Source organism: Novispirillum itersonii subsp. itersonii ATCC 12639 (assembly GCF_000381985.1).
GTDB classification, from domain to species: domain Bacteria; phylum Pseudomonadota; class Alphaproteobacteria; order Rhodospirillales; family Rhodospirillaceae; genus Novispirillum; species Novispirillum itersonii.
Genome location: NZ_KB907338.1, coordinates 171,006 through 286,348, shown reverse-complemented (window position 1 = coordinate 286,348; position 115,343 = coordinate 171,006). Strand labels below are relative to the sequence as shown.

Below are 115,343 nucleotides of genomic sequence, written 5' to 3'. Positions count from 1 at the left end.
CGCCGGAAGCTGATCTGCACCACCTCCTCGTACCAGCGGCCCGGCACGATCCAGCCAATCCGCAGGCCGGGGCCGACGGTTTTCGACACCGACCCGCACAGCATGCCATCGCCCCCGGCAAAGGCCAGCAGCGGGCGCGGATCCGCCAGCGGGCCATGAAAAAAACCGAAACAGTCATCCTCAATCAGCGGCACCCCGGCCCCGGCCAGATCCCGCCGGATTTCCTGCCGGGCCGCCACCGGCACCGATCCCCCCAGCGGGTTATGCACCGCCGGACTGAGGATACAGGCCGCCAGACGGCCCCCGGCCCCGTCACCGGCCCGCAGCGCCGCCCGCACCGCCGCCGGAGAGACCCCGGTCTGGCTGTCCGCCGCCAGCTCCACCACCCGCAGGCCCCGCCCGGCCAGCGCCAGCAGCACGCCGTAATAGGCCGGGGACTCCACCGCCACCACCGCCCCGGGGGCGGTCACCGCCGCCAGAGCCAGATCCAGCGCCTCCATACAGCCATTGGTGATGATGATCTCGTCGGGGCTGCGGTGCAGACCACGATCTTCCAGCATCCGCGCCACCGCCCGCCGCAGGGCCGGATCTCCCGCCGGGTCACTGTAACGGCCCAGCAGATCGTTTCCGCTCTGGCGCAGGGCGGTGGCATGCAGACGCGACAGCGTGGTGATCGGCAGCAGATCCGGCCCCGGCAGCGCCGCCCCCATCGCCATCAGGCCCGGCTGATGGCGGTCGCCCAGAATCTGCCGGGCCAGCGCCGGAAGTGCCACCGCCTGCGGACGCCCCGCCCCCGGCTGCGGCGTCACCCCGGCCCGGGCCCCCCGGACAAACCAGCCGGACCGGGGCCGGGGCTCGGCCAGACCGGCATCTTCCAGCATCTGTAACGCCCGCACCGCCGTCTGGGGATTGACCCCTTCAGCCCGCGCCAGAACCCGCACCGACGGCAGGCGGTCACCGGGGCGGAACACCCCCTCGCGGATCCGGGCCGTCAGGCTGGCCGCCAGCCGGTCAGCGACCGTATCGCCCCCGCCAGCCCCATCGCCCCCAGAAAGACCGACCATCTCCGCCCCCATCTGTACCCCTTAACTTTCACGCCAACTGTATCTGTATCGGTCGCCTGTCATCAACTACCGTCTGCGGATCACCCCGTGCCGGAGACCGCCGCCATGCCAGCCCTGCCCCTGACCTCCTCCCCCCTGCGCACCGGCCTGCTGCTGGGCACGCTGGGGGTGATCCTGTTTTCGCTGACCCTGCCGGTGACCCGGCTATCCATCCTGCTGTCCGGCCTGTCACCGCTGGCGGTGACACTGATACGGCTGGATGTCGCCAGCGTGCTGGCGGCCCTCTTCCTGCTGCTGGCCCGTGCCCGCCTGCCTGCCCGCGCCCTGCTGCCCGATCTGATGGCGGTGGCGGGCGGGGCGGTGATCGGTTTTCCGCTGTTCATGGCCTATGCCGTCACCCTGATCCCGCCGGAACAGTCCCCGGCCAGCCATGCCATTGTCGTCAACGGCCTGCTGCCGTTCGCCACTGCCGTCGCCGCCACCCTGCTGTGCGGTGACCGTCCTTCCCCCGGTTTCTGGCTGGTGGCACTGGCAGGCAGCGGCTGTGTGGTCGGCTACGCCCTGACGCTGGGCGGCGGGGCTTTCTCGGTCGGGGATGTGGCCATGGCGGCGGCGGTGCTGTCAGCCGCCACCGGTTACGCCTGCGGATCACGCCTCAGCCGCCATCTGCCGAGCTGGCAGGTGATCTGCTGGGCGGTGCTGCTGTGTGCGCCGCTGGCACTGCCGCTGACCATCGCCCTGCCGTGGATCGACGGCCCGATCCCCGCTGCGGCATGGAGCCTGCCCAGCCTCGCGTCGCTGCTGTATCTGGGGGCAATCAGCCAGTTGATCGGTTTCTTCGCATGGTATCGCGGGCTGTCACTGGGGGGCACTGCCCGGGTCAGCCAGGTGCAGCTTCTGCAACCGTTTCTGTCCCTGCTGGGGGCCGCCGTGCTGCTGAACGAAGTGCTGACCCCGCTGACCCTGATCATGACCGTGGTGGTCGCCACGCTGGTGATGATCGGCAAGCGGATGCCGGTGAAGGTTGGGTAAGGGGTTTTGCCCGGCTCCTGAAGCGGCCAGCCGACCCTGTCTTTTGGTCGGGCCCTCTGGGCCGGTCGCTACGCTGTATGTGTGTTCGGGCCTTCCATCCCCGCCGCCACGCAGCGCCCGACCACCCCGCGCAGCCACTGGCTGGCCGGGTCGGCGTCCTGATCCTTCCGCCACAGCAGCGACACCCGGTATCCCCCCATCGGCAGCGGTGGCGGGGATACCGTCAGCCCGGAAAATGCCGCCAGCCGCGCCGCCGCATGGGCGGGCAATGTCGCCACCGCCCGCCGCCCCAGCAAAAACGGCGGCAACGCCGCAAAGTGGGTCAGCGCCGTCTGCACCCGCCGGGTCAGGCCCAGCGGGGCCAGCACCTCATCCACAATGCCGGTCCGCCCGTTAAACGACACCAGCACATGCGGCAACCCCAGCCACCCCGGCACATCCAGCGGCAGGGTCACCCCGCAGGCGGCTGCATCAAACACACAGGCGAACCCGCCATCCGCCACCGCCTGATGGCACAGACCGGCCCCTTCCGGGGCATGGGCAATCACCGCCAGATCAGCCTCGCCTGCCGCAATCATCCCTTCCACCGTCGCCCGGCTGCTCTGCCGGAAGCGCACCACCGCCGCCGGGGCCTCGGTATCCAGCGCCCGGGCGATCTCCGGCCCCACCGCGATCTGGAAATCATCGGACATCGCCAGCGTAAACGCCCGCTGCGTCCGCGCCGGATCAAAGGGCGGCGGCAGCAGAAACGCCCGCTGCACCTGCTCCATCCCCGCCTGCACCGCCGCCGCCATCGCCACCGCGCGCGGCGTCGGCTGCATGGTACCGCCCAGACGCACAAACAGCGGATCCCCGGTCACCGTCCGCAGACGGGCCAGCGCCGCACTGACCGCCGACTGCGACAGCATCAGCCGCCGTGCCGCGCGGGAGACATTGCGCTCCTGCCACAGGGCCAGAAAAGTGACCGCCAGATTGAAGTCAAGGCGCGCACTATCATTCAGGTCGATAGTTTCCATCATCAATCACAGTTTTGTTGATACTGCTGACCCTGCCATCATTGGTCCACACCGGCAACTCCCCACAGCCTCTTTCCCCTTTCCCCCGGAGTCTTCGACCATGACCCAGCGCCGCGTCGCCGTCGTTCAGGCAGGCAGCACCCTGTTTGACACCAAGACCACCCTCGACCGGATGGAGGCCCACTGTCAGGCCGTCGCCCGCGAGGGGGCAGAGCTGGCGGTCTTCCCTGAAGCCTATGTCGGCGGATACCCGAAAGGGCTGGACTTCGGGGCCCGGGTCGGCACCCGCACCCCGGCAGGGCGCGATGACTATCTGCGGTACTGGCAGGGCGCGATCGGGATCGACAGCCCCGAATGTGCCCGCATCGGCAGTTTTGCCGCCATGATGAAGGCCCATCTGGTCACCGGTATCATCGAGCGCGACGGCGGCACCCTGTATTGCACCGCCCTGATCTTTGGCCCCGATGGCAGCCTGCTGGGGCGTCACCGCAAGCTGATGCCCACCGCCAGCGAGCGGCTGATCTGGGGGCAGGGCGACGGATCAACCCTGCCGGTGGTGAACACTCCGGTCGGGGCGATCGGCACTGCCATCTGCTGGGAAAACTACATGCCCGCCCTGCGCCAGACCCTTTATGCCAAGGGGGTCAGCCTGTACTGCGCCCCGACGGTGGATGAGCGGGAGATCTGGCAGGCCTCCATGCGCCACATCGCCTATGAAGGCCGGACCTTCGTGCTGTCGTCGTGCCAGTACATGACCCGCGCCGATGCCCCGGCAGACTATGACTGCCTTCAGGGCAACGACCCCCAGACGGAACTGATCCGGGGCGGCAGCGTCATCATCTCTCCGCTCGGTGAAATCCTCGCCGGGCCGGTCTACGGGCGGGAGGCGGTGCTGACCGCCGACATCGACCTGAATGACTGCATCCGGGGTAAATACGACCTTGATGTCAGCGGCCATTATGCCCGCCCCGACGTTTTCCGTCTTACGGTCAACGAAACACCGCGCACCCCGGTGCAGCCGGTGACAGAGGACGCGGAAGCGACCGTCAGCGCCGACGCGCCGTAACCAGCGGGGCCGCCAGCGGCACGGTGCAGACCAGTGCCGCCAGCAGCCAGAACGCCTGCTTCAGGCCGACGCTATCGGCCACAAAGCCGATGGCGGCGGGGCCGGCGAGAATCCCGGCATATCCCGCCGTCGAGACCGCGGCCACCGCCAGCGCCGGGGGCATCACCGTCTGCGCCCCGGCCAGCCGGAACAGCACCGGCACGATGTTTGATGCCCCCAGCCCGATCAGCAGGAACCCCGACAGCGCCACCCATGCCTGCGGGGCCAGCAGCAGCACCGCCAGCCCGGCCAGCGTAATCGCCCCACCCCAGACCATCACCGCCCGGTCCCCGACGCGGGCGGTGATCCGGTCCCCGGCGAAACGCCCGGCGGTCATGGCGATGGAAAACAGCATGTATCCGACCCCGCCCTGCTCCGCCGCCATCAGCCCGGCACCGGTGACGAGCAGGGCGCTCCAGTCCAGCATCGCCCCTTCGGTCAGGAACATCGCCGTAGTGATGCCCGCCAGCACCAGCACCACCCCGCGCGGCCTGACAAACAGCGGGCCATCCCCCGCCTGCCCGCCCCGCAGCAGACGCGGGGCGGTGAGGGTCATGGCCGCCAGCATCAGCGCCGCCCCGATCAGCACCGCCATCAGCACATCCGGGTGCAGGGACAGCAGCACCGTCATCATCGCCGCCCCGGCAAAGCCGCCGACCGAATACAGGGCATGAAATCCCGACAGCAGGGGCCGGGGAGCGGCACGGTCAACCTCCACCGCATGCACGTTCATCGCCACATCCAGCGTGCCGACCACGGCCCCAAACACCGCCAGCGCCACCCCCATCACCATCACATCACTGATCTGGGTCAGCACCGGCAGCAGAAACGTCAGGCCAAACCCGCCGAACAGGATGCAGGCCCGGGTGCCATACCGGGCAATCACCAGCCCGGTGATCATCATCGCCACGATTGACCCGATGCCAATACACAGCAGCAGCAGCCCGAGAACCCCGTCATCCACCCCCAGCCGGGCCTTTACGAAGGGCACCAGCGGTGCCCAGCAGGCCATACCGAACCCGGCAACGGCAAACGACAGACGGGTGGCCAGCCGGGTTTCCGGGCGGTCAGCGGACAGAACGGGGGACGTCAGCACAGGGGGAATCTCCGGGGGAACGGCAGCGCGTCATCAGCAACCGCAGGCTATGTAGCGCCCGGCTTCCGCGACGGCAAGAAGGATCAGCCCCCCCGGAAAGCGGCCTTACCAGTCCGGCAGCGTACCAAGGCTGTGCTTGGGAGTGTCAAACACGATGGTTGACCGCAGGGCCTTAATCTCCGGCAGGCGGTCGAACTCGTTCCAGATCAAGCGTTTGTAATCGGCGATATCCTTGACCGAGATTTTCAGCAGAAAATCGAAATCCCCGGTCACGGTGTGGCATTCCACCACTTCCGGCATCGCCGCGATGGCCCGGATGAAGCGCTGCCCGACCTCCGGCGCGGTGCGGTTCAGCGTCACCTCGGCAAAAGCCTGCAACCCCAGCCCGACAGCGGCAGGGTCAACGATCACCGCCTGCCGGATCACCCCGGCCCCGTACAGCCGGGCCAGACGGCGCGACAGCGGCGCGGCAGTCAGGCCGACCTTTTCCGCCAGATCGTTGTTGGACAGGGTTGCATCCTCCAGCAGGCAGCGGATGATGCGGCGGTCCACGGCATCGAGGGAAAGCGGCGGGGTTGCGGCATCAGACATCATCCCTCCGGCGGATCAGCGCAAAACCATACGGATTTTTGCTGTTTTTACGCAAACGGACAAGCGTTTGCACTGCAACAGGGCCGAAAGAAGCGCAGGTTTTTGCGGCGCGGCTCTGCTATAACCGGATGCGTTATGTCACTCCCCCGGCCGTGCGGGCAACAGGTGCCCGGCCCGGCGCTGTTTTCAGGAAAGAAGACATGTTCGACTCCCTCTCTCCGCAACCGCAGGACCCGTTGCTGGCCCTGATCGGCCTGTACAATTCCGACACCCGCGCTGACAAGGTGGATCTTGGCGTCGGCGTGTTCCGTGATGAAACCGGCCATACCCCGGTGATGCGGGCGGTCAAGGCCGCCGAGAAGGTGATTCTGGAGACGCAGGACAGCAAATCTTACGTCGCGCCGGAAGGGGACCGGGTGTTCATCGACCTGCTGTGGACCGTGGTCGGCGGGGCCGACTGCGGCAAGGCCGTCGCAGGGGTGCAGGCACCGGGCGGATCGGGCGCACTGCGCCTTGCCGCCGATCTGCTGGCCAAGGCAGGCAAGACCCGCGTCTGGGTCGGGGTGCCGACCTGGGCCAACCATCTGGGCATTTTCGGCTCCGCCGGGCTGTCGGTGCAGACCTACCCGTACTTTGACGTGCCGTCGCAGGCGGTGCAGTTTGACCGCATGACCGCCGCGCTGGAAAGCGCCGAAGCCGGGGATGCGGTGCTGCTGCACGCCAGCTGCCACAACCCGACCGGGGCGCAGCTGACGGCTGCCCAGTGGGCAACCGTTGCCGAGATCGTCGCCCGCAAGGGTCTGATCCCGCTGATCGATTCCGCCTATCAGGGCTTCGGGGCCGGACTGGAGGAAGACGCCGCCGGGCTGCGGACCGTCATCGCCGCCGCCGCTGAGTCGCTGGTCGCCGTCTCCTGCTCTAAGTTCTTCGGCCTGTACCGGGAACGCACCGGCGCGGTCTACGCCGTCGGCGGCAGCCAGAACGCGGTGGAAACCGCCCGGTCCAATCTGGTGACCATCGCCCGCACCAGCTACTCGATGCCGCCGGATCACGGCTCTGCCGTGGTGCGGACCATCCTTGCCACTCCGGCGCTGAAAGCCGACTGGATCGCCGAGCTGAACGAGATGCGCGGCCGCCTGATCAGCCTGCGGCAGGGTCTGGCCACCGCCATCGGCAACCACTGGGCCGGGTCAACCGCCGTTGCCGGACAGCAGGGCATGTTCTCGCTGCTGCCGATGAAGGAAGCCGACATTCTGGCCCTGCGCAAGGATCATGGCATCTACATGCCGACCTCGGGGCGCATCAACATCGCCGGGCTGAAGCAGGCTGACATTGCCCGCGTCGCCGCCACCTTCGTCCCGCTGCTGGGGTAAGACCATTATGACCGCTGCCGTTGCTGCCCAGTCCCTTCCGGCGGAACGCCACCGCCTGTACGAAGACGTGCTGGCCCTGCTGACCGGAACCCTGCTGGTATCCCTCGGCGCGGTCATCTACACCAAGGCGGTGCTGCTGGTCGGCAGCACCGCCGGTCTGGCCCTGCTGACCAGCTATATCAGCGGGCTGGGCTTCGGGCTGGTGTTCTTTGTGATCAACCTGCCGTTCTACATCCTGGGTGTGATCCGCATGGGCTGGGCGTTCACCCTGCGCACCTTCCTTGCGGTGTGTATGGTGTCGCTGCTGTCCCGCTATGTCAGCGGCTGGGTTGATTTCTCCACCCTCAACCCGGTCTATGCCACAGTGATCGGCAGCTGTCTGATCGGCTGCGGCATGCTGATGCTGTTCAGACACCGGACCGGGCTGGGCGGCATCAACATTCTGGCGATGTTCCTGCAGGAACGGACCGGCCTGCGCGCCGGGTACCTGCAGCTGGGCATTGATCTGGCCCTGATGGCGGCAGCATGGTTTGTGCTGCCGGTGGAAAATCTGGCGCTGTCGGTGCTGGGCATCACCATCACCAACCTGATCATCGCCATCAACCACAAGCCGGGGCGGTACACCGCGTTCAGTTAAGGAAGGCGGCGTCGCCGGTCAGGCGGCGGCGGGATCAGAAACAGCCCTGATCCCTGCTGACAGGTTCTGACATTCAGCCCTGCCATACCAGCGGGACCGGAGCTTCTCCGGTCCCGCTTCTCTATGCCGGAGGCCTGACCATGACCGTACAGCCGTCCCTGTTCCCGCTTGATCCTCTTCAGCCCCGCTCCCCGGCCCCTGCTCCGGCAGCCCTGCCGGGCGGACAGAGGTTCTGGGTCGGCGTCGTCTCCGCCGAACATGTCCGGCGCGGCGTCGCCGGGGGCTTCGCGCAGGTCTGCCACGGCAAGGGCGGGCCGCTGCGGCGGCTGCGGGCCGGGGACGGCTTTGCTTATTACTCCCCCACCGATCAGTTCCGGGGGAAAGAGCCGTTACAGGCCTTCACCGCCATCGGCACCGTCCTGCCCGGCGAGCCGTATCTGTTTGATATGGGCGATGGCTTTGTGCCCTACCGCCGGAATATCGGCTGGCAGGCCGGGGCAACCCCGGCCCCGATCCGCCCGCTGCTGCCGGTGCTGGAGTTCACCGCCGGACGGACCCACTGGGGGGCACCGTTCCGCTATGGGCTGTTTCCGGTCAGCGCCGCCGATTTCGCCACCATTGCCGAGGCGATGGGCGTCGGCCTATCAGGCTGAAGTCCGCAGGGCAGCGGCAACCTGAGCAAAAACCGTATCCCAGTCCCCTAACTCCGGCTGCCGGAACAATCGCATGCTGGGATACCAAGGGCTGTCATCCCGGTTCAGCAGCCACCGCCAGTCAGGCACATGCGGCAGCAGAACCCAGACCGGACACCCCAATGCCCCCGCAAGATGAGCAACCGAGGTATCGACAGAAATGACCAGATCCAATGCCATAATCAGGGCTGCGGTCTCATCAAATCCGCCGGACGTATAGATCTCTCCGGGCAAATGAAGTGGAAACAGACCTGCGCACCCCGGTATCTGCTCTTCACCGAAATTACGCTGTAAACTGACCAGGGTAATGCCGTCGCAATCGGCAAGGGGGGCGAAACGGCGTAAAGGAACCGAACGGTTCTTATCGTTGTGATGATCGGGATTACCCTGCCAGATAATCCCAATGCGCCGACCGCCCGGCAGGCGTTTCCGCCAGAGATCCACCCTGACCGGATCGGCGGCCAGATAAGGCCCTTTTTCTCCGGCCATACCATCGTCCTGACCGGCATACAGCGGAAGACTCAACAGCGGGCATTGGGCATCGGCCCCGGGCAACGCGGTACCAATCGCCACACACCGGACTGTCGGAGTCGTCAGGCCCTTACATAAGGGCAGAAGAGGGGCAGGAACCTCCAGAATCACCGACCACCCGCGGGCAACCACCTGCGGGACGTAGCGCAGAAACTGAATGGTATCGCCCAGCCCCTGCTCTGCCCACAGTAACAGAATGCGCCCAGCCCCCTCTTCACCCTGCCATAGCGGCAAAGCCTGATGGCGAGGCGCTTCGGCCGATGGTCCGGTCATTTTCCAGCGCCACTCATGCTCGGCCCAACCGACAGCAAAATCGCCGAGCAACAGATGCAGAAGGCCACGGTTGAAATGAGCTTCAGCATGATCAGGGCGCAGCAACAAAGCCTGCTTATAGGCATCCTCTGCATCCTGCCAGCGCGCCATCGCCATCAGGACATTCCCCCGGTTCGACCAGGCCTCAGCATAGTCGGGGCGATAGTGCAGGGCACAGTCCAGCGCAGCAAGAGCCGCGTCCAGCTGCCCCAACCGAGATAAGGTGTTCCCCCGGCTTGAATGCGCCTCCACCAGATCGGGCTGAAGAGACAGGGCCCGGTCAAAATATTGCAGGGCCTCCTGCAGATAACCGAGATCCTTCAGTAAAATGCCCTTGTTACACAAGGCCTCAGGAAAATCAGGACGAAGCTTTAGCGCATCATCGTAGGCTTGCCGGGCATCCTGCCATCGCCGTAATCCCCGTAGCACATTCCCCCGGTTGGAATGGATATCAGCTGACCCCGGCTTCAGACGCGCTGCCGTTTCATAGGCATGCAGAGCCTCTTCCAGACGACCGAATCCTTTCAACAGCGCTGCCCTGCCTGCGTGCGCCTCTGCCAGATCCGGCTGCAACCGTACTGCCGCATCGCAGGCCGCAAGGGCGTCATCCGGGCGATCAAGCGCCTTCAGGACCAGACTGCGGTTATACTCCACACCTGCCAGATCGGGCTGTAAGCGCAGGGCTGTATCATAGGCCGCAAGGGCATCCGGCAGGCGCCCCAAAGCCCGGAGTGCATTGCCAAGATTCACATGAATCACCGGCACCTGCGGTGCAATGTCAGCCGCCTGTTTAATCAACCGTACCGCCTGCGCAGGCTGCCCGACCTGATGAGCAAGAACCCCCAACAGATGCAGGGCGTCGCTGTTGTGGCGGTCAAGCGACAGAACATGCTGATAGAGGGCCTCTGCCTCCCGCAGACGCCCGGCCTGATGACTTGCAACGGCTCTGGCAATCATGGGCCGTAAGTCATGGGGAGACTTTAGACGAGTAGGATTTCGTCCAGTTCCCGGTAGTTTCTGACGCGCCATAACCCCAGTTTTTCCACAAAGAACGATAATCTTAAAGCGGAACCATAGGTGAAGACGGCAGCCTATACAACCAGTCCGTCAATACACCGTGCCGGGGCTGAGGCCGATTTCTGACGGGCAGCCGCAGGCACCGCCGACCGGGCGGGCGGCAGGCAGGAAGCAGGCCCCTTCCCCGCTGCGGCAGCGGGCAGAAAGCCCGTTTTCCGCCGGGCTCAGCGGACGGGCCAGCTCCAGCCGCAGATGGGAACGGATCCCGTCCTCTTCCTCATAGGCTTCCCGCTCGATCGGGTTGGCACGCTGCATGCCGCGCCCGTTGGCGATCTCCTGCCCGTAGCGGCAGCGGAACTGTTCTTCCCCCCAGGCCTGATACTGGCGGATATGCACCATCTCGTGCCCCAGCAGGGCCACCAGATCAACCGGACGAGATTTATAGGCCGGATTGAGCAGCACCCGGTTGCTGCGGGGGGCCATGCCGTTGACCCGCTGCAACGGGCACCAGCTGATCTCCACCCCGTCAAACAGGGTAGCATCGGTCAGGCCCAGACGGATCAGGGTGGCGCGGGCCTCGGCGATCAGCTCCGGGTCGTCGTTGCGTCCGTCCCAGCTGTCGCAATAGTCCAGCAGGGGCTGCACCATCAGATCGAACGGGGCGGAGCACGAGCGGGTCAGCGCCCGCGCCACCGCCAGCGGGTCAATCACCAGCACCGGGGCATCCGCCGCCCGCACCGGCAGGCTGACCGCCAGCAGGGCCGCGAACGCCATCACCGCCCGCCACAGCATCATGGCGCTGCCTTCAGGCTGCGCTGCGCCCGCTTGCAGATGTACTGCGTGGCGGACACCGGGCTTTCTGCAAGCCAACGGGCACACAGCGCCGTCACCCAGTCCGGCTGATCCTTAGCCGCATCGTTCAGCCAGTTGGCGACGGAATCCTGCACATAGCGCGCCGGGTCAGCCCGCAGCGGCTCCAGCAGCGGCAGACCAAGGGCAGGCTCGGCCCGCAGCGCCGGGGCATGGGCACACCACACCCCGCGCGGGCGCAGGGCTTCTGAGGCAAAGCGGCGCAGCCATTCCGACCGCTCCGCCGTCCACGGCGTCAGCAGGGTAATCGCCTGTGGCAGATCGGTCAGCAGGGCCGGGCGGGCCGCCAGCCACACCCATTCCCGCACCCCGAAATGCGGGTCATCGGCCAAAGGCCGCAGCGCCGCCAGCAACGCCGGAAGGTCAGTGCCATGTTCCTGCGCCAGTGCATAACAGACCCAGCCCCGCACGGTATCGGACGGATGGGCCGACAAAGCGGCCAGATCTGCCCCGGCCTGCCGCAGCAGCATCCCGCCCAACGCCATCCGCCGAGTGACGCCCTCGCCTGCCGCCGCCTGCATCGCCGCACTGTCCGCCGCAGGCACCACCGCCTTCAGCAGAACGGCAAAATCCATCGCCAGCCCTTCCGTCAGGGTGGTAATGGCCGCCCGTCCGGCATTCAGCTCGGCCAGCCGTTCCGGCGGAACATCCGCCACCCCGCGCCCCGGGGCCGCTTTTCTGACTGTCGCCATCGTTCTGCCCCCCGGTTACTGCTGCAACGACGCGCCCATCAGGCTCATCACCGCCAGCGTCTGCAACACCTCGCGCATGTCGGCAGCGGTGAACGCCACCGTCTCCGCCCCCAGCCGTTCAACCCCGCGCAGCAGCGACAGGCCATCGGCGATGAACTGGGTGGTCACTTCGACCTCGACCCGGAACGGCACCAGCAGGCCAACCTCAGCCCCCGCCGGAACCGGATACTGCACCCGGGCCTGCGCATGGTCCTGCACCACCTGCCGGACCGCATCCTCAATCAGGTCCCGCGCCCGGTACGGCGACAGGCAGTCGGCGGCAAACATGCCGATGGCATTCTTGACACAGACCGTTTCGGTCAGCGGAAACTGGGCCTGCACCTCGGCACAATACCGGTCATCGCCACTGGTCAGCAGCAGCGGCACCCCCAGTTCAGCGGCATAACCGCCGTACAGCGTGGTCTCGCCCGCCACCGCCCCGTTCAGGCGGATGCGGCGGAAGGCCTGACTGCTGAGGGTATGGGCAAACTGCCCGTATTCTCCGGCGCTGGCATGCCAGCCGATCAGCACCACCCCGGCATGATCAGGGGTCAGACCCTGAATCATCGACAGCGGACGGCCCCGGCCGGTGATAACGCGGGCACGGGGATCAAGATCTTCGGCAATCAGGTTGCCCATCGGGCCGTGGGAGTCCACCACCGTCACTTCGGTGGCCCCACCGGCGAAGGCCCCGCGCACCGCCGCGTCAGCCTCTGCCGTCATCAGGCGGCGGGCCCGCTCGTACTCCGGGTTGCCGCGCACCGCCTGCTGGCGCTCAAAGACCGCCGCGATACCCTCAATGTCCACTGAAATCAAAATCTTGGTCATATCCGCGCTCTCATCCATGAGGAACGGGGCCGGACCGTCCCCCGACAGTCCGGCCTCCGTAAGCCATTACTTCACAACAAACTTTTCACAGGCAGCAATTGATTTACCCAGTGCCGCCATCTCCGGCCCCTTCAGGGTTTTCCCGGCGGCGGTCTCCAGCGCCTTGCCGACGCAGGCTTCCAGCTTGCCGTCGCCCAGCGCCTGCTCCTCGATGTCCTGAATCGCCACCGAGTCCACCTGCGGATCGCCATCGACGGTCTGATGGGTGGTGACATCCGCCGCGCAGCAGACAGCACAATCCGGCAGCTGGGTGACCAGCGGCTCCGGCACCTTCAGCAGATCAGCCAGTGCCGCCGGGGTCAGGCTGCGGGTGATAATCACCGACTGCCCCTTCAGGGCCACATCACTGATCCCGCCATTGCAGCGGTCTCCGCCATCACCGACCGGCTGCAGGGTCAGGCGGTCATGACCATCCTTGCCCTTTTTGACGGTGGCCGCCGACACCAGACTGAAAAAGCCGGTCCCGCCGCCGTTGTAGGTGGTCAGCACCAGCTGACGGCCATCCGACAGGGCACCGACCTTCTGGTAGTAGTTGTAATCAGGGAACCCTTCGTAAAGTCCTTCCGTCTCGAATCCATCGGGCGGATCAGTATGGGCGGTGGCCGGAACATGCGCCGTACCGGCCTGGCAGAGAGTCAGGTCGATGCCCCGCTCCGCCGCTTCCGTCGCCGCCCCGACACAGGCCGGATGCCAGACACCGGCGGGCAGCGGCACCGCCGCCGGGGCTGCGGCCCCCAGCTCGGCCAGACGGGCGTCGTACTGCTTGACCAGACAGGGCGCGATGCTCCAGACCGTCTGCGGATCAAGGCTTTCCTGCGCCTTCTTTCCGGCAATGCCACAGGCGCTGTCACGCTGCTTCAGCCACGCCCGCTGCGCGGTCTTGACCGCATCACCGTCAGCCCCTTTGCTTTTAACCTTATAGGTTTCGGCCATCAGCCGGTCACGGGCGGCAAGCCCCGGATCAGAGCACAGAATCTGCTCGCCCAGCGACTTTCCGGCGGAGCAGTCAAACGACGGCCCGTTTTCCTGCGCCTGTGCGGCCCCGGCGGTCAGCCACAGACCGGTTGCCGTCATCAGGCTGATCACTGTCTTTTTCATCATGGTTCCCCTCTCTCAACCCCCGTCCCTCTCACGCAAAACCCCCGGCTCCGTTACCGGAACCGGGGGCAGCATCTTTCATCCTTATGGCGAAAGGATGATCTGCAATGCCATGACTGAACTATAGTTTCAGACGCGGCAGAGCAGAACTTCTTTTATGGCAGCGCGCTGCGCGCACAGCCTTATTTCAGGCTGGCGCAGAACCGCTGGATGCGGGTGCAGGCCTCGGTCAGCGCCTTTTCCGACGTGGCGTAGGAGATACGGAAGTACGGGGACAGGCCGAAGGCCGCACCCTGCACCGCCGCCACGCCTTCAGACTCCAGCAGCTCGGTGACGAAATCGCTGTCAGACTCGATCTTCTTGCCCGACGGTGCGGTCTTGCCCAGCACACCGGCGCAGGACGGATAGACGTAGAAGGCGCCTTCCGGGGTGCGGCAGGACAGGCCTTCCGCATCGTTCAGCATCTTCACCACCAGATCGCGGCGGGCCTTGAAAGCGGCACGCCAGGCTTCGAAGAAGTCCATCGGCTCGTTCAGCGCGGCAGCGGCAGCGGCCTGCGAGATCGAGGAGGTGTGGGTGCTGCTCTGCGACTGGATCATGTTGATCGCCTTGATCAGCGGCAGCGGACCGGCGGCATAGCCGACGCGCCAGCCGGTCATGGCGAAGGACTTCGACACCCCGTTCATGGTCAGGGTGCGGTCGGTCAGCGCCGGTTCAACTTCGGCGATGGTGGCGAACTTGAAGTCGTCGTAGACCAGATGTTCGTACATGTCATCGGTCATGATCCAGACATGCGGGTGCTTCAGCAGCACATCGGCCAGCGCCCGCAGGTCAGCGGCGGAATAGGCCGCGCCGGTCGGGTTGGACGGGCTGTTCAGCACCAGCCACTTGGTCTTCGGGGTGATCGCCTGTTCCAGCGCCGCCGGGGTCAGCTTGAAGGCGTCAGCCTCGGCACATTCCACAAACACCGGGGTACCGCCCGCCAGCAGGGTGATATCCGGGTACGACACCCAGTACGGGGCGGGGATGATCACTTCATCGCCAGGCTCGACGGTCGCCATGATGGCGTTATAGATCACCTGCTTGCCGCCGCAGCCGACGGTCACCTGATCCGGGGTGTAGGTCAGGTTATTCTCGCGCTTGAACTTGTCGACAATCGCCTTGCGCAGGGCAAGGGTGCCGGCGACGGCGGTGTACTTGGTCTCACCGCGGGCCATGGCGTCCTGCGCCGCCTTTTTGACATGGTCCGGCGTATCGAAGTCCGGCTCTCCGGCGCCCAGACCGATCACGTCGCGGCCCGCCGCTTTCAGGTCGGCGGCTTTCTGGGTCACGGCAATGGTCGGCGACGGCTTAATGGCGGACAGACGCTTGGCGAGAATGGACATGATGCCCTCGGTGGTCCTGTGAAGGTGGAACGGGAAGATAAGATCGGCGGATGCATACAGGTATTCATCACGCGGACAGCACCCTAAACGCGCTTTGCCCAAATGCAAAGCAGGGAACCGGCGGAGAGCCCCGACGCAGATCAAAAAATACGCAGCAGGCAGAAAAAAAGCGCGGAAGCCATCCGGCCGCCGCGCTTTTTATTCTTTACCGGAGACCGGCGGCTGGATTAGCCGACGATTTCGGTCTGCGCGAAGAAGTACGCCACTTCAATGTTGGCGTTTTCCAGCGAGTCGGAGCCATGCACGGAGTTGGCTTCGATCGACTCGGCGAAATCAGCGCGGATGGTGCCCGGGGCAGCATTGGCCGGGTTGGTGGCGCCCATGATTTCACGGTTCTTCAGAACGGCGTTTTCGCCTTCCAGCACCTGCACGACCACCGGGCCGGAGGTCATGAAAGCAACCAGTTCCGGGAAGAAGGAACGCTCGCGGTGCACGGCGTAGAAGCCTTCGGCTTCAGCCTGGGTCAGCAGCACGCGCTTCTGGGCGACGATGCGCAGGCCGGCATCTTCAAAGCGGGCATTGATCTTGCCGGTCAGGTTGCGGCGGGTGGCATCCGGCTTAATGATCGACAGAGTACGTTCAGTGGCCATCTTCTTATCCCTCTGGCTTCTGGAGCCTTGGCTGGTGCGTTGCCCCCCGCCGGACACGTCAGGCGTCCCGGAAAAGGCAATGCGGGAAAAATCGCCGGGGTTATATCCTTAACCCACCGGAAAGACAACCGCCGAAACACGGGTCACAGATAATCGTCATGGCGCAGTCATCAGGCCACCCCGCAGGCGGCTATTTCATCGCCGGGGGCAACGTGCTATGCACCCCCTATGCTGCACATTAACGACGTCGTCTATCGCATTGGCGGCCGTGTCCTGCTGGATCAGGCCTCCGTTCACATTCCCGCCGGGGCGCGGGTGGGTCTGGTTGGCCGCAACGGCACCGGCAAATCCACCCTGCTTAAACTGATGATGGCCGAACTGGCCCCGGAATCCGGGGATATCCAGATCCGTCCGCGTGCCCGGGTCGGGCGGCTGCGGCAGGAAGCCTCGGAAAGCACCGGCACCCTGATTGACACCGTGCTGGAGGCCGATACCGAGCGCACCGCCCTGCTGGCGGAGCTGGACAACGACCCGGCCCCGGAGCGGATGGGCGAACTGCACGAGCGGCTGGCGGCGATTCAGGCCCATTCCGCCCCGGCCCGCGCCGCACAGATCCTGTCCGGCCTCGGCTTTCCGGCGGAACATCACAGCCGGTCGGTGCGGGAATATTCCGGCGGCTGGCGTATGCGGGTGGCGCTGGCGGCGGTGCTGTTCTCCCAGCCGGATCTGCTGCTGCTTGACGAACCGACCAACCACCTGGATCTGGAAGCCACCCTGTGGCTGCAGAATTATCTGGCCGGATACCCCGGCACCCTGATTGTGGTGTCGCATGACCGCGACCTGCTGAACGAGGTGCCCAACCGGATCGTCCATCTGGAAAACGGCAAGCTGGTTGCCTATGGCGGCAACTACGACACCTTTGAAAAGACCCGGCGCGAAAAGCTGGAGCTGATGATCAAGGCGTCGGCCAAGCAGATGGAACAGCGCAAGAAGATGGAAGCGTTCATCGACCGCTTCCGCGCCAAGGCCAGCAAGGCCCGGCAGGCACAGAGCCGGATCAAGATGCTGGAACGGATGGGCCCGGTGATCTCGGTGATCGAGGAACGGGCGATTACGCTGGAATTCCCCGATCCCGAGCCGCTGTCGCCACCGGTGATCGCCGTCGAGAACGGCGTGGTCGGCTACGACGGTCGGGCGGTGCTGCGCAAAATCAACCTGCGCATTGATCAGGATGACCGCATCGCCCTGTTGGGGGCCAACGGCAACGGCAAATCGACGCTGGCCAAACTGCTGACCGGGCGGCTGGCCCTGATGGACGGCGACATGCGCCGGTCGTCAAAACTGCGCATCGGTTACTTCGCCCAGCACCAGACCGACGAGCTGAACCCCGACGACACCCCGCTGGGCCACATGACCAAGGCGCTGACCCCGCCGGGCGGCATGGCCCCGCCGGAAAGCAAGGTGCGCGCCCACCTCGGGCGGTTCGGCTTTGGGGTTGACCATGCCACCACCAAAGTCTCCAGCCTGTCGGGGGGGGAAAAGGCCCGCCTGCTGATCGCCCTGATGTGTAAGGAACAGCCGCACCTGATCGTGCTGGACGAACCGACCAACCATCTGGACATCGACACCCGCGAGGCGCTTGTCGCCGCCCTTAACGTGTTTGAAGGCGCGGTGATCCTGATCACCCACGATTCCCATCTGGTGGAGTCCTGTGCCGACCGGCTGTGGCTGGTCGCCGACGGCGGCGTCGCCCCGTTCGACGGCGACATGGACGACTATAAAAAGTGGCTACTGTCACAGGCCCGCGACGCCCGGCGCGATGCCACCCCGTCGACGGATGAACCGCAGGTCTCCCGCAAGGATGCCCGCCGCGCCGCCGCCGAGGCCCGCGCCCGCATCGCCCCGCTGAAGCGCAAGGCCGAACAGGCGGAAAAGCAGGTCAATGACCTGACCGCCAAAAAGGCGGTTCTGGAAGCCAAACTGGCTGACCCCAAACTGTATGAAGGCCCGGCGGACGCCGTCGCCAAGATCCAGAAAGATCTGGGCGACCTCAGCCGCCGCCTTGACGATGCCGAGGCGGTGTGGATGGAGGCAATGGAAGCCGTCGATGCCGCCGAGCGGGAGGAGGCGGAAGCCCTGACATGACCGGAACGGTCATCTCAGGATTGGTTTTCCCCCGCAAATGCCGGGCGGGCGCAGCCGCGCCCCTGGCCTGCGCCCCGACACAGGCACGGGCCCTCAATGGGCCTGTCAGCCCGGCAAGCCGGGTTTCCGGTATTTTGTTTCTGACCCCGCTTTTGCCCCCGTTTCTGCCCCGTTTCTAAAGGTCCTCCCCCATGAAGCAGTATCATGATCTGATGCGGCTGGTTCTGGAAACCGGCCACCGCAAGGAAGACCGTACCGGCACCGGTACCCTGTCGGTGTTCGGCCATCAGATGCGCTTTGACCTGTCCGACGGTTTTCCGCTGGTCACCACCAAAAAGCTGCACCTGAAGTCGATCATCCACGAACTCCTGTGGTTCCTGCGCGGGGACACCAATATCGGCTATCTGCATCAGCACGGCGTCACCATCTGGGATGAATGGGCCGACGAAAACGGCAACCTCGGCCCGGTTTACGGGGCGCAGTGGCGGTCGTGGCCCGATGGCAGCGGCGGCACCATCGACCAGATCGCCCAGCTGGTCCACAGCCTGAAAACAAACCCTGACAGCCGCCGCCATATCGTCTCGGCGTGGAACCCGGCAGAAGTGAATGCCATGGCCCTGCCGCCGTGCCACTGCCTGTTCCAGTTCTATGTCGCTGACGGCAGACTGTCATGCCAGCTCTATCAGCGCTCCGCCGATATCTTCCTCGGCGTCCCGTTCAACATCGCCTCTTACGCCCTGCTGACGCTGATGCTGGCGCAGGTCTGCGGCTATCAGCCCGGTGACTTTGTGCATACACTGGGCGACGCGCACCTGTATCTGAATCATCTCGATCAGGCGCGGGAACAGCTGTCGCGGGATTTCTTCCCGCTGCCGCAGATGCGGCTTGACCCCGCCATCACCGATCTGTTTGCCTTCACCTACGATCACTTCCGGCTGGAAAACTACCAGTCGCACCCGTCGATCAAAGCCCCGATTGCGGTATGACCATGACCTCTGCCCCTCTGCTGCCCGAAACCCTGTCTCTGGTGGTCGCCGTTGCCCGCAACGGGGTCATCGGGGCCAATAATGCCCTGCCGTGGCATCTGCCCGATGACCTGCGCTATTTTAAGCGGGTGACGCTGGGCAAGCCGGTGATCATGGGCCGGAAGACCTTTGTCTCCATTGGCCGCCCCCTTCCCGGCCGCCCCAATATCGTGCTGACCCGCGACACGGCATGGACCGCTGACGGGGTGGAGGCTGTCCACAGCTTCCCTGCCGCGCTGGCCGCCGCTGCCGCCCACGGGCCGGAAGCAATGGTGATCGGCGGGGCAGACCTGTTCGCCCTCGGCCTGCCACTGGCACAACGGCTGTACCTGACCGAGGTGTTTATGGATCCGGCGGGGGACGTCCACTTCCCGGCCTTCGCCCGCGATGCATGGCAGGAAACCGCCCGCACCCCCGGCGAACCGGCTGCCGACGGTACGCATACCCATGATTTTGTGGTGCTGGAACGCCGCTGAGACCAACCGGCAGCAGGGATGGGCCAAAGGGACCATGATCCTCGCGCAGGCTTGACGCATCCGTCAGGTATGCGACGATGAAACCCTTACCGCCGTAAAGGACTCTGTGGAATGCCACTGCGCCGCCCCGCTGAAATTCTGCTGGTCGAAGACAATCCGGGCGATGCCCGGCTGACATTCGAAGCCCTGAAGTCGAGCGGAACCTCTACCAACCATATCCACCACGTCAACGATGGGGAACAGGCGCTGCGGTTTCTGCGCAAACAGCCGCCCTACGCCAGTGTCCCAACGCCGGATGTGGTGCTGCTGGACCTGAATCTGCCCCGTAAGAATGGCCGCGAGGTGCTGGCTGACGTCAAGGCTGACCCGGCCCTGCGGTCAATCCCGATTGCGGTGCTGACCACCAGTTCCGCCCGCGATGATATCAACAGCTGCTATGCGCTGGGGGCAAACGCCTACATCGTCAAGCCGGTGGAATTTGACCGCTTTCTGGATGTGGTGAAAAGCTTTGAGCTATTCTGGCTGCAAACGGTCAGCCTGCCCCGGACATGACGCCCGCCTGACAAAAAAAGCCCGGACCAGACGATCCGGGCTTTTTCTTTAGCTTACAAGCCTCAACGCTTCTTCGGCTTCTTGTCCGGGTACGGAGGGCCGTAGAGGATGAAGGCGCTGAAGCTGGTACCACCGGAGGCCAGATCCAGCAGCTCATCGGGCAGCTCGTCGGTGTTGACGGCGGCGGGCAGCACGATCACGGCTTCACCCGGCTGCTCTTCAATCACACGCAGCTTCAGCTTCAGCGGGGATTCCCGTTCCAGCAGGGCGGTCAGCGCCGCATCGGGATCGGCCAGAAGCTGGGCACGGAAGGCCGGATCGGTTTCCGCCTTCTTCACCATTGCCGATTCAATGTGTTTACGCAAAGCCAGAATTGGGTCTTCTGAGGGCAAAGCGGTCATCGGACGTATCCTATCAGTCTGAGGGGGACGGAGCAGACCTCCACCCCTGAAAAGTGACAGGGGCAGGATAGGACCGAAAATGCCGCAGCGGGAGGGGGTGTCGTGACTGTGTCTGCGCAGAAACAGAAGGCAAAACCTCCCTGTGATCCCGATCACTTGCTAAATTTTTCAATGAGTTAAAGCGCAATCGGTCTTCTGAAATCAGGCCCGCCCCGCCGTTCCGGGAGCCCCCGGGTCAACCGGCGTTTATCTCTCTGGCAGAATTTTCAGCGCCGGATACCGTGGCGGCGCAAAAACGGGCGCGGAATTTCCTCCGCGCCCGTCTGATAAAGGCTTTGTCCCGAATCAGAGAACTTTGATCAGAGAACTTTGATCAGAAGAACTTGAACAGGGGCTTCTTCCGCTTTTCCACCTTCAGGGTCTGGCGCAGGGTTTCCGCGATCGCGGCGTAGGCCTTGGCGTGCGGGCCGTCAGGATCAGCCATCACCACCGGGGTTCCGGCATCAGCGGTTTCACGGATGCGGATATCCAGCGGAATATCCCCCAGGAACGGTACGCCCAGTTCATCGGCGGTGCGGTGCGCCCCGCCATGGCTGAACACGTCTTCCCGGTGTCCGCAGTTAGAGCAGACGTGATAGCTCATGTTCTCGATTATGCCGAGGATCGGCACCTTGACCTTCTCGAACATGGCCAGCCCCTTCCGGGCATCCAGCAGGGCGATATCCTGCGGGGTGGAGACGATCACCGCCCCGGCCAGCGGCACCCGCTGGCTCATGGTCAGCTGGGTATCCCCGGTGCCCGGCGGCATATCAACCACCATCACATCCAGATCCCCCCAGTTGACATCCCGCAGCATCTGTTCCAGCGCCCCCATCACCATCGGGCCACGCCAGACCACCGGGCTGTCTTCCGGCACCAGAAAGCCGATCGACATCACCTTCAGGCCATGTGCCTCCAGCGGTTCCATGCCGCCGTTCTCGCCTGCTACCGGCTTGGCGTGGGGAATCCCCATCAGGCGCGGCACGCTGGGGCCATAGATATCAGCATCAAACAGGCCGACTTTCAGGCCCAGCTTTGACAGGGCCAGCGCCAGATTGGCGGCGGTGGTGGATTTGCCGACCCCCCCCTTGCCAGAGGCAACGGCGATGATCTTCTTCACCCCCGGCAGGTCCAGCATGCCCTGAGCCGGGCGCCCGGCTGCCGGACCGTGGGAATGCCCGTGCCCGTGAGAATGGCCGTGAGCATGGCCCTGCTGCGGCGTGGCGCTCTGGCCCGGCTTGTTGTGGGCGGTCAGCACCACCTGCGCGGTCAGCACGCCGGGCAGGCCATGCACCACCTGCTCGGCGAGTTTCCGCACCGGCTCCAGCGACGGCCCCAGATCCGGCGGCACTTCCAGCGTCACCATCACATGCCCGTCGCGGACCACCACGCCCGCAACCCAGCCGGCGGCCACCACATCCTGCCCCTGCGGAGTGTTAACCCCCTTCAGGGCCGCAATCACATGTTCCTGCACGACAGCCGCCATCTTACATCCTCGCTCAAAAAAACCTGTGGCACGCCGGACACCCTTCCGGCCGCCAGTGGTTGCCCGCGCCGCCGTCATCGCCTATAACCGGATGACGATATCGCGAAAACACTTTTCCGACCGCCGCCGACGGGTACCGGCGATTGCGCCTTGCCTTTCCGGGGCCGGAGCCTGCAATTTCGGCATCTGTGGCCATAAACACAAGTGCCAATTCGCCCTTTACCGCTGTAGGGTTTTCCGGTGGGGGCGGTCAGAAAAACGGTTTTCCCCTGCCACAGCCTTGACGGCGGTCAGGTTTCACCACACTTGCCACCCTACGGCCTGTTTTTCGGGCTGTCGGATGAACAGGACAACATAGAGAGGTAGGACTCAATGGGTTCCAGCAATCAGGGCGGTCCCTGGGGCGGCGGAGGCGGCCCGTGGGGCGGTGGCTCCGGCAACGGCGGCAACGGCGGTTCGGGCGGCGGGTCCGGTAACGACGGCAACCGTGGCAACCCGTGGGGTAACGGCGGCAATGGCGGCAACGGCGGTGGCCGTGGCCCGCAGCCCCCGGATCTTGATGACCTGCTGCGGCAGGGGCAGGAACGCCTGAAGCAGGCCATGCCCGGCGGTTTCGGTGGCCCGCGCGCCATCGTGCTGCTGGTGCTGGGCATGCTGGTGGCGTGGATGGCCACCGGTTTTTACCGGGTCAACCCGGATCAGCAGGGCGTTGAGCTGCTGTTCGGCAAGTTTGTCAAAACCACCGGCCCGGGCCTGAACTACTGGTTCCCCGCCCCGATCGGTGAAGTGATGACCCCGCGCGTCACCGAAACCCGTCAGGTTGCCATCGGTGGCCGTGATGCCCGCCGGGGTGCCGATGCCGCCGTCGGCGGACAGATGCTGACCGGCGACCAGAACATCATCGACGTCGATTTCATCGTGCAGTGGCGTATCCGCGATGCCGGTGAATTCCTGTTCAACATCCGTGATCATGAGACCACCATCCGCGCCGCCGCCGAAAGCGCGATGCGTGAGGTGATCGGCCGCACCCCGCTGGAAGTGGCGATGACCACCGGCCGCGGCGAAGCCCAGACCCGGGCACGCGACCTGCTGCAGGGCATTCTTGATACCTACAAGGCCGGTGTGACCGTGCTGGATGTGCAGCTGCAGAAGGCTGACCCGCCGCAGGAAGTGATCGACGCCTTCAACGACGTGCAGCGTGCCCGTCAGGATAAAGAGCGCCTGCAGAACGAAGCCAACACCTACCGCAACGACATTCTGCCGCGTGCCAAAGGGGAAGCCGAGCGCCTGATTCAGGAAGCCAGCGCTTACCGCGACCGCGTGGTGAAGGATGCCGAAGGGGAAGCCGCCCGCTTCCTGTCGGTTTACGAAACCTATCGCAATGCCCGTGACGTCACCACCCAGCGCCTGTATCTGGAAACCATGCAGGACGTGCTGAAGCAGTCCGACAAGGTCATTCTCGACAAGGCCGGCGGTGCGGTGCCGTACCTGCCGCTGCCGGAAGTCCGTAAAGCGCTTCAGGGTCAGGAGAGCAAGTGATGAGCACCACCAAACTCGGCATTTTCGGGATTGCCGCCGCGGCTGTCGCCATCCTCGCCAGCAGCTCGCTGTTCACCGTGCGCCAGACCGAACAGGCGATTGTCCTGCAGCTCGGCAATCCGGTGCGGGTGATCAAGGAACCCGGCCTGCAGTTCAAGATCCCGTTCATCCAGAACGTGCTGTATTACGACAACCGGGTGCTGGACCTTGATCCGCCGACGCAGGAACTGCCGCTGGTCGATCAGAAGCGCATCATCGTCGATACCTATGCCCGCTACCGGATTGTCGATCCGCTGGAATTCTATAAGACCGTCCGGCTGGAAGAAAACCTGCGCAACCGTCTGGGCGGCATCCTCAATGCCGCCGTCCGCAAGGAAATGGGCGAAAGCGAACTGACTGACCTGCTGACCGAAAAGCGCGGTGAGGTGATGAAGCGGATCAGCCGCACCGTCGCCCAGCGCGCCCCGGAATTCGGCATTCAGATCATTGACGTCCGGATCGGCCGTACGGATCTGCCGCAGCAGACCTCGCAGTCGGTGTTCAACCGCATGCGGTCTGACCGTGTGGCGCAGGCAGCCCAGCTGCGCGCCGAAGGCGAAGAGCTGAAGGTGAAGATCCAGGCGGAAGCTGACCGTACCCGCACCGGCCTGCTGGCCGACGCCCGCCGCGAGGCGGAAGTGCTGCGCGGGGAAGGCGACGGTGCCCGCAACAAGATCCTCGGCGATGCCTATGGCAAGGATGCGGAATTCTTCCGCTTCTACCGCTCGATGGATGCCTACCGTCAGGCTCTGGGTGATGGGCGGACCACCATGGTCCTCAGCCCGGATTCCGAATTCTTCCGCTACTTCGGCAAAGCACCGCAGAAGTAAGCCCGACAAATGTGCATGATCCGAAAAAGCGGGGGAAACCCCGCTTTTTTGTTTTTAAGCCTCCGAAATCCGGTCCTGCTCGCCCCGCCCTCCCCCGGCGATGGCCTTCTGCCTTGCTTTCGCCCAGATTGACCGGCCCAATGGGGGACCATCGTCTGTACCGATGAAAAACAACCGGTTCAGACTCCGTTCAGGGCAATTGTTCTTGAATGCATGTACAGAGTGCCCCACATACTGGGGTGCCGTGATCCGGCCCTACCGTCCCCGCCCTGCCGCCGAGTCTGTTGGATGTTTCAACAGCCCCGGTCAGGGGCGGCGGGCGGTGCGGCGGGACCACGGCACCGGGTATCCGGCGGGTACGCCGTCCTGAAGACTGTCACGGAGGCAAGCGTGTTTTCTGCCTATCGCACTCCCCTTTCCCGCCCGCATTCTCCGGCGGCGGGCCCTGTTTCAGCGGCGGCCCCGCGCCGCCGTGCCGCACCGCGCGCCATCGCCGCCCGCCTCAGCGCCGGACCGGCTGCCGGATGGGTGCTGGCGCTGGCCGCCGCCCTGATGGTGCTGGTGTCGCAGATGGCACAGGCACAGGCCCGGGGCGCCCCCGACAGCTTCGCCGATCTGGCGGAACGCCTGTTGCCTGCGGTGGTCAACATCTCGACCTCGCAGACCATTTCGGCTGACCGCAGCCCCGACATGCCGCAGTTCCCGCCGGGATCGCCGTTCGAGGAATTCTTCAAGGATTACCTTGAACGCCAGAACCCCGGTGGCCGCAACGGCGGCGGCGAGCAGCCGAGCCAGCGGGCAACCTCGCTGGGGTCGGGCTTCATCATTGATGCCGACGGCTACATCGTCACCAACAACCACGTCATTCAGGATGCTGACGAAATCACCGTCATCCTGTCCGACGACACCGCCCTGAAGGCGGAGCTGGTCGGCCGTGACACCAAGGTCGATATCGCCCTGCTGAAGGTCGATGCCAAGCGCAAGCTGCCCTATGTCGATTTCGGTGATTCCGACAAGGCGCGGGTCGGTGACTGGGTGATGGCCATCGGCAACCCCTTCGGGCTGGGCGGCACCGTCACCGCCGGGATCGTTTCGGCCAAAACCCGCGACATCAACGCCGGGCCGTATGACAGCTATCTGCAGACTGATGCCCCGATCAACCGTGGCAACTCCGGCGGGCCGCTGTTCAACATGGACGGTCAGGTGGTCGGGGTTAACACCGCCATCTATTCCCCCTCCGGCGGCAGCGTCGGTATCGGCTTCGCCTCTCCGTCCAACCTGCTGAAGCCGGTGCTGGAAGACCTGCGAAAATACGGCAAAACCCGCCGGGGCTGGCTGGGTGTCCGTATCCAGACCGTCACGGACGAGATCGCCGAAAGCCTTGGCCTGAAGAAAGCGCGCGGTGCGCTGGTGGCTGGCATCGAAACCGGCAGCCCTGCCATCGGTGCCGGAATTCAGACCGGGGACGTGATTCTGGAGTGGGACAGCCGCGAAGTGAAGGAAATGCGCCGCCTGCCCGCCATGGTCGCCGAAAGCAAAATCGGCGAAACCGTGCCGGTGGTGATCTGGCGTGACGGTGAACGCAAGACCGTCAAGGTCAAGGTCGGCGAGCTGAAGGACGAGGAACAGCAGGCCAAGGCCGATGCCCCGAAGAAAAAGGAAACCGCTTCGGTGGAAGCCACCGCCGTCAAGTCGCTTGGCCTGTCCGTCACCCCGGTCAACGAAGCCAGCCGCGCCAAATACAACCTGCCCGACACCATCACCAAGGGCCTGATCGTCACCGATGTGACCGCCAAGGGCCCGGCTGAGGAAAAGGGCATCCGCCGGGGCAACGTGCTGCTGGAAATGGGCGGCAAGGAACTGAAATCCGCCGGGGACATGGCCGAGCAGGTGGCCAAGACCAAGGAAAGCGGGCGGAAATCGGTGCTGCTGCTGGTGCAGGTCGGCAACGACATGAAGTACGTGCCGGTCAATATCGACAACTGACCCGTCTGATTTCTGACACCCCGGGAGCCTGTTCCGCACCGGACCAGAAAAAGCCCAAAACACAGCCGCCCCGGAGAGACCCCCTCCGGGGCGGTCTGCTTTTAGGAGCCTGCTCCCCCCACCCCGTTCCTGCCGCATTTTATCCGGATCACGGTTTTGCCGTCCCGATCCCGGTGGCCGCCAGCCTGCCGGATCCGGGACAGTCCCCGTCCCGAAACCGGGGATCACCCCCGGTGCATTTTCCGAGGACGCCGTGACCAAGGATACTCCTCCGGGCGGCCTGAAAGCCGTCCTGACCCTCGCCCGTGCCCAACGCCGGCCGATTGCCATCGCCTGCGCGCTGGCCGCTGCCGGAAGCCTGCTGGCCGTTCTGCCGTTTCTGGTGGCGGTGCGGGTGGCCACCGGCCCCTCGCTGTCCGGGGCGGCGTTTCTCGCCGCCTGTCTGGTGTTGCCGCCGGTGGCACAGGGCCTGTCCACCGGGCTGGCCCATGCCGCCGCCTTCGATGCCCTGTACCGGATCCGCCGTGATCTGGCCGACCGCCTGCCCCGGCTGCCGCTGGGCTATTTCACCGCCCGCCAGACCGGAACCCTGAAGCGGACCCTGCATGAGGATGTAGAGGCACTGGAGCTGTTCCTCAGCCATCAACTGCCGGATATGACCGCCTGCCTGATGTCCCCCTTGCTGATCCTGCTGCTGATGGCGGCGGTGGACTGGCGCTATGCGGTGGCGGCCCTTGGCATCGTGCCGGTCGCCCTTTTGGTGCAGAAACGGATGATGCAGGGCCACGGCACCCGGATGGGCGAATACTTCAGCCGGATCGGCGCCATCAACGGGGCGACGGTGGAATACACCCGGGGCCTGCCCACCCTGCGCGGGGTCCCCCCCGGCTCGCCGGTGGAAACCGCCCTGCTGGACCAGATCAGCGGCTTCCGGGCCTTCGCGGCGGACTGGTACCGTCTGTGGGGGCCGTCGTGGGCGGCCTATACGGTGGTGGCCGGGGCGTCACTGCTGCTGATCGCGCCGCTGGCGCTGTGGCTGACCGGCACCGGCAGCAGCCCGCCGACAGAGGCCGCCTTCGCCCTGCTCGCCGCCACCGGACTGGGGCCGCCGCTGCTGCGCCTGACGGTATACGGCGAAATCACCCTGCGGGTGGTGCAGGCGGAACGGAAAATCACCGCCATCCACACCGCCCCGGCCCTGCCGGAACCGGGGACACCCGCCCCGCTGCCGCAGCGGAAGGACCTGAGCTTTGAGGCGGTCAGCCTGCGGGCCAAGGACACCCTGATCATCGACAGCGCCACCTTCACCATCCCGGCCGGAAAGCTGACCGCCATCATCGGTCCCTCCGGGGCCGGAAAAAGCACCCTGTTGCGGCTGGCGGCCCGTTTCTCCGATCCCGACAGCGGCCGCATCCGGCTGGGCGGCACCGATCTGCGCGATCTGGCCTCGACCGATCTGGCCCGCTGCATCGGTCTGGTCAGTCAGGACACCTTCCTGTTCGACGATACGGTGGAAGCCAACCTGCGGCTGGCCCTGTCCACCGGCGGGCTGCCGCCGGACGGGCCGGAGGCCGACGCCGCCCTGCGGCGGGCGGTCAGTCTGGCCCGCTGCGAGGATGTGATCGCCGCCCTGCCCGAGGGCTACGCCACCCGGCTGGGCCGGGGCGGACACCGCCTCAGCGGCGGCCAGCGTCAACGGCTGGCGCTGGCCCGCACCCTGCTGGCCACTCCGCCGGTGCTGCTGCTGGACGAGGTGTCCGCCTCCGTCGATCCGGTGCATGAGGCGCTGCTTCAGCAGGCGATTGCCGGGCTGCCGGGGGAACGGACCATCGTCGTGGTCTCCCACCGCCTCGACAGCACCTGCCATGCCGATCATCTGGTGTTTGTCGAGCGTGGAACGGTGACCGCCGAAGGCGACCACCCGCACCTTCTCGCCACCTGCCCGGCCTATGCCCGGCTGTGGTCACTCCAGCAGAGTAACCTCGGCTGGGATCTCCGTTCTTCAGGAAAACACGCATGACCGCCCTTCTCGACCTGCTCCGGCTGGCCGGACCGGAACGCCCGTCCCTGATCCTGTCGCTGGTGCTGCGGCTGGCGGAAGGCCTGCTGCTGATCGTGCCGCTGTCGATGGCGGTCTGGATCGCCGCGCTCCTCCTGGACCCCGCCCATGTACCGCCGTTGCCGGGGCTGCCGGGCCTGCCCCCGGCAGGCAGCGTCGCCGGGGTGCTGGGCCTCGGCTTTCTGCTGCACCTGCTGGTGGCCCGCGCCGCCGGACGGGCCGGAACCCTCGCCGGATACAGCATGACGGCCCGCCTGCGCCGGGAGTGCCTGATACGCCTGCGCAGCCCCCGGCCCGGCCGGAACGGTAACACCGGCGGGGCCGGGCCGGACCCGGCCTCGGTGCTGATGACCGATATAGCCCGGCTGGAGGTGTTCCCCGGCATCATCCTGCCGAAGATGGTGCAGGGCATCCTGTTTCCGCTGGCGGCGATTGCCGGGGCGATGGCGGCCGACCCGGTGCTGGGCCTGCCGCTGCTGGTGGCCGCCGGGCTGCTCGGCCCGGCGCTGCTGCTGGCGGCCCGCCTGCAACGGCAGGCCGGGGAGCATCTGGCCGGGGCCGGGGCCGAGCTGAACGACCGCCTGATCGACATGCTGCACGGCATGCCGGTGCTGAAGTCGTTTGCCCTGACCACCCGCCACCTGCACCGGGCCCATCAGGCGATGGAACGGATGCGCGATGCAGGAAAGGCCCTGACCGCACGCTATGTTGTCGCCGCCATCTGCGTGCCGGTGCTGGTGGCCGGGGCCGGATCGGTCACCATCGGCATGGCAACCCACCGCCTGATCGCCGGGGAGCTGACCGCCGGACCGTTCCTGCTGTTCCTGTTCCTGACCCTGCGCCTGTTCGGCCCGGTGATTGAGCTGGTGGAGTTTTCCTCTCTGCTGCAACAGATGTCGATTTCCGCCCGCCGCCTCTCAGACCTGTCCGGGTCTGCTTTTACGGACACCGGCCTGTCCGGGCCAATCTCCGCTGACACCGGCCCGGCAGCCACCGGCCCCCTTGCGGCCACGGTCAGCCCGCCGGATGTCACCTTCCGGGCGGTCAGCCTGACCCATGCCGACGGCACCACCGCCCTGCGAGAAGCCAGCTTCACCGCCCCGGCGGGCCGGCTGACCGCGCTGGTCGGTCACACCGGAGCAGGCAAGACCACCGTCGCCCATCTTGCCGCCGGACTGCTGACCCCGACGTCCGGGCAGATCCTGCTGGGTGGGCAGGACCGGGCCGCCCTGCCACCGCACGGGGTTGCCGAGCTGGCCACCGGGTTGGCCACCGGGCTGGCCACCGGGCTGGTCGGCATGATGCCGCAGCATGTCACCCTGTTCAGCCTGTCGGTCCGCGACAATATCCGGCTGGGCCGCCCGTCGGCCCCGCAGGAGGAGATCGAAACCGCCGCCCGCCGGGCCCGCTGCCATGACCTGATCCTGTCGATGCCGCAGGGCTATGACACCGTCCTCAGCAACGGCGGGGCGGCCCTGTCCGGCGGCGAACGGCAGCGACTGGCACTGGCCCGGCTGTTTTTACAGGATTGCCCGGTGATGATCCTCGACGAAGCGACCTCGGCGCTGGATGTGGAGAACGAACGGCTGGTGCAGGATGCCCTGTCCGAACTGGCGCAGGGCCGCACCCTGATTGTCATCGCTCACCGCCTGTGGACCATCCGCAACGCGGACTGCATCGTCGTTCTCGATCAGGGCCGGGTTGAGTCCTGCGGCACCCACAATGATCTGCTGGGCACCAGCCCGGTGTACGGCAGCCTGTGGGCCGCCCTGTCCGCTGCCCCCGGCTGGCACCGGGGCGCCTCCATCAATTAAGAATGATTTGCATTATCTGCTGTTTGTTCCTACAGTCAGTCCGGACTGTCCGGCCCCTTTCCCGGACTGACTGCATGGACCCGCCGGATATGAACAGCGTTTCCACCTTCCCCCTGTCCCCGACCCTTCAGCAGACCTCGGCCCCTGCCCCCCTGCATCACCACGAGGCCATCCGCCACGGCGGGGCCGCCATCGCCGGGCGGGATGAAAGCCTGTGGCTGCGCCCCGGCCTGCTGGTGATGCTGCGGGACATGACAACGGTGCAGGACCTGTCCGGCGAAAAGGAATGCGGCAGCGGCCTGCACATCGGCCTGATCCTTGAGGCAGCAGGCTTTACCTGGCTGGACGGGGACAGCCACCGCTACCCGCTGCAACCGGGCACCCTGTCGGTGATGACCTCCGCCGGGGCCGCCCGGGGGGGCTTCTCGGTCCCGGCCGGAACCCGGATCCGGCTGGTCGATTTCCGTTTCGAGGATGCCTATTTCCGCCCCCTGCTGACCCCGGCGGCCACGGTCATCCCCCCAACCCCCGATGCGGTCCGCTTCCCGGCCGGAACCAGCGTGGAATTCACCTACCGCCCGCTGCCCGCCGACCTGCGCCTGCTGGCGGAACGCCTGCTGGCCGCCCCGACGCAGGGGGCCAGTGCCCGCCTGCTGCTGGAGGCCCGGGCCTTTGAGGTTCTGTCGCTGGCCCTCAGCGGGCTGATGACCGACCCGGCCCCGCCGAAAGAGACGCCGGGTGGCCCCCCCCTGTCCGGGCGGGACCGCAGCCGCCTTCAGACCGCCTATGCCCTGCTGTCGGCGGATCTGGAGAATCCGCCGCCGCTGCGGGAGCTGGCCCGGCAGGTCGGCCTGAATGAAAACAAGCTGAAGCAGGGCTTCCGCAGCCTGTTCGGTAATTCCGTCTATGCCACGGTGCAGGAACTGCGGATGAAGGACGCGGCCCGTCGTCTGGCGGCGGGCGAGGCCTCGGTCACCGAAATCGCGCTGGCGGTCGGCTATGCCAATCCGGCCCATTTTGCCAAGATCTTCCGCCGCTACTACGGGGTATCCCCCAGCCGTTACGCCGCCACCGGCAGATAGGGTTTCCCGTCCGCCACCCCCGGCGCGAGTGCAACCGCCTCTCATTGTCATTTTTAGTGCGGATCCCCACCGGTACAGACCTGATCCCGTTGGCCGACCGGGGGACTGGCTTGCTAGGCCTTGCGGCACAGACAGCCATGACAAGGATCTGCCCCGATGAAACAGGACCGGATGAAACAGGGACTGGCACTTTCTGCCAGCGGTACCGTGGCCGCCAGCGGTACCGTAACCGCCAGAGCTACCGTGACCGCCGGCGTTACCATGGCCGCCCTGCTTGGGCTGCCCGCCCCGGCGCAGGCCGCCGACCCAGCCAGCCTGCCGACCGTGACCGTCACCGCCAACAAGCGCCCGCAGGCCAGCGGCGCCACCGATTCCTCGGTCCTTGTCCGCAGCGGTGCGGATCTGGAGGAAGCCGGGGTCAGAACCATCACCGACCTCGAAAAGGTCTTCCCCGGCCTGCACATCAGCGCCCGGGGCAGCAGCACCTATGCCAACATCAGCATCCGCGGCATGTCCTCCCCGGATTTCTATAATCCGGCGGTGCAGGTGTACGTCGACGGCGTTCCGCAGGATCCCGCCACCCTGTCGCAGGCCCTGACCGATGTGGACCGCGTGGAACTCCTGAAAGGCCCGCAAGGCAGCCTTTACGGTGCCGGGGCCTATGGCGGGGTGATCAACATCATCACCCGCCGCCCGGACAGCGCCCGCACCACCGTCAGCGCCGGACTGTCCACCGCCGGGCAGGACAGTCGCATCAGCACCACGCAGGTGCTGGATCCGGGGCGGCTGTACGGGGATCTGTCTCTGGGTGGATCGTGGCGGGACGGCACCATTGATGATGCCGCCACCGGCGGGTCCTCGGTCGATGACCGCCAGAACCGCGATGCCCGCGCCCGCCTGCGCTTCGCCCCGCAGGGCGGCCCGCTCGATCTTGCCCTCAGCGCCAGCCGGATTGAGGAGAACAGCAACGAGGAGGTGGTCGTCAGCGACATCCACCGCCGCAGCACCAACAGCGCCGTCTACGCCCATCCCCGCAGCCACAAGACCCTGACCAGTCTGGCCCTGAACGCCGACTACCGGGTCGGCCCCGGCACCATCAGCAGCATCACCGCCTATCAGGACCGCGACCTCGACCGCTTCGCCTATGGCCTGTATCAGCCGGAACAGCAGAAGACCCTGTCGCAGGAACTGCGCTACGCCCTTACCGGTGACCGCTACAACGGGGTGGTCGGCCTCTATGCCGGACAGACCGATTTCGACCGTCAGACCGGCCCCTACTTCGGCGGGGTGGTCGGGGCCTCCGACTCCTCGGTCACAACCACCGGCACCGCTGCCTTCGGGGAAGGCACCTATCACCTGACCCCCACCGTCGACCTGACCGCCGGGGTCCGCTATTCCTACGATCAGGCCAAGACCGAGGCCACCCGGGCCAATGGCCTGATGGCGGCCTACCCGGCCCTGTCCTTCAGCAACAGCGCCGACTTTGACGCGGTGACGCCCAAGCTGGCCGCCGGATGGCAGGTGACGCCGGATCACCGCCTGCATGCCCAGCTCAGTCAGGGTTACAAGCCCGGCGGCTTCAACCACACCATCACCAGCGCCGCCGATGCCCGGCCCTATTCCCCCGAGACCTCGACCAACGCCGAAATTGGCTGGACCGGTCACTTCGCCGGCAACCGGGTGGAGGTCAGCACCACCGCCTACTGGATCGAGGCCGAGGACAAGCAGATCTACGTCAATGTCGCCGGATCCTCGTTCCAGACCCTGCGCAACATGGGCGAGTCCCGCAGCGTCGGGCTGGAGTTTGATACCGTGGTCCGCCCGGTGGACTCCCTGCGGCTGACCTTCGGCGGCACCGTCGGCCGGTCCACCTTCACCAGCGCTACCGATCCGGTCAGCAATGCCGATTACGCCGACAAACGCCTGCCCTATGCCCCGGATCTCCTGCTCAACGCCTCGGCCACCTACTTCCTGCCAGCCACCGGCCTGCCGGGGGACCTGAGCGTGCGCGGGGCAACCCGCTATGCCTCGCGGACCTATTTTGACCCGGCCAACACGATGGCACAGGGCGGATACGCCCTGTTCGACCTGTCACAGGATCTGGCGCTGGACTCCGGGGCCACCGTCAGCCTGTTTGCCGAAAACCTCACCGACCGCCAGTACCGCACCTACAGCTTCAACGGCGGCACCACCTACAGCAGCCTCGGCGAAGGCCGGGTGGTCGGCATCAAGGGCGGGGTCACCTTCTGATGGGGGCCGACGCCGGGCTGAACACGGCTGACACCCCCGCCCTCGCCCGCACCCTGACCGTGGCCGCAGCCCTGTATACGGCGCAGGGGATTATCGGTGGCCTGTCTTTCGTCGGCATCCCCACCGTGCTGCGCAGCGGCGGGGTGCCGGTGGAACAGATCGGCCTGATCTCGCTGATCATGGCACCGTGGGCCCTGAAGGCCCTGTGGGCGCCCTGGATCACACCCCGGCGGACCCGGCGGATCCTGACCGTAGGATCGGTTCTGCCCGCCGGGCTGATTGGCGGGCTGGCCTTTCTGCCCGGCGGGAACACCGGTCTGGCCGCCGCCGTCCCGCTGCTGCTGACGGTGCTGGCGCTGACCGCCCTGCTGGCGGCAACCGTGGACACCGCCTGCGACGCCCTGCTGATCCGCACCCTTCCCGAGCGGCGGCGGCAGGATGGCAGCACGGTGCAGATTGCCGGGGGCTATGCCGGAACCGCTCTTGGCAGCGGCCTATTCACCCTGCTGTCCGGCTGGACCGGCTGGGCCGGGGCGGTGCTGGTCATCGCCGCCCTGCTGCTGGCCTCCGGCCTGTCCACGCGGCTGCTGCCCGCCGGGGATCCCCTGCCTCCCCCGGCGGAGGGACAGCGGCGGGGCAGCCTGTGGCAGGCCCTGACCTGCCGGAACGTGCAGGCCGGTCTGCTGCTGACCCTGTGCTTCGAGGCCGGGGGCCGGATCACGCTGGCCCTGACCGGCCCGGTGCTGGTCGACAGCGGCCTGTCGCTGGAACAGGTGAGTCTGGTCACCGGCCCGGCCACCCTGATTGCCGCCCTGACCGGAACAGCGGCAGGCTGGGGCCTGTCGCGGCAGGGCCGGGCCCGCCGGGCCATGGCCGCCATCCTGCCGGGACAGGCGGCCTGCTTCCTGCTGCTGGCGGCGCTGATGCCGGGCGGTCCGCTGGCCGGAAACAGCCCGTGGGCGGTTGCGGCAACGGTCCTCGGCGGGACGGCGGCGGTCTCCGCCGGATTTGTCGCCCTCTACACCCGCCTGATGGCGCTGAGTGACCAGCAGCGGGCGGCCACGGACTTTGCCCTGTTCCAGTCCGCCAGCGTGACCGTCGCCATTCTGTGCGGCAGCGGCGGGGCCGCTCTGGCCGGATACGCCGGATACAGCCGCACCTTTGTCTGCGCGGCCCTGCTGTGCCTGTTCTGCCTGCTGCTGGTTGTCTCCGTCCGTGCCCTGTCCGGCAGCCGTCCGTCCTAATCCCCGTCCCCCGGCATGGGGCTTTCCAAAACAGAACCGCCGCCCCGGAGGCCCGGAGCGGCGGTTTTTTTCAACGACAATACAGGACCTGTTACAGCGCCCGGGCCCGGGCGAAGAAGTCGGTGATCTGCCCACGCATCTTCTCTGACTGGCGCGACAGCTCCCCGGCGGCAGACAGCAGCTGACCGGCGCTTTCCCCGGTTTCCTGCGCCCCGACAGTGACGTGGATGACACTTTCCGCCACCTCCTGCGTGCCCTGTGCCGCCTCGGTGACATTCCGGGCAATCTCCCGCGTGGCCTCGCCCTGCTGCGAGACGGCATCGGAAATATCCCCGGCCAGCGCATTGACCTCGCCGATCACCCCGACAATCTCGCGGATGGCTTCCGCCACCTGCGTCGAAGCCGCTTCCATCGCCGCGATCTGGGTTGAGATCTCTGCGGTGGCGTGCGAGGTCTGGTTGGCGAGGCTTTTCACCTCATTCGCCACCACGGCAAAGCCCTTACCGGCCTCTCCGGCCCGGGCGGCCTCGATGGTCGCATTCAGGGCCAACAGATTGGTCTGGCTGGCAACCGTCTCAATCAGGCCAATGATCTGGCTGATATGACCGGTGGCTTCCACCAGCGTCCGCACCGTCTGTTCGGTCCGGTCTGCCGCCGCCGTGGCCCGTTCCGCCACCGCCTGCGACTGTCCGGCCCGTTCAGCGATATGCGTGATCGACGCTGCCAGCTCATCAGAGGCGACGGCAACGCTTTTCACATTCATCGAGGCCTGCTCCGTCGCCGTTGCCGCCGAGGTGGCATTCTGGGCAGACTGTTCCGCAGTCCCGGACAGGGTGCGGGCCGTCGCCTCCAGCTCGGTGGAGGCTGAGGTCACCGTCTCGAGAACCTGCGACACATCGCGGTCAAAAGTCTGCAGCAGATGCTCCAGCTGCTGGCTGCGCTGTTCACGGGCCAGCGCATCGGCCTGTGCCGCAGTGGACAGGGCCTGCCGCTCGCGGGCATTTTCCCGGAAGATCTCCACCGCCGCCGCCATTTCACCGATCTCATCACGGTGATCAAGCGCCGGGACCGAAATAGACAGGTCCCCCCCGGCCAGCGCCCGCATCGCGCCCGCCATCCGGCGGATCGGGGTTGAAATCACCCGGCTGAGCAGCAGGGATGCCCCGATCATCACCGCCAGCAGCACGGCCAGCACCAACGCCGCCCGCACGACCACCGCCCGGAAGGCAATGTCAATGTCGTCAACGTAAACGCCGGAGGCAATCACCCAGTCCCATGGGGCAAACAGGGTTTCGTAAGAAACCTTTTCAAACAGCACCTCGCCACCGCCCGGCTTGGTGAAGCGGTAGGTGGTGAAACCACCCCCTTTTTTGGCATTTTCAATCTGATGGCGGATGAAGGCGAAGCCGGTGGCGTCCTTTTCCTCAAGGCGCTGCTTGCCTTCCAGATCCTTACGGGTGCCGTGGATTTCCGTGACCCCCGCCGTGTTATAAACAAACAGGTAGTCGCCCTGCGCGTAGCGATAGGCCCGGATCACCGCTGCCGCCCGGCTCTTGGCCTCTTCAGCCGACAGCGCCCCATCCTGTGCCTGTTTATGGTAATAGGCCGCCACCGAGACCGCGGTCTCGACCACCTGCTGAACAGCCCGGTGCCGCTCCGCTTCCATCGTCTGCCGCAGGTTCAGCAGCCCGAGAAGGGTCACTGCTCCCACACCAAAAATACCCAGCACCGCCAGCAGCAGCAGCTTGGTGGAAATTTTACTGTTTTTAATCATCCGACCCCCCGAATGCATTTTCGGCAACGCTGACGCCCCGGCGCAATTGTCCGACAGCTGCCACACGTTCTCAGCACGATACGTCTCGGATCAGCAAGCGCCAAGAAAAACAATCAGAAGTTATGTTTTGCATATTTATGCACCAAAAAATTCAACATTTCTAAAAAAGGGGATCGCCCAGCCCTATCATATTCCACCATATGGAAAATACAGTCCGTGATCGGACAGTTTTCCCGAATCGACCGCCCGGAATCAAAAAGGCCGGACGCAGGTTTCCCCACATCCGGCCCCGTTTCAAAAGGTCAGAATCAAAGAATCAGGATGATCCGGTCAGAGGCGTACCACCACACCGGGATTCAGCAGGTTGTGCGGGTCCAGCGCCGCCTTCACCTTCCGCATCACCTCGATTTCCGCCGCGCTCTTGTAATGGATGATCTCATCCACCTTCAGACGACCGACCCCGTGCTCGGCGGAGATTGAGCCGCCCATATCAACCACAATGTCGTGGACGATCCGGTTCATTTCTTCCCAATGGGCCAGATAAGCCTTGGGGTCCATGCCCTCCGGCTGGGTCAGGTTGAAGTGGATGTTGCCGTCACCGACATGGCCGAACGGGCACGGGCGCAACCCCGGCAGGGCCGCTGTCACCCCGGCGATGGCGCGGTCAAGGAATTCCGGCACACGGGCCACCGGCACCGCGACGTCATGCTTGATCGACGCGCCTTCGTGCTTCTGCGCTTCCGGCAGGCCTTCACGCATCCGCCAGAACGAGGCTTCCTGCTGACCGCTTTCAGCAATCACCGCATCAGAGATGATCCCCTGCTCAAACGCGGTCTCAAGGAAGCCTTCAAACACCGCGCGCAGGTCAGTGCCCGCACGGGTCGAAGAAAACTCCGCCAGCACATACCACGGATGCTGCCCCTCAAACGGATCAGACACCCCATCCAGATGGCGGCAGGCCAGCTCCAGACCAAAACGGGCCACCAGCTCAAACGCCGAGACCTGATCGCCGGACATGGCGCGGGCCAGCGCCAGCAGGGCCGGAACCTGCGCCACATCATCGACCGCACACAGGGCGGTCTGCTTTTCCAGCGGGCGTGGATACAGCTTCATCACCGCCGCAGTGATGACGCCCAGCGCCCCTTCACCGCCGATGAACAGGTGCTTCAGGGCAAAGCCGGTGTTGTCCTTACCCAGCGCTTTCAGGCCATTCCACACCGTGCCGTCGGCCAGCACCACTTCCAGCCCCAGACACAGGTCACGGGTGTTGCCATACCGCAGCACGTTCAGCCCCCCGGCGTTGGTGGCCAGATTGCCACCGATCTGGCAGGAGCCCTGCGCCCCCAGCGCCAGCGGGAAGAAGCGGTCAGCCTCCAGCGCGGCGGTCTGCACCTCTTCCAGAATCACCCCGGCCTCGACCGTGATGGTGAAGTCGATGGGATTGATGGCCCGGATCCGGTTCATCCGCGACAGGCTGAGAATCACCTGCCCGGCATCAGAGACCGCGCCGCCGCACAGGCCGGTGTTGCCCCCCTGCGGCACAATGCTGACCCCTTCCGCCGCACAGGCTTTGACCACCGCCGCCACTTCTTCCGTGGTTGCCGGTTTCACCGCCACAGTGGCCTGTCCGCGATACAGGCCGCGCTCTTCCCGCAGGTGCGGATCAAGATCGCCGCCATCGGTCAGAACGGCTTTGTCGCCAACGATGGAGCGCAGGGTGGCCAGAAAAGCATCGGTGATCGGCACGGGGGGGAGCCCTCCAGCTACAGGGGGAACGGGGATCGCGCTGGCCTTACCATAGCCTGCGCGCATGGCTGTCTGGCTCTTTCCTACCCCCAGCCCGCAGCCGATACAAGCCCGCAGCCAAACAATCGACAAAGGCGATTATACAGTGCGGATTTACTCATTGTCTCCGCCCTTGCCGAGAGTCAAAAAATACTGTAACTAATAATCATTCGCACTTGATATCCCATTCTCCACCCCGCCCGCTCCCCACCCCGACGGAGGCCCCCATGCGCGACATCGCCAAGACCCTGACCTTCGCCACCCTGCACTTCGGCGTGGGCTTCACCATCACCTACCTGCTGACCGGGTCACTGACCATCGCCACCGGCGTCGCCCTGCTGGAGCCGACGGTCAACACCGTGGTGTTCTACTTCCATGAAAAGATCTGGAACCGTGCCTCACCGAAAGCCAGTACCCTGTGGGACGGCCACGGCCACAGCCGGATGAGCGAAACCCCTTTTGCCCCGGTCCCGGACAAGGCGGTCTGACCGATCCGCCGGGCCTGAACCCTGCCGTCAGCGGTACGGCTCGCGGAAGCGGTCCAGAGTGCCCTGCTGCATCAGGGACAGGATCCCCCGGTTGATCTGGTCCAGCAGGGCTGCCGCCCCCGGGCGGCCCCGGCTGACACAGATGTAATAGGGCGACGAGCGCACCACGACATAGGCCAGCGCGGTACGGTCGCCGCGTGACAGATAGCGCACCGTGTCACGGTAGCCGTAATAGGCATCAATCCGGCCCTGTTCCAGCATCCGCAGGCCGGTATCGTCGGAAGAGACGTCAACCACCACAGCGCCGGTGTTCTTCAGGTCTTCCGCCAGACTGTATCCGCGCACCACGCCGACACTCAGGCCGCGCAGATTCTCTATCGTCAGCGGCTGCGACGCCCGGTAAATCCGGCTGAACAGGCCGATCCCCACGTCACCGATGCTTTCTGAAAACAGCAGGGTCTCTGCCCGCTCCGGCCGGAAAGAGCAGGAACACAGGCCATCCACCCGCCCGCCTTCAGCCATCTGCAGGGCGCGTTGCCACGGGTAGAAGACGGTCTCCGGGGCGATGCCCTGTGACGCCAGCGCCTCTGTCAGAATGTCGATGTCATATCCCCGGTGACCATCGACCGGCACCGCCAGCTTGTGCGGCGGAAAGTCATTGCAGGCAAACACCGGGGCCGGAGAAGTTTCCGCCGCCCCGGCTGCAACGGCCCCCGCCCCGGCCATCAGGATCAGTGTCATCCCTGCCGCTATAGTATGCCACAGCCACGGCATCCTCAGCCGGGACACTGGCGTCACAGGCGATTGTCGCGCCATATCCGGTCCCTCCCCCATCTCCCTGTCCGGGATGTTCTGGTACAGGCTGCCCCCGCAGCCAGAGAGACACTGTAAAAGTTAAGGGAATTCTCCGCCAGCCTTTGACGCAAATTTGATTCGATTTTTTAGGGAGATAAGACGGACTGTTCCGCCCGTTTGCGTCAATAAAGATGCTGCCCGCCGGTAACGAACACCTCGGACCCCGTGATATAGCCGAACTCGTCAGAACACAGGCGGAAGGCGCAGGCGGCGACATCGTCCGGGGTGCCCATCCGGTCCAGCGGAATGCGCGGGATCAGCGCCTCGTATTCGGGCGAGATCATTTCCGTCTTGATCTCACCCGGGGCGATGGCGTTGACGCGCACCCCCAGCTGCGCCAGCTCCGCCGCCATTTCGCGGGTCAGGCCGGACAGAGCCGCCTTGCTGGTGGAATAGGCGGATCCGGCGAAGGGATGGACGTAATGCCCGGCGATGGAGGTGATATTGATGATCGCCCCCTTGCCTTTGTGCAGGTCAGCGGCAAACCCGCGGGCCAGCCGCAGCGGGGTAAAGAAGTTAAGCTCGAACACCGCCCGCCAGCCGTCAATCGGGCCGTTGAGAATCCCCAGCCGTTCCTTGAACGGGGTCTTCGGCGAAACCCCGGCATTGTTGATCAGGGCATGCAGCGGATCCCCGTTCAGGATCGCCTTCACCTCGCGGATCAGCACATCCACCGCATCCCCGGCCCCCAGATCGACCTGAATATGATGCTGCCAGTTGTCATCCCGCATCAGATCATCGGGCAGCGGCCCGCGGGCGCAGGAGATAACCCGCCAGCCTTCCTTCATGAAACGCAGGGCAGTCACCTGCCCGATGCCCCGGCTGGTGCCGGTGATAACGACAGTCTTGGGCGCGGTACGGGTCATGATGATGATCTCAGTCTCTGGTCAGCGGTCGGGGGACACCATACTTACGGCGGCCGAGGGCCGCCGCCAAGGGGGTGCCGCTGATTGTGCCAGAAATGATGCATCATGTATCAGGAAAAAGCACACCCCGGCTTTACCCCGATCTTTTTCAGCACAATCGCCAGCGGACAGAAGCCGGTGAAAGCGGCCTGCAGCATGTTCAGGCCGACAAAGGCAGTGATGTAGATCGCCCAGCCAAGCCCGGCAAAGGCATAAAGCGCCAGAGACGCCAGAATAACGGTTCCGGCAAAAGCCATGATAACGCGGTCGAGGGACACGGGATGCTCCAGTGCAGTCAGACGGTCTGTGGATAAAATCAGAGAAAACTTAATGAAACTCTCTGGGAAACCTGTGAAAAAGCCTGTGGATAACCATAAGAGCAACCCTTGGATCCTTTCAGGCCCCGGGGTCACCGGGCGACACCGGGCAGTACAGATCGCTGAGGGTCCGCAGAATGGCCTCAACCTCCGCCCCGGCCAGCGCATAATAGATGGTCAGTCCGTCGCGCCGGGTCTTAACCACCCCCTGCTGGCGCAGCACCGCCAGATGCTGCGATAGCGCAGACTGCGAGATGCCGATCCGTCGCTCCAGCGCGCCGACACAGTGCTCCCCGCCGGTCAGAACGCAGAGGATCATCAGCCGCCGCTCGTTCGCCAGCGCCCGCAGCAGGGTTGCGGCTTCGACCGCCCGGTGGTGCAGTGAATCAGTATTCATAATTGCTAATTTAGTTTACCTTGATATATTAGTCAACACTGATCCACTCCCCCCCTCTTTTCCCGCCGAGATCCCCCATGCCCCGCACCCTTCCCGTTCTGGCCCTGCTGGCCCTGCTGACCGCCACCCCGGCGGCAGCGGAAACGCTGACCGTCCGCACCCAGTCCCTGCCGGATGAAAAGGCGGTGTACGCCACCGTGGTCAGCGCCGACACTCAGGTCGCCCGCGCCCGCATCAGCGGCACGGTGGCGGCGGTCCATGCCGATGAAGGCGACAGCGTGCAGGCCCGGCAGGTGCTGGCGGTGGTCGGCGACGCCAAACTGCTGCTGAAGCGCACCGCGGCCGAGGCGCAGGTGGCCTCGCTGCGGGCGGAACGGGCGCAGGCCGCCACCGAACTGGCCCGGGCGCAGGAGCTGTACGCACAGGGGGCAACCCCGAAGGCGCGGCTGGATCAGGCCCGGACGGCGCTAGAGGTGCTGGACCGCACCATCGCCGGGCAACTGGCGGAGCGGCAGGTGGTGGACGCCACCACGGCGGAAGGCGAGGTGCTATCCCCCGGGGCCGGGCGGGTGCTGGAGGTCAAAGTGATCCCCGGATCGGTGGTGATGCCGGGCGAGGCAATCGCCACCGTCGCCACCGGACGGTATCTGCTGCGCCTTGAGGTGCCGGAGCGCCACGCCCGCTTCCTGACCGCCGGAACCACCGTGCGGGTCGGCGACCGGGGCCTTGACCCCGCCGCCAGCCCCCCTGCCCTCGGCACCGTTTCCAAGGTTTATCCGCGCCTGACCGAAGGCCGGGTGAAGGCCGATGTGCAGGTGGATGGCCTTGGCACCTATTTTGTCGGCGAACGGGCGATGGTGTGGCTGCCGACCGGAGAGCGCGACACGCTGCGGGTGCCGGTGCGGTTCCTGACCGTGCGCTTTGGCGTCACCTTCGCCACCCTGTCCGACCCCGCCCACCCGGCAGGCCGCGAGGTGCCGGTGCAGACCGGCAACCGCAGCAACGACCCGCAGCAGGGGGAGATGGTGGAAATCCTCTCCGGCCTGCGCGACGGCGACACCCTGCAGACACCCTGAGCCGGAGGACCCGCTATGACCACCGCCCCCCGGCCCCCCGAACAACAGCCCCCCGAAGCCCCCCGGCACCGTCTGGGCCTGTCCGGCCTGCTGACCCGCGCCTTTATCCGCTCGCCGCTGACACCGCTGCTGCTGCTGGCGGCGCTGGTGGTCGGCACCGTCGCCCTGATCCAGCTCCCGCGGGAGGAAGAACCCCAGATCTCGGTGCCGATGGTTGATATCATGGTCTCCGCCAATGGCCTGAAGGCCGACGACGCGGTGGAGCTGGTGACCAAACCGCTGGAAACCATAATCAAGGGGCTGGATGACGTCGATCACGTCTATTCTCAGACCGTTGACGACCACGTCACCGTCACCGCCCGCTTCAGGGTCGGCACCGACAAGGATATCGCCCTGCTGCGGGTGCATGAGACCATCCGCGCCCACATGCCGGAAATCCCGGTCGGCATCCCCGAGCCGCTGATCATCGGGCGCGGCATCAATGATGTGCCCGCCGTGGTGCTGACCCTGTCGCCCCGCCCCGACGCCGCCGACCGCTGGACCGATGCCGGGCTGCGGGCCCTGGCCGACACCCTGATGCGGGAACTGATCAAGGTCGATGACGTCGGCCTGACCTTCCTGACCGGCGGACAGGCGGAACAGATCCGGGTGGAACCCGACCCGGAACGGCTGACCCTTTACGGTGTCACCCTCAACCAGCTGGTCGATAAGATCACCAATGCCAACCGCCAGTTCTCCCTTGGCCGGGTGCGCGACGGCGGCGGCCAGCGCCCGGTGATGGCCGGGCAGACCCTGCAGGGGGTGGCCGACATCGGAACCCTGCTGATCACCACCGCCGACGGCCGCCCGGTGTATGTGAAGGACGTGGCAACCATCATCGTCGGCTCCGCCCCCGCCGATCAGCGGGTGTGGACCATGACCCCGGACGGCAGCCCCCTGCCCGCCGTGTCGCTGTCGCTGGCCAAGCGCAAGGGCACCAACGCCGTGGTGGTGGCCGAGGCGGTGATGCAGCGGCTGGAATCCCTGAAAGGCCGCCTGCTGCCCGCCGATATCACCGTTGAGGTCACCCGCAATTACGGCGAGACCGCCAGGGAAAAAGCCGATGAGCTGCTGTTCCACCTCGGCCTTGCCACCCTGTCGATTGTCGCCCTGATCACGCTGGCCATCGGCTGGCGCGAAGGGGTGGTGGTGGCGGTGGTGATCCCCGTCACCATTCTGCTGACGCTGTTTGCCGCGCACCTGATGGGCTACACCATCAACCGGGTCAGCCTGTTCGCCCTGATCTTCTCCATCGGTATTCTGGTCGATGACGCCATTGTGGTGGTGGAAAACATCTCCCGCCACTGGGGCATGCCGGACGGGCGCAGCGCCCTGCAAAAGGCCATTGATGGCGTGGCGGAGGTCGGCAACCCGACCATCGTCGCCACCCTGACCATCGTGGCCGCCCTGCTGCCGATGATGTTCGTTTCCGGCCTGATGGGGCCGTATATGAGCCCGATCCCCGCCAACGCCAGCGCCGCCATGGTGTTTTCCTTCTTCGTCGCCGTCACCATCACCCCGTGGCTGCTGATGAAGGTGGCCGGCAGCCACCGTGACGAAGTCGCCCACCACGGCGGCGAAGGAAAACTCGGGGCGCTGTACCGCCGCCTTGCCACCGCCGTGCTGACCGACCGCCGCACCGCCAGACGCTTCCTGTGGGGGGTCGGCATCGCCACCGTGGCGGTGTGCGGGCTGTTCTACACCAAATCCGTCACCGTCAAGCTGCTGCCCTTTGATAACAAGTCAGAGCTTCAGGTGGTGGCCGACCTGCCGGAAGGATCGTCACTGGAAGACACCCAGCGGGTGCTGTTCGCTGCCGCCGACCGCCTGCGCGACCTGCCGGAGCTGACCTCCGCCCAGATTTACGCCGGGACTGCCGCCCCCTTCACCTTCAACGGACTGGTGCGGCATTACTACCTGCGCTCCAGCCCGGAACTCGGCGACCTGCAACTGAACCTGAAGCCCAAGGCCGACCGCAGCCGCGCCAGCCACGCCATCGCGCTGGAAGTACGGCAGCGCCTGCACGGCCTGCCGGTGCCCGACGGCACGGTGCTGAAGGTGGTGGAAGTGCCGCCCGGCCCGCCGGTCCTCTCCACCCTGCTGGCGGAAATCTACGGCCCCGATGCCGCCACCCGCCGCGCCACCGCCGAACAGGTGAAGGCCGCCTTCCGCGCCGTGCCCTTCATCGTTGATATCGACGACAGCGCCGGGGCCAGCACCACCCGCCTGCGGCTGGCCCTTAACCAGCAGGCGCTGGAATACCACGGCGTGGAGGAAGAGGCCGTTTACGACACCATCACCGCCCTGCTGGGCGGGGTGAAGGTCGGCTATTCCCATCGCGGGGCCGGGCTGACGCCGGTTGATATCTCCGTCCGCCTGCCCAGCGACGCCCTGACCGTCAGCGAGCGGCTGCTGTCCACCCCGATCCCCGCCCGCAGCGGCACCGTGGACCTCGGCGACGTCGCCAGCATCGTGCGGGAACAGACCTCCCCCACCCTGTTCCGCCGCGACGGCCACTTCGCCGAAATGGTGATGGCCGACCTCGCCGGGGCCTACGAAGCCCCGGTCTACGGCATGTTCGCGGTGGAAGAGCAGTTAAAAAGCCAGATCGACAGCGGCGCCCTGCGCATCGGCTACCACGGCCAGCCGACCGACGAGGCCGCCCCCACCCTGCTGTGGGATGGCGAATGGGAAATCACCTGGGTCACCTTCCGCGACATGGGGGCCGCCTTCATGGTCGCCCTGCTGGGGATCTACCTGCTGGTGGTGGCGCAGTTCGGATCGTTCAAACTGCCGCTGGTGATCCTGCTGCCGGTGCCGCTGACCCTGATTGGCATCGTGCTGGGGCACTGGCTGTTTGCCGCCCCCTTTACCGCCCCGTCGATGATAGGCTTTATCGCACTGGCCGGGATTATCGTGCGCAATTCCATCCTGCTGGTGGACTTCATCCGCCACGCCCGCGCCGCCGACCCCAGCACCCCGCTCCGCCGCGCCCTGCTGGACGCCGGGGCGATCCGCATCAAACCGATCGTGCTGACCGCCGCCGCTGCCATGATCGGCGCCGCCTTCATCCTGACCGACCCGATCTTTCAGGGGCTGGCCCTGTCACTGGTGTTCGGCCTCGCCAGCTCCACCGCCCTGACCCTGCTGGTGATCCCGGCGGTGTATGTGGTGCTGCGCGATGATGGTAAGGGGATGTGAGGGGAGTGTGGGGGATGGGGAGGAACCCGGGGGCGCTGCCCCCGGTCCCCCGCAAGGAGCCTTGGGCTCCTTGACCTTGTTTTTGCGAGGCTCTACCGACGCATGGAGGAAAGAACACGAAACCTCAGGCAGATATTCATTCTATGAGACGACTATCGTGATTCAGGAAAAAGCACGAATGCGGTTGTATTATCGCCCTGTGGCTGCCCATTCACATTCATCACCCGGATATCTGTCTGGTTCACATTCGCCCAGACCAATTGCACACCATGTTTCTCAATCATCGGCAATGAACTGGTGATACCTTTCCAAGCATCTGCAAACGCCTTGTGAAGACTATCTTCATAATACGCAAGTGGATTGGCATTCCGCAGATTCCGGTCCTTGATCACAGGACCACACTCTCTCTGTTTATTGTAGCCATGCCATGGCCAGTTAGCCACCTCGCACGAAGGTAGTGTGGAAATAATCAACCACAGCTTAGGAAGAACCCATTCCGGATCTCCCGAATGCTGTTCGAAACCTTTATAGCTTTCGATCTCCGTCCGGTAATGCCAAAGGTCTTTTACAATCAGACGCTCATCTGAGGAATTCGAGCTTTCATACTCAATAACCGCAATCTTCTCATGTCGCGGATTAATGAAAGCAAGGTCAGGACGAAAGTCACGACGGATCCCCGGTTCGACCAATGCCATGGTCCCCGCTGGGGCAGACATCGTCAAGGCGCCCCAAAGCGCACCATGCAACCATCGCTGCTCAATCCAGAACCCATCAGTGACCCATTCCGGCCCAAGAAACCCTTCTGCAACCCTTGCTCTGATGTTAGCTGCAAAGGTCCCCAAAATATCGTTCAACATCACAAAATTCCTCCGCCTTTGTGATCTCCGCCAAGTCACAGCTTAACCGTTTACTGAAAGAGCGAGCCGCCGGTAGCTTTCCCATCAATCATAGCGCACGCTCTGGTGGCATACCACCTTCGCGGAAGGAACGTTATATGGAAACCTCCTCACAATTTTACATTCCAACCCAAAACCGGGGTACCGGGCCAATGGCCCCGCGCGGGTGCGGGCGGCAGCCCACAGCATTCTCTTAACGCAAGCCCCCCTCGGCACACAGCAGCCCCACACGATCAGCACAACGAGGGCCTTCCTTGCCCCGAACCATCAATTTACGTATTTTACGTAAAATACGTAAATTCCTCATCCCCGGAGGTCTGAGATGGTCTCTTTAAGCGCCGCCACCTTCTGCCGCAACTTCGGGCGGTATCAGCGCGAGGTCCAGCGGGAGCCGATTGAGGTGCTCAACCACGGCTCTGTCAGCGGGTACTTCGTTTCCCCCAGCGAATATCAGGCCTTCCGGGAATGGCGGGACCGCCAGCCGAAGGCCTATCACCCGTCGGAACTGCCCGAGGCCGTCAAAGAGGCGATCCGGTCCACGGCGATGGACCCGGCCCATGATCACCTGAATGATCTGCTGAAAGACTGACCGGTCGATGCCCCTGCCCAAACCAACGCCCGGTCTGGTGATCCACCATGACTATCTGTGGCGTCATGAGGCTATGGCCGGGGCAGACAAAGGCGTCAAGCGCCGCCCGGTTGCCATCATTGTGGCCATCACCGGCACCGCCGGGGCCGTCAGCGTGACGGTCGCCCCGATCACCCATACCCCGCCAGCCGGGGCGGCCAGCGGCATCCTGCTCCCGGCAAAGGTGAAGCAGCACCTTGGGCTGGATGCGGACCCGTCGTGGGTGATCACCAACGACCTGACCATCTTTGTGTGGCCGGGGGAGGACCTCTATCCGGTCCCGAACACGCCCCCCGGCACCTATGACTATGGCTTTCTGCCTCCGGCCCTGTTTGATCAGATCAGGCAGGAGATTCTGCGGCACAGCACCGCCCCCACACCCCGTTAAGCACCGGGCAAGAGGTGGGGCCGGAGCCCCGCCCCCCCTACGCCGCCACCCGGCCCAGCTGCGGTGTGGTGTCGCCGTCGGTCCAGCGCAGGTCCCCGGCGTAGCGCCGGGTCATCTGCCCGGCGGCGTCCAGCGCGAACAGGTGCAGCCAGCCGTTGTCAAACAGCGCCCGCACCCCGTCATGGCGCTGGAGGATGGCGGTCATCGCCTCCTCCGGCGCTTCGACGCAGACGGTCAGGCGCAGCGGCTCGTGGCGCAGGGTGGTGCCATCCTGCACCGACTGCCACGTCAACCCGGCCCGCAGCAGGCCGCCGTTGCCTTCCACCACGCCGATGCCGCCGACCACGTTGTGCAGCAGCTTGTTGCCCGCCCCGAAGTGCTGCGGGGCGACGGCGGAGCCGTAGTATTGCAGGCTGATCCAGCTGGCGACCACCACCGGCGCGGTCAGGATCAGTTCCAGCACCGGGTAGCCCTGCGCCGCATCCTGCCGCCAGTCGTAGTCATGCAGGAAGGCCCGGCCATTCAGGCTGCGTCCGGCGGTGCGGGCACGCGGGGCGGCGATGAAGGCGCTGCACCCGGCAAGGCCCCATTCCGGCCGCACCTCCGCCCAGTTGCGGCCCCGCCGCCGCAGGGCGGAGCCGCTGCCACCACCGGGCAGCAGCCGGGCACGCTCGGCGCGGGCGGTGGTCCCGGCCTGTTCCAGCGCCCGCTTCAGGGCGGTCAGATCGGCGGCATGGCTGGCGGGCAGGCCATCGGCATAGAGGGTGACGGTGTCGCTGGTGGTGTCATGCAGGGCGGCAACAAAGCTGGTATCAGCGGGGATGGTGATACCCCGCGCCACCAGCCCGCACCGCACCGCCGGATCATTCAGCAGCGCCGCCAGCAGCCGGGCGTTGACGTCCCCGGCATGGCCGCCGCAGGCCCCGCAGTTGAGGGCGCTGGCGTGCGGGTTGTTGGTGACATGGGCACCATGCCCGGCCAGCAGCACAATCCGGGCGAAGCCGGAGGTCAGCGACATGCCGCGCAGCACCCGTTCCGCCATGCTGACCGCCTGATCCGGCGACGGCTGCGGGTGCAGGTGCGGGGCCGGGGCCGCCACCGGGGCGACGCTGCCCAGCCCGAGGGCATCGCGCAGCAGCTTGACCGCATACAGCGGCCCGGCGGATTCAACGAAGGCGAAGGAGGACACCGCCGCCAGCTTAAACCGCCCCCACGCCCGCACCGCGCGCGACCGGCAGCGGGCGGCGAAATCGGCCTGTTCCGCCAGCGGCCCGTGCCCGCCGGAGCAGGACTGAACCATCGGCGGCAGCAGCACCGGCAGCCGGTGTTCCATCACATCAGACGCGAACCCCTGATGCCCGGCCCCGATGCCGAAGAACCCGGCGAACCCGAGGGTGCTGATGCCGGGGTCGGCCTGTTCCAGCGCCCGCCGGAACACTTCGGAGCGCACATCAATGCAGAACACCGCCTGCACCGCCGGGCGGCCCGGTCCCGGCCCGGCCACCGCCGGAGCGGCCAGCGTTGCCGCCAGTGTCCGCTGGGCGGCGCGGTCGGCGGCATCCTGCAAGATGGCATCGACAATCTGCCCGGCATCGGGGGTCAGCGGTGCGGCATGGGCTGCCGCCACCGCCGCCCAGCGCGGGGCCAGCGCCGGAAAGCGGATCAGCAGCGCCTGTTCCCACGCCAGCCGCACCGCCAGCAGATCGGTCAGGGCTGGGCTGGTGCCGCCCGCCTGTTCCGCCTGCCACACCAGATAGCGGGCATGCTGCGCCCAGCCGCCAAGGCTGAACAGCAGCCGGTGGAACAGGGTCGGCAGCGCCGCCGCCGGAACCTGAAGGACGGCACAGCCCTGCACCAGCGCCTCTGCCGGGTCATCGGGCAGACCGGCGGCAAAGGCCGCGAAGCCGGTCAGGCCCTGCACCTCGGGGGTCAGGTCATGGGTGGCCCAGTGCCGCCACGATGCCCATTCCCGTTCTTCCTGCCGTTCGCCCCACAGGGCCTGTCCACGGTCGAAGTGCCCGGCAGCCCACAGGCCGATGCGGTCATCAAGGAAGGCGGGCCAGTCGGTGCCGGTCAGCTCCGCCCCCAGATCGGCCAGCGTCGGCAGCGGGGCAGGATCGGGCTGCGGCTGGTCCGCCAGCGCCAGCAGGGCCGCGACATCGGCGGGTTTGCCGGGCTGCGGGCAGGCCAGCAGCGCTGCCGTCAGGTCGTCCCGGCTGATCCGGCCATCGGCGATCCGGGCGCGGTACCACGGGCGCGGCATGGTCACCGGCACGCCCCCGGCCCGGGCCAGCCGGGCGGCGGTTTCGGCCAGCGTCTCGCCGGTCTGGCCGAGGAAGGGGTTGACCGCAACGGTGGCCTCCAGCGGCCACGCCGGGGCAATCATCCGGGCGGCCCCGGTCGCGGCGGCGGAGATCTGGGACAGGGAAAGCGTCATGGTCGGTCTCCGGTCTGGAACGTCATCTCTGGGGAACACTGTTTAACTGGGCCGTTGAGGCCCCGCGCCCGCGTGGGCGCGTAAGCCAAGCGGGCGGAGGCCCGCGCCCGGCGTCTGAGCGTCATGGTCGGCCTCCGGTCTGGAACGTCATCTCTGGGAAACACTGTTTAACTGGGCCATTGAGGCCCCGCGCCCGCGTGGGCGCGTAAGCCAAGCGGGCGGAGGCCCGCGCCCGGCGTCTGAGGGGCCACTTAAAGCGTCTTCATCCACCCGCCCAGCAGGCGGTCGGTCAGGGTGTTCAGGTACAGGCCGTTGGCAAGATGGACCCGCAGGCCGGTGGCGGCGGGGTGACGTGACCACAGCGGAAACATCACCTGCGCCAGTGCCACCGCCCCGAAGCTGAGGAGCATCAGCGCCAGCAGGGCAATTTCCAGCGGGCCGGGGGCGGGGGTGGGCGGCAGGGTTCCGGCGGTCAGGCTGGCCGCCGCTGTCTGCAGGCCGAAGTAACTGGCCGAGGCCACCAGCGAGAACACGCTGGTCCGCACCGTCAGGGCCCGGGGGGCGGCATCGGCCAGACCCTGCGCGATCAGATAGGCCATGCCGAAGATCAGCACCGCGCCCAGCGCCAGCGCCTGCGGTGATTTATGCTGGAAGCCGAACAGCAGCCCCATCAGCAGGTACAGGCCGAAGGCAACGGCAAAGGCCCGCAGGATCGCCCCGCCGCCGGGCACTGCCACCGGGCCGGGGCGGCGGGCGGCGGCGACGGTCTTCACCGTGCTGCCGGAGGCAAGGAAGGCGTGGGCCTTGTACAGGGAATGGGCGACGATATGCAGCAGCGCCAGCGGGAACAGCCCCAGCCCGCACTGCATGGTCATGAACCCCATCTGCGCCACGGTGGACCACGCCAGCGAGGTCTTGACCAGCGGCTGGGTCAGCATCACCAGACTGCCGTACAGGGCGGTGAAGCCGCCGACCATCACCAGCACCGCCATGATGCCGGGGCTGGTCAGCACCAGATCGGCAAAGCGCACCAGCAGAAAGCCCCCGGCGTTGATCACCCCGGCATGCAGCAGGGCAGAGACCGGGGTCGGGGCCTCGGCCATTTCCGTCAGCCAGCTATGCGCCGGGGCCTGCGCCGACTTCAGCCCGGCGGCCACCGCCAGCAGCCCCACCGCCAGCGCGGTCAGTCCTGGGGCCTGCGCGGTCAGGGTGCCGGTGCGGGCGGCTTCCAGCAGGGTGGCAATATCGGTGCCGCCGGCAACCGCCAGCATGCCGACCGCTGCGGCAAGGGCCAGATCACTGGCGCGGGCGATCACAAACTTCTTCCGTGCCGCCCGCTGCGCCGCAGCCCGCCCCGGATAGAACAGCAGCAGCCGGTGCAGGCCGAAGCTGGCGACACTCCAGCCCGCCAGCATCTGCACGGTGTTGCCCGCCTGTGTACACAGCAGCACCGCCGCCAGCACCACCGCCAGCCAGCCGGTGAAGGCGGCCTGCCCGGCCTCGCCCCGCAGATAGGTGCGGCTGTAGCGCAGCACCACCCAGCCGACAAAGGCAATCAGCAGGCCCATGGTGATGCTGACCGCATCCAGCCGGGCACTCAGGCCGACACCGCCCCACCCCAGCAGGGCCGAAGTCTGCGGCCCGGACTGGATCAGCCCCCACAGGGCAACGCCGAACACCGCCAGCGACAGCAGGGCCGCCGCTTCGGCAAGACCGGCAATCCCCGCCGGGCGGCGGCGCAGCAGCGGGGCCAGCAGGGCCACGGCAACAAAGGGCAGGATCGCCACAAGAGGCAGCAGAGAGGGGGGAAACAGGGGTACAGGCAGCATGGCGCTCAGCCTCCGGCAGGGAAACATCATCTCCGCCGCACCATAGGCTGGTGCCATTGTTATAAAAAATATAATGTTCAGCACAAACCATTCACTTAAACAGAATGATTGCGGGAGCCGCACCATGCCGGACCTGAACTATCACCACCTGCGCTACTTCCGGGTGGTGGCGCACGAAGGCCACCTGACCCGCGCCGCTGAAAAGCTGAATGTGTCGCAATCCGCGCTGTCAGCGCAGATCCGCCAGCTGGAGGACCGGCTGGGACAGGCCCTGTTTGAACGCCGGGGCCGCGCCCTGCACCTGACCGAGGCCGGACGGATCGCGCTGGATCATGCCGACGCCATCTTCGCCGCCGGGCACGAGCTGCTGGCGACGTTACACCAGACCGGGCAGGCCCGGCGGGCGGTGCGGATCGGGGCGATTGCCACCCTGTCGCGTAACTTCCAGCTTCAGTTTCTTCAGCCAGTGCTGGGGCGCAGTGATGTCGAGGTGATCCTGCATTCCGGCAGCGGACCGGATCTGCTGGGGGCGCTGGCCGACCTTAACCTTGATGTGGTGCTGACCAGTCAGCCGCCGCAGGCCGATGCCCGCACCGCCTACAGCCACAGCCAGACCCCTTATGTGGTGCAACCGCTGGACCAGCAGCCCGCCAGCCTGATCGGGGTGCCCGGCCTGTGCCCGGCAGACAGCGGCGATCTGCGCACGCTGCTGGCCGAAAGCCCGCTGATCGTGCCGACGCGGTCCAGCGGCCTGCGCATGGCCTTTGACGCCCTGGCGGCACGGCTGGACGTCCGCCCGCAGCTGGCCGCCGAGGTGGACGACATGGCGATGATGCGTCTGCTGACCCGTGAAGGCATCGGGCTGGCGGTGCTGCCGCCGATTGTGGTGCAGGATGAGCTGAAAAACGGCCTGCTGACCGAAGTCAGCCGCCTGCCCGGCATCTCTGAGACGTTCTATGCAGTGACCACCCCGCGTAAATTCCCCAATCCGGTGGTGCAGGACCTGATCCGTCAGGCCGCCCAGCCGTGATAGACTGCGGGGATCAGTCAACGGAGTCTGCCCCGATGCGCCTGCCCGGTTTTGCCGCCCTGCCCCTGCTGGTCTGCCTGCTGATGCCGCTGCTGCTGGCCCCGGCCCCGGCTGAGGCCGGGTGCAGTGTTCCCCCCGCTCCGGCTTCGGCGGTCTCAAAGAGTGACAGCCGCCAGAGCTGCCCCAGCGGCTACCGGTCCAGCGGCGGGGCCTGCCTGCCCGGTAAGGGGGCCCGCCCGGCCCTGGAAAAACCGCCGGGGGAAAGCTGCCCCACCGGCTACACCGGCAGCGGCGACTTCTGTCTGGCCGGGATGTCTGCCTGCCATGCCATCCGTAAAACCGGATCCTGCCCCAGCGGCTACCGCTCCAGCGGGCGCAGCTGGTGCCTCAGCGGCTGACGGCCCGCCCTGCGGCGCTCAGTCAGCGACCACCGGCTCCGGCTTCGTCCCGGCGGCCTGCTTCGGGCTGCGCAGCAGCAGCACCAGCGGAATGGTGATCAGGGACAGCACCATCAGCAGCAGAAAATCATCGGCATAGGCGATGATGACCGCCTGATGGGTCACCAACCCATCCAGCGCCGCCTGTCCGGCGGCTGTCGCCGGATTGTAGACATGGGCGAACACCGGCTGCTCCAGAATCCGGTTGAACGGGGTCAGATGGGCGGCAATTTCGGCATGGTTGATCTGGGTGTTGCCGGTCAGCAGCGCCGCCATCACCGAAATCCCGACAGCCGAGCCGATATTGCGTGACAGGTTGTAAAGGCCGGTGCCTTCCGCCCGCTTCTGCAGCGGCAGGGTGGCAAAGGTCACCGCCGACATCGGCACGAACAGGAACCCCAGCCCCGCCCCCTGCACAAAACCGACCCAGACAATCGTCGAGGCCGCGACATCCGGCGTCCAGCCGGACATGTCATACATCGCCCAGGCGGTCATCGCCATGCCGGTGGCCAGCAGCAGCCGGGTATCAACCCGGCCGATCAGCCGCCCGACGAGAAACATGAACACCATGGTGCCCAGCCCCCGAGGCCCCATCACCAGACCGGCGGTGACCACCGGATACCCCATCAGGGATTCCAGATACGGGGTCATCAGCGCCAGCGAGGCCAGATAGGTGATGCCGATGGTAAAAATAAAGATCAGGCCGACGACAAAATTCCGGTCCCGGAACAGCGACGGATCAACAAACGACCGCCGCGCCGTGGCGGTATGGACGATGAACAGATAGGCCGCCACCGCCGCCAGCAGGGCTTCGGCCTGTATTTCGACCGAGGAAAACCAGTCAAGCTGCTGCCCGCGGTCAAGGAACATCTGCAACGCCCCGATGGTGAGGCTGAGCAGCCCGAACCCCACCCAGTCAAGCCGGGCGGCGGTATCGCGGGCGGTCTCCTTCACAAACGCCGACAGGCCCAGCACCGCCAGAACCCCGATCGGCACGTTGATATAAAACACCCAGCGCCAGCTGGTGTTTTCGGTCAGCCAGCCGCCGATCACCGGCCCCAGAACCGGGCCGACCATCACCGACACCCCGAACAGGGCCATCGCCTTACCGCGTTCCTCCGCCGAATACAGATCAAGCAGGATGGATTGCGACAGCGGCACCAGCGCCGCCCCGCACAGGCCCTGCAACAGCCGGAAGCCAACGATTTCGGGCAGTGACTGCGCAATGCCGCACAGCACCGAGGCAATGATGAACCCGCTCACCGAGCCCATCAGCACCCGCTTCCGGCCAAACCGCCGGGCCAGAAACGCCGACGGCGGGGTCATGATCGCCGCCGCGACGATGTAAGAGGTCAGCACCCAGTTAATCTGATCGGCGCTGGCCGCCACCGCCCCCTGAATATAGGGCAACGCCACATTGGCAATGGTGGTGTCCAGCGCCTGCATGATCACGGCCAGCGTCACGCAGGCGGTGATCATCCCCCGGTGCGGTACGGGCTGAAACCCGGCCGCCGGAACCGGGCCGTCAGCCATGATCGCCCACCAGCGGCAGGCCGCGCACATGGCCGGTCTGCACATCCACCGTCGCCGACATGCCGACCCGCAGCGGCGGCAGGCCCTCCGGGGTGTCAATGCGCACCCGCACCGGAATCCGCTGCACCACCTTCACCCAGTTACCGCTGGAATTCTGGGCGGGCAACAGCGACAGGCTGGCCCCCGATGCCGGGCTGATGCTGTCCACCGTGCCGTGCCAGACGGCACCGGGATAGGTATCAACCGTGACCGTCACCGGCTGCCCGGCATGCACCCATGTCAGCTCGGTCTCCTTCGGCTGGGCATCAATCCACACGTGGTCCGTTGCCACCAGACTGAAGGCCGGTGTGGCCGCAGGCAGCGCCTGCCCGGCCTGCAGGGACGGCACCCGGGTCACCACCCCATCCATCGGGGCGCGCACCACGGTATGATCAAGCTGGCGCTGCGCCTCATCACGGGCGGCCACCGCATCGCGGTAGGCGGGGTACGTCTCCACATCGTCCGCCGGGCGGCCATCCAGCCGGGCCGCCATCGCCGCCGCCTGCTGGGTCAGTGACGCCAGTTTCAGCTGGGCCGTCTGGGCATCGTGGCGGGCATCATCAAAGGCAGAGCGCGGCGTGGTGTTGCTGTTGACCAGCTGGCGCTTGCGTTCCAGCTCGTTGGCGTAATAGGCGATATCGGCCTGTGCCCGCTGGATCTGCGCCTGCAGGTCGCGGTAACCGGCCTGATCGGCCAGCAGGTCGTTCCGCACGGTCTGCACCTTGGTTTCAGCCCGCTGCAGGGTCAGCCGGAAGGGCAGATCATCCAGCCGAAACAGCACCTGCCCGGCAGTCACCGGCTGGTTTTCCTGCACGTCAACGCTTTTGACCAAACCGGAGACATCGGTGGACACCGCCACCATATCGGCCTGCACATAAGCGTTGTCGGTGGACATCACCGCCCCGCCGGAGGCGTAGGCATAGGCCCCGGCGGCCAGAGCCACCGGCAGAGCGGCAAACAGGGCAAGGCGCAGGCGGTCCACTCCGCCGGAACGGGCGGGCAGGACAGCGGCGGCGGCAGAGGAATCAGTCATGACGGGGGAGTCCGGTTTTCTTGTCAGAACAGGGGATCAGGCGGGGGTCTCGTCACAGGCAGACGGCAACACCGCCGGGGCGCGGGTGCAGGCATCCAGCAGATTGGTTTTCATCAGCAGCAGGGTATCCGCCAGCGCCTGACGCTGATCGGCGCTCAGGCCGTCCAGCGCCTCGTTGCGGGTGATCTCGCCCAGCGACAGGATCGAATCCAGCAGCGGGCGGGCGGCGTCGGTCAGGTACAGGGTGCGCATCCGCCGGTCAGACGGATCTTTCCGCCGTTCCAGCAGGCCACGCTCTTCCAGCTTGTCGAGGATCGGCACCAGCGTGATCGGCTCCACGTCGATCAGCTCGGCCAGCCCGCCCTGATGGATGCCCTCGCACCGCGACAGATAGGCCAGCACCTGACACTGGGCCCGGGTCAGGCCCAGATCACGGGCGTTCTGCTCAAAGCGCCGCCGCAGCAGGCGGGCCACTTCGTGCAACAGAAAACCAAGGGTCGGGCGGAGGGTCTGCGGCATTGAGAGAGCATCCATATAATAAGGTCCCTTATGATATGCGCCCTTTTATACCGGGCAGCAAGCGCCGCACCCATGCAGACAGCGCACGGGGGAGCGCAAAAATCGCAGAGCTTGCCGCTTGACGGTACGCAGTCATCGTTGTACCAATCGGTACAAGATCTGAACATCCCCCCGCCCCGGAAAGCCCCCATCCCATGCGTCACCACGTCCGTTTTGTGCTGCGCCGACACCAGCCGCGCCAGAAGCCCCATGCTGTGCTGAAAGCCGGGCTGGGCGGTGCCATCGCCATTCTGATCATCTCGGCCCTTAGCCATACCACCGGAAACCCGTGGCTGATGGCCCCGTTCGGGGCGACCTGCGTTCTGCTGTTCAGCGCCCCCAACAGCCCGCTGTCACAGCCGGCCAACGTTGTCGGCGGTCACATGGTGGCAGCCCTGATCGCCTTCGCGATCATGGCGGTTCTGCCGGTGACATGGTGGAGCATCGCCATCGCCGCCGGTCTGTCGATTGCCGCCATGGCCGCCCTGCGGATCACCCATCCCCCTGCCGGGGCAACCCCGCTGGTGGTGATGGCCACCGCCCCGGGCCTGAGCTTCCTGCTGTTCCCCACCCTGCTCGGCAGCGTGACGCTGGTGGCGGTGGCCATGCTGTTTCACCGCCTGCCGCCGGTCACCGTTTATCCGCTGAGAGACTGATGCCCCCCCGCGCCCACAACCCCGCCGCCCTGCTGATGCAGCTTGCTGCCGTGTTCCGCGAACATGGCTTTGAAGGGGCCAGCATGGCGCGGATTTCCGCCGCGACCGGTCTGGGAAAAGGCAGCCTGTACAATGCCTTCCCCGGCGGGAAGGATGAAATGGCCGTCAAGGTGCTGGCGATGATCGACGACTGGTTCGAGACCGAGGTTTTCGCCCCGCTGCGCACCCCGGAAACCCCGGCGGTGCCCGCCGTGCGGGCGATGCTGGATGCCTGTCAGGGGTACTTCTGGTCCGGCGGGCGGGTCTGCCTGCTGGGGGCCTTTGCCCTGTCTGATACCCGTGACCGCTTTGCCACCGCCATCAGTGGCTACTTCCGACGCTGGCACGATGCCCTGACCGCCGCACTGGTCCGCCTGCCCCTGCCCGACGATCAGGCCGCGGCCCTGTCAGAGGAAATTCTGTCGCGGATACAGGGCGGTCTGGTGCTGGCCCGGTCCCTGAACGATCCGGCCTGCTTCGTGCGGGAGCTGGACCGCATCCGCGCCCGGCTGGCAAGACTGTAACCCCTTCAGTCCCCGCCGGAGATCAGGGGGCGACCGTCACGGTCGCCCCGGCGGCGGCCAGTTCCGCCACCCGTGGGTCGGTCAGGGGGGCATCGGTCACCAGATGCCACGCCGCAGGCAGCGGGGCCCATGCCGACTGTTCCGACCGCCCGAGCTTGGTGGAATCCGCCAGCACCACCACATCCCGCGCCTGCTGCATCATCAGACTTTTCAGGGCGACCTGATCCAGACTGGCTTCGCACAGCCCGCGCCCGGCCACCACGCCATCGGCACTCATAAACACCCGGTCGGCGGTGATCCGCCGCAGGGCATCCATTGCCAGCGGGCCGACCGTGCCCATGCTGGTGCCGCGCAGCGCCCCGCCCAGCACAATCACCTCAATCCCCGGCTCCGCCGCCAGAACCGGCAGCAGGGCCAGATTGTTGGTGATCACCCGCAGACGGCGGCCCTTCAGCAGCAGGCCCAGCGCCAGCACGGTTGATCCGGCATCCAGAATCAGGGTTTCGCCGTCTTCCACCGCCGTCAGGGCGGCGGCGGCGATGGCCCGCTTCTGCGCTCCCTGTTCGCTCTGCCGTTCCGTCAGGGTGGTTTCCGCTGCCGGGGCCGCCAGAATCGCCCCGCCATAGGTCCGGCGGACGGCATTTTCCTCTGACAGGCGTTGCAGATCCCGCCGCACGGTGGACGGCGACACCCCAAAGCGCAGGGCCAGCCCGGCGACGTCAGCCTCGCCGCTTTCCAGTGCCGCCAGAAGAAGTGCCCGCCGCTGCCTGCTGCGCATGCCGCCCATACCCGTCATGGTGATCCTGCCCCGTTCGTAAACGATCCCGGCAGAAAAAGGGACTCAAAAGCACGATGCCGGACTGGCGGCCCCCCGCCGGTCCGGCATCGTCAGGCAGGCTGCGGGCAGGGATCAGCGCGGGGCCAGATCCACCGCCTGCCGCAGGGCCTCGATCAGGCTGCGTTCATCCGCCACACCGGTTCCGGCAATGTCAAAGGCGGTGCCGTGGTCAACCGACGTGCGGATCACCGGCAGGCCGACAGTAACGTTAACCCCGGCCTCAAGCCCCAGCACCTTGATCGGGCCATGCCCCTGATCGTGGTACATCGCCACCACCAGATCATAGTCCCCCCGCCCGGCCAGAAAGAACAGGGTGTCGGCGGGCAGCGGCCCCCGCACGTCCCAGCCTTTGGCCTGACAGGCCTCCACCGCCGGGGTGATTTTCACCGCTTCTTCGCCGCGCCCGAACAGGCCGTTTTCCCCGGCATGGGGATTGATGGCGCAGACACCGATCTTCGGGGTGGTGATCCCGGCCTTGACCAGCACGTCATGGCCCCGGGTGATCACCCGCTCCACCAGACCCGGCTCGATCTTCTCAATCGCATCCAGCAGGCCGATATGGGTGGTGACGTGAATCACCCGCAGCTTTGGCGAGGTCAGCATCATCGACACCTCAGGGGTGCCGGTCAGATGGGCCAGCAGCTCGGTATGGCCGGGAAACTTATGACCGGCGGCATGCAGCGCTTCCTTGTTCAGCGGCGCGGTACAGATTGCCTGCACCACCCCGGACTGCACCAGCTGCGCCGCTTTCTCCACACAGCGGTAAGCGGTCTCGCCCCCGGCGGCGGAGACCTGCCCGAACGGCAGATCGACCGGCGTCACCTTCAGATCAAGGCACTGCACCGCCTGCTGCGGAAAACGGGCTTCCGACGCGTCGCTCAGGGCCACCACCGGCAGAGTGACGCCGGTGATCGCCGCCGCCCGGCGCAGGCGGGCGGCATCACCGACCACCAGCGGGTTACACAGGGCATGCACATCGGGGCGGGCCAGCGCCTTCATGATAATTTCCGGCCCGATCCCGGCAGGGTCGCCCATGGTGATGGCGATGGTCGGCAGGGCCGGGGCGGCAGAACGGGTGACGGCACTCATTCACAGATTTCCTTTTAAACGCAGGTCACGCAGGCGGGTGGCAATCCGCCCCAGACAGTCTTCATCCCCGAAGGCCCCGGCCTTAGTCACCAGCGGCAGTGACACACTGCCCAGCGTCAGGCCCAGGGCCACACCGGGCTCCAGCTCTTCCAGCAGACGGATACCCCGCACCCCGAAGGCTGCCAGCAGGGCGGCGGCAGTTTCGCCCCCGGTGGCCGCCAGCGCACCGATCGCGGGCAACGCCGGGGTCAGCGCCTCGGCCAGTCGCCGGGCAAGCTGCGGCCCCAGCGACAGATCAGGGGTGCCGTGCATCTGGATTTCCACCAGAACATCCTGTCCGGCTTCCAGCAGCCCCCGCACCGTCTGGCACAGGGCGGCGTCCTGCTCCGGCCCGGCCAGCAGATGCTCCGGCTCCACCGGCACAAAATGCATCGCCCCCGCCGCGATCAGACGGCGCACGCCGGTGCGGGAGGCCGCCGCCAGCGACCCGACCACCATCAGCGTACCGTCCGGGGATGTCAGGGACGGCACCGGATCAGCCTGCGCCGGATCTCCGGCCTCTGCCGCCAGCGCATGGGCCAGACCGGCACTGCCGATGAAGAAGGTCCCCGGGGCCGCAGGCAGACTGGCGCGGGCAATCCGGCGCAGATCCTCTTCCGTCCCGGCATCGCAGACCGCAACCGATGCCGGGCCCGCCATCAGACCGGCCAGCGCCGCCCGCAGCCCTGCCTCGCTGCCCCGGATCACCGACAGGGGCAGCAGAGCGGCGGCCACACCGGCCTCCGCCATCACCGCCACCAGATCAGCGCTGGCATAGCTGTGGTCACGCTGCCAGACCTCCGCCTCCTCCAGCGGGCGACCGTTGACCATCACGTGCCCGCCGGAGGTGGTGCGCCCGGTGGCCGGAAAGGCCGGGGCCAGAATGCCGAACGCCCGCCCCTGTTGCCGGGACAGAACATCCAGCGTCGCGGCGGTTTCCGCCGCAGGCTGACCGCGCAGGGTCGAATCGATTTTCTTCAGCAAAATCCGGTCCGGCCCCAGCAGCCGCAGCAGGGCCTGCCGGTGCCGGTCTGCCGCAGCCGGGGCGCTCAGGCCCCGGCTGTCAGCATCATAAGACACCACCGGCCCGCTGCCAGCCCCTTCCAGACCCCAGCTGACTACCGCCCCGGCCCCCTGCTGCGCGAAGGCAATCGCGCAGTCAGCCGCCCCGGTCAGATCGTCAGCCAGCACAAGCCAGCGGGTTGCCATCGTCAGTGCCCTTTCGCGGAAGAGGCCACCGGGGCATCTTCGTCCTCGCTGCCATCCCCGGCCGGACGGCCAAAGGTCTTGGCCGTCCACGCGGTCAGCACCGGCACGGCAACCGCCGTGACCACGACGCAGGCCGCCACCAGAACGGTCGCCGCCGGGGCCGCATCGGCATACGCCGGATTGGCCGAGGCGACAATCGCCGGAACCGCCGCCGCATTGCCCGCCGTCGAGGCGGCAGCCACACCGGCAACACCGGTGCCGCCGGTCAGGCGGTCAGCGAAGAACAGCGGAATCCCGGTGACAACCACCACACCGACGCCCATCAGCAGGCCCAGCAGCCCGGCATGCCAGACCTTCGACAGATCAAGACCGGCCCCGAGAGCAAAGGCAAAGAACGGGATCAGCACCGGAATCGCCTTGGACAGAAAAGCCCGCATCTCACGGTCAAGGTTGCCAAGAATCATCCCGATCATCAGCGGCAGGATTGCCCCGACCAGCGTCTGCCACGGAAACGCCGACAGACCGGCGACGCCCAGCGTCACCATGGTCAGGAACGGCCCGGATTCCAGCGACATAATGGTATAGGCCCCGACATCGCGCGGACGGCCATACTGCCCCATCAGCGCCATATACAGGCCGCCGTTGGTGTCGTTCATCGCCGCAACGATCGCCAGCGTCGACAGCCCGGCAAATGCCCCGGCGGCAACCGGGCCTTCCCCCAGCAGTTTGCCGAACACCACGCCCAGCAGCATGGCGACACCGACCTTGACCGCAAACAGGGTGCCGCCCTTTTTGACGATGTAGGGGGTCGCCTTAAAGTCGATGCTGGCCCCCATGCAGACGTAAAACACCGCCAGAATCGTCAGCGATCCCGAGAACAGCGCCCCGGTGAACGACCCGAAGAATTTCGGCGTCCCCGGAAAGAATGTGGCAATCAGCGCCCCCAGCAGCAGCGGCACCACCATCATTCCGCCCGGCACCCGTTCCATGCCCCGTTTGATTGGAATCTGCACCATCGTCTCCTCCATGCGCAAATCGCGCAATTTTTTTGATTATTGCGCCGCAGATACGCTCTGACGCGCCGCAATATTGGCTACAATGGCCATGATGAAACCATAATTGCGCACTATGAGCAAATTGAATCCGCAAAGCCGCGCAGAATACGCAAAACCCCGCCACAGCCCGGCGGGGTTCTCGGGATCGTCCACACAGCGGAGGCTGCCCGCTCTTCCGGCCTGATCGCAGGACCGGAGAGGGCAACGCAACGGCGCAGGATAGAAAAACGGCGGATCTGATCTCTCAGCTCCGCCGTTTTTTTTCACATCAATGTCGAAGGATCAGCCTTCCGAAGATCCTTCAGACCCGGCTTCCGGGGCTTCCGGGGCAGCGGTCTTGCGCGGGGCCCGCTTGCGGGCGGGCTTCTTCGGCGCGTCACCCTCGGTCACGGCAGCATCCACCGCCGCGTCTGCCGGGGCCTCGGCCTTCGCGGCCTTGGCACGGCTGGGCCGGGGCTTGGCAGGCTTCTTCGCAGGCTTATCTTCAGCCGCAGCGTCTGCCGGGGCATCAGCCTTCGCAGCCTTCGCAGCCTTCGCCCGGCTGGCGCGGGGCTTCGCGGGCTTCTTGGCAGGCTTGTCTTCGACAGCGGTGTCAACGGCAGCTTCTTCCGGCGCAGCAACCACCGACGGGGCCTGTTCAGCCTCAGCCTGAACAACAGCAGCCTCTTCGGCGGGCTCAGTCGCCTCAGCTTCAGCCGGAGCACCTTCAGACACCTGGGCGTCAGACCCCGAAGACGGGCTCTGCTTCTTGCTCAGTTTCTTGGCAATGCGGGCAGAGGTTTTGGCCGGACGGCGCGGCTTATTATCCTTGCCCCCCTCGTCGGCATGATCCTCATCACCGTCCTCGTCCGAAGCGGCATCGACCGGATCGACAGCACTGTCGCTGACAGCGGAGTCACCCGCGACAGCATCGGCAGCAACGGCCTCAGCCGCCACCGCCTGCCCGTCGTCCCCGCCACGGCCACGGCGGCGGCGGTTCCGCTTCGACCGCGACGGAGCGGCATCGCTGTCAGCGGCAGCTTCATCGGTCCGGCCTTCCGGCAGGTCGTCGTCAGCGTCGTCATCAACCGGCTGCGGCTGATGCGCTGACCTCGGGCGCAGGGCCAGTTCTTCAGTCAGGGTCAGCGGAGCCAGCATGAACGCCGGGGTCTGACCACCAAAGGCCAGCACATCATCCCCGAAGGTCATTTCCGGCACATCCAGCGCCGGATGGCTGTCGCGGCGGCGGCGGTCGTTGCGACGGTCGCCCCGGTCGCGGTCATTGCGGTCACGGTCGCTGCGATCCCGGTCGGTACGGTCCCGGTCAGTACGGTCCGACCGATCGCCCCGCTCGGTCCGGTCGCGGTCAGTGCGGTCCCGATCAGTACGGTCACGGTCGCTCCGGTCACGGTCGTTGCGGTCGCGGTCTCCCCGCTCCCGATCACCGCGGTCATTCCGCTCGCCCCGATCCCGATCCTTGCCGTCGCGTGTCACCGTGCTGTCCTTCGCGCTGATCCGGGCTCCGTCCCTGCCGTCCTTCGGGCTGCCGGAGCGCGGACCGGAGTCCTTGCCTGCATCCTTGGGGGCGGTGTCCTTCTGCCCGGTGTCTTTGTCCGCCCGGCCCTTATCGGCCCGGTTCCGGTCAGGGCGGTCCTTACCGCGGCGGCGGCGGCCCCCTTCTCCAGACTCGTCAAAGCCGACCTGATCCAGCCCTTCCAGCGTCAGACGCGGAATCGCTTTACCGATCAGCTTTTCAATCGCTACGACCGCCTTGCCGTCATCGGCAGAGGCAATGGTGAAGGCACGGCCTTCGCGTCCGGCGCGGCCGGTACGGCCAATCCGGTGAACATAGTCTTCGGCGTGATGCGGCACGTCGAAGTTAAACACATGCGATACGTCGGCAATGTCGATGCCACGGGCCGCCACGTCAGAGCAGACCAGCAGCTTGACGTTACCGGCCTTAAAGTTGGCCAGCGTGGCGGTGCGCTCTGACTGCGGCATGTCGCCGTGCAGCTGGGCGACATCAAACCCGTGCTTGCGCAGCGAGCGGTAAAGAATATCAACGTCGCGCTTGCGGTTGCAGAAGATGAAGGCGTTGCGCACATCTTCCATCCGCAGGATGTGGCGCAGGGTTTCGCGCTTATCCAGCTCGTCCACAATCGCCAGCAGCTGGGTCACCGTCTCGGCGGTGGTGGCCTGCCGGGCCACGCGCACTTCCTTCGGATTGGTCAGGAAGGCATCGGCCAGACGGCTGATCTGATCATCCATGGTGGCGGAGAAGAACAGCGTCTGCCGCAGCGGCGGCAGCAGCGACACGATCCGCTCCACATCGGGGATGAACCCCATGTCGAGCATCCGGTCGGCCTCGTCGATCACCAGCACCTTCACATCCCGCAGCAGAATCCGGCCACGGTCGAACAGATCAAGCAGACGCCCCGGCGTGGCGATCAGCACATCCACGCCGCGATCCAGCGCCTTTTCCTGCTCGGTAAAGCTTTCGCCCCCGATCAGCAGCGCCATGGAAAGTTTGTGATACTTGCCGTACAGCGTGAAGTTTTCAGCCGCCTGATTCGCCAGTTCCCGCGTCGGGGCGATGATCAGCGACCGCGGCATGCGCGCCTTGGCCCGCCCGTTGGCAAGAATGTCAATCATCGGCAGGGTGAAACTGGCGGTCTTGCCAGTGCCGGTCTGGGCAATGCCCATAACGTCACGGCCCATCAGGACCCAGGGAATGGCCTGTTCCTGAATCGGGGTCGGGGTCGTGTAACCCACTTCGGCGACTGCCTTCAGGGTTTCGGGACTAAGTCCGAGATCGGCAAAGCTCATGGAGATCGGGGTGCTGCCTGCATTGGGGACGGCGGATGGCTGAGTAAACCTAAAATCCGCCTAAATCATAGGCGCTGATAATAGAATGATCCTGCGTTCTGTCAACAAAACGGGGTCAAGCGGCCCCGCTTTGCATTTTTATATGTGTTTTTTGCCCTGCCTCCCGGGCCGAGACCCGGCCCGGGGTTCCGAAAAACCTCCCCAGCCCCCCTGTCGATGGTACTCTGTTTCCTGCGCAACCAAACATCACAGGGGGAAACCATGCTGATCAATGCCGCCGAATCCTGTCTGATCGTCGTCGACATTCAGGAACGTCTCTGCCCCGTCATCGACGATCCCCGCACCATCCTCTACAACGCCACCCGCCTGCTGCGCGGGGCCGCCCTGCTGGATGTCCCCGCCCTGATCACCGAACATTGCCCGCAGTCGATCGGCCCCACCATGATTGACCTGCGGGAAGAGTTCTCCCCCGATCAGGTCGTCACCAAAACCGCCTTCTCCGCCGCTGCCGAACCGGCGGTCCGCGACCGCGTCGCCGCGCTGGGGCGCAGGCAGCTGATTCTCTGCGGTACGGAAGCCCATGTCTGCGTCCTGCAGACCGCCCTTGGCTTCCGCGCCCTCGGGTACGATGTTTTTGTCGCTACCGACGCCAGCGGATCCCGCCGCCCGGCCGACCGCGAGGCCGGACTCGCCCGCATGGTGTCTCAGGGCTGTCAGGCCGTGACCACCGAAATGGTGCTGTTTGAATGGCTTGGCCGCGCCGATCACCCCCGCTTCCGCGATATCTTGCAGCGCCTGATCAAGTGAGCTTTAGTTTCCGCCACGCCATCAGAAACACCATAGAAAACCATACGAAGGAAACGCCCCGCCCATGACCGCCAAGACTCCGCTGATTCTGGTGCCCGGCCTGCTGTGCGACGCCGCCCTCTACGCCCCGCAGACCGCCGCCCTGAGCGACATTGCCGACATCACCGTGGCCGATGTGGCGCAGGATGACAGCCTTGGCGGCATGGCCGACCGCCTGCTGGCCGCTGCCCCGGACACCTTCGCCCTCGCCGGGCTGAGCATGGGGGGCTATGTGGCGCAGGAAGTGATGCGCCGGGCCCCGCACCGGGTGACCCGTCTGGCCCTGATCGACACCAACGCCCGCGCCGACCGCGAAGAACAGATCACCACCCGCAAAAGCCAGATGGAACTGGCGGCGCAGGGCCGTCTGGCAGAGGTGGCGGAGACCCTGCTGCCGTTTCTGATTCACCCGGACCGTCTGGCGGATCAGGCCTTCACCGCCCCGATCCGCGCCATGATGCTGCGGGTCGGGCCGGAGGCCTTCATCCGCCAGCAGACCGCCATCATGGGCCGCCCCGATGGCCGGGAAGACCTGCGGGCAGTCGCCGTACCCACCCTGTGCCTTGTCGGGCGGGACGACGCCATCACCCCGCCGAAAGTGCATCAGGAAATGGTGGACCACCTGCCCGATGGCACGCTGGTGGTGATCGACGACAGCGGCCACCTGCCGACGCTGGAACAGCCGCAGGCGGTATCAGCCTGTCTCCGCTATTGGCTTCAGCGATGATTCAGGGCTATAAGCATCGCCCCAACAAACCGGACTAATCAGCCGGGGCAATCAACCGGGGACGCAGAACGTGTAAAAGCAGGGCAGTTCATGCCTCTTTTACATTGACAACGGAGGCTCTGATCCGTATTTTGCGCCCTCTTTCTGTACCAGGGTTTACCGAGGGTTTCGTCATGCGAGTCCGTAATTCGCTGAAGTCGGCCAAGACCCGCGACAAGAACTGCCGTGTGGTTCGTCGCAAGGGCCGCGTTTACATCATCAATAAGAAGAACCCGCGCATGAAGGTGCGTCAGGGCTGATATCAGCCTTGGCGTGACAGCGGATCCTCGGGCGCCAGTCCTGTACTGGCACCGGCATCCCTGACAGCGCCTGCGGGATGCTTCCGTGTTACCCAAAAAAGCCGTGCTGAGAAATCAGCGCGGTTTTTTTGTTTTCCGCCGTTTCACAGCCTGCCGGGGACCCCACCCTCTCGCTGCTTTCCGACAGCTCACTTTCCGGGACCGGCATCTTCCGGTACGCTGGTCCGGCGCCGGGGGAGTCCGCACCCGGTGCCGGATGACACAGGCCGCTGAAAAAGCCTGACTCCGGGGAGGATCGCCGGATACCCGCCGCAGCCTGCCGGAAGCCCTTCTTCACGGCCCGCCTGCCGCATGCCCCTGCCCCCTCCCGCTGTTACGCACACCACCGCGTTACGCCCAGCGTTCAGGAGTTCAGAGCCATGCAGCTTCCTGTGCCGGACCCCACCATCGTCACCCGCCGCCGCGAAATCGTGCAGACCCTGCGCGAGATTGTCCCTGACGGCGTCATCGCCGAAGAAGCGGCCATGCGCGTCTACGACTCCGACGGACTGTCCGCCCTGCGCCAGATGCCGCTGGTGGTGGTACTGCCCCGGACCACCGATCAGGTGGCGCGGGTGCTGTCCGCCTGCCGCCGTGACGGGGTCAACATTGTGCCACGCGGGGCGGGGACGTCGCTGTCCGGCGGCTCGACCCCGCTGGGGGATGCCGTTACCCTGGGGATGAGCCGCTTCAACCGGATTCTCGACATCGACCTCGACAACCGCTGTGCCACCGTACAGCCCGGCGTCACCAATCTGGCGATCAGCTGGGCCGTGGAGGCCGACGGCTTTTATTACGCCCCTGACCCGTCCAGCCAGATCGCCTGTTCGATCGGCGGGAACGTCGCGGAAAATGCCGGGGGCGTGCATTGCCTGAAATACGGCCTGACCGCCAACAACCTGCTGGGGCTGGAAATGGTGCTGATGACCGGCGAAGTCATCCGCCTTGGCGGCAGGCATCTCGACCAGCCCGGCTACGACCTGATGGGGGTGATCACCGGGTCGGAAGGGCTGCTGGGCATCATCACCGAAGTGACGGTCCGCCTGCTGCGCCGCCCGGAAACCGCCCGCGCCGTTCTGATGGGGTTTGATGATGCCCGGCAGGCCGGGGCCTGTGTCGCCGCCATCATCGCTGCCGGGATTATCCCCGCCGGACTGGAAATGATGGATGGCCCGGCAATCCGCGCCGCTGAAGATTTTGTCCATGCCGGATACCCCGTCACCGCGGACGCTCTGCTGATCTGCGAGCTCGACGGCCCGGCGGTGGAGGTGGACACCCTGATCGCCCGCGTCGAATCGCTGGCCCGCGCCAACGGGGCCACCACCCTGCGCACCAGCACCACGGAAGACGAACGCCTGCTGTTCTGGGCCGGGCGCAAAGCGGCCTTTCCCGCCGCCGGGCGGATCAGCCCCGATTATCTGTGTATGGATGGCACCATTCCCCGCCGCCGCCTGCCCGAAGTGCTGGAGCGGATGCAGGGGCTGAGCCGTCAGCACGGGCTGCGGGTGGCCAATGTGTTCCACGCCGGGGACGGCAACCTGCACCCGCTGATTCTGTTTGATGCCAACCGCCCGGGCGAGCTGGAGCGCGCCGAAGCGTTTGGCGCCGATATCCTGCGGCTGTGTGTCGAGGTCGGTGGTGTGCTGACCGGCGAACACGGAGTCGGTCTGGAAAAACGCGACCTGATGCCGGTGATGTTCGGGCCGGAGGACATCCGCCAGCAACAGCGGATCAAATGCGCCTTTGACCCCGATCACCGCCTGAACCCCGGCAAGGTCTACCCCACCCTGCACCGCTGCGCCGAGCTGGGCAAACTGCATGTCTCGGGCGGGCATCTGCCTTTCCCCGATCTGCCGCGCTTCTGACACCGCCGGGGAGACCGCGCATGGACTGGCTGACCCCCACCGACGAAACCGCCGCCGCCGAGGCCATCCGCTGGGCCGCCGCCCGGCGGGAGCCACTGGAAATCCGGGGTCAGGGCACCAAAGCCGCTGTCGGCACCCCGGTTAAGGCCGCCTTCGGGCTATCCCTGACCGGGCTGCGCGGCATCACCGCCTACGACCCGGCGGAGCTGGTGCTGACCGCCGCCGCCGGAACCCCGGTGGCGGAGATCCGCACCGCCCTGTCTGACGCCGGGCAGCACCTGCCGTTCGAGCCCTGCGACCTGTCCGGCCTGCTGGGCAGCGAAGGCGAAGGAACGCTGGGCGGGCTGGTTTCCGCCGGACTGTCCGGGGCACGTCGCCCCTTTGCCGGGGCCTGCCGCGATCATGTGCTGGGGGTCCGCGGCATCGGCGGCAGCGGCCTGCCGTTCCGTGCCGGGGGGCAGGTGGTGAAAAACGTCACCGGGTTTGACCTGTCAAAGCTGCTGTGCGGGGCGTGGGGGACGCTGGCGGTGCTGACCGAAATCAGCCTGAAAGTCCTCCCCGCCCCCGAGGCACAGGCAACCCTGATCCTTGACGGTCTGGAGGAGGAGCGCGCCCTCAGCCTGCTCCGGCAGGCCCTGCGCAGCCCGGCGGATGTCTCGGGCGCGGTGCATCTCAGTGGCGGCGACACCGCCCTGCGGCTGGAAGGCCCGCCGGAGTCGGTCCGCTGGCGGACACAGGGCCTGCGGGATCTGCTCGGCCTGCCCTGCCGGACGCTGGACACCGACGCCAGCCGCGACTGGTGGGACCGCTGGCAGCGGCTGGAGCCGTTGCAGGCGGACCCGGACCGGCACATCTGGAAGCTGTCGCTGGTCCCGACGCAGGCGGCAGCGGTCGCCCGGCTGCTGCGACAGGCTGACCCTGCCCTGCGGGCCGCTTTCGACTGGGGGGGCGGTCTGCTGTGGCTGGCCACGTCCCCGGGCCTTGACGGGGCACACCTGCGGCAGGCGATTCCCCCCGGCAGCGGCCATGCCACCCTGATCCGGGCCCCGGCGGCAGTCCGGGCCGCAGGCGGCGTGTTCCCCCCGGACTCTCCGGCAGTGACGGCCTTATGCCGCCGCCTGAAAGACAGTTTTGACCCGGCGGGGCTGTTCAACCCCGGCCGGATGGCCTGAACGGAGGAACGGCGCATGCAGACTCACTTTTCCCCCGGACGTCTGGCCGTCAGCCCGGTTCTGCGCGAGGCCGACTCGATCCTGCGGGCCTGCGTCCACTGCGGCTTCTGTACCGCCACCTGCCCGACCTTTGTCCTGCGCGGCGACGAGCTGGACAGCCCGCGCGGGCGGATCTACCTGATCAAATCCATGCTGGAAAGCGGGGATCCGGCAACAGAGACCGAAGCAACCCACCTTGACCGGTGCCTGACCTGCCTGTCGTGTACCACCACCTGCCCGTCCGGCGTGGATTACGCCCATCTGGTGGAAATCGGGCGCGACTATGTCGAGACCACCTACCGCCGCCCTGTGGCTGACCGGCTGGTGCGGCGCGGGCTGGTCTGGCTGCTGCCCCATGGCGGGCGGTTCCGGGCGATGATACGGCTGGCCGTTCCGCTGCGCCCGCTGGGGCTGGCGGCGGCGCGGCTGCTGCCGGGTCGCCTGCGCCACCGGCTGGAAGCAGCCCTGCGGGCAGTGCCCCTGACACTGCCGCCGCTGACCGCAGGCAACCGGCCGGGAGTGTTTCCGTCCCGGCAGCCGGGACCGCCCCGGCTGCGGGTCGGGCTGCAGGGCGGCTGTGTGCAACCGACCCTGCGCCCGTCGGTGAATGATGCGATCATCCGCCTGCTGACCCGGCTGGGCTGCGAGGTGGTTCTGCCCCCGGCAGGCTGCTGCGGCGCGGTGGCCCACCATACCGGCGACAGTCCGGGCGGCCATGCCGCCGCCCGCGCCGCCGTTACCCTGTGGGACGCGGAACGCCAGAGCCGGGGCCTTGATGCCATCGTGGCCGCCGCATCCGGCTGCGGCAGCATGATCAAAGACTACGGGCATCTGCTGAAGGACGACCCCCGGCTGGCAGACACCGCCGCCCGTATCGCCGGGCTGACCTGTGATGTGACCGAGCTGCTGGCCCGCCTGCATACGGCGGCACCGCTGCCCGCCCCGGTCCACGATCTGTCCGGGCTGCGGGTCGCCTACCACGCCGCCTGTTCGCTGCAACACGGCCAGAAGATCCGCGATACCCCGAAAGCCATTCTGAAGCTGGCCGGAATCACCCCGCAGGAGCCCCGCGACGCTCATCTGTGCTGTGGCTCGGCAGGCACCTACAGCCTGTTACAGCCAGATCTGTCGCAGCAGTTGCAGACCCGCAAGATGCAGACGTTGCAGGCCCTGACCCCGCAGGTGATCGCTGGCGGCAACATTGGCTGCCTGACCCATCTTGGCGCGGTCTCCCCGGTGCCGGTGGTGCATACGGCAGAACTGCTGGACTGGGCCTGGGGTGGCCCGCCACCGGGCGGTGTGGCCCTGCCTCAGCCCTCTGCCTGAGCGGCAAAGTCTGCCGTCAGAGGCAGACTGTCCATCAGCCAGGCCCCCGCCGGGCCGGGCGGTCGGTCACGGCGACAGGCCAGCACAATCGGCAGGACCGGCAGATGATCCAGACCGTCCCATTCCGTCGGGGATAAGGCCGTCAGCCGCCCGGCCAGAAGATCATCCCGCACCCGGAACTCCGGCATTCCGCCCCAGCCCAGCCCGGCCAGAATCATCCGGTGCTTGGCCTCCATATCGTCTGCCTGCCAGTAGTTCAGGGCCCGCACCGCATAACTGCGGCGCAGGGACGGCGCATTCCGCCCGGCTGTCACCACCTGCGGATACTGCTGCATCACCTCTGACGTCAGGGGGCCGCACACCCGGCACAGCGGATGATCGGGGGCCGCCACCGCCACCATGCGGACCGATGCGCAGGTCCGGCGGGTGTACTCCTCGCCCAATGGCACAAATTCCGGCAACAGCGCCAGATCGACCGCATCACTGTCCAGCCCTTCGGTGCTCTGTACGGTCATGGTGGTCAACGCCACCCGTACGGTGGGAAACCGGGCCTGAAACTGCCGCAACACCGTCAGCAGGGGCGTCATCGGGGCAAACTGCGTCACGGCAATCCGCAGCACCGCCTCCAGCCCCCGGGCGATACCATCGGCATGGCGCTGATAATCCGCCACATTCTGCACAATCTGCCGGGCATGCGGCAGCAGGGACTGGCCGGCGGTGGTCAGGGTCGGGCGATAGCTGCTGCGGTCAAACAGATCGAGCCCGGTCTGCTCTTCCAGCTTCTGCACGGTGTAGGTCACCGCCGACTGGGTACGGTTAAGCTGCCGGGCCGCCGCCGCGAAGCTGCCGGTGTCAACGATGGTCACAAAAACCCGGAACTGGTCGAGGGTGATGGCAGACATAGATGATAAAATATTTCGAATGTGTTGATGAAAACAATGAAATTTTATTTGGGGTCATCTGCCGCTAGCGTCAACACAGAAGGAAGTGGGGGTTCAGCCGGAGTAGCGTAAAAATGACTGAAGCCGATCTGTATGCGGTTGCCGTGCCTGTGGCCCGGCAGGCTGCCCTGTTCTTGCACCTTGTGGTCTTTGCCTTTGCCTTTGTACTGGTGGTTCAGGCAGATATCGCCATGCTGCGCGGGGACTATGCCGCCGGAACACGTGATCTGCATGCCGATGCCCGGGCAACCGCCTGGCTGCTGCTGGCCCTGTGGCTGACCGGCGGCACCCTGATTGCCCTGGGGTCGGGCTTTTCCGTCAGCGCCCTGACCGCCAGCCCGAAAATCGCCGCGAAACTGACGGTGGTGACCATCCTGACCGTCAACGGCACACTGCTGCACCTGTTCGCCTTTCCCCGCCTGACCGGAGAACTGCCCCTGTCCCGCAGCGGTATCACCCTGTGCGTTACGCTGGGGGCCGTCAGCTCCGTCTCATGGCTGACGGCCACCGGGATCGGCGTCGCACGGATCATTGCCCCCCTGCTGGACTATGTCCACTACATCGGCCTGTACACGACCGGGCTGGGACTCGGGCTGACCATCGCCGTCGCGCTGGTGCGCCCGTATCTGATCCGGCAGCAGGGGCATACGGCACCGACCTGCCGACAGCCCGGCCTGTCCCGGCAAGGGGCATAAGCAGGTGCAACGCAGGCGCAGACCGGGGATTTGCGTGCTTCGTCCTTGGCGACAGGAAAGGGGGGGGCTATGCTGCGGCTCCCTGTTTTAACTCCCCTGACACGAGGCCGTCCGATCATGACCGCTGTGGTGCCTGCCAAGCCTGCCCTCCGCCCTGCCAACCCGAACTTTTCGTCGGGTCCGTGCGCCAAACGTCCGGGGTGGACGCCGGAGGCCCTGTCCGGGGCGCTGCTCGGCCGGTCCCACCGGGCCAAACCGGGTAAGGCCAAGCTGAAAGAGGTGATCGACCGTCACCGCGCCCTGCTGGGCATCCCCGATGATTACCGCATCGGCATCGTTCCCGCCTCCGACACCGGGGCGATGGAAATGGTGCTGTGGAGCATGCTGGGGGCCCGGGGCGTCGATGTGATGGCGTGGGAAACCTTCGGCAAGACCTGGGCGTCTGACATCCGCAAGGAACTGAAGCTGACCGACGTGCGCTATCTGGATGCCGCCTATGGGCACCTGCCGGATCTGGCGGTGGCCGACTGGTCGCGCGATGTGGTGTTCACCTGGAACGGCACCACATCCGGCGTGCGGGTGCCCGATGGCAACTGGATCGCCGATGACCGCGAGGGGCTGGCGATCTGTGATGCCACCTCTGCGGTGTTCGCCATGGATCTGCCGTGGCAGAAACTGGATGTGGTGACATGGTCGTGGCAGAAAGTGCTGGGCGGCGAAGCCGCGCACGGCATGCTGGTGATCAGCCCGAAAGCCGCTGAACGCCTGAAGACCTACAGCCCGGCATGGCCGCTGCCAAAACTCTTCCGCATGACCAAAGGAGCCGAGCTGATCGAAGGCATCTGGGAAGGCGACACCATCAACACCCCGTCGATGCTGGCGGTCGAAGATGTGATCGACGCCCTGAAGTGGGCGGAAGAGACCGGCGGCACCAAAGCCCTGATTGCCAAGTCGGAAGCCTCGCTGGCGGTGGTTGCCGACTGGGTGGCCCAGTCTGACTGGGCTTCGTTCCTGCCGGTGGCGGAACAGACCCGGTCCTGCACCTCGATCTGCCTGACCATCACCGCCCCGTGGTTCACCGCCCTGTCGGCGGACGCCCAGACCAAGGCAGCCAAACGGCTGGTGACCCTGCTGGATACCGAAGGGGTCGGCTTCGATCTCGGCTCGTACCGCGATGCCCCTCCCGGCATCCGCATCTGGGCCGGGGCGACGGTCGATACCGCCGACGTCGCCGCCCTGCTGCCGTGGCTGGACTGGGCCGCGGCCACCGTCGCGGCAGAAATCGCCGGTTAAAAATCCCCGCAGCGACGGGCCGCACTCCCCACCGGAGTGCGGCCCGTCGCTGTTTCTCAGACCAGTGCCAGACGCAGACCCAGCCCGATCAGGCACAGCCCCACGGCCTGCTCCACACGATGGCGGATCCGCCGGATCCCCTGTGTCAGGCGCGGGTGTGTCAACGCCAGTGCCACCACGGCAAACCACAGCAGGTGTGCCACTGCAATGAACACCCCGAACCCGACCTGAACTGCCTGCGGCGTTGCCGGATCAATCCCCTGACTGAACAGGGCGATGAAAAACAGCGCGGTCTTGGGGTTCAGCGCGTTACACAGGGCCCCGGCCCGCCATGCCGCTGCCCCGGTCATCGCCGGACCGGCCACAGCGTCTTCCCCCTCTGTCACCGGGCGGGCCCGCAGGGACTGAACGCCGATCCACACCAGCCACGCTGCCCCGGCATAGCGCACCCCTTCCAGCAGTTGCGGGGCGGCGTGCAGCACCCAGCCAAACCCCAGCACCGTATACGTGACATGCACCGTCACGCCGCAGGCAATCCCCAGCGCCGCCAGCAGTCCGGCCCGTCGGCCCCCGGTCAGGCTGACCCGCGTCACCATCGCAAAGTCCGGCCCCGGGCTGATCACCGCCAGCAGAGTCACCACCGCCACCGGCAGCATCTGGGCCGCTGCCATCTGTATCACCGTCTGATCCATCCTCTGTCTCCATCCCGGGGTCATCTGCCCCTGCTTCTGTGCTGATGGCTGACAATGACGCCGGAAGAAGGCATAAAAAATCGAAACGTTCTCACCATATCGGTGAGTTTTCCTCACAGCACAGGAGAGACCGATGGCCCGAGATCTGCCGCCGCTGGCCCCGTTGGTGGCCGTTGACGCCGCCGCCCGGCACAGCAGCTTCACCAAGGCGGCAGACAGCCTGAACCTGACCCATGGCGCGGTCAGCCGTGCCGTGCAACAGGCGGAACAGGCCCTTGGCGTGCCCCTGTTCCATCGCCACAGCCGCCGGGTCAGCCTGACCCCGGAAGGACGGATTCTCGCCGACTGTCTGGAGCGGATGTTCAGCGACCTGCGCCAGACCTGCGCCCGGCTGCGTCACCCGGCGACACTGGCCGTCAGCTGCGAACCGACCCTGACCATGCGCTGGCTGATGCCCCATCTGCCCGCGTTCTCAGCCCGGCATCCGGGTATCAGCGTGCATCTGGCAACAGCAGGCGGACCGATTGATCTGTCCGACTCGGGAATTGATCTGGCAATCCGCCGGGCTGATTTTGGCCTGCCGACAGGGGGGACAGTCCGCCCCCTGTGCCGGGAGCGGGTCGGGGTGGTGTGTAATCCGGCAGCGTGGGACCGCTGGGGCCGCACACTGGCAACCGCCCCGCGCCTGCATACCCGCACCCGGCCACAGGCATGGGCCGACTGGTCCCGCCGCAGCGGCCAGCCTCTGCCCCCGGCCCCGTCAGAGCCGGTGTTCGATCATTTCTCATTTTCGTTACAGGCGGCTGTGGCCGGGCTGGGGCTGGCCATCGGCCCGCTGCCGCTGGTCGCGGACGATCTGGCCAACGGGGTGCTGGTGGCCCCGTTCGGCTTCTGTGACGGCGGGGCCGACTACATTGCCCTGACGGTATCAGAACCGGCGGCGGGCAGCCCGGCGGCCCACTTCATCGACTGGCTGGCCGCCTCTTTACCGGAAATGGAAACGGGCGCGGAGGAAGCCCCCGCGCCCGTCACCTGAAGCATTAAGCCCACAGGCAGCTGGCCGTTATCCGGCCACTTTCGCCTGATCGCGGGTCTTCCACAGCGACAGCGCGATGGACCCCCCCAGAATGCCCGCCGTAAGGCTGAGCGCCACCCAGGTCGGCAGCTTGTAGATATCCACCAGCACCATCTTGGTGCCGATGACCACCAGCAGCAGCGCCAGACCATATTTCAGGTACTTAAAGCGCGGCAGCAGACCGGCGAGGGCAAAATACAGGGACCGCAGACCAAGAATCGCAAACACGTTGGAGGTGAAGACGATGAACGGGTCGGTGGTGACGGCGAAAATCGCCGGAATGCTATCGACCGCAAAGATCACATCAATCGCTTCGACCGCCATCAGCGACAGAAACAGCGGGGTGATATGACGCACACCGTTGATCCGCACGAAGAAACTGTGACCGTGGAAATCGGGCGTCACCGGGAAGAAGCGGCGGGCCAGACGCACCAGCCAGATCTTTTCCGGGTCCGGATCGGCATCATCAGGCTTCAGCATCTTCAGACCGGTGAAGATCAGGAAGCCGCCGAAGATGTAAATAACCCAGTGGAACTGCTGAACCAGCGAGATCCCTGCCAGAATCATACCGGCACGCATCACCAGCGCCCCGAGGATGCCCCAGAACAGCACCCGGTGCTGATATTTGGTCGGAATGGCGAAGGCGGTGAACACCAGCGCGATGACAAACACGTTGTCGAGGCTGAGGCTGAGTTCAATCACATAACCGGTCAGGAACTCCAGCCCCTTGGGCAGGCCCTGAACATAGGCGACCCCACCGGCGAAGATCAGCGCCAGAGAGGCATAAAAGCTACACATGATCAGCGACTTGCGGATCGACACTTCTTCGTCGTTCCGGTTCAGCAGACCAAGGTCAAAAGCAAGGAGGATAAGCACGAAGACGCCGAAGCCGCCCCATGCCAGCAGGGTGAAGTCCATGGAAGACCCTCAGAACCCATCGCGCCGCGTCAGCGCAGTTCTTATACGAGGAGATCCGACATCGCGATGACGCCTCATCGCCAGAGGGGCCCGGACCCAGGCTCTGACGACAGATTCGCGAAACGCCGCCCAACTGTCAAGGGGGGTCGTGAGGCCAAAAAGATAATTTGAATGTACTGATGCAGATTTCCCGCAGACAGGCCGCCAGCCTTTATCAACGCATCAATTCAGCCATTGCCTGACCGGCGTCCCCAGTTCCAGATCCGGCAGCATTGCCGCAGCCTGCCGGTTCAGGGCAATCAGGGTTGACAGAGACTCCACAGCGGCGCTCTCCCCCGTGCCATCTGCACGCACTGCATCGCCGCGACCAAGGTTGACCAAACGGGTCAGCGGCAGGATTTGCCGCCTCAGGCCAGTCACCCCTTCTTCTTCCGCCTCGGTGATCAGTCCGGCAATCCGCTCCCACAGAGCGGAATGCTCCTGCAGGCAATGTTCCAGTGCCGCCGAATCCTGCGCGGAAGCCATCTTCTGGGCAACCCGCTGCAGACGCATCGCATACAGCGTCCAAGGAATATACGCCATCACCCCCCCTTTCCTATCAGCTGGCCTAGAGTCTTCATCAGTAACGGCGGAGCCCTGCCCTGCGCCTGAGAACACTCTAACTTCTTAAAAGAAAGGCACTTCCCCCGATGTACCGGAGCCCCTTTGATGGGTGTCTCCTTACCGGAAAATGCCCTGGCGGATAGGCCCCCGAACAGACAGGTCGATGAAAGCGACCTCTTAATCCTACAGGACTATCACACGCCCGTTAAGGAATAGACAAAGCCGCAACCGACAACCGGAAGTTTGCCCCAACCCCCTGACGGCGTCAATCATTGCATAGGTCTATGGAACTATACTTTGGTCACATGACCTTCGGGCAGTCTGCCTCTTCCCCCTGCCTTTGGTCATGCCCGTCGAGCAGGCTGGCCGTCTGACGGTTGAGCAGAATCAACCGCTGGCAGTCCCCTCTCCCCCGGGTCATCAGACGGGTCTGCTCTGCCACGGTCCGCGCCCGTGTCAGCAAAGTTTCCGCCAGTATTTCCGGGGATGAAAACAGGCCCGCCCGGACATCAGAGTCCAGCGCAGCCCATAGGTCAGCATTGAGCATCAACAGGGGCGGAATATCGGTATCGGGAAGGTCAGCCGACATCCGGTCGGCAATTGACCGCAGGCGTTTGGCGTAAGCCCCCCGGAAGCTGGATTTCATCGCTCCGTCCCCGTCGGATAGTCCACAGCAGACCATAGACCTAAGATGTAGTCCCACGGCACGGAACGCTATACCCCCCACCGAGGGAAAGCGTCAAGGAATTCTCCCTCTCCGGTTGCCATACCCGACCGGTCAGAACAGGGTCTCCTGCCGGGTATCATCGCCCTTGCGGCCGGGGGTACGCCGCCCGCCTGCCACGCTGCCCGATCCGGTGATCACCGCCCCGGCACTGCCGTCACGGAACTGCAGCGTCACGGCCTCGCCGCCCTTCAGCGGGGCGCGGCTGTCAATCACCTGCCCGCTGTCATCGCGCACCACCACATAGCCCCGGTCCAGGATCCCCTGATAGGAATTGACCGCCAGCCGTTCTGCCGCAGCCGTCAGACGGCGTTCGGCCTCCGGCAGGGACCGCGCCGCCGCCGTCCCCAGCCGGGCCCACAGCGAATCCAGATCCCGCTGATGCCGCGTGACGTCCCGGGCCACCGCATCGGGCCGCAACCGCCCGGATACCGCCGTCAGGCGGGCATCGCGGTCTTTCAGGGTATAGCGCACCGCGCCGTCAAGCCCCTGCGCCGCCTGCGCCAGCTGCCCCTGTTTGGCCGCGATCTGCTCTGCCGGGCTGCGCAGACGTGCCCCCAGCTGGCCGACCATCGCCGCCCGCCGGTCCACCGTCATCCGGGCTGCGGTGCCCAGCCGCTCCCAGCGGTCATCCAGCCGCTGGGCGTAATCCTCAATCATCCGGTCCACCGGCGGCAGGCCACGGGCCAGACCTTCCAGCCGCATCGCCCGGTCTTCCAGCAGGCGGCGGGTGGCACCGTGCAGGCGCTGGCCGTCGTCCCGCACCTGCGCCAGCAGGTCAAGACGCACCGGCACCGCCATTTCTGCGGCCCCGGTCGGGGTCGGGGCCCGCAGATCGGCGGCAAAATCGCACAGGGTGGTATCCGTTTCGTGCCCGACGGCGGAAATCACCGGAATCCGCGAGGCCGCCACCGCCCGCACGGTGACTTCTTCGTTAAAGGCCATCAGATCTTCCAGCGATCCGCCGCCCCGGGCGACGATCAGCAGATCGGGGCGGGGAATCGGCCCGTCCGGCGGCAGGGCGTTGAACCCGGCAACCGCATTCGCCACCTGCTGCGCCGCGCCGTCCCCCTGCACCAGCACCGGCCACACCAGCACCGGCACCGGAAAGCGGTCGCGCAGGCGGTGCAGAATATCGCGGATCACCGCCCCGGTCGGGCTGGTGACCACCCCGATGCACCGGGGCAGAAACGGGCGGCGCTTTTTGCGGGCCGGATCAAACAGCCCTTCGGCGGCCAGACGGCGCCTGCGCTCTTCCAGCATTTTCAGCAAAGCGCCCTCGCCCGCCAGTTCCAGCGAGTCGATGACGATCTGATAGCTCGACCGCCCCGGATAGGTGGTCAGGCGACCGGTGGCGATCACCTCCAGCCCTTCCTCCGGGCGGACGGTCAGCTTCTGATAGCTGCCCTTCCAGATGATGCCGTCGATAACGGCGGTGTCGTCCTTCAGGCGCAGATAGCAATGGCCGGACCCCGCCAGCTTCGGCTGGCTGATCTCGCCGCGCACGCGGACACGGGAATAGGTCTCCTCCACCGTCCGCTTCAGGTCGGCGGACAGCTCCGAAACGCTGCGTTCGGGGAGATTATGGGCGGATCTGGCTTCGGGACTCGTCATGGCATCCATTTATGCTACAAGAAGGCCGGATTTGGAAACTCCCGCTTTTGCGGATGCCCTGTAAGACTGAAAGGCTGCGCGATGAACGTTTTGGTCGTTGGCTCCGGTGGCCGTGAACATGCCCTGTGCTGGGCCCTGAAAAAGTCGCCCCGCTGCCGCCAGCTCTACTGCGCCCCCGGCAATGCCGGGATTGCCGATGTGGCGACACTGGTGCCGATCAACGCCGAAGCGGTGGATGAAATCACCTCGTGGGCGGTTGCCAATGCCATTGATTTCGTGGTGGTCGGGCCGGAAGGCCCGCTGGTGCTGGGTCTGGCCGACCGCCTGCGCGAAGCCGGGATCCCGGTGTTCGGCCCGTCGGAGCAGGCCGCGGCGCTGGAGGGCTCGAAGGGCTTTATGAAAGACGTGCTGCGCGAGGCCGGGGTGCCCACCGCGTGGTATTCCCGCTTCACCGACATTGATGCCGCCAAGGCCTATGTCCGTGAAAAAGGCGCGCCGATCGTCATCAAGACCGATGGCCTTGCCGCAGGCAAAGGCGTGATCCTGTGCCAGAGCATCGACGAAGCCCTGAGCGCGCTGGACGACATGATGGGGGCCCGGATTTTCGGCGATGCCGGAAACGAGGTGGTGATCGAGCAGTTTCTGGTCGGTGAGGAAGTCAGCTTCTTCGCGATTGCCGATGGCGAAACCGCAATTCCGCTGATTGCGGCACAGGACCATAAGGCGGTCGGCGATGGCGATACCGGCCCCAACACCGGCGGCATGGGGGCCTATTCCCCGGCCCCGGTGTTTACCCCGGCCCTGCAGGACGACGTGATGCGCACCGCCATCCTGCCGACCGTGCAGCGGATGAAAGAACGCGGCACCCCGTTCTGTGGCGTTCTGTTCTGCGGCCTGATGATCACCGCTGACGGCCCGAAAGTGCTGGAATACAACGTGCGCTTCGGCGACCCGGAATGTCAGGTGCTGATGAGCCGCCTCGACAGCGACCTGCTGGAGGCCCTGCTGGCCGCCGCTGAAGGCCGCCTGTCCGACGTCAACATGCGCTGGAAGGATGAGACCGCGCTGGTGGTGGTGATGGCCGCCAACGGCTACCCCGGCCCGTATCAGAAAGGCACCGTGATCGGCGGCCTGACCGAAGCCGGGGCCTGTGACGGCGTCACCGTCTTCCATGCCGGGACCAAGCTGCAGGATGGGGCGGTGGTTGCCACCGGCGGTCGCGTGCTGGGCGTCACCGCCACCGGCCGCACCGTGCGGGAAGCGCAGGCCAAGGCCTATGCCGGGGTTGACGCCCTGAACTGGCCCGGTGGCTTCTGCCGCCGTGACATCGGCTGGCGCGCGGTGGCCCGCGAGGCGTAAGCCCCCGGTTCGGCCCTGCGCCTGATCTCGACAGCCCCGGCGGGTTCTTCCTGCCGGGGCTGTTTGCTGTCTGGCTGCTGGCTGGCTGTAGGCTGGCTGATCCGGGCACGGCCCCGGTCAGGCCGCCAGCTTCCCCCGATTGGCCAGAAAGGCCCCGGCAGTGACCAGTGCCGCCCCACCCAGCACGTTCACCGTGGGGGCCACCCCTTCAAACGCCAGCGACAGCGCCACCCCGACCACCGGGAACAGCGTAACCATGTTGGAACAGCGGGCCGGGCCGATGGTCTTGACCAGATGCATATACATCAGCCATGCGACAATCGAGCAGGCGACCACCAGCCAGCCCATCGCCAGCGCGAAGTGCAGCGACGGATCCCACACCAGCGCCTGCCCCTGCACCAGCGCCACCACGATCAGGAACAGCACACCATAGGTCGTGCCCCAGAATGTCAGGGTCATCGGGTCGCCCCCGGCACGGATCAGCCGGGTGGACGCCACATCGCCGAAAGACGTGATCGCCGCCCCGCCAAGGGTCAGCAGAAAGCCCATCCACGCATCGCCGCGCAGATCACCGCCCGCCAGCTGCGGCCAGAACATCAGCACCACCCCGGCAATGCCAATCACCCCGCCGACCCAGATCGCCCGCGGAATCCGCTCCCGCAGGAACAGACCGAGCAACACCGGGGTCATCACCACCTTAATCGCAAACAGCGTGATGGCATGGGCGGACGGGATCATCGTCACCGCCGCATACATCATCGCGTAAGACAGGCCGAAATTGCCCAGACCGAACAGCACCAGCCACAGGTGCGTCCGGGCCGACAGGCCGGTCAGGCGGCGGCGCAGCAACGGATGCAGCAGCGCGAACACCACCGCCACAATCACCAGCCGGTAAATCACCGACAGGCTGGGCGGTACCGGCCCTTTCAGGAACGTCACGGCGAAGTAGGTAGACCCCCACGCCAGAACGCAGAAGGCATAATAAAAGGCGTCACGCATCACAGTCACCGCAGGGGGATCGACCAAAGTCGGATATCTTATCCCCCCGCCCCGAAAAAGATACGCTTATCCGGCAAGCGGCTTCAGACAAACCATGCCAGCCCCAGCGCCACCACGGTCATGACCCCGACCAGCATCCAGCCCCGGCGGTGGTTGGTCTGTTCTGACGAATCGCCCGCCCGGTAGCGGGACAGGGTATTGATCGCCAGCTCCGCCGCCACGATCAGAATCCCGACCTTCAATAAAATCACCCAGACGCTCATGGCCGCCGCTCCACTCCGTGCAGTGCGGCGGCCACTGTAGCCTCAGGCCGTTTCAAGGGCCAGCGCAATGCCCTGCCCGCCGCCGATGCACAGGGTGACGATGCCCCGCCGCTGGCCGGTGCGGCGCAGGCCGTGCAGCAGGCGTGTCACCAGCACCGCGCCGGTGGCACCAATGGGGTGACCATGCGCCACCGCTCCGCCTTCGGGGTTAATGACGTCCAGCGGCAGCGACAGCTCACGCGCCACCGCCAGCGGCACTGCCGCAAAGGCTTCGTTGATCTCAAAACGGTCAACATCTGACAGGGTCCACCCTGCCCGTTGCACCGCCTGCCGCACCGCCGGAACCGGCCCGAGACCGAACAGCCCCGGCTCCACCGCCGCCACCCCATATCCGGCCAGACGGCCCAGCGGCACCACACCGGCAGCCTCGGCGGCATCCCGGCGGGCCACAACCATCGCCGCCGCCCCGCTGTTCAGGCCCGGCGCGTTGCCTGCCGTAATCGTCCCATCGGGGCGAAAAGCCGGTTTCAGGCGGGACAGCGTGGCTTCGGTCGTTTCCGGGCGCGGGGCCTCATCACGGGCGAACACCTCGGTCCCCGTGCGGGTCGGCACCTCAACCCCGACAAGTTCATCCCCGAACAGACCGGCATCACGGGCAGCGGAAAACCGCTGCTGCGACCGGGCGGCAAAGGCATCCTGCTCTGACCGCGACAGACCGGACAGCACCACCAGATCTTCGGTATGCCAGCCGGAATGCTGACCGGAAAACGCATCATTCAGGCCGTCGGTCAACACACTGTCCAGCATCTGCGCCGGTCCCATCCGCAGGCCCCAGCGCCCGCCTTCCAGCAGATACGGGGCGCGGTCCATGTTTTCCATCCCTCCGGCAACCGCAAAATCCGCATCCCCGGCCCGCAGTTCATAGGCAGCGGTCAGGATCGCCTGCGCCCCGGACCCGCAGACCCGGTTGACGGTATAGGCCGGCACCGACACCGGCAGGCCACCCCCGACCGCCGCCTGCCGGGCCGGGTTCATCCGGTTCCCGGCCTGTACCACATTGCCCATCACCACGCTGCCGACCCGCGCCGGATCAAGGCCGCTGCGGCGCAGGGTTTCGCGGATCACCGCCGCCCCCAGCGCAGTGGCAGGCACCCCTTTCAGGCTGCCATTAAAGCCGCCGATGGCGGTCCGGACGGGGGCGCAGAGAAGAATATCGGAAGCAGACGCGGTCATGATGATGTCTCCGGTCACGGGATCAGGCCGAAACCGCCACCGCGCGGCGGCGGGCGGCAATAAGAACGGCGGCAGCCAGAACGCACAGCACCCCGGCGAAGAAAAAGGCAGGCAGATAGGTCTGATAGGCCGTCCGGCTGAATCCGGCCCCCCAGGCGGCAAACGCGGCCCCGGCCTGATGCCCGGCAAAGACCCAGCCAAACACCAGATTGGCCCGGTCCCCGAAGCGTTCTGCCGTCAGCTTGACGGTCGGCGGCACTGTCGCCACCCAGTCGAGCCCATAAAACACCGCAAACACAGACAGCGCGGTCAGGCTGAAATCGCTGAACGGCAGATACAGCAGCGACAGGCCCCGCAGGCCGTAATACCACACCAGCAGCAGGCGGCTGTCGTAGCGGTCCGACAGCCAGCCGGAGCCGATGGTGCCAACAAAATCAAACAGCCCGATCAGTGCCAGCATGCCCGCCGCAGCCACCGGCACGATGCCAAAATCACCGCACAGGCTGACAAAGTGGGTCTGCACCAGACCGTTGGTGCTGGCCCCGCAGACAAAGAAGGTGCCGAACAGCAGCCAGAACATGCCGGTCCGTGATGCGTCGCGCAGGGCCAGCAACGGCGACAGCAGCATGGTGCCGAAGCTGACCGCTGGCGGAGCCGGAGTAACCTCGGTCGCGCCATAGGCGGGCAGCCCGACATCCGCCGGACGGTCGCGCAGAAACAGCAGCACCGCCACCGCCGCCACCAGCAGCACCGCCAGAATCAGCCCCAGCGCACTGCGCCAGCCCAGCCGCTCCGTCAGGTCTGCCAGCAGCGGCAGAAACACCAGCTGCCCGGTGGCGGTGCTGGCCGTCAGCAGGCCCATCACCAGCCCCCGCCGCTGTGCAAACCAGCGCGATGCCACCGTTGCCCCCAGCACCATGGCCGTCAGCCCGGTGCCCAGCCCGACCACCACGCCCCACAGCAGCACCAGATGCCAGATTTTGGTCATGACAAACGACCCGGCGACCCCGGCGGCAATCAGCGACAGCGCCACCACCGTCACCCGCCGCAGGCCGAAATGATTCATGAACGCAGCGGCAAAGGGCCCCATCACCCCAAACAGCACCAGCCGCAGCGCCAGCCCGGCGGAAATATCGGCGGTCTGCCAGCCGAATTCTTTTTCCAGCGGCCCCAGCAGCACACCGGGCGCGCCCACCGCCCCCGCCGTCACCAGCATGGTCAGGAAGGTGACCGCCACCACCACCCAGCCGTAATGCAGCCCCCGGCGGGCCAAAAGCCCGGCGATGCCAGAAGCAGACGGAACCGGAGACGGCGAAGGGACAGTTTCAGGCATCGGAACCTCCTAAGTACGGGTATATACCCTCTTTTGACACTCTAAATACGGGCATATACCCGTAATAGGCAAAACAAGCACCGTCACAGTGCGGTCAGGATATCGGCAATGGCAGCAATCCGCTCCAGGCCCAGCCGGTCCTCGATCCGGGCCTGACAGGCATCCCACAGCGGCGCGCCCTCGGCCAGAACCCGGCGCCCTTCGGCGGTCAGGGTGACCATGGTTTCGCGCTGGTCTTTGCCCTTGCCCTGTGCCAGCAGGCCCATTTTTTCCAGCAGGCGGACATTGCGGCCAATCGTCGAGCGGTCATGGTCGGTCACCCGCCCCAGTTCGGTCAGGCTGACCGGCCCCAGCCGCTCCACCCGGCGCAGCAGGGAGAATTGCGCAATGGTGATGCCCAAGGGCTCCAGCGCCGCATCATACAGGGCGCTGACCTTCCGGGCTGCGTTGCGCAGGTTCATACAGTGACAGGGCAGAACAATCATAAGCGGGTATATACACCAAATCAGTCCGCCCCGCAACGGGCACAAAAAAACAGGGCTCCCGCCGCCGGAAGCCCCGTTCTCTCATCACAGAACCGTGTCAGCCTCAGGCCGTGGCCATCCGCATATCCGGGTCGGAATCCAGCGCATAGCCCGCAGCGCGGACCGTACGGATCACATCCATTTCGCTGTCATTGTTCAGCGCCTTCCGCAGACGGCGGATATGCACATCGACCGTACGCGGCTCGACATAGATATCCGGCCCCCACACCGCGTTCAGCAGCTCTTCGCGGGAAAACACGCAGCCCGGATGCTCCATCAGGAACTGGAGCAGCCGGAACTCGGTCGGGCCGAGGTGAATATACCGTCCGCCCCGGGTGACCCGGTGGGCGGTCAGATCCATCAGGATATCCTGAAACGTCAGGTTGCCCTTGCTCTGGGCCGGCTGGGCCCGGCGCAGCAGCGCCTTCACCCGCGCCATCAGCTCCGGCATCGAGAACGGCTTGGTGATGTAATCATCGGCCCCGGTGTTCAGGCCCCGGATTTTGTCCGATTCCTCGCCCCGCGCCGTGATCATGATGATCGGCACATCGCGGGTGACCGGCTTGCGCCGAAGCTGGCGACACACCTCAATCCCCGACATCACCGGCAGCATCCAGTCCAGCAGGACCAGATCCGGCTTAACCTCGTCAGCCAGCGTCACCGCCTCTTCACCGTTCCCGGCTTCAGAAACGCGGTAGCCTTCTTTTTCCAGGTTGTATCGCAACATGGTGGCGAGGGCGGCTTCGTCCTCGACAATCATAACCTGCGGCTTCATCCTGCGTGCGTCCTCTCAGAGACCGGCCCGTGCCCTTAACCGGCAGCGGGGGGAGTCAGGTCTGTCTCGGCCTTGCCCTTCGGGCGGCGCAGCGGCAGGGCCTTCCCGGTGACAAGGAAATGAATGGTCTCGGCAATGTTGGTGGCGTGATCACCGATGCGCTCGATGTTCTTCGCCATAAACATCAGATGGGTGCAGGCGGTGATGTTGCGCGGGTCTTCCATCATATAGGTGATGACCTCGCGGAACAGGCTGGTGTGCAGGTCATCAACCTCTTCATCCCGGCGCCACACCTGCAGGGCCTTTTCGACATCCTTTTCGATGTAGGCATCAAGAATGTCATTGATGATTTCCTGCACCAGCCGCGCCATCGACGGCAGGCCGGACACCGCCGGAACCGGCGGCAGCTGGTTGAGCACCAGAGCGCGCTTGGCAACGTTGGCGGCATAGTCACCGATCCGTTCCAGATCGGCGGAAATCTTCAGCGCGCCGACAATGGCCCGCAGGTCATCGGCCATCGGCTGACGCAGGGCCAGAAGGCGGACGGTGAAGGCGTGAACCTCCTGCTCCATCTCGTCGATCCGGGCATCGGCGACAACCACACGGGTCGCCAGCTCGGAATCACGGCGCAGCACCGCCTGCACCGCCGAGGCCAGCTGCGCCTCGGCCTGACCGCCCATGCGCATCACCACGTTGGACAGGTGATTCAGTTCTTCTTCATAAGACCGGACGGTATGGGCGGGATCACGCCCCTGAAGGGTGGTCATCGGGTATCCCCTAAAGTTCCGCGCTGCGGGGTCTGCCGGGCCCGGCGCGCCGCCTGTGGGGCGCGCCGGGGGTGGGGGCATCAGCCGAAGCGGCCGGTGATGTAGCCCTGGGTCAGCTTGTGAATCGGGTTGGTGAACACCTGCTCGGTGTCACTGCATTCGATCAGCGTGCCCAGATGGAAGAAGGCCGTGCGCTGCGACACGCGGGCCGCCTGCTGCATGGAATGGGTGACGATGACGATGGTGAAGTTTTCACGCAGTTCGTCGATCAGTTCCTCGATCTTCGCGGTGGCGATCGGGTCCAGCGCCGAACACGGCTCATCCATCAGGATGACTTCCGGGTTGACGGCGATGGCGCGGGCGATGCACAGGCGCTGCTGCTGACCGCCGGAGAGGCCGGTGCCCGGCTGATCGAGGCGGTCCTTCACCTCGTTCAGCAGACCGGCACGTTCCAGACTGCCCATCACCACTTCGTCCAGCTCATCCTTATGACGGCACAGGCCGTGAATGCGCGGGCCGTAGGCGACGTTTTCATAGATCGACTTCGGGAAGGGGTTCGGCTTCTGAAACACCATCCCGACCCGGGCCCGCAGCTGCACCACGTCGATGGAACGGTCGTAGACGTTGCCGCCGTCCAGCGCGATGGAGCCGGTGACCCGGCAGATGTCGATGGTGTCATTCATGCGGTTGATTGACCGCAGGAAGGTGGACTTGCCGCACCCCGACGGACCGATAAAGGCGGTCACTTCGTTCTGCTTGATGTCCAGATTGACACCCTTGATCGCGTGCTTTTCACCGTAGAAGACGTTGACGTCACGCGCAGCGACCTTGACGGCGCTGGTATCGCTCAGCAGCGGGGTACCGGCGGTCATTTGGGTTTCCATGGCTTCGGGCATCTTACCAGCGCCTTTCAAACTTTTTACGCAGCAGCACGGCAGCCGCGTTCATGAGGATCAGGAAGCCCAGCAGCACGATGATGGCCGCCGAGGTGCGTTCAACAAAAGCCCGCTCCGGGCTGTCAGCCCACAGGTAGATCTGCACCGGCAGCACCGTGGACGGATCCAGCGGGGTGTGCGGAATATCGACCACGAAGGCGACCATGCCGATCATCAGCAGCGGCGCGGTTTCGCCCAGCGCATGGGCCATGCCGATGATGGTGCCGGTCAGCATGCCCGGCATCGCCAGCGGCAGTACATGATGGAAAATCATCTGCAGCTTTGACGCGCCAAGGCCCAGTGCCGCTTCACGGATAGACGGGGGAACCGACTTCAGCGCCGCCCGGCTGGCGATGATGATGATCGGCAGGTTCATCAGCATCAGCACCAGACCACCGACCACCGGGGCCGAGCGTGGCAGACCGAAAAACTGCAGGAACACCGCCAGACCCAGCAGACCGAACACGATGGACGGCACTGCGGCGAGGTTGTTGATGTTCACCTCGATAATGTCAGTCCACTTGTTCTTCGGGGCGAATTCCTCAAGGTAAATGGCCGCCGCCACACCGATCGGGAACGACAGCGCCAGCGTCACCACCAGCGTGTAGAACGAGCCGACAACCGCGCCCCACAGACCGGCCAGTTCCGGCTGGCGGGAATCCCCGGCCGAGAACAGGGTGGTGTTGAAGCCGGTGGAAATCATGCCCTTGGACTTCAGCGCATCATACCAGGCGATCTGCTTATCGCTGATCTTGCGCTCAGCTTCCGGCACCGTGCGGGAGATATAGCCCTTGGCCAGCATATCGAATTCCGAGGCCACCGGCACTTCGATCCGGATGGTCTTGCCGATCAGATCGGGGTTGGCCATCACCTGCTTCTGCAGCTCGTACCCGGCCCCGGTGGAGAACAGCTCCATCAGGTCCTTGCGGTCCTTGCGGGAGGTGACATCCGGGAAGAGTGCCAGAACGGCGTCACGCACCGCCCCCTGATAATCCCCGGTGATCAGGTCTTCGCGCTTGCGGGTGCCCTGCGGGTCGATCCGCTCGGCAGAGACCACCACATCCATGGTGACCCGGGTCTGCACAAAGGCGGTCAGGCCGTTGCCGAGAATGGTGACGAACAGCACCACCAGCATGATCAGGCTGAGCGCGATGGCGGCGATGCCGTAGAACCGGAACCGGCGTTCCGCCGCATAACGGCGCTTCAGACCGGCGTTGACGACATCGGCAATCTTGCGCTTACGGATGTCAGAGGCAGAGGCGGTGTTGGTGTCCATTTGCTTTTCCGCGGTGCTCATTATTCGTACTGCTCCCGGTACTTGCGGACAACGTGGAGGGCCACGATGTTCAGCGCCAGCGTCACCACGAACAGCACCAGACCCAGCGCGAAGGCGGCCAGCGTCTTCGGGCTGTCGAATTCCTGGTCCCCGACCAGCAGCGTCACCACCTGCACCGTCACCGTGGTGACAGCCTCGAAGGGGTTGGCGGTCAGGTTGGCCGACAGACCGGCGGCCATCACCACGATCATCGTTTCCCCGATGGCGCGCGACACCGCCAGCAGCACCCCGCCGACGATCCCCGGCAGCGCCGCCGGAAACACCACCCGCCGGATGGTTTCTGACTTGGTGGCCCCCAGACCGTAAGAGCCCTCACGCATGGCGTTGGGCACGGCGGTCACCACGTCATCGGTGATGGAGGAGACATAGGGGATGATCATAATGCCCATCACCACCCCGGCGGCCAGCGCACTTTCCGAGGAGATGTTGAGGCCGAAAAGCTGCCCGCTGTCGCGGAAGAACGGCGCGACGGTCAGGGCCGCGAAGAAGCCGTACACCACCGTCGGGATACCGGCCAGAATTTCCAGCAGCGGCTTGACGATGGAACGCACCTTGCGCGGGGCATATTCCGCCATATAGATCGCCGCCAGCAGGCCGACCGGCACCGCCACGATCATCGCGATGAGGGAGATCAGCAGCGTACCGGCAAACAGCGGCACCGCCCCGAAGGCACCGGAAGACCCGACCTGATCGGCGCGCATCGCCATCTGCGGGCTCCACTGCAGACCGAACAGGAATTCGGTCATCGGGACGCGGGCAAAGAAGCGGTAGCTTTCAAACAGCAGCGACAGGATGATGCCGACCGTGGTCAGGATCGCCATCAGCGAACACAGCACCATGAAGGTCTTGATCACCTTTTCCACGCTGTTGCGGGCGCGGAAATCAGCATGGACCCACCGCAGCGCCAGACCGGCCCCGCCCAGCGCCAGCGCCAGCGCCACCACGGTCATCGCCCCGAAGCTGATCTCGCGGTAAGACGCCAGTTGCAGACCGGCGGCCTGAACCAGCGGATTGGCGGTGGAGGCAACGGTGCCCGAGGCAATGTTGCGCAGGTCATTGACCAGCAGATTCAGATGGGCCTGACTGATCGGCCCGCCGTTGGGATCAAGCAGAAGCTCCGGCGAGACCGCCGAGAGAATCAGCCGGGTCAGCACCGGCCCTTCCAGCGACACCCACGCCAGCACCAGCAGCAGGGCCGGAATGCCGCACCACAGGGCCACGTAAAAGCCATAATAGCCGGGAAGGCTGTGCAGGCGGGCCACATCGCCGCCAACCAGCTTCACAGAACGGCTCCTGCCGAGCCGGAAGCCGATGACGGTCAGCACCGCCAGAACCAGAAATAGGATCAGAACCTGCATGGAACGGTTTTCCCCGTGTCTGGGCCCCCGCATCCGGGTACCCGTATATGGGCAAAAGAGAGGGAGGGAACACCTTACGCTCTGACCGGGGCTGTCAGGGCACCATGATCCGTCGGGGGGAAAACGGAACGCGGTGACCGGACCCGGCCCGGATACGCAGAGGGGAAGGCAGCCGAAACTGCCTTCCCTTCCGCATTGACGCAAGCCTGATTAGAGATCGCCGGCCGACAGGACGGTCATTTCCGCGACAGCCTTGGCGAACTTGGCGCGTTCTTCCTTCGGCATCGGGATCAGACCCTTGTTGGTCAGGTAGCCGTCTTCACCCCAGGCCTTCTCAGAGGAGAATTCCTTCATGAAGCCGTCGATGCCCGGAATGGTGCCGACGTGGGCCTTCTTCACATAGACATACAGCGGGCGGGACACGGCGTAGGAACCGGCAGAGATGTTCTCGAAGGTCGGGTCCTTGCCATCAACCTTGGAGCCCTGGATCTTGTCGGCGTTTTCTTCGAGGAAGGAGTAGCCGAAGATGCCGAAGGAGTTCTTGTTGGCATCCAGCTTCTGAACGATCAGGTTGTCGTTCTCACCGGCTTCGATGTAAGCGCCGTCTTCACGGACCGACTGACACTTGCCCTTCAGCTCTTTTTCCTTACCGGCATCCTTCATCGCCTTGGCTTCCGGCAGCTTTTCGCAGGCGGCATCCATCACCAGCTCAACGAAGGCATCGCGGGTGCCGGAGGTCGGCGGCGGGCCGAGGACTTCGATTTCCTGCGCCGGCAGGGAAGCGTCGATGTCAGACCACTTCTTATACGGGTTGGCAACCCACTGACCGTTGACCGGCACTTCCTTGGCCAGCGCGCGGAACACCTGCTCACGGGTCACCGACATCACCTTGGCGGCCTTGGAGTTGGCGACGACGATACCGTCATAGCCGACCTTCACTTCGACCACGTCCTTGACGCCGTTCTTTTCGCAGGTTTCCAGCTCGGACTTCTTAATCCGGCGGGAGGCGTTGGACAGATCCGGATGCTCCGGGCCGACACCGGCGCAGAACAGCTTGAACCCGCCGCCGGTGCCGGTGGACTCGATCACCGGGGCCTTGCCGCCGGAGGTCTTGGCGAAGTTTTCCGCCACAACGGTGGAGAACGGATACACGGTGGACGACCCGACAGCGCGGATCTGGTCACGGGCTTCGGCGGTGCCGGCGATGGCGACAGTGGCCAGGGCGGTCAGAGCAAGGGTCTTCTTCAGCACGAGTGCCTCCAGTTAGTCCAGCGAGCCCATGTTGGGTAAGGGGGCTCGGGGAAAATCCGTGTCAGCGGGCCGGTGGGCTATCCGTCTGACAGGGCGCACTCTAGTGATGAACGGCGTCGTCTTTGTGACACAAATGTTAAGGTAATATTACAATCTTATATCGTTTATTTTCAATGACTTAGGCCATAAATTTCTTCATTTTCGCCCCTTTTTCCGGTGTCGGAATTGTTACAGTGTCATCTTTCAGCGGCGGACCGTCACATTTGCCGGCCTAGACGAGTCCGCAACCTGTCTGGACGGGGCTGAAAGAAAACCGGCGCGGAGGGTCCCGCGCCGGTCAGGCTGTTCAGCTGGACTGATATTTTTTCAGGCCGGATGGCCGGGATGTCAGCCGTTTTCCAGATCCTCGCCTTTATCAGCGTCAAGAATGGCATCAATAGCGATCAGATCCGGCATCTTCAGCGCCTGCGGCCCCCCGCGTGACACCAGAAGATAGATCAGATAGACGGCACCGATCGCAAACATCACCGCCACATAGGCCCAGGGCTTGGCGAAAGACGCGTCGCGGAACAGCGACAGCTCAAACACCAGCCAGATCAGGGCCAGCACCAGCACCGGCACTTCCCACGCACCAAGGGTAAACCCCCGGCTGGGCGGCAGATCATGACGCTTAACCGCATACATCAGCACCGTCACCGCATAAATGATGGCGGGCAGCAGGGTGGCGGCGGAGAACAGGGCAAACAGGGCATCGGTTTCCTGCGAGAACAGCGCGAGAATCACCTGGCCGGTCAGGGCGACGAACACCGTGGCATTAACCGGGGTGTGCAGGCTGTGGCTGATCTTGTGGAACATCTGCCAGCCGGGAAACCGCTCATCCCGCGACATTGCCCACACCAGACGGGTGCCGGACAACAGAATCACCAGCCCACAGGAGAAGATGGAGATCACCACCATCACCAGCAGCAGGTTGCCGACCACCGGCCCCAGCACACGGTTGATGACATCGGCAATTGGTGTCGCTGATGTGTTGACCACCGACGGATCACCCAGCAGAGCAGTGACGGCGATCAGGAACAGCATGCCGATCACCCCCAGACTCAGCACCGCCTGCCACATCGCCTTGGGCACCACCACGGCCGGTTCCCGGGTTTCTTCCGCCAGATTGGCCGCCGACTCAAAGCCGACGATGGTGAATGCCCCCAGCAGGGTCCCCATCACCCACGGCCCGGCCCCGGTCAGCGTCCCGAAGGAGAAATACCCCTCCGCCGCCACCGGCCCCCGGCTGAACAGGTTGGAGAACTGCAGACTGTCTGTCAGCGCCCCGGCCCCGAACAGCAACACCACCAGACCGATCATCCCGATCAGCTGAATGGTCACCGCCACCGCATTGAAACGCTGGGTGAAACGGGTGGAGAAGGCGATCATCAGTGCCTGTACCGCAATGACCCCGGCGGTGATCCCCCAGGCCAGATTGGCGGTGCTTTCGTAGGCAAGCATCACCGGCAGCACCGTCGAGGCAATGGTGTAATCCACCGCGCACAGCACCACCGCCAGAAATGTGAAGCTGATCCACCCCATAATCCAGCCGAACACCGGGTTGGTAATGCGGGAAATCCATTGATACACATATCCGGTAACCGGAATCCGCGCCGACAGCGACCCCAGAATGAAGGCCACCATCAGCTGACCGATCACCACCACCGGCCACGTCCAGATCCCCATCGGGCCGGATGTGGACAGCATGGCACCATAGGCGGTGAAAATACCGGTGGCGATCGACACAAAGCCGAAAGCGACCGCAAAAGACTGAAAAGGCGTCACGTCCCGCTTCAGGCGGTCGTGCTCATGCCCCGTAGCCCCGGCTTTGCCGGTGGCCGCGCTGGCGTTTTGTCCCATCGGTTAAGCTCCCTGTTTTTTTGGGCGCGTCAGACAGCGAATTCGGCTTCGATTTCGCTCCAGAGGCTGACGCGGCGGCCTCTGGACTTAAAAAACTCAATCTCACGGGCCACCCCGGCGCTTTCCTGCCAGCCGGGGATGTCAACCACCACCAGTTCGTCCATCATCTCCATGAAAGCAGCATCAATCGGGGCCCACAGCGCCCCGACCGCAGCCTTATCCAGACCGGCCAGATGCTGGTTGATCGGGTGCGACATCGACACCTGACTGAAAATCACGCAGCCCTTGCGGGCAATGCGGGCGGCTACGGCGTTAGAGACCTGAAAGCGGTGCTCAACCACCACGCGGTCGGCATGGCCATACGGGCAGGCGAGGAAGATTTTACGCACGGGAATTCTCCATCAGGGTCCGTCCCGCCCAGACAGGAAGGCAGGGACCGGAAAGGGGAAAACGGGTGTGTGGCAGACAGGGGTACGGGTCAGCCCCGCCACTGCCGGGCCCGCTGCACGGCTTCGGCAAAACGGGCATGATCGGCGGCGGTCACCGTAATGTCGGGGGCTCCGTCCGGGGGGAAGACAGCCGCTCCGGCGCGGATGGCGCTGACATCAACCCCGCACAGTTCCGCCAGACCGATGGCGGTCAGCTCATGCATCGGCGGTACGGTGATGGTGCGGCCGCTGGCCGCCGCCAGAAACGCGGCGAAATACGGGCTCTGTGACAGGCCGCCATCAATCGAGATCCCCCGCCCCAGCGGCGTCGCCTGCCCGGCGGCACCGATCAGGCCGACCGTCAGCATGGCGATCCCTTCCAGCACCGCCCGCACCAGATCACGGCGGTCGGTGGCGTGGTCCATCCCGATAAACAGCGGGGCGGCGTGACGGTCCCAATAGGGGGCGGCCAGCCCGGACAGGGCGGGCACAAACACAATCCCCCGGCTGAGGGCGGACGGCCCTTCAAACACGCCCAGTTCCTCCATCGCTGAAAACAGCCCGATGGTGCGGGCCCATTCCAGCGCCGACCCGGCGTCGTAAACCCCGCCTTCAACCGCAAAAACCGTACCGTCAGCCCGGCGGTCCCAGGCCACCGTCGGCAGCAGTCCGCCACCGTCCGGGCGTTCCGTCCCGGCGACCGCCAGCAGAAAAGCCCCGGTGCCGAACGTGATCTTGCAGTCCCCCGGCAGGCGGCAGTTGTGGCCATACAGCGCAGCCTGCTGATCCACCACGGATACCCGCACCGGAACCCCGTTGACATCCCCGAACCCGGCATCCACCGCGGTTATCTCCGGCAGGCAGTCGCGCGGCACCCCATGCAGGGCGCACAGCGTGTCACTCCAGTCCCCGGTCGCCAGATCCATCAGCCCGGTGCGGGAGGCCGTCGCCCGGTCGGTCCGGAAGGATCCGCACAGCCGGTCGAGGAAAAAGGCATCCGTGGTGCCCAGCCGCAGCCGCCCATCCCGCCGGGCGGCTGCAACAGCCGGAGACTGGGCCAGCAGCCACGCCAGCTTGCTGGCGGAAAAATAAGGATCCAGCGGCAGACCGCAGATCCGGCGGGATGTTGCCTCCGCCTCCGCCCCCAGGGCGGCAAGGGCATCGGCTGTCCGGGCATCCTGCCAGACGATCACCGGCGACAGGGGCTCCCCGGTGCGGGCATCCCATGCCAGACAGCTTTCCCCCTGATTGGACAGGGCGATGGCATCGACCCGGCCCGCCGCATCCAGCACTGCCCGGATGTTTTTCAGCAGTTCATCGGGATCATGCTCCACCCAGCCGGGGGCCGGGTGATGCTGGGCATGGCGGCGGCTGGCCGCCAGATGCCAGTGGCCGCCATCTTCCACCACCAGACAGCGGGTGGATGTCGTTCCCTGATCAATCGCCGCAACACGCATCTGCGCTTCTCCTCCCCACGCCGCTCTTCAGAGCATTTTTCGATCACGTGCCTTCCGATCCGTCGGAAAGCTCTTTACCGGAACCGCACGTGTACCCGCTCCGCCATCAGGGCTACCCCGGGGATCGGGATCAGCACCCGCCGTTCCGGCATCCAGTGGCCGCTACGGCGCCACACTTCCCGCCCATCCACCTCCAGCGACAGCACGCCGGAGGCCGGATGCCGGAACCGCACCTGAAAGTCACGGAAAGCCGCCATTCCGCTGTCACGCCGCAACAGCGACGGCATCACCAGCTTGACCGGGTCATCGTGGGTCACCGGAATCACGGGCCCCGCCACCGGATCACCGGCACGCAGATCAGCCGCCAGTGCCGCGCCGACCGCCCGGCCTTCCCGGAAGGCCCAGCCGCCGGTTTCCACTGCCCGCAGCACATTTCCGGCGGCGAAATACAGCGGGTTCCGCCCCCGCCCGGACTGATCAACCGCCGGGCCGCCGGTGCCGGGATCAACCCCTTGCGCGGTCGGCAGCAACAGAGCGGATTCCGGCGTAAACGAGCCGGTCAGCAGCACACCGTCACAGGCCACGGTCACCGGCTGACCGTCCCGCAGCAGGGTCACGGCCTCAACACGGCTGCCCCCCCGGATGTCGGTGATGTGCGTGTTCCGCCAGAACGGGATCCCCATCAGGCCGGGGAACAGTCCCAGCGGTGCCCGCACCAGCGCCTGCGGGCCTGCTTCCACCACCGCCACCGGCCGGGCACCATGGGTCAGGCAGGTCAGAACCGCTGACTGCGTCACCAGTTCCGACCCGACAATCAATGGCCGCCGAAACGGCATCAGCCCATGGAAGGCCACAAATGCCTGCAACGCCCCGGTGGTGAGAATACCGACGGGGCGGTCCCCCGGCAGCAGCCGCGCCGCGCGGGGCATCTCCCGCGCCCCGGTGGTGACCAGCACCCGGCGGGCGGACAGGGTTTCCACTCCCCGCGCCGAGGTGACGGTGACCACCCCCTCTTCACCCAGCGACACCACGGAATGACCGGTCCGCACATCCAGCCCGGCGGCCGCCGCCTCACGGTCCAGCCGCCGCCCATAGGCCGCCCCGATGTAAACCCGCCCGAATTCCCGCATTCCGAACGGTGAGTGCAGGCAATGCCGGGTCGCCCCGCCCAGAGTCGGCTCGCGGTCCAGCAGGGTCACCCGGGTCACCCCCTGACGGCGCAGCTCCAGCCCGGCGGCAACCCCGGACGGGCCCCCGCCGATGATCAGCACATCCCTGTCCGTCATCTCTGTCTTTCTGCTGCCGGCCATTAGCGTTCTCCCTGCGGCCCGACGGCCAGCGGGGTGGCAAAGCGCCCCGCCGTCAGCTCTGCCAGGGCGGCGGTACAGTAGAAGCCCTGACAACGCCCCATCGCGGCCCGGGTCCGCCGCCGCAGACCGCCAAAGTCCCCCGGCGGCAGCGGGCTGTTCAGAGCGGCGACGATCTCCCGCCGGGTTACCAGCTCGCAGTGGCAAACGATGCTGCCATGGTCGGGCCGCTGCCAGTCCCGCTCGCGGGTTTCAGCCAGATTGGGCACCGAGACCGCAGGCACCGACGCCGGGGGCACATGCACATCCCCAAACGCCGCATACAGATCCAGAGCATGACGGGCCAGCCCGAGGGCCGCGCTGAGACCGGTGGAACGGATGCCCCCCAGCGTGATCAGGCGGTGCTGCGGGCGGCTGTAAACACGGTACGGCTTTTTATCACTGGCCGGACGCAGACCGGCATAAACCGCCGTCACCGGGATCCCTTTCAGATCCGGCACGATCCGGGCCGCATGATCCAGCAGAGCCCGCAGGGTTTCAGTTTCGACCGTGGCCCGCAGCCGGTCATCCTGCTCTTCTGCCGTCGGGCCGACCAGCACATTGCCGAAGGCGGTCGGACAGACCACAATCCCCTTGGTGATCTCGTTGGGAACCGGCAGCAGAATGGCGGGAACATGGCGGGCCGCCGCCTTATCCAGCACCACGAACTGCCCTTTCCGGGGTCTGATCTCAAAGTCCGGCACACAGCCGAGCCGCTGATCCACCACATCCCCGAACAGACCGGCACAATTGATGACCGTGCGGGCACGGATCTGCCCCCGGCTGGTCAGCAGGGCCCAGTCCCCGGCAAACTGCCCGGACAGCAACTCGCACCGGGTCAGCACCTGCGCCCCCAAAGCCACTGCCTGCGTCAGATAGGCCAGCGGGGCAGACCAGGGGTCGATCACATGCTCCCCCTCCACCGCCAGCGCGGCGGCCAGATGCCCGGCCAGCCCCGGCACCCGGCCCCGGGCCTGCGCCGCCGTCAGCAACGCCAGACCGCCGATCCCGTTCTGTTGCCCCTGCGCGGCAATGCCCTCCAACGCCGCCGCTTCGGCGTCCGTCCAGGCGCAGACCAGCGCCGTGGTGTGTACCAGCGGGAGATTCAGGCTGTCGCGGATCGACAGGTATTCCTCGCGCCCGGCCTTAACCAGATCCAGCTCCAGACTGCCGGGCGGGGCATCAAACCCGGTGTGTAGGATTGCACTGTTGGCCTTTGACGCCCCCGACAGGATATCCGCGCCCTTTTCCAGCAGGACGACCTGCGCCCCCGCCAGCGCAAAGCGCCGGGCAACGGCACAGCCGACAACCCCACCCCCGATGACAGCAACGTCAAAGACAGGGCCGGGCGGTAATGACGCCGGGGCCGGGCTTGTCATATCTGCCGGAGAGCTCACCTAATTTCTCCTGTACGGTCACTCAATGACCGAACGGTATTCTTGCAATGACCGTATGTAAAGATGATTCCTGTTTTTTAGCCTTATTTCGGTCACCACACCGCCACAAATTGACCGAACAGTCAAAAACAGACCCCGGTTCCTGCAAAGGTTGCAGTAAGCCGCCCCACCGTGCCATTCTGCCCGCCGCCCCGCCTGCCCATACGGAAACCGCAATGCGCCCAGCTGACCGCCACGATGAGATTGTCCGCCTTGTCCTGAAGACCGGAGAAATCAGCGTTGACGATCTGGCCGACCGCCTTGGAGTCTCGCGGGAGACCATCCGCCGTGACCTGACGGCACTGGATGAGATGGGAAAAGTGCGGAAATTTCACGGTGGGGCCCGCGCCCGCTCCGTCGCCGCCACCGAACCGCCGACAGAAGGCCCCTTCGCCGCCCGCATGGCCGAGAATACCGCTGCCAAACGGCGGATCGCCTATGCTGCCGCCAGCCTGCTTTCCCCCGGCGATGCCCTGTTTATTGACACCGGCACCACCACGCTGGCATTGGCCGAAGCCCTGATCGGCCTGCCATCTCTGGTGATCATCACGAATTCCTGCCGGGTGGCGGCCACTGTTTCCGCCAATCCCGACCATAAAGTCTTTCTGATCGGCGGGGCCTATGGTGCCGATGCCGGTGAATCCCTCGGGCATCTGGCGGTGGAACAGATCGGCCGCTTCCGGGCCCGCCATGCCTTTCTGACCGTTGGGGCAGTGGATCCGTCAGGGGTGATGGATTTTGACGTTCAGGAAACACAGATTGCGCAGGCGATGATGGACCGGGTGGAGCTGACCACCATCCTCGCCGACTCTTCCAAATTCGGGCGGCGGGGCATTTTCGAGGTAGCACCATGGCACCGCGTTGACCGGCTGGTCACCGATGCCACGCCGCCGGAAGAGATCACTGCCGCCCTGACCGCTGAAGGCGTCGATCTGCTGATTCCCGCCCCATAGGCTTCAGATTTATCTTTTACCCCACATTGCGGACAGGGAGAGGCTGCGCCTGCAAAGGAGATTGCCGGGCCGGGCAGTCTGTACCCATAAAATTTTAGTGGAAAAAAGAATGCAGCCGTGCTGCTGTCCTCCCGCTCCAGCCATCGATCAGGGGCTGATCCGGCATAAAACTGGCGCAAGGGTCTGCACAGACTGATCTAAGAAGTCGGCCCCCTGCGTAAGAAGACTGTCGGCAAAATCAGGTATCCCCTGTTCTGCATGGCTCCCCCCTCTTGACTGGCCATCTCCTGCCATACCAGTCATGTTATACCCCAGCCCGGCAGACAGTGTTGGAAGTACAGAAATATGTTTCAGGCCCTGAAAGAAAACCGGAAAATCATCGACGCAATCAACCGCTCTCAGGCGGTGATTGAGTTTGATATGAATGGCCGCATTCTGCATGCCAACCAGATTTTTCTTTCACTGATGCAGTATGATCTGAAAGATATTCTCGGGCAGCACCACAGCCTGTTTGTCTCATCTGATGAGAAAGACAGCCCGGAGTATAAGACGTTCTGGGAACGCCTGCGGGCCGGGGAATCTTTTTCGGCGGCGTTCCGCCGTGTGACCCGGTCCGGCAACCCGGTGTGGATCCGTGGCACCTACATGCCGATTTCTGACGCCTCCGGCCACCCGTATAAAGTGATAAAGATCGCCACTGACATAACCGAAGATAAGCGTCAGGCCCTTGATCTGGCAGGACAGATCGCCGCCATCAACCGGTCGCAGGCGGTCATTCACCTGAAGATCGACGGCACCGTGCTATGGGCCAATGACAACTTTCTGTCGGCCCTCGGCTACAGTCTGGCCGAGATCAGCGGGCAGCATCACAGCCTGTTCGTTGACCCCGCCGAACGGGATACAGACACCTATCGCGCATTCTGGGACGGCCTGCGCCGGGGTGAATATCAGGTCGGTGAGTTCCGCCGCCGCAGCAAAAGCGGTGAGGACGTCTGGATTCTGGCCAGCTACAATCCGATTTTCGATGTCAACGGCACGCTGGTGAAAGTGGTGAAATTCGCCACCGACATCACCCAGCAGATCCGGCGCCGTCAGGCCCGGGCTGAAACCCAGCGCCAGATCGACAGCGAACTGACGCAGGTGGTCAGCGCCATCACCGCCGCCACCCAGCAGGCGGGCACCGTGACCAACGCCGCGACCCAGTCCGCCGAAACCGTGCAGACCATGGCGTCGGGCGCCGAGGAACTGTCGGCATCGGTCACCGAAATCAGCCTGCAGGTCGCCCGGGCGCTTGAGGTGTCAAATGATGCGGTCGAGCAGGCCACACGCACCAACCGGGTGGTCTCGGAACTGACCGAGGCCGCCGACCACATCAGCACCGTCATCGGCCTGATCAACACCATTTCCAGCCAGACCAACCTGCTGGCCCTGAATGCCACCATCGAAGCCGCCCGCGCCGGTGAGGCCGGAAAAGGGTTTGCCGTGGTCGCCAACGAAGTCAAAAGTCTGGCGACGCAAACCGGTAAGGCCACCGAGGAAATTGCCCGACAGATCAAAAGCGTGCAGGAAAACACCCGGGAGGCGGTCAGCGCCATTCAGGCCATCGGCGGCACGATCAGCCGGATCAACGCCATTTCCAGCGCCATCGCCTCGGCGGTGGAGGAACAGACCGCTGTCACCCGCGATCTGTCGGCAAATATGCAGTCCACCAGCAGCGGGGTCGGCACCATCACCGACAGCATCGCCGAAATCGCCGGAGGCCTGCAGCATATCCTTGACGCCTCAGAGCGGGTGAAACGCCAGAGCGCCTCGCTGGTCTGACCCGCCACAACGGGGCAGAACGCCGCCGGAAGCCCCCTGCAAATTTATTTAACTACATATGATTATGAATACGGATTCCCGGAGACTCTATACCTTTTCATGATCACGCCCCGCCCCGCACCCGCGCACACTGAACGGGAACTGCGGACGGTGCCATACCCTCCACGCCTGCGGTTCAGACCCCCCCCCCACCCATAGGCCAGACAGGGGAGGCTGACATATGTTTGGATACAGAAAACAGGACAGGCTGACGCTGGATGCTCTGCATCAGGCTCACGCCATCATTTCCTTCACCCCGGAGGGCATCATCATCGACGCCAACCGGAACTTTCTGGCCATGACCGGTTACACGCTGACTGACCTGCAAGGCCAGCCGCACAGCCTTCTGGTGCCCCCCGATCTGCGGAACAGCCCGGAAAACGCTGCGCTGTGGGCGCAACTGCGGCAGGGAAACCCTGTTCATGCCATGTTCCGGCGGATCAGCAAAAGCGGACAAATTCTGTGGATCCGTGGCACCTACGCACCGGTCACAGACCGCTCCGGCACTGTGATCCGCATCGTAAAAACGGCGACGGATGAAACGGCAAACCACCAAAAGGCCAGCGACACGGATGCAGTGGTGCAGGCCATCAGCCGGTCACAGGCGGTCATCCAGTTTGCGCCGGACGGAACGATCCTCGACGCCAACGACAACTTCCTGAACACCTTCGGCTATCAGGCGGCTGACGTCATCGGGCGGCATCACAGGATGTTTGTGCCACCGGAAGAGCAGGGATCGCCTGCGTACCGTCAGTTCTGGGACACTTTGCGGCAGGGGCAGCATATCACCGCTGAATTCCGCCGGATCAGCAAAACGGGGGAAGAGGTCTGGATCCTCGGATCCTATAACCCGGTGTTCAGCCCGGACGGAGCCGTGATAAAGGTGGTGAAGGTGGCCACTGACATTACCGCTATTGTGCACGAACGGCAGCGCCGCTCATCCATTCAGCAGCAGATCGACCGCGAACTGGCGACCGTCATCACCATCATTGGCCGCGCCAACGGCCAATCGGCCACCGTTGCGGAATCCGCCGCCCATTCCTCGGGAACAGTTGAAACACTGGCCGGGGGATCAGAGCAGATGGCCGCAATGTTGCAGGACATCACCCGACAGATGGCCGAAACCAGCCACGCCGCCAGCGAAGCGGTTGAACGGGCCAGCCAGACCGATGCGGTGGTCAATACCCTGCTGGAAGCGACCAACCGGATCGGCGCCATTCTGGAGCTGATCACCGCCATCGCCAGCCAGACCAATCTGCTGGCCCTGAACGCAACGATTGAAGCGGCCCGGGCCGGAGAGGCCGGAAAAGGATTCTCCGTCGTCGCCAATGAAGTGAAATCACTGTCAGGCCAGACCCGCCACGCCACGGAAGAAATCGCCAGCCAGATCAACCGCGTGCGACAGGATACCCGCGATGTTGCCAACGCCATCGGCGCCATGACCGAAACCATCAGCCGGATCAGCCACCTGTCTTCTGCACTGGCGGACGCCATGACCGCACAGGGCGTGCGGACGGAGGCGATGACACGGTCCATGCGGTCAGCCTCGTACACGGTCAGCGGCATTTCCGGCGGGATCGCTGAAGTGGCGACCGGCCTGCAGGAGATTCATGCCGCATCACTGCGGATAAAATCGCAGAGTCAGGCGCTGGCATAACGGGGCCATGAAAATGGCCCTGTGAGAATGGCCCGGACTGGCGGCCCGAAGGGGCCGCTCTCTCTTTAACAACCATGTACGGGGCCATGAAAATGGCCCCGTACTGGCCAAAGTACGGGGCCGTTTCCCATCCCTGTCCCAATCCCGGCAGGATCAGGCCGTCAGGGTGGTCCGCCGGACCCGGGAGACGCACAACCCCGGCCCGGAAGCAGTATCAGATCAGCGCGGATTAACCGCGCAGAGCCGCAATGTTAGCGGCATAGGTCCCGTTTTTGAAGACGGCGCTGCCCGCCACCAGCACATTGGCCCCGGCTGCGATACAGAGCGGTGCCGTCTCCGGGGTTACCCCGCCATCGACTTCCAGCTCAATCGGGCGGTCGCCGATCATCTGCTTCAGGCGGCGGATCTTTTCGACCTGCGAGTGGATGAAGGACTGACCGCCGAAGCCGGGGTTGACCGACATCACAAGCACCAGATCAACCGAATCCAGCACATATTCCACCACCGATTCCGGGGTTGCCGGATTCAGCGAGACCCCAGCCTTCTTCCCGAAGGAGCGGATCAGCTGAAGGGTGCGGTGCATGTGCTTCCCGGCTTCGGCATGCACGGTGATGATATCCGATCCCGCCTTGGCAAAGGCCTCAACATACGGATCAACCGGGTCAATCATCAGATGCACATCAAACACCTTGGTGGTGTGCGGGCGCAGGGCCTGCACCACCGCCGGGCCGATGGTGATGTTGGGCACATAGTGGCCGTCCATCACGTCGATGTGGATGTAGTCGGCCCCGGCGGCATCAATGGCGCGCACTTCCTCACCCAGACGGGCGAAATCGGCAGACAGAATGCTGGGGGAGATTTTGACGGTCATAACAGTATCCGGCGTCAGGGGAATACAGGATATGGGGACAGGCTTGAAACGGCGAAAGGGCCGCCCCGCAGGGGGCAGCCCTTTCCCGTGTGACCGGAGCCTCAGGCGAACTTCGGATCCAGCGAACCGTCAGCATAGCGCTTGGCCATGTCAGCCAGCGGGATCGCCTTAATCTTGGAAGCCTGACCGGCGGCGTTAAAGCGCTCGAAGCGGTCAACGCACAGCTTTTCCATGGCATCCATCGCCGGCTTCAGGTAGCCGCGCGGATCGAATTCCGACTTCTTCTCGGCAAACACCTTACGGATCGCGCCGGTGATCGCCATGCGGTTGTCGGTGTCGATGTTGATCTTACGGACGCCGAACTTGATGCCTTCTTCGATTTCTTCCAGCGGCACGCCGAAAGTCTGCGGCATTTCACCACCGTACTGGTTGATGATGTCCTGCAGATCCTGCGGCACCGAGGAAGAGCCGTGCATCACCAGATGGGTGTTCGGGCACTTGGCGTTGATCGCCTTCACCACGTTCATCGCAAGGATGTCGCCGGTCGGCTTGCGGGTGAACTTATAGGCACCGTGGCTGGTGCCGATGGCGACGGCCAGCGCATCAACCTTGGTGCGGGCAATGAAGTCAGCCGCCTGATCCGGGTCGGTCAGCAGCTGGGAATGATCCAGAGTGCCTTCGAAGCCGTGGCCGTCTTCCTTGTCGCCCTGCCCGGTTTCCAGAGAGCCGAGGCAGCCCAGCTCGCCTTCCACCGACACGCCGACCATGTGCGACATGCGGGTGACGTCAGCGGTGACGTTGACGTTGTAGTCGTAGGAGGCCGGGGTCTTGGCGTCTTCTTCCAGCGAACCGTCCATCATGACGGAGGTGAAGCCGCTCATCACCGCCGACATGCAGGTGGCGCCGCTGTTGCCGTGGTCCTGATGCATGCAGACCGGGATCTCCGGGTACATTTCGGTGACCGCCAGGATCATGTGCTTGATCATGATGTCGCCGGCATACTTGCGGGCGCCACGGCTGGCCTGAAGAATCACCGGCGCGTTGGTCTTGCGCGCGGCGTTCATGATCGCCAGCACCTGTTCCATGTTGTTCACGTTGAACGCCGGCATGCCGTAGGTGTGTTCGGCGGCATGGTCCAGCAGCTGGCGCAGGGTAATGACGGGCATTGCAGTCTCTCCTAAAGCGGTCTGCGTGTTTATAGACCCCGGGGCGGCATGGCCTCCGCCCCGGGGGTCGGTTTTAAGGGTTAGGCCTTCACCAGCTCTTCCGCCTTGGCGGCGACGGCGTCGGCAGTGATGCCGAACAGCTCGTACAGCTTTTCCGCCGGGGCCGAAGCGCCGAAGCCGGTCATGCCGATCACCGCGCCGTCCAGCCCGGTGTAACGGTCCCAGCCGAAGGTGGACAGGGCTTCCACCGCCACCCGCGGGGCATCGCCCAGCACGGCCTTGCGGTAAGCCACCGGCTGGGCGTCAAACAGTTCCCAGCACGGCATCGACACCACAGCGGCCTTGACACCCTTGGCGGCCAGCAGGTCGCGGGCCTTCAGGGCGATTTCCACTTCCGAACCGGACGCCAGCAGGGTGACGTCGCGCGCGCCATCGGTCTCGGACAGCACATAGGCACCCTTGGCCGACAGGTTGACCGAGGCATCATCGCGGAGGCACGGCAGGTTCTGGCGCGACAGGGCCAGCAGGCTGGGGCCGGTGGCGTTTTCCAGCGAAATCTGCCAGCACTCGGCGGTTTCCACGATATCCGCCGGGCGGAACACCAGCAGGTTCGGCATGGCGCGCAGGCTGGCCACATGCTCCACCGGCTGGTGGGTCGGGCCGTCTTCGCCCAGACCGATCGAGTCATGGGTCATGACATAGATGGTGCGGATGCCCATCAGGGCCGCCATGCGGATCGCCGGGCGGGCATAGTCGGTGAACACCAGGAAGGTGCCGCCATAAGGGATGAAGCCGCCGTGCAGGGCCAGACCGTTCATCACCGAGGCCATGCCGTGTTCGCGCACGCCGTAGTGGATGTAGTTGCCGCCCATGGCGTCGGGCAGAACCGAGGTCATGTCCTTGGTGACGGTCAGGTTAGAATGGGTCAGGTCAGCAGAGCCGCCGACGATGGTCGGCAGGGCCGGAACAATGACTTCCAGCGCCATCTGGCTGGCCTTGCGGGTGGCGACCTTGGTCTTTTCCGCGATCGCCTTTTCCTTCAGCGCGGTCAGACCCGCATCCCAGCCCTGCGGCAGGGCCCCGGACAGGGCGGCATCAAAGGCTGCCTTGACGTCGGCCGGCAGGGCGGCGACACGGGCTTCCCACACCGCACGGGCAGCGGCACCCCGGGCCCCGGCAGCGCGCCAGGCCGACAGCACATCTTCCGGAATTTCGAACGGGGCATGCGGCCAGCCGAGCTTGTCGCGCATCCCGGCCAGTTCGGTATCGCCCAGCGGCGCGCCGTGGGTCTTCTCGGTCCCGGCCAGAGTCGGGGCCCCGAAGCCGATGACGGTCTTACAGGCGATCATGGTCGGCTTGTCAGACTTCTGCGCCGCTTCGATGGCAGCGGCGACAGCATCCTGATCATGGCCGTCAACAGCCAGCGTGTTCCAGCCGGCGGCGCGGAAGCGGGCGTGCTGATCTTCCGAGGTGGCAAGGGCGACATCACCGTCGATGCAGATCGAGTTGTCATCCCACAGCACGATCAGCTTGTTCAGCTTCCAGTGCCCGGCCATGGCAATCGCTTCCTGCGAGATGCCTTCCATCAGGCAGCCGTCACCGGCGATGACATAGGTGAAGTGATCGACCGCATCAGTGCCATAGCGGGCGGCCAGCATCTTTTCCGCCAGCGCGAAGCCGACGGCGTTGGTGATGCCCTGCCCCAGCGGGCCGGTGGTGGTCTCAGCCAGCGAGACATGGCCATATTCCGGGTGACCGGCGGTCTTGGCATGGAGCTGACGGAAGTTCTTCACTTCATCCAGCGTGATGTCGGAATAACCCAGCAGATAGCCGAGGCTGTACAGCAGCATCGAGCCGTGGCCCGCCGACAGCACGAAGCGGTCGCGGTCTGCCCAGCGCGGGGCCGACGCGTCAAACTTCAGGAAGCGGGTGAACAGAACGGTGGCGACATCAGCCATGCCGAGCGGCATGCCGGGATGGCCGGATTTGGCCTTCTGTACCGCATCGGCGGACAGGAAACGGATCGCGTTGGCCATCTTGGCGTTCAGGGTCTGCATGGTCATTGTCCGGGGGCTCTTCAGTGACTCTCTGGTGCGGGCGGAAAAACGCGGCGTGTCGGTTGGCGGATCTGCGCTGAGTGTGCAGTCTTGATTATGGCGTCATAAAGACGGTTTGTGCGGTCTGATACCGGATTCGGATCAGATCGCATAGTGCCCCATTGCCGCTTTGATCAAATGATAGGTGATCAACAGCTGCGACAGGGCCAGCGGGTGGCTCATCCGGGTGTGCTGGTCTTCGTCCAGATACTGGCCGAGATTGGCGCGCAGGTGCCCGGCCTCGGGGATCAGATCCCACAGCAGGTCTTCCATCGCCTTGGCCCGGCGGTCATCAACATCGCCCGCAATTTCCAGCACATCGACCGGCTTGCCGTCGATATCGCGGGCCAGCTCAAGGCGGATGCCGTTCTTGGCCCCGGCGACGATCGGGGTCAGATCCGGGTGCGGCAGGGTCGGGCGCAGAATGTGCCGGGCGTTCAGATGTTCCGTCCGCACCGGACTGACCGAGCCATCGCGGCGGCGGAACGACAGCACCAGATCGGCAAAGGTCCGCTGCGGACGGATATGGGTCAGCGAGTCGCGCAGGCGGCGTTCCAGCTCGCGCTTGGCCTCGTCCTCGGTATAGCCGCGCTTGGCGATGTCCCGCCGCAGCTTCCAGGCCGTGCGCAGTTCCTCTTCCGGCTCCAGATAGACCTTAACGTCGAAGCAGTCGCGCATGGCGCGGGTGGAATAGGTCAGCAGCCCTTCCACCAGAATATATTCCTTCGGCTCCACATAGACCGGGGCCCGCAGGGTGCCGTCGGAGTGGTCATAAACCGGCTTCAGGATCGCCCGCCCGGCCCGGAGCTGCTGCAGATGCTGCTCCAGAATATCCATATAGTTGGCCTGCGGGTCGAACGGCGACAGGCCGCGCTCCGCCCGCTCCACGCGGGAATAGCGGTGATAGTCATCGGTACACAGCAGCGTCACCCGCTCCGGGCCGAAAATCGCGGCGATCCCGGCGGCCAGCGTGGTCTTCCCCGCCCCGGAGTCGCCGACAATCCCCAGAATCACCGGCTGTCCGGCCGGGCGCACCGGCAGGGCCAGACTGGCCGGACTGACCGGGGGCAGGCGCGACGACATCATGGGCGGGCCGCCCCGGCGGCCACCGGCTGCCAGTTGCTGATCACCTGCCGCCCCTGCCCCTCGCCGCACAGCAGCAGGGTTTCGGTCCGCACACTGCGGCCCTGCCGCTCCACCCCCTGCAACAGCAGGCCGGTGGTGATGCCGGTGGCGCAGAACACCACCTGATCGGACCGGGCCAGATCTTCGGCGGCATACCAGCGGTTGGTGTCGATCCCGGCATCCCTGACCGCCAGCCGTTCGCCATTCAGCTGCGGGTTCATCCGGCCATAAAACACCCCGCCCAGCGACCGAATGGCGCAGGCGGTGATAATCCCTTCCGGCGTGCCCCCGGTGCCCATCAGACAGTCAATCCCGGAATCAGGGATTGCCGCCATCAGCGCCCCGGCGATATCCCCGGCGGGGTACAGGGCCACCCGGGCCCCGGCAGCGTAAATATCCTGAATCAGATCGCGGTGGCGCGGTTTCTCCAGCACGAAAACCGTCAGGTCGGTCAGCGGCTTTCCGGTTTCCCGCGCCACCACCGCCAGTTTGTCCGCCACGCTCATGCCGGGGTCGATTTTGCCGCGCACGACCGGGGGGCCGACGAATTTTTCCATATAAAAACAGGGGCCGGGGCGGAACAGAGAGCCCTGAGGAGCCATCGCCAGCACCGCCAGCGCATTGGTCATCCCCCGCGCCAGATAGGACGTGCCTTCCACCGGATCAACGGCGATATCAAAAGGCGCAGAACCTGCGCCGGGATCAAAAGGCGCAGAACCTGCGCCGGGACCACCGGCCCCCCTGCCGCCGATCACATCGCCTGCCAGCAGGGCAGTCCCGTCATCGCCCAGACCGCCGCTGCCACTTTCGCCGACAACGATGGTCCCGCGCACCGGCAAACCGGCCAGCTCGGCCCGCATTGCCGCCATCGCGGCGCGGTCGCCTTCCACCTTATCGCCCCGCCCGATCCAGTCATAGGCTGCCCGCGCCGCCGCCTCGGTGGCGGCACGCATGCGAAAGCCCAGAACCGACAGCTCCGCGTTGCTCACGGCGGCTTCCTTCATCTCCGACCCTGTCCAGACATCCGTTGGCCAAGCCCCCCTGCCATGGGTGGGAGAGAACCACACCATCGGGCAGGATGCCACAAAAAACCACCCGGTTCAGCGGGCCGGTCAGCGCCAGACATCCTGCAACCCAAGCACCCGCTGCTCGACCTGACCGCTGGCGGCAATCCGGCGCAGCGCCCCCAGAACGGCATCACGCTCCGGCCCGGTGGCGGAGACCGCACAGTACACCGGCTCCGGGCGCATCAGCAGCAACGGCAGAGGAAACGGTGCCGACGGCGGGACCGTCCGGCTGTTCCAGCCATACACCATCCGGTTCAGGATGGCATAGCGGGTCCGGCCATGAGTGACCATCTTCAGGGCTGCGGCCTCATCCGGGGCGTCAATCCGCGTCAGGGTCCCTGCCGCAAACAGGGGATCAAGATCGGGGTACAGATAGCCGCGCACCGTGGCGATGGTGCCTGCCAGATCCTTCAGCCCGTTCAGCACCGGCGCGACGTCTGGCCTACCCGCTTCTGGCTTACCCGCTTCTGGTCTACCCGCTTCTGGCGTCTCTGCGGCAGCGCTCCCGGACAGGGCCATCCCGACAATCACGTTCTGCTCGCTGAACAGCGGCACCGACAGGGCGAACCGGGGGCGCTCGGGGGTGGGAATCCACCCTTCCGCCAGAGTACAGACCAGATCAATCTGATCGGTCGCCAGTATCTGATAAATCCGCTTGCGGGGGACCGAGATCATTTCCACCGGGCGGGCCAGATCGTCCGCCACCATCCTCATCAGATCAGGCAACAGCCCCTGACTGAACTGGCCGTCAACACCGGCACGCGGCGGCGCCGTCCCTTCTAACACCCCGGCCCGTAACGGTCTTTCAGCCGCCGGGGCCGGAGTTGGAACCGCAGGAATCAGGACAACAGGCAACTGCGGGGCAGACGGCGTCTGGGCCGGGGCTGACGGCGCAGATCCGGCGAGCAGTGTCACAGCAAGGGCAACGCGGCGGAAGGCAGCCCGACAGGCGTGGCCCCGGCCCGTCTCTCTGCCTGTCTGTCCGTCTGTATCTCTCTGGCGCGGGGCCCGCACCGTCATACCGCCATCCTCGCGACCCTGCCGCCCACCCTCAGCGGCCGTCGCGCCCTTTAAGGTAATGTGCGACGGCCTGCGCCCGGTTGGAGACACCAAGTTTATCATACAGATTTTTAAGATGGAATTTGACCGTATTCAGGGAAATATCCAGCTGGGATGCGATCTGGGCATTGGTCAGCCCGCCCGCCAGAGCCGCCAGCAGCTCTTTCTCCCGCGGGGTCAGGCCGATAAACGGATCCGCCGCCAGCTGTGAGACATCGACGAAGGGAAACATCATCCGCCCGTCGGCAACGGCCGCCACGGTTTCCAGCAACTGGGCCGGCGGATCGGACTTGGAGCAGAACCCGGCGGCCCCCAGCGCCATCGCCACCCGGGGAATATCAGGATTGCTGGACCCGGTGTAAACGATCAGGCGGGGCATTTCGGCCCGGCCCTGAAGCGCCTGCAACACCCCCCGGCCATCAAGGTAGGGCATCTCCCAGCCGATAATGCCGACATCAAAGCTGACCCGGTCAATCGACGACAGAAACCGCTCTCCATCCGGTGTGGTGCCGACCAGCGCAAAACGGTCATCCCCGGCAAACAGCTTGATCAGGCTACTCATCAGCAGCGGATTCTTTTCCGCGATCACGATTTCGATAGGGCGGCGGCGCTTGCCGGTACCATCCCGGGTGATGTCTGTCGTTTCTTCGGACATGCCCAATAAACTTTCACATACCCAAACGCTCTCGCCACACCAGCGTGGCCGGGACGGAGACCCCGGACAGCCCGCGGCGCACCCCTCCCCACTTTGGTAGGGGTACACTACCCCAAACCCGGCTGCCGTTTCCACCCAGAACCGCACATCCCTGACAGGATCCGTCTGAAAAGCCTGCTGTCCCGCCCTGCCCGCCCCGGCAGCGGCGGCCTGCCCTTAGGTGTGGGCGGCGGCCTCGCAGATCACATACCGCGATTTGCCCTGATCCTTGGCGCGGTACATGGCGCTGTCGGCAAGGCGCAGCAGGGTTTCCGCATCATCGGCATGCTCCGGGGCCAGCGCCACCCCGATCGAGGCGGAGACCGCCCCCACCTGAGGCCGCCCCTCATGGGTACCAAGCTCGAAAGGCACAGACAGACTGCGCAGAATCCGGCTCGCCACATCGTGTACGCAGGCGGTCTCCTCAATCCCGGCCATGATGACGGTGAATTCGTCCCCGCCCAGCCGGGCCACGGTGTCACTTTCCCGCACGCAGGAGGCCAGACGCCGCGCCGCCTCTTTCAGCAGCAGGTCACCGGCATCATGGCCAAGGGTGTCGTTGACCGCCTTGAAGCCGTCGAGGTCGATGAACATCAGCGCCATCGGCAGGCCGTTGCGGTGCATGGTCCGCACCGCCTGCCCCAGACGGTCATGGAACAGCACCCGGTTCGGCAGGCCGGTCAGGCTGTCATAGGTGGCCTGATAGCGGATCCGTTCCTCATCCAGCTTGCGCTGGGTGATATCGTTGACCACCAGCACCACGTGGCGGATATCCCCGCCCGGAGAACGGATACCCGAGGCGGCCAGACGGGCGGCAAACCGGCCGCTCCGCCCAGAACTCCTCTTCGGCATGACCGGTGCGGACCAACGTTTCCAGCACCGCGTCCCAGCTACAGTCCGAGGCGGTGAACAGAATGCGGTCGACCGTGTTGCCCAGCTCCGCCGTGCCGCCGACAATGCGGGCCAGCGCCGGATTGGCAACCGTGATAATGCCATCCGGCCCGCACACCAGAATCCCTTCCGCCGTGGTTTCAAACACGGTGGCGGCAATGTTCAGACGTTCTTCGACCATCCGCCGTTCGGTGATGTCCCGCACCACCACCACCGCACCGCCGACCTCTTCCCCCTGTACCGACGGAATCGGGCTGGAGGTATATTCAGCAATAAAGGTGCTGCCGTTGCGGCGCATCAGGGTCATTTCCACCCGGTCATGGAACACGCCGCGCCGCAGCGCCGCCTTTACCCGCACCGGCTGACCGGCACGGGCACCATCGCCGTGACGGAATACCTCGACCGCCGAGCGGCCGATCACATCCCCGGGGCTCCAGCCCAGCAGGTCGGTCATCGCCGGATTGGCGAACGTGATGATGCCGTCAGGATTGATCCCGAGAATACCGTCCCCCGCCGCATTCAGCACACTGCGGCTTTCTTGCGTCAGGCGCAGCAGCTCGCGGGTCCGCTCCTCAACCTGCCGTTCCAGATCCTCGGTATAGCGCCGCTCGGCTTCCTCGGCCCGGCGGCGGTCGGTGATATCGCGGATCACCCCGGTCTGCAGGCTCTGACGGCCCAGACGCAGGGCGCTGAAGGTGACGGCGGCGGGAAACAGGCTGCCATCCGCCCGGCGGGCGCTGTGCTCCAGCTCCACCCCCGGGATCGGCAGCACCACATTATCATCAGGCTCGGGCAGCAGGCGGCTGATCGGGGCCCCGATCGCCTCATCGGCCCGCATGCCGAACATCCGTTCGGCAGCCATGTTAAACGACTGGACCAGCCCCGCCTCGTCGATGGTGACAATCGCATCGGCAACGGTGTTCAGGATGCCTTTCAGGCGGGCCTCACGTTCCCGCACCCCTTCCGCCGCCCGCACCCGGGCGCTGATATCGCGGGCCTCCAGCACATGGGTGCGCGTTCCCGGCAGGGCCACCACCCGGGCCTCGGCATCCAGCCCGGCGCCGTCAGCGGTGATCAGCTTCAGGGGCAGCAGCCCCCGCTCCTCGCTCAGGGCATCCAGCCCCAGTTCCAGCAGGGCATGGTAATCCGGGTGGATGATCCGCTCCAGCGGCTGGCCGACAAGGCTTTCCGCCGACGGCAGGCACAGCACCTGCACCGCCGAGGCATTGACCATCGAAATCCGCCCGTTGGACACGACAATCATCGCATCCAGCGCCAGATCGACCAGAGCGCGGTACCGCTGCTCGCTGGCCATCACCTCGCGGATTGTCCGCATCCGCTCCGTCAGGTCACGGGCATGGACGAAATACAGGTCAGATCCGGGTTCCAGCGCCGTAACGCGGATCTCACATTCCATCTGGGTGCCGTCGGTCCGCAGCAGCAGCATAGGGATCATCCCTTCGCCTGCCACCTCTGCCAGCCCCCCTTCAAACACCGGGCGGTAATCACCGCCGGTCAGATCGGCAAACGCCTGTCCGATCAGGTCAGACTCCGCCCGGACGCGCAGCGCTTTCAGCGCAACCGCGTTGGTCGCCAGAATCTGTCCGCCCTGACACAGGAAAGCCGGATCGGGCAAATGCCCCATCAGCTGCCGGTAAGAGCCATATATCTGCGAAAGGACCGTCATCGGCGACAGCAGCTTCCCCCCCCTGTTGCATGGATCACCGTCCATGTTTCCACCGCCGCGTTTTTATTGCGCGGCAGCAGCATCCCCATCGGACCTGACCCGGTGCCTGCCCCTGTCCGACACACCCGACCGCGCAGTCATCAGTCTGTCATGCAGGATGTCATTCACCGGGGGAAGGTACGACGCATCGGCATCGGTTGCAACCATTCCAGCCGTGTTTTACCCCCCTAAGACACAGCCATTAAGTGTGGACGTCACGAGGGGCGGGTTTCGCTGCGCCGCAACCGGATCAGCAGCAGACAGGCCGCAACCGCCGCGTAGACAAGGGGTGTCCGCAGATCAGCCTTGACCATCATCGCATAATGCAGCACCGCCAGCGGGGCAGCGGCATAAACCAGCGCGTGCAGACGCCTCCACCGTTTTCCCCCGATCGCCCGGACCATTTTCTGCGGCGAGGTGACAGCCAGCGCCAGCAAAATCAAAAAGGCAACCATCCCGACCGTGATGTAACGGCGCTTCAGCACATCGGCCCACACCGCCGCCCAGTCAAACAGCTGATCAACCCCGGCATAGAGCAGAACATGCAGGGCAGCATAGAAAAAGGCGAACAGCCCCAGCATCCGCCGCAGCCGCATCACCCCGGCCCAGCCGGTCAGGCGGCGCAGCGGCGTGACCGCCAGCGAGACCAGCAGCAGGATCAGCGCCTGATCGCCGGAAAAGCGGATCGCCGTTTCAATGGGGTTGACCCCCACCGGGTCGCCGGAGCGCATCAGGACGACACGCAGGGCGAACCACAGCAGGGGGGACAGCGCCGCCAGAAACACCACCGGCTTCAGCCAGCGCGGAAACCAGCCCGGCGGAATGACAGGACCGGTCAGTACCATTTCCGCAGATCCAGACCGCTGTAAAGCCCCGCCACCGACTCGGCATAGCCATTGAACATCAGGGTATCCCGGCGCAGGAAATCGCCGATCCGGCGTTCCTTGGCCTGACTCCAGCGCGGATGATCGACCTGTGGGTTGACGTTGGCATAAAAGCCGTATTCCTGCGGGGCCTGCGCCGCCCAGGACGTCCGGGGCATCTCGCGCACCAGCGAGATACGGACGATCGACTTGACGGACTTAAACCCGTACTTCCACGGCACCACCAGCCGCAGGGGGGCACCGTTCTGCGGGGGCAGACTGCGGCCATAAACCCCGGTGGCCAGCAGGGTCAGCGGGTGCATCGCCTCGTCCAGACGCAGCCCTTCGACATAGGGCCAGTCCAGCACCCGCCATGCCTGCCCGGGCATCCGCTTCGGATCATTCAGGGTCTCAAACCGCACATACTTTGCGTCCGCGGTCGGCTCCACCCGCTTCAGCACCTCAGCCAGCGGCACTCCGACCCAGGGAATGACCATCGACCAGCCCTCGACGCAGCGCATGCGGTAAATGCGCTCTTCCAGACCGATCCCCATCAGCAGGCGGCCAAGGTCATAGGATCCGGGGCGGGCGACATCACCGTCCACGGTCACGGTCCACGGCTCCGTCACAAACCCTTTGGCCCGCCGGGCCGGGTCTTCCTTCGCCGTGCCGAACTCATAGAAATTGTTGTAGGTCGTGACGGCATCCCACGGCGTCAGCGGGTCGGCGGCCGCCAGATCGGGCCGGGGGGTCACCCCGGCCAGCGGCGTTCCTCCGGCAGCCGGGCCGGGATC

General features: G+C 65.5%; 102 protein-coding genes (2 of these 102 cut by a window edge). 39 read left to right on the top strand and 63 right to left on the bottom strand.

Annotated elements, in window-relative coordinates:
* Positions 1-1,064: the 5' portion of an aminotransferase-like domain-containing protein gene (locus G365_RS0104610; protein WP_169545048.1), read on the bottom strand. The gene continues 391 nt to the left of window position 1, outside the view; 1,064 of the gene's 1,455 nt are visible here — the first part of the coding sequence; the start codon lies at positions 1,062-1,064; its stop codon lies beyond the left edge, outside the window.
* Positions 1,065-1,169: 105 nt separating this feature from the next.
* Between G365_RS0104610 and G365_RS0104605 the strand changes: the two genes are divergently transcribed.
* Positions 1,170-2,096 carry a DMT family transporter gene (locus tag G365_RS0104605; protein ID WP_051089837.1) on the top strand — a complete coding sequence of 309 codons (927 nt, stop codon included), beginning with the start codon at positions 1,170-1,172 and terminating at the stop codon, positions 2,094-2,096.
* A gap of 68 nt (positions 2,097-2,164) precedes the next feature.
* On the opposite strand, the gene G365_RS0104600 is transcribed toward G365_RS0104605, so the two are convergent.
* Positions 2,165-3,115 carry a LysR substrate-binding domain-containing protein gene (locus G365_RS0104600; RefSeq protein WP_019644332.1) on the bottom strand — a complete coding sequence of 317 codons (951 nt, stop codon included), beginning with the start codon at positions 3,113-3,115 and terminating at the stop codon, positions 2,165-2,167.
* Positions 3,116-3,212: 97 nt separating this feature from the next.
* Here G365_RS0104600 and G365_RS0104595 point away from each other — a divergent pair, with 97 nt between their 5' ends.
* Entirely contained in the window at positions 3,213-4,178 is a 966-nt protein-coding gene (locus G365_RS0104595) for a carbon-nitrogen hydrolase family protein (protein WP_019644331.1), read from the top strand.
* On the opposite strand, the gene G365_RS0104590 is transcribed toward G365_RS0104595, so the two are convergent.
* The gene (locus tag G365_RS0104590) at positions 4,159-5,313 is read right to left on the bottom strand and encodes an MFS transporter (RefSeq protein ID WP_019644330.1); all 1,155 of its coding nucleotides are present in this window, start codon (positions 5,311-5,313) and stop codon (positions 4,159-4,161) included. The genes G365_RS0104595 and G365_RS0104590 overlap by 20 nt on opposite strands.
* A gap of 105 nt (positions 5,314-5,418) precedes the next feature.
* Positions 5,419-5,907, bottom strand: a complete 489-nt coding sequence (locus G365_RS0104585) for an Lrp/AsnC family transcriptional regulator (protein ID WP_019644329.1) — start codon at positions 5,905-5,907, stop codon at positions 5,419-5,421.
* Between the two features lie 197 nt (positions 5,908-6,104).
* Between G365_RS0104585 and G365_RS0104580 the strand changes: the two genes are divergently transcribed.
* The 3 genes from G365_RS0104580 to G365_RS0104570 all read left to right on the top strand — a co-directional run bounded on the left by G365_RS0104580 (position 6,105) and on the right by G365_RS0104570 (position 8,567).
* On the top strand, positions 6,105-7,277 hold the full coding sequence (locus G365_RS0104580) for an amino acid aminotransferase (protein WP_019644328.1): 1,173 nt from the start codon (positions 6,105-6,107) through the stop codon (positions 7,275-7,277).
* A gap of 7 nt (positions 7,278-7,284) precedes the next feature.
* Positions 7,285-7,914: a YitT family protein gene (locus G365_RS0104575; protein WP_019644327.1), complete on the top strand. Its 630-nt coding sequence runs from the start codon at positions 7,285-7,287 to the stop codon at positions 7,912-7,914.
* Positions 7,915-8,054: 140 nt separating this feature from the next.
* Positions 8,055-8,567 (top strand): EVE domain-containing protein, encoded by a 513-nt coding sequence (locus tag G365_RS0104570; protein ID WP_019644326.1) that lies wholly within the window; start codon positions 8,055-8,057, stop codon positions 8,565-8,567.
* Here the strand turns inward: G365_RS0104570 and G365_RS0104565 are convergent.
* The 7 genes from G365_RS0104565 to ndk all read right to left on the bottom strand — a co-directional run bounded on the left by G365_RS0104565 (position 8,559) and on the right by ndk (position 16,088).
* Positions 8,559-10,406 carry a tetratricopeptide repeat protein gene (locus G365_RS0104565; RefSeq protein WP_019644325.1) on the bottom strand — a complete coding sequence of 616 codons (1,848 nt, stop codon included), beginning with the start codon at positions 10,404-10,406 and terminating at the stop codon, positions 8,559-8,561. The two genes, G365_RS0104570 and G365_RS0104565, sit on opposite strands and share 9 nt — an antisense overlap.
* Before the next feature lie 150 nt (positions 10,407-10,556).
* Positions 10,557-11,261: a hypothetical protein gene (locus tag G365_RS0104560; protein ID WP_019644324.1), complete on the bottom strand. Its 705-nt coding sequence runs from the start codon at positions 11,259-11,261 to the stop codon at positions 10,557-10,559.
* The gene (locus G365_RS0104555) at positions 11,258-12,028 is read right to left on the bottom strand and encodes a HEAT repeat domain-containing protein (RefSeq protein ID WP_019644323.1); all 771 of its coding nucleotides are present in this window, start codon (positions 12,026-12,028) and stop codon (positions 11,258-11,260) included. Before G365_RS0104555 ends, G365_RS0104560 begins: the two co-directional genes overlap by 4 nt.
* A gap of 15 nt (positions 12,029-12,043) precedes the next feature.
* A complete protein-coding gene (locus G365_RS0104550) occupies positions 12,044-12,895 on the bottom strand; it encodes a M55 family metallopeptidase (protein WP_043741584.1) in 852 nt (283 codons plus the stop codon).
* A gap of 66 nt (positions 12,896-12,961) precedes the next feature.
* A complete protein-coding gene (locus G365_RS0104545) occupies positions 12,962-14,056 on the bottom strand; it encodes a lysozyme inhibitor LprI family protein (RefSeq protein ID WP_081628438.1) in 1,095 nt (364 codons plus the stop codon).
* Between the two features lie 179 nt (positions 14,057-14,235).
* Positions 14,236-15,438 carry a pyridoxal phosphate-dependent aminotransferase gene (locus G365_RS0104540; protein WP_019644320.1) on the bottom strand — a complete coding sequence of 401 codons (1,203 nt, stop codon included), beginning with the start codon at positions 15,436-15,438 and terminating at the stop codon, positions 14,236-14,238.
* Positions 15,439-15,665: 227 nt separating this feature from the next.
* Positions 15,666-16,088 carry a nucleoside-diphosphate kinase gene (gene ndk / locus G365_RS0104535; protein WP_019644319.1) on the bottom strand — a complete coding sequence of 141 codons (423 nt, stop codon included), beginning with the start codon at positions 16,086-16,088 and terminating at the stop codon, positions 15,666-15,668.
* Between the two features lie 228 nt (positions 16,089-16,316).
* Between ndk and G365_RS0104530 the strand changes: the two genes are divergently transcribed.
* The 4 genes from G365_RS0104530 (at position 16,317) to G365_RS0104510 (ending at position 20,286) form a co-directional block, all read left to right on the top strand.
* Positions 16,317-18,233 (top strand): ABC-F family ATP-binding cassette domain-containing protein, encoded by a 1,917-nt coding sequence (locus G365_RS0104530; protein ID WP_019644318.1) that lies wholly within the window; start codon positions 16,317-16,319, stop codon positions 18,231-18,233.
* Positions 18,234-18,424: 191 nt separating this feature from the next.
* A complete protein-coding gene (locus G365_RS0104520; protein WP_019644316.1) occupies positions 18,425-19,219 on the top strand; it encodes a thymidylate synthase in 795 nt (264 codons plus the stop codon).
* A complete protein-coding gene (locus G365_RS0104515) occupies positions 19,216-19,734 on the top strand; it encodes a dihydrofolate reductase (RefSeq protein ID WP_019644315.1) in 519 nt (172 codons plus the stop codon). Before G365_RS0104520 ends, G365_RS0104515 begins: the two co-directional genes overlap by 4 nt.
* 111 nt (positions 19,735-19,845) lie before the next feature.
* A complete protein-coding gene (locus tag G365_RS0104510; protein WP_019644314.1) occupies positions 19,846-20,286 on the top strand; it encodes a response regulator in 441 nt (146 codons plus the stop codon).
* 62 nt (positions 20,287-20,348) lie between these two features.
* Here G365_RS0104510 and G365_RS0104505 read toward each other — a convergent pair whose 3' ends face one another.
* Positions 20,349-20,687, bottom strand: a complete 339-nt coding sequence (locus G365_RS0104505) for a hypothetical protein (RefSeq protein ID WP_019644313.1) — start codon at positions 20,685-20,687, stop codon at positions 20,349-20,351.
* 373 nt (positions 20,688-21,060) lie between these two features.
* Entirely contained in the window at positions 21,061-22,212 is a 1,152-nt protein-coding gene (gene apbC, locus G365_RS0104500; RefSeq protein ID WP_019644312.1) for an iron-sulfur cluster carrier protein ApbC, read from the bottom strand.
* A 372-nt stretch (positions 22,213-22,584) separates the two neighbouring features.
* On the opposite strand from apbC, the gene hflK reads away from it, so the two are divergent.
* The 8 genes from hflK (at position 22,585) to G365_RS0104460 (ending at position 35,055) form a co-directional block, all read left to right on the top strand.
* The gene (hflK, locus tag G365_RS0104495) at positions 22,585-23,751 is read left to right on the top strand and encodes an FtsH protease activity modulator HflK (protein WP_019644311.1); all 1,167 of its coding nucleotides are present in this window, start codon (positions 22,585-22,587) and stop codon (positions 23,749-23,751) included.
* A complete protein-coding gene (hflC, locus tag G365_RS0104490; protein ID WP_019644310.1) occupies positions 23,751-24,620 on the top strand; it encodes a protease modulator HflC in 870 nt (289 codons plus the stop codon). Before hflK ends, hflC begins: the two co-directional genes overlap by 1 nt.
* A 390-nt stretch (positions 24,621-25,010) precedes the next feature.
* Complete coding sequence (locus G365_RS0104485; protein ID WP_019644309.1) at positions 25,011-26,606, top strand: DegQ family serine endoprotease; 1,596 nt, start codon at positions 25,011-25,013, stop codon at positions 26,604-26,606.
* 253 nt (positions 26,607-26,859) lie between these two features.
* On the top strand, positions 26,860-28,626 hold the full coding sequence (locus tag G365_RS20330; RefSeq protein ID WP_019644308.1) for an ABC transporter ATP-binding protein: 1,767 nt from the start codon (positions 26,860-26,862) through the stop codon (positions 28,624-28,626).
* The gene (locus G365_RS0104475; protein WP_019644307.1) at positions 28,623-30,479 is read left to right on the top strand and encodes an ABC transporter ATP-binding protein; all 1,857 of its coding nucleotides are present in this window, start codon (positions 28,623-28,625) and stop codon (positions 30,477-30,479) included. Before G365_RS20330 ends, G365_RS0104475 begins: the two co-directional genes overlap by 4 nt.
* A gap of 74 nt (positions 30,480-30,553) precedes the next feature.
* On the top strand, positions 30,554-31,561 hold the full coding sequence (locus G365_RS0104470; protein WP_019644306.1) for a helix-turn-helix transcriptional regulator: 1,008 nt from the start codon (positions 30,554-30,556) through the stop codon (positions 31,559-31,561).
* 156 nt (positions 31,562-31,717) lie between these two features.
* Complete coding sequence (locus G365_RS20325; RefSeq protein WP_019644305.1) at positions 31,718-33,811, top strand: TonB-dependent receptor; 2,094 nt, start codon at positions 31,718-31,720, stop codon at positions 33,809-33,811.
* The gene (locus G365_RS0104460; RefSeq protein ID WP_019644304.1) at positions 33,811-35,055 is read left to right on the top strand and encodes an MFS transporter; all 1,245 of its coding nucleotides are present in this window, start codon (positions 33,811-33,813) and stop codon (positions 35,053-35,055) included. The genes G365_RS20325 and G365_RS0104460 overlap by 1 nt, the downstream gene beginning before the upstream one ends.
* 91 nt (positions 35,056-35,146) lie before the next feature.
* Here G365_RS0104460 and G365_RS0104455 read toward each other — a convergent pair whose 3' ends face one another.
* On the bottom strand, positions 35,147-36,829 hold the full coding sequence (locus G365_RS0104455) for a methyl-accepting chemotaxis protein (RefSeq protein WP_019644303.1): 1,683 nt from the start codon (positions 36,827-36,829) through the stop codon (positions 35,147-35,149).
* Between the two features lie 330 nt (positions 36,830-37,159).
* On the bottom strand, positions 37,160-38,575 hold the full coding sequence (locus tag G365_RS0104450) for an FAD-binding oxidoreductase (RefSeq protein WP_019644302.1): 1,416 nt from the start codon (positions 38,573-38,575) through the stop codon (positions 37,160-37,162).
* 266 nt (positions 38,576-38,841) lie between these two features.
* On the opposite strand from G365_RS0104450, the gene G365_RS20320 reads away from it, so the two are divergent.
* The gene (locus tag G365_RS20320) at positions 38,842-39,102 is read left to right on the top strand and encodes a DUF2061 domain-containing protein (protein WP_019644301.1); all 261 of its coding nucleotides are present in this window, start codon (positions 38,842-38,844) and stop codon (positions 39,100-39,102) included.
* A 27-nt stretch (positions 39,103-39,129) separates the two neighbouring features.
* Here the strand turns inward: G365_RS20320 and G365_RS0104440 are convergent, their stop codons facing one another.
* The 4 genes from G365_RS0104440 to G365_RS0104425 form a co-directional block, all read right to left on the bottom strand.
* Positions 39,130-39,843 carry a substrate-binding periplasmic protein gene (locus G365_RS0104440; RefSeq protein ID WP_019644300.1) on the bottom strand — a complete coding sequence of 238 codons (714 nt, stop codon included), beginning with the start codon at positions 39,841-39,843 and terminating at the stop codon, positions 39,130-39,132.
* 236 nt (positions 39,844-40,079) lie between these two features.
* Positions 40,080-40,823: an SDR family NAD(P)-dependent oxidoreductase gene (locus tag G365_RS0104435; protein WP_019644299.1), complete on the bottom strand. Its 744-nt coding sequence runs from the start codon at positions 40,821-40,823 to the stop codon at positions 40,080-40,082.
* Positions 40,824-40,933: 110 nt separating this feature from the next.
* The gene (locus G365_RS0104430; protein ID WP_026345091.1) at positions 40,934-41,140 is read right to left on the bottom strand and encodes a YgaP family membrane protein; all 207 of its coding nucleotides are present in this window, start codon (positions 41,138-41,140) and stop codon (positions 40,934-40,936) included.
* A 118-nt stretch (positions 41,141-41,258) separates the two neighbouring features.
* Positions 41,259-41,576: an ArsR/SmtB family transcription factor gene (locus G365_RS0104425; RefSeq protein ID WP_019644297.1), complete on the bottom strand. Its 318-nt coding sequence runs from the start codon at positions 41,574-41,576 to the stop codon at positions 41,259-41,261.
* 77 nt (positions 41,577-41,653) lie between these two features.
* On the opposite strand from G365_RS0104425, the gene G365_RS0104420 reads away from it, so the two are divergent.
* Positions 41,654-42,652 carry an efflux RND transporter periplasmic adaptor subunit gene (locus G365_RS0104420; RefSeq protein ID WP_019644296.1) on the top strand — a complete coding sequence of 333 codons (999 nt, stop codon included), beginning with the start codon at positions 41,654-41,656 and terminating at the stop codon, positions 42,650-42,652.
* Positions 42,653-42,667: 15 nt separating this feature from the next.
* On the top strand, positions 42,668-45,892 hold the full coding sequence (locus G365_RS0104415) for an efflux RND transporter permease subunit (RefSeq protein WP_019644295.1): 3,225 nt from the start codon (positions 42,668-42,670) through the stop codon (positions 45,890-45,892).
* A gap of 152 nt (positions 45,893-46,044) precedes the next feature.
* Here G365_RS0104415 and G365_RS0104410 read toward each other — a convergent pair whose 3' ends face one another.
* The gene (locus tag G365_RS0104410; protein WP_019644294.1) at positions 46,045-46,749 is read right to left on the bottom strand and encodes a hypothetical protein; all 705 of its coding nucleotides are present in this window, start codon (positions 46,747-46,749) and stop codon (positions 46,045-46,047) included.
* 361 nt (positions 46,750-47,110) lie between these two features.
* Here G365_RS0104410 and G365_RS0104405 point away from each other — a divergent pair, with 361 nt between their 5' ends.
* Complete coding sequence (locus G365_RS0104405; protein ID WP_019644293.1) at positions 47,111-47,377, top strand: type II toxin-antitoxin system Phd/YefM family antitoxin; 267 nt, start codon at positions 47,111-47,113, stop codon at positions 47,375-47,377.
* Positions 47,378-47,384: 7 nt separating this feature from the next.
* A complete protein-coding gene (locus G365_RS0104400) occupies positions 47,385-47,804 on the top strand; it encodes a hypothetical protein (protein ID WP_019644292.1) in 420 nt (139 codons plus the stop codon).
* Positions 47,805-47,841: 37 nt separating this feature from the next.
* On the opposite strand, the gene G365_RS20315 is transcribed toward G365_RS0104400, so the two are convergent.
* The gene (locus G365_RS20315) at positions 47,842-50,241 is read right to left on the bottom strand and encodes a YbcC family protein (protein WP_019644291.1); all 2,400 of its coding nucleotides are present in this window, start codon (positions 50,239-50,241) and stop codon (positions 47,842-47,844) included.
* Positions 50,242-50,492: 251 nt separating this feature from the next.
* On the bottom strand, positions 50,493-52,070 hold the full coding sequence (locus G365_RS0104390) for a proton-conducting transporter transmembrane domain-containing protein (protein WP_019644290.1): 1,578 nt from the start codon (positions 52,068-52,070) through the stop codon (positions 50,493-50,495).
* Positions 52,071-52,194: 124 nt separating this feature from the next.
* Here G365_RS0104390 and G365_RS0104385 point away from each other — a divergent pair, with 124 nt between their 5' ends.
* Together G365_RS0104385 and G365_RS0104380 are read left to right on the top strand one after the other, a co-directional pair.
* A complete protein-coding gene (locus tag G365_RS0104385) occupies positions 52,195-53,100 on the top strand; it encodes a LysR family transcriptional regulator (protein ID WP_019644289.1) in 906 nt (301 codons plus the stop codon).
* Between the two features lie 35 nt (positions 53,101-53,135).
* Complete coding sequence (locus G365_RS0104380) at positions 53,136-53,498, top strand: hypothetical protein (RefSeq protein WP_019644288.1); 363 nt, start codon at positions 53,136-53,138, stop codon at positions 53,496-53,498.
* Positions 53,499-53,516: 18 nt separating this feature from the next.
* On the opposite strand, the gene G365_RS20310 is transcribed toward G365_RS0104380, so the two are convergent.
* The 3 genes from G365_RS20310 to G365_RS0104365 are packed head-to-tail and all read right to left on the bottom strand — an operon-like array spanning position 53,517 to position 56,661.
* Positions 53,517-55,070: an MDR family MFS transporter gene (locus G365_RS20310; RefSeq protein ID WP_043741566.1), complete on the bottom strand. Its 1,554-nt coding sequence runs from the start codon at positions 55,068-55,070 to the stop codon at positions 53,517-53,519.
* Positions 55,063-56,142 carry an HlyD family secretion protein gene (locus G365_RS0104370; protein ID WP_019644286.1) on the bottom strand — a complete coding sequence of 360 codons (1,080 nt, stop codon included), beginning with the start codon at positions 56,140-56,142 and terminating at the stop codon, positions 55,063-55,065. The genes G365_RS20310 and G365_RS0104370 overlap by 8 nt, the downstream gene beginning before the upstream one ends.
* Before the next feature lie 36 nt (positions 56,143-56,178).
* Positions 56,179-56,661: a MarR family winged helix-turn-helix transcriptional regulator gene (locus G365_RS0104365; RefSeq protein WP_019644285.1), complete on the bottom strand. Its 483-nt coding sequence runs from the start codon at positions 56,659-56,661 to the stop codon at positions 56,179-56,181.
* Between the two features lie 194 nt (positions 56,662-56,855).
* Here G365_RS0104365 and G365_RS0104360 point away from each other — a divergent pair, with 194 nt between their 5' ends.
* Together G365_RS0104360 and G365_RS0104355 are read left to right on the top strand one after the other, a co-directional pair.
* Positions 56,856-57,356: an HPP family protein gene (locus G365_RS0104360; RefSeq protein WP_019644284.1), complete on the top strand. Its 501-nt coding sequence runs from the start codon at positions 56,856-56,858 to the stop codon at positions 57,354-57,356.
* Positions 57,356-57,919 (top strand): TetR/AcrR family transcriptional regulator, encoded by a 564-nt coding sequence (locus G365_RS0104355; RefSeq protein WP_019644283.1) that lies wholly within the window; start codon positions 57,356-57,358, stop codon positions 57,917-57,919. Before G365_RS0104360 ends, G365_RS0104355 begins: the two co-directional genes overlap by 1 nt.
* Positions 57,920-57,941: 22 nt before the next feature.
* Here G365_RS0104355 and G365_RS0104350 read toward each other — a convergent pair whose 3' ends face one another.
* The 5 genes from G365_RS0104350 to G365_RS20305 form a co-directional block, all read right to left on the bottom strand.
* On the bottom strand, positions 57,942-58,715 hold the full coding sequence (locus G365_RS0104350; protein WP_245554694.1) for a DeoR/GlpR family DNA-binding transcription regulator: 774 nt from the start codon (positions 58,713-58,715) through the stop codon (positions 57,942-57,944).
* A 114-nt stretch (positions 58,716-58,829) separates the two neighbouring features.
* On the bottom strand, positions 58,830-59,846 hold the full coding sequence (pdxA, locus tag G365_RS0104345) for a 4-hydroxythreonine-4-phosphate dehydrogenase PdxA (protein ID WP_019644281.1): 1,017 nt from the start codon (positions 59,844-59,846) through the stop codon (positions 58,830-58,832).
* Positions 59,847-61,094, bottom strand: a complete 1,248-nt coding sequence (locus G365_RS0104340) for a four-carbon acid sugar kinase family protein (protein ID WP_019644280.1) — start codon at positions 61,092-61,094, stop codon at positions 59,847-59,849.
* Positions 61,095-61,096: 2 nt separating this feature from the next.
* Positions 61,097-62,110, bottom strand: a complete 1,014-nt coding sequence (locus tag G365_RS0104335) for a 2-keto-3-deoxygluconate permease (protein ID WP_026345086.1) — start codon at positions 62,108-62,110, stop codon at positions 61,097-61,099.
* Between the two features lie 321 nt (positions 62,111-62,431).
* Positions 62,432-64,954 carry a DEAD/DEAH box helicase gene (locus tag G365_RS20305; protein ID WP_019644278.1) on the bottom strand — a complete coding sequence of 841 codons (2,523 nt, stop codon included), beginning with the start codon at positions 64,952-64,954 and terminating at the stop codon, positions 62,432-62,434.
* A gap of 261 nt (positions 64,955-65,215) precedes the next feature.
* Between G365_RS20305 and G365_RS0104325 the strand changes: the two genes are divergently transcribed.
* The 6 genes from G365_RS0104325 to glcF all read left to right on the top strand — a co-directional run bounded on the left by G365_RS0104325 (position 65,216) and on the right by glcF (position 71,267).
* Positions 65,216-65,761 carry a hydrolase gene (locus G365_RS0104325; RefSeq protein WP_019644277.1) on the top strand — a complete coding sequence of 182 codons (546 nt, stop codon included), beginning with the start codon at positions 65,216-65,218 and terminating at the stop codon, positions 65,759-65,761.
* A 64-nt stretch (positions 65,762-65,825) separates the two neighbouring features.
* Positions 65,826-66,527, top strand: coding sequence for an alpha/beta fold hydrolase (locus tag G365_RS0104320; protein ID WP_019644276.1), 702 nt, complete (start codon positions 65,826-65,828; stop codon positions 66,525-66,527).
* A 173-nt stretch (positions 66,528-66,700) separates the two neighbouring features.
* The gene (gene ykgO / locus G365_RS23410) at positions 66,701-66,826 is read left to right on the top strand and encodes a type B 50S ribosomal protein L36 (RefSeq protein WP_081628433.1); all 126 of its coding nucleotides are present in this window, start codon (positions 66,701-66,703) and stop codon (positions 66,824-66,826) included.
* A gap of 419 nt (positions 66,827-67,245) precedes the next feature.
* On the top strand, positions 67,246-68,730 hold the full coding sequence (locus G365_RS0104310; protein ID WP_019644274.1) for an FAD-linked oxidase C-terminal domain-containing protein: 1,485 nt from the start codon (positions 67,246-67,248) through the stop codon (positions 68,728-68,730).
* Between the two features lie 20 nt (positions 68,731-68,750).
* Entirely contained in the window at positions 68,751-69,902 is a 1,152-nt protein-coding gene (glcE, locus tag G365_RS0104305) for a glycolate oxidase subunit GlcE (RefSeq protein WP_019644273.1), read from the top strand.
* 15 nt (positions 69,903-69,917) lie between these two features.
* Positions 69,918-71,267, top strand: coding sequence for a glycolate oxidase subunit GlcF (gene glcF / locus G365_RS0104300; RefSeq protein ID WP_019644272.1), 1,350 nt, complete (start codon positions 69,918-69,920; stop codon positions 71,265-71,267).
* Here the strand turns inward: glcF and G365_RS0104295 are convergent.
* A complete protein-coding gene (locus G365_RS0104295; RefSeq protein ID WP_019644271.1) occupies positions 71,252-72,169 on the bottom strand; it encodes a LysR family transcriptional regulator in 918 nt (305 codons plus the stop codon). The two genes, glcF and G365_RS0104295, sit on opposite strands and share 16 nt — an antisense overlap.
* Positions 72,170-72,282: 113 nt before the next feature.
* Between G365_RS0104295 and G365_RS0104290 the strand changes: the two genes are divergently transcribed.
* Both G365_RS0104290 and G365_RS0104285 read left to right on the top strand, forming a co-directional pair.
* Entirely contained in the window at positions 72,283-72,903 is a 621-nt protein-coding gene (locus tag G365_RS0104290) for a hypothetical protein (protein ID WP_019644270.1), read from the top strand.
* 117 nt (positions 72,904-73,020) lie between these two features.
* Complete coding sequence (locus G365_RS0104285; RefSeq protein WP_019644269.1) at positions 73,021-74,196, top strand: phosphoserine transaminase; 1,176 nt, start codon at positions 73,021-73,023, stop codon at positions 74,194-74,196.
* 56 nt (positions 74,197-74,252) lie between these two features.
* On the opposite strand, the gene G365_RS0104280 is transcribed toward G365_RS0104285, so the two are convergent.
* The gene (locus G365_RS0104280) at positions 74,253-74,888 is read right to left on the bottom strand and encodes a LysE family translocator (RefSeq protein ID WP_019644268.1); all 636 of its coding nucleotides are present in this window, start codon (positions 74,886-74,888) and stop codon (positions 74,253-74,255) included.
* A 133-nt stretch (positions 74,889-75,021) separates the two neighbouring features.
* Here G365_RS0104280 and G365_RS20300 point away from each other — a divergent pair, with 133 nt between their 5' ends.
* Positions 75,022-75,924, top strand: coding sequence for a LysR substrate-binding domain-containing protein (locus G365_RS20300; protein ID WP_019644267.1), 903 nt, complete (start codon positions 75,022-75,024; stop codon positions 75,922-75,924).
* Between the two features lie 27 nt (positions 75,925-75,951).
* Here G365_RS20300 and G365_RS0104270 read toward each other — a convergent pair whose 3' ends face one another.
* From G365_RS0104270 to xseA, 4 genes are all read right to left on the bottom strand, one after another.
* Positions 75,952-76,881, bottom strand: a complete 930-nt coding sequence (locus tag G365_RS0104270; protein ID WP_019644266.1) for a TerC family protein — start codon at positions 76,879-76,881, stop codon at positions 75,952-75,954.
* A gap of 222 nt (positions 76,882-77,103) precedes the next feature.
* Complete coding sequence (locus G365_RS0104265; RefSeq protein ID WP_019644265.1) at positions 77,104-77,463, bottom strand: hypothetical protein; 360 nt, start codon at positions 77,461-77,463, stop codon at positions 77,104-77,106.
* Between the two features lie 322 nt (positions 77,464-77,785).
* Entirely contained in the window at positions 77,786-78,130 is a 345-nt protein-coding gene (locus G365_RS0104255) for a hypothetical protein (RefSeq protein WP_019644263.1), read from the bottom strand.
* Between the two features lie 132 nt (positions 78,131-78,262).
* Entirely contained in the window at positions 78,263-79,831 is a 1,569-nt protein-coding gene (gene xseA, locus G365_RS0104250) for an exodeoxyribonuclease VII large subunit (protein ID WP_019644262.1), read from the bottom strand.
* A gap of 72 nt (positions 79,832-79,903) precedes the next feature.
* Here xseA and purD point away from each other — a divergent pair, with 72 nt between their 5' ends.
* Complete coding sequence (gene purD / locus G365_RS0104245; protein ID WP_019644261.1) at positions 79,904-81,181, top strand: phosphoribosylamine--glycine ligase; 1,278 nt, start codon at positions 79,904-79,906, stop codon at positions 81,179-81,181.
* A 117-nt stretch (positions 81,182-81,298) separates the two neighbouring features.
* On the opposite strand, the gene G365_RS0104240 is transcribed toward purD, so the two are convergent.
* The 16 genes from G365_RS0104240 to G365_RS0104165 form a co-directional block, all read right to left on the bottom strand.
* Complete coding sequence (locus tag G365_RS0104240; protein WP_019644260.1) at positions 81,299-82,180, bottom strand: DMT family transporter; 882 nt, start codon at positions 82,178-82,180, stop codon at positions 81,299-81,301.
* A gap of 83 nt (positions 82,181-82,263) precedes the next feature.
* Positions 82,264-82,443: a hypothetical protein gene (locus G365_RS0104235; RefSeq protein ID WP_019644259.1), complete on the bottom strand. Its 180-nt coding sequence runs from the start codon at positions 82,441-82,443 to the stop codon at positions 82,264-82,266.
* Positions 82,444-82,485: 42 nt separating this feature from the next.
* Positions 82,486-83,676 carry a thiolase family protein gene (locus G365_RS0104230; RefSeq protein WP_019644258.1) on the bottom strand — a complete coding sequence of 397 codons (1,191 nt, stop codon included), beginning with the start codon at positions 83,674-83,676 and terminating at the stop codon, positions 82,486-82,488.
* Positions 83,677-83,698: 22 nt separating this feature from the next.
* Positions 83,699-85,009: an MFS transporter gene (locus tag G365_RS0104225; protein ID WP_019644257.1), complete on the bottom strand. Its 1,311-nt coding sequence runs from the start codon at positions 85,007-85,009 to the stop codon at positions 83,699-83,701.
* Positions 85,010-85,092: 83 nt separating this feature from the next.
* Positions 85,093-85,470, bottom strand: a complete 378-nt coding sequence (locus G365_RS0104220; RefSeq protein ID WP_211217655.1) for a MarR family winged helix-turn-helix transcriptional regulator — start codon at positions 85,468-85,470, stop codon at positions 85,093-85,095.
* Positions 85,471-85,597: 127 nt separating this feature from the next.
* Positions 85,598-86,308, bottom strand: a complete 711-nt coding sequence (gene phoB / locus G365_RS0104215; protein WP_019644255.1) for a phosphate regulon transcriptional regulator PhoB — start codon at positions 86,306-86,308, stop codon at positions 85,598-85,600.
* Between the two features lie 35 nt (positions 86,309-86,343).
* The gene (gene phoU, locus G365_RS0104210) at positions 86,344-87,075 is read right to left on the bottom strand and encodes a phosphate signaling complex protein PhoU (protein ID WP_019644254.1); all 732 of its coding nucleotides are present in this window, start codon (positions 87,073-87,075) and stop codon (positions 86,344-86,346) included.
* Between the two features lie 80 nt (positions 87,076-87,155).
* A complete protein-coding gene (gene pstB, locus G365_RS0104205) occupies positions 87,156-87,947 on the bottom strand; it encodes a phosphate ABC transporter ATP-binding protein PstB (RefSeq protein ID WP_155976114.1) in 792 nt (263 codons plus the stop codon).
* A gap of 25 nt (positions 87,948-87,972) precedes the next feature.
* Positions 87,973-89,286 (bottom strand): phosphate ABC transporter permease PstA, encoded by a 1,314-nt coding sequence (gene pstA / locus G365_RS0104200; protein ID WP_051089841.1) that lies wholly within the window; start codon positions 89,284-89,286, stop codon positions 87,973-87,975.
* Positions 89,287-89,306: 20 nt separating this feature from the next.
* Positions 89,307-90,704: a phosphate ABC transporter permease subunit PstC gene (gene pstC / locus G365_RS0104195; RefSeq protein WP_026345081.1), complete on the bottom strand. Its 1,398-nt coding sequence runs from the start codon at positions 90,702-90,704 to the stop codon at positions 89,307-89,309.
* Between the two features lie 210 nt (positions 90,705-90,914).
* Entirely contained in the window at positions 90,915-91,955 is a 1,041-nt protein-coding gene (locus G365_RS0104190) for a PstS family phosphate ABC transporter substrate-binding protein (protein ID WP_019644250.1), read from the bottom strand.
* A 387-nt stretch (positions 91,956-92,342) separates the two neighbouring features.
* On the bottom strand, positions 92,343-93,854 hold the full coding sequence (locus G365_RS0104185) for an APC family permease (RefSeq protein WP_019644249.1): 1,512 nt from the start codon (positions 93,852-93,854) through the stop codon (positions 92,343-92,345).
* Positions 93,855-93,883: 29 nt separating this feature from the next.
* A complete protein-coding gene (locus G365_RS0104180) occupies positions 93,884-94,243 on the bottom strand; it encodes a DUF1937 family protein (RefSeq protein WP_019644248.1) in 360 nt (119 codons plus the stop codon).
* Between the two features lie 89 nt (positions 94,244-94,332).
* Positions 94,333-95,739 (bottom strand): FGGY family carbohydrate kinase, encoded by a 1,407-nt coding sequence (locus G365_RS0104175; protein WP_019644247.1) that lies wholly within the window; start codon positions 95,737-95,739, stop codon positions 94,333-94,335.
* Positions 95,740-95,813: 74 nt separating this feature from the next.
* Positions 95,814-97,025, bottom strand: a complete 1,212-nt coding sequence (locus G365_RS0104170; protein WP_043741548.1) for an NAD(P)/FAD-dependent oxidoreductase — start codon at positions 97,023-97,025, stop codon at positions 95,814-95,816.
* A 23-nt stretch (positions 97,026-97,048) separates the two neighbouring features.
* Positions 97,049-98,482: an NAD(P)/FAD-dependent oxidoreductase gene (locus tag G365_RS0104165; protein WP_245554691.1), complete on the bottom strand. Its 1,434-nt coding sequence runs from the start codon at positions 98,480-98,482 to the stop codon at positions 97,049-97,051.
* 215 nt (positions 98,483-98,697) lie between these two features.
* On the opposite strand from G365_RS0104165, the gene G365_RS0104160 reads away from it, so the two are divergent.
* The 3 genes from G365_RS0104160 to G365_RS0104150 all read left to right on the top strand — a co-directional run bounded on the left by G365_RS0104160 (position 98,698) and on the right by G365_RS0104150 (position 102,991).
* Positions 98,698-99,474: a DeoR/GlpR family DNA-binding transcription regulator gene (locus G365_RS0104160; RefSeq protein ID WP_019644244.1), complete on the top strand. Its 777-nt coding sequence runs from the start codon at positions 98,698-98,700 to the stop codon at positions 99,472-99,474.
* 345 nt (positions 99,475-99,819) lie between these two features.
* Positions 99,820-101,295 carry a methyl-accepting chemotaxis protein gene (locus G365_RS0104155; protein WP_019644243.1) on the top strand — a complete coding sequence of 492 codons (1,476 nt, stop codon included), beginning with the start codon at positions 99,820-99,822 and terminating at the stop codon, positions 101,293-101,295.
* A gap of 220 nt (positions 101,296-101,515) precedes the next feature.
* A complete protein-coding gene (locus G365_RS0104150; RefSeq protein ID WP_019644242.1) occupies positions 101,516-102,991 on the top strand; it encodes a methyl-accepting chemotaxis protein in 1,476 nt (491 codons plus the stop codon).
* Between the two features lie 229 nt (positions 102,992-103,220).
* On the opposite strand, the gene rpe is transcribed toward G365_RS0104150, so the two are convergent.
* From rpe to msrP, 11 genes are all read right to left on the bottom strand, one after another.
* Entirely contained in the window at positions 103,221-103,862 is a 642-nt protein-coding gene (gene rpe, locus G365_RS0104145; RefSeq protein WP_019644241.1) for a ribulose-phosphate 3-epimerase, read from the bottom strand.
* 101 nt (positions 103,863-103,963) lie between these two features.
* Positions 103,964-105,028, bottom strand: coding sequence for a class II fructose-bisphosphate aldolase (gene fba, locus G365_RS0104140; RefSeq protein WP_019644240.1), 1,065 nt, complete (start codon positions 105,026-105,028; stop codon positions 103,964-103,966).
* An 80-nt stretch (positions 105,029-105,108) separates the two neighbouring features.
* Positions 105,109-107,091 (bottom strand): transketolase, encoded by a 1,983-nt coding sequence (tkt, locus tag G365_RS0104135; RefSeq protein ID WP_019644239.1) that lies wholly within the window; start codon positions 107,089-107,091, stop codon positions 105,109-105,111.
* 135 nt (positions 107,092-107,226) lie between these two features.
* Positions 107,227-108,210, bottom strand: coding sequence for a phosphoribulokinase (locus G365_RS0104125; RefSeq protein WP_019644237.1), 984 nt, complete (start codon positions 108,208-108,210; stop codon positions 107,227-107,229).
* Complete coding sequence (locus G365_RS0104120) at positions 108,207-109,238, bottom strand: fructose-bisphosphatase class II family protein (RefSeq protein WP_245554689.1); 1,032 nt, start codon at positions 109,236-109,238, stop codon at positions 108,207-108,209. Before G365_RS0104120 ends, G365_RS0104125 begins: the two co-directional genes overlap by 4 nt.
* A 123-nt stretch (positions 109,239-109,361) precedes the next feature.
* Entirely contained in the window at positions 109,362-110,336 is a 975-nt protein-coding gene (locus G365_RS20295; protein WP_026345079.1) for a substrate-binding periplasmic protein, read from the bottom strand.
* A gap of 31 nt (positions 110,337-110,367) precedes the next feature.
* Complete coding sequence (locus G365_RS0104110; protein ID WP_019644234.1) at positions 110,368-111,030, bottom strand: response regulator transcription factor; 663 nt, start codon at positions 111,028-111,030, stop codon at positions 110,368-110,370.
* A gap of 216 nt (positions 111,031-111,246) precedes the next feature.
* Complete coding sequence (locus G365_RS0104105; protein ID WP_019644233.1) at positions 111,247-111,831, bottom strand: GGDEF domain-containing protein; 585 nt, start codon at positions 111,829-111,831, stop codon at positions 111,247-111,249.
* Positions 111,788-113,647 carry a PAS domain S-box protein gene (locus tag G365_RS22695; RefSeq protein ID WP_051089836.1) on the bottom strand — a complete coding sequence of 620 codons (1,860 nt, stop codon included), beginning with the start codon at positions 113,645-113,647 and terminating at the stop codon, positions 111,788-111,790. The genes G365_RS0104105 and G365_RS22695 overlap by 44 nt, the downstream gene beginning before the upstream one ends.
* 254 nt (positions 113,648-113,901) lie before the next feature.
* Positions 113,902-114,531 carry a protein-methionine-sulfoxide reductase heme-binding subunit MsrQ gene (locus G365_RS0104095; RefSeq protein ID WP_019644232.1) on the bottom strand — a complete coding sequence of 210 codons (630 nt, stop codon included), beginning with the start codon at positions 114,529-114,531 and terminating at the stop codon, positions 113,902-113,904.
* On the bottom strand, positions 114,522-115,343 hold the 3' portion of the coding sequence (gene msrP, locus G365_RS0104090) for a protein-methionine-sulfoxide reductase catalytic subunit MsrP (RefSeq protein WP_026345077.1). Its footprint extends 177 nt past the window's final position; the window shows 822 of its 999 coding nt (coding positions 178-999); its start codon lies beyond the right edge, outside the window — the gene reads right to left on this strand; the stop codon is at positions 114,522-114,524. The genes G365_RS0104095 and msrP overlap by 10 nt, the downstream gene beginning before the upstream one ends.

Coding starts and splice junctions, on each gene's coding strand:
- G365_RS0104605 (WP_051089837.1), top strand. CDS start 1,170: ATGCCAGCCCTGCCCCTGACCTCCTCCCCCCTGCGCACCGGCCTGCTG.
- G365_RS0104600 (WP_019644332.1), bottom strand. CDS start 3,115: ATGATGGAAACTATCGACCTGAATGATAGTGCGCGCCTTGACTTCAAT.
- G365_RS0104595 (WP_019644331.1), top strand. CDS start 3,213: ATGACCCAGCGCCGCGTCGCCGTCGTTCAGGCAGGCAGCACCCTGTTT.
- G365_RS0104585 (WP_019644329.1), bottom strand. CDS start 5,907: ATGATGTCTGATGCCGCAACCCCGCCGCTTTCCCTCGATGCCGTGGAC.
- G365_RS0104580 (WP_019644328.1), top strand. CDS start 6,105: ATGTTCGACTCCCTCTCTCCGCAACCGCAGGACCCGTTGCTGGCCCTG.
- G365_RS0104575 (WP_019644327.1), top strand. CDS start 7,285: ATGACCGCTGCCGTTGCTGCCCAGTCCCTTCCGGCGGAACGCCACCGC.
- G365_RS0104570 (WP_019644326.1), top strand. CDS start 8,055: ATGACCGTACAGCCGTCCCTGTTCCCGCTTGATCCTCTTCAGCCCCGC.
- G365_RS0104565 (WP_019644325.1), bottom strand. CDS start 10,406: ATGATTGCCAGAGCCGTTGCAAGTCATCAGGCCGGGCGTCTGCGGGAG.
- G365_RS0104560 (WP_019644324.1), bottom strand. CDS start 11,261: ATGATGCTGTGGCGGGCGGTGATGGCGTTCGCGGCCCTGCTGGCGGTC.
- G365_RS0104555 (WP_019644323.1), bottom strand. CDS start 12,028: ATGGCGACAGTCAGAAAAGCGGCCCCGGGGCGCGGGGTGGCGGATGTT.
- G365_RS0104550 (WP_043741584.1), bottom strand. CDS start 12,895: ATGACCAAGATTTTGATTTCAGTGGACATTGAGGGTATCGCGGCGGTC.
- G365_RS0104545 (WP_081628438.1), bottom strand. CDS start 14,056: ATGATGAAAAAGACAGTGATCAGCCTGATGACGGCAACCGGTCTGTGG.
- G365_RS0104540 (WP_019644320.1), bottom strand. CDS start 15,438: ATGTCCATTCTCGCCAAGCGTCTGTCCGCCATTAAGCCGTCGCCGACC.
- ndk (WP_019644319.1), bottom strand. CDS start 16,088: ATGGCCACTGAACGTACTCTGTCGATCATTAAGCCGGATGCCACCCGC.
- G365_RS0104530 (WP_019644318.1), top strand. CDS start 16,317: ATGCTGCACATTAACGACGTCGTCTATCGCATTGGCGGCCGTGTCCTG.
- G365_RS0104520 (WP_019644316.1), top strand. CDS start 18,425: ATGAAGCAGTATCATGATCTGATGCGGCTGGTTCTGGAAACCGGCCAC.
- G365_RS0104515 (WP_019644315.1), top strand. CDS start 19,216: ATGACCATGACCTCTGCCCCTCTGCTGCCCGAAACCCTGTCTCTGGTG.
- G365_RS0104510 (WP_019644314.1), top strand. CDS start 19,846: ATGCCACTGCGCCGCCCCGCTGAAATTCTGCTGGTCGAAGACAATCCG.
- G365_RS0104505 (WP_019644313.1), bottom strand. CDS start 20,687: ATGACCGCTTTGCCCTCAGAAGACCCAATTCTGGCTTTGCGTAAACAC.
- apbC (WP_019644312.1), bottom strand. CDS start 22,212: ATGGCGGCTGTCGTGCAGGAACATGTGATTGCGGCCCTGAAGGGGGTT.
- hflK (WP_019644311.1), top strand. CDS start 22,585: ATGGGTTCCAGCAATCAGGGCGGTCCCTGGGGCGGCGGAGGCGGCCCG.
- hflC (WP_019644310.1), top strand. CDS start 23,751: ATGAGCACCACCAAACTCGGCATTTTCGGGATTGCCGCCGCGGCTGTC.
- G365_RS0104475 (WP_019644307.1), top strand. CDS start 28,623: ATGACCGCCCTTCTCGACCTGCTCCGGCTGGCCGGACCGGAACGCCCG.
- G365_RS0104470 (WP_019644306.1), top strand. CDS start 30,554: ATGGACCCGCCGGATATGAACAGCGTTTCCACCTTCCCCCTGTCCCCG.
- G365_RS20325 (WP_019644305.1), top strand. CDS start 31,718: ATGAAACAGGACCGGATGAAACAGGGACTGGCACTTTCTGCCAGCGGT.
- G365_RS0104460 (WP_019644304.1), top strand. CDS start 33,811: ATGGGGGCCGACGCCGGGCTGAACACGGCTGACACCCCCGCCCTCGCC.
- G365_RS0104455 (WP_019644303.1), bottom strand. CDS start 36,829: ATGATTAAAAACAGTAAAATTTCCACCAAGCTGCTGCTGCTGGCGGTG.
- G365_RS20320 (WP_019644301.1), top strand. CDS start 38,842: ATGCGCGACATCGCCAAGACCCTGACCTTCGCCACCCTGCACTTCGGC.
- G365_RS0104440 (WP_019644300.1), bottom strand. CDS start 39,843: ATGACACTGATCCTGATGGCCGGGGCGGGGGCCGTTGCAGCCGGGGCG.
- G365_RS0104435 (WP_019644299.1), bottom strand. CDS start 40,823: ATGACCCGTACCGCGCCCAAGACTGTCGTTATCACCGGCACCAGCCGG.
- G365_RS0104425 (WP_019644297.1), bottom strand. CDS start 41,576: ATGAATACTGATTCACTGCACCACCGGGCGGTCGAAGCCGCAACCCTG.
- G365_RS0104420 (WP_019644296.1), top strand. CDS start 41,654: ATGCCCCGCACCCTTCCCGTTCTGGCCCTGCTGGCCCTGCTGACCGCC.
- G365_RS0104415 (WP_019644295.1), top strand. CDS start 42,668: ATGACCACCGCCCCCCGGCCCCCCGAACAACAGCCCCCCGAAGCCCCC.
- G365_RS0104410 (WP_019644294.1), bottom strand. CDS start 46,749: ATGTTGAACGATATTTTGGGGACCTTTGCAGCTAACATCAGAGCAAGG.
- G365_RS0104405 (WP_019644293.1), top strand. CDS start 47,111: ATGGTCTCTTTAAGCGCCGCCACCTTCTGCCGCAACTTCGGGCGGTAT.
- G365_RS0104400 (WP_019644292.1), top strand. CDS start 47,385: ATGCCCCTGCCCAAACCAACGCCCGGTCTGGTGATCCACCATGACTAT.
- G365_RS20315 (WP_019644291.1), bottom strand. CDS start 50,241: ATGACGCTTTCCCTGTCCCAGATCTCCGCCGCCGCGACCGGGGCCGCC.
- G365_RS0104390 (WP_019644290.1), bottom strand. CDS start 52,070: ATGCTGCCTGTACCCCTGTTTCCCCCCTCTCTGCTGCCTCTTGTGGCG.
- G365_RS0104385 (WP_019644289.1), top strand. CDS start 52,195: ATGCCGGACCTGAACTATCACCACCTGCGCTACTTCCGGGTGGTGGCG.
- G365_RS0104380 (WP_019644288.1), top strand. CDS start 53,136: ATGCGCCTGCCCGGTTTTGCCGCCCTGCCCCTGCTGGTCTGCCTGCTG.
- G365_RS20310 (WP_043741566.1), bottom strand. CDS start 55,070: ATGGCTGACGGCCCGGTTCCGGCGGCCGGGTTTCAGCCCGTACCGCAC.
- G365_RS0104370 (WP_019644286.1), bottom strand. CDS start 56,142: ATGACTGATTCCTCTGCCGCCGCCGCTGTCCTGCCCGCCCGTTCCGGC.
- G365_RS0104365 (WP_019644285.1), bottom strand. CDS start 56,661: ATGCCGCAGACCCTCCGCCCGACCCTTGGTTTTCTGTTGCACGAAGTG.
- G365_RS0104360 (WP_019644284.1), top strand. CDS start 56,856: ATGCGTCACCACGTCCGTTTTGTGCTGCGCCGACACCAGCCGCGCCAG.
- G365_RS0104355 (WP_019644283.1), top strand. CDS start 57,356: ATGCCCCCCCGCGCCCACAACCCCGCCGCCCTGCTGATGCAGCTTGCT.
- G365_RS0104350 (WP_245554694.1), bottom strand. CDS start 58,715: ATGACGGGTATGGGCGGCATGCGCAGCAGGCAGCGGCGGGCACTTCTT.
- pdxA (WP_019644281.1), bottom strand. CDS start 59,846: ATGAGTGCCGTCACCCGTTCTGCCGCCCCGGCCCTGCCGACCATCGCC.
- G365_RS0104340 (WP_019644280.1), bottom strand. CDS start 61,094: ATGGCAACCCGCTGGCTTGTGCTGGCTGACGATCTGACCGGGGCGGCT.
- G365_RS0104335 (WP_026345086.1), bottom strand. CDS start 62,110: ATGGTGCAGATTCCAATCAAACGGGGCATGGAACGGGTGCCGGGCGGA.
- G365_RS20305 (WP_019644278.1), bottom strand. CDS start 64,954: ATGAGCTTTGCCGATCTCGGACTTAGTCCCGAAACCCTGAAGGCAGTC.
- G365_RS0104325 (WP_019644277.1), top strand. CDS start 65,216: ATGCTGATCAATGCCGCCGAATCCTGTCTGATCGTCGTCGACATTCAG.
- G365_RS0104320 (WP_019644276.1), top strand. CDS start 65,826: ATGACCGCCAAGACTCCGCTGATTCTGGTGCCCGGCCTGCTGTGCGAC.
- ykgO (WP_081628433.1), top strand. CDS start 66,701: ATGCGAGTCCGTAATTCGCTGAAGTCGGCCAAGACCCGCGACAAGAAC.
- G365_RS0104310 (WP_019644274.1), top strand. CDS start 67,246: ATGCAGCTTCCTGTGCCGGACCCCACCATCGTCACCCGCCGCCGCGAA.
- glcE (WP_019644273.1), top strand. CDS start 68,751: ATGGACTGGCTGACCCCCACCGACGAAACCGCCGCCGCCGAGGCCATC.
- glcF (WP_019644272.1), top strand. CDS start 69,918: ATGCAGACTCACTTTTCCCCCGGACGTCTGGCCGTCAGCCCGGTTCTG.
- G365_RS0104295 (WP_019644271.1), bottom strand. CDS start 72,169: ATGTCTGCCATCACCCTCGACCAGTTCCGGGTTTTTGTGACCATCGTT.
- G365_RS0104290 (WP_019644270.1), top strand. CDS start 72,283: ATGACTGAAGCCGATCTGTATGCGGTTGCCGTGCCTGTGGCCCGGCAG.
- G365_RS0104285 (WP_019644269.1), top strand. CDS start 73,021: ATGACCGCTGTGGTGCCTGCCAAGCCTGCCCTCCGCCCTGCCAACCCG.
- G365_RS0104280 (WP_019644268.1), bottom strand. CDS start 74,888: ATGGATCAGACGGTGATACAGATGGCAGCGGCCCAGATGCTGCCGGTG.
- G365_RS20300 (WP_019644267.1), top strand. CDS start 75,022: ATGGCCCGAGATCTGCCGCCGCTGGCCCCGTTGGTGGCCGTTGACGCC.
- G365_RS0104270 (WP_019644266.1), bottom strand. CDS start 76,881: ATGGACTTCACCCTGCTGGCATGGGGCGGCTTCGGCGTCTTCGTGCTT.
- G365_RS0104265 (WP_019644265.1), bottom strand. CDS start 77,463: ATGGCGTATATTCCTTGGACGCTGTATGCGATGCGTCTGCAGCGGGTT.
- G365_RS0104255 (WP_019644263.1), bottom strand. CDS start 78,130: ATGAAATCCAGCTTCCGGGGGGCTTACGCCAAACGCCTGCGGTCAATT.
- xseA (WP_019644262.1), bottom strand. CDS start 79,831: ATGGATGCCATGACGAGTCCCGAAGCCAGATCCGCCCATAATCTCCCC.
- purD (WP_019644261.1), top strand. CDS start 79,904: ATGAACGTTTTGGTCGTTGGCTCCGGTGGCCGTGAACATGCCCTGTGC.
- G365_RS0104240 (WP_019644260.1), bottom strand. CDS start 82,180: ATGCGTGACGCCTTTTATTATGCCTTCTGCGTTCTGGCGTGGGGGTCT.
- G365_RS0104235 (WP_019644259.1), bottom strand. CDS start 82,443: ATGAGCGTCTGGGTGATTTTATTGAAGGTCGGGATTCTGATCGTGGCG.
- G365_RS0104230 (WP_019644258.1), bottom strand. CDS start 83,676: ATGACCGCGTCTGCTTCCGATATTCTTCTCTGCGCCCCCGTCCGGACC.
- G365_RS0104225 (WP_019644257.1), bottom strand. CDS start 85,009: ATGCCTGAAACTGTCCCTTCGCCGTCTCCGGTTCCGTCTGCTTCTGGC.
- G365_RS0104220 (WP_211217655.1), bottom strand. CDS start 85,470: ATGAACCTGCGCAACGCAGCCCGGAAGGTCAGCGCCCTGTATGATGCG.
- phoB (WP_019644255.1), bottom strand. CDS start 86,308: ATGAAGCCGCAGGTTATGATTGTCGAGGACGAAGCCGCCCTCGCCACC.
- phoU (WP_019644254.1), bottom strand. CDS start 87,075: ATGACCACCCTTCAGGGGCGTGATCCCGCCCATACCGTCCGGTCTTAT.
- pstB (WP_155976114.1), bottom strand. CDS start 87,947: ATGACCGCCGGTACCCCGCTGCTGAGCGATACCAGCGCCGTCAAGGTC.
- pstA (WP_051089841.1), bottom strand. CDS start 89,286: ATGGACACCAACACCGCCTCTGCCTCTGACATCCGTAAGCGCAAGATT.
- pstC (WP_026345081.1), bottom strand. CDS start 90,704: ATGCAGGTTCTGATCCTATTTCTGGTTCTGGCGGTGCTGACCGTCATC.
- G365_RS0104185 (WP_019644249.1), bottom strand. CDS start 93,854: ATGGGACAAAACGCCAGCGCGGCCACCGGCAAAGCCGGGGCTACGGGG.
- G365_RS0104175 (WP_019644247.1), bottom strand. CDS start 95,739: ATGCGTGTTGCGGCGATTGATCAGGGAACGACATCCACCCGCTGTCTG.
- G365_RS0104170 (WP_043741548.1), bottom strand. CDS start 97,025: ATGACGGACAGGGATGTGCTGATCATCGGCGGGGGCCCGTCCGGGGTT.
- G365_RS0104160 (WP_019644244.1), top strand. CDS start 98,698: ATGCGCCCAGCTGACCGCCACGATGAGATTGTCCGCCTTGTCCTGAAG.
- G365_RS0104155 (WP_019644243.1), top strand. CDS start 99,820: ATGTTTCAGGCCCTGAAAGAAAACCGGAAAATCATCGACGCAATCAAC.
- G365_RS0104150 (WP_019644242.1), top strand. CDS start 101,516: ATGTTTGGATACAGAAAACAGGACAGGCTGACGCTGGATGCTCTGCAT.
- rpe (WP_019644241.1), bottom strand. CDS start 103,862: ATGACCGTCAAAATCTCCCCCAGCATTCTGTCTGCCGATTTCGCCCGT.
- fba (WP_019644240.1), bottom strand. CDS start 105,028: ATGCCCGTCATTACCCTGCGCCAGCTGCTGGACCATGCCGCCGAACAC.
- tkt (WP_019644239.1), bottom strand. CDS start 107,091: ATGACCATGCAGACCCTGAACGCCAAGATGGCCAACGCGATCCGTTTC.
- G365_RS0104125 (WP_019644237.1), bottom strand. CDS start 108,210: ATGATGTCGTCGCGCCTGCCCCCGGTCAGTCCGGCCAGTCTGGCCCTG.
- G365_RS20295 (WP_026345079.1), bottom strand. CDS start 110,336: ATGACGGTGCGGGCCCCGCGCCAGAGAGATACAGACGGACAGACAGGC.
- G365_RS0104110 (WP_019644234.1), bottom strand. CDS start 111,030: ATGTCCGAAGAAACGACAGACATCACCCGGGATGGTACCGGCAAGCGC.
- G365_RS22695 (WP_051089836.1), bottom strand. CDS start 113,647: ATGACGGTCCTTTCGCAGATATATGGCTCTTACCGGCAGCTGATGGGG.
- G365_RS0104095 (WP_019644232.1), bottom strand. CDS start 114,531: ATGGTACTGACCGGTCCTGTCATTCCGCCGGGCTGGTTTCCGCGCTGG.